Below are 113,717 nucleotides of genomic sequence, written 5' to 3' on the forward strand. Positions count from 1 at the left end.
AATCTGGTTGCCCCAAGTTTCAAAGGTATATTCGATTTCTTCAAGGGGTTTAGGTTTTGCAGATTTGCCGAACCCAATCAAGTCGATCGCATAAACGCGACAGTTTTTTGCAAGCTCGGGAATGTTCTTGCGCCAGTGAAAAAAAGAAGCCCCAAATCCATGCACTAAAACAACAGGCGTTCCCTCAGTTCCTTGAGTTTGATAGGCAATTTCAAATCCTTGCCAGTTCCAGGTTTTGTATTCGATCGCAACTGTCGGAGCCGTCACCATTTTCCCTGTTCCCAAAATGCCTCTTTACAAACTGTAACGATTTTTTGGACATTCGGGGTCGCCAAATTTCTGCAAATGTCGGATTTTGCAGAAAGCTGGTCTATAACTAAGAGGGCAAAACGTCTCAGTTGTTACACTCCAAAGCACTATGGACAGTCCACTTATCGGCAAATATGCACCCGACTTTGAACTCCCCGGTACAGATGGAGCGATTCATCATTTAGCCCGTTACCTTGAACAGCACCAGGCGATCGTGGTGGTGATCATGTGCAATCACTGCCCGTATGTGAAACTGTATCTCGATCGGCTCAAACAACTTCAAACTGAGCTTAAACCTCAAGGTGTAACCTTGATCGGCATCAATCCCAACGATTCGGATCAATTTCCCGAAGATAGCTACGAAAAGATGCAATCCTTTGCAACAGCGCATCAACTTAATTTTTTGTATCTGCGGGATATGAATCAAGATGTCGCTCATGCCTTCAAAGCTGTAAAAACTCCGCAGGTGTATCTGCTCAACAAGCAAGGCATTGTCTGCTACGCAGGCGCGATCGATGATAATGCTCAAACCCCTGAAGCGGTTCAGCATCAATATTTGAAAAATGCGATCGCATCACTGCTCAACCATCAACCCATTTCACCCACTTCAACTGATCCCGTCGGATGCTCTGTGAAATGGCGCAATTAATCGATCAAGCTTGTCCATACTGAGGGCAAACGATCGAGGTTAAGCAGCATGGATCTGAGTGTTGTGATCTGTACTTACAACGGTGCAGGACGAATTGGACAAGTTTTAGACGGAGTGCGATCGCAAGTTCAAACAGAGTCGATTACTTGGGAAGTTCTAGTCATTGATAACAACAGTCAAGATCACACAAAACAGGTGGTCGAAGCTTATCCAGAAGTACGCTATGTGTTTGAGGCGAAGCAAGGCACGGCTTTTGCGCGATCGAGAGCGGTCAAAGAAGCACAAGGACAATGGATCGCTTTTATTGATGACGATACAGTACCTGATGAAAACTGGGTTGCGCAGGCTTATCAATTCACTCAGACACATCCAGAGATTGGTGCATTTGGGGGACAGATTCATCCAGAGTACGAAGTTGAGCCACCCAGTGGAATTGGAAAAATTGCGCCTTATTTAGCGATCGTAGAACGCGGGTCGAAGCCACATCGATACGATCGAGTTTTACCTCCTGGAGCAGGATTAGTGGTGCGGCGGCAAGTTTGGCTCGATCATATGCCCGAGAAATTGGTCTTAGTCGGACGAACAACAGCAACAATGCTGGCAAGTGAAGATATTGAAGCCATTTTGCACATTCAGAATTCAGGACATGAAATCTGGTACAACCCCGAAATGCACCTTTATCATCAGATCCCCAAATGGCGAACTGAGAAATCGTACTTATTGAAGTTAATTAAAGGCGTAGGACTGGCTCGGCATCAGATTCGCATGACTCGCTGGCAGGCTTGGCAACGTCCATTGATCACGCCGATTTATTTGCTGAATGATTTGAGAAAGCTGATGACTCATTGGGTAAAATTCGGGCGATCGCAGAATTTAGAAGTCGTTTGTGAACAGCAATTGTTACTTAGTAGTTTGGTCAGTCCATTCTATTTGAGACGCTTGAACTTAAAAGAATGAAACTCTTAATCCAACATACACATCGCCCCGATGAGATTGCAGGCGTTGTCACTTATATTGATGCGATCGTACCCGGTCTAAATGCTAACGGGGTAGAAACAAAAGTGCTGTCAACCCAGACAGAATCGATTATCTCCTGGATTTCAGAGATTTTTTGGGCAGATGTTGTGCATATGAATTCTAATCACTTAGGATTTGCATTACTCTGTAAGTTATTGGGTAAAAAAATCGTTATTAAATATCATTATTTATTCTATATTTCCACTCATTTTCATTACGAAAAAATGACTTTTTGGCAACGATTCAAGTTTGAACTGATTCAGACTTTGCCGAAGTCAAATTATCCCCTGAAATGGAAGTTGCATACTTTTGTAAAATGGGCAAGATTAGCAACTCGTTTGGGGACAGCGCTTTTAAGCGATCGACATGCTGCCTGTAGCCAGTTTTTAGCAGAATCCCATAGTTTTCCTTGGAAAGTTGAGGCGTTAAATTATCCGATCGCGTCTGCATCAGACAAGAAAACACTGACAGATCTCGACCAGCCTTACACATTTACGTATGTCGGTCGCCTCAGTCCTGATAAAGGCGTTGATCTCTTGCTCAGAGCCACCAAGCTGATCGAAGCTGAGAATTTCAAAGTCAACATTATTGGCAGTGGTCAGGATTTAGAGCGATTGACAGAATTGGTCAAAGAGTTGCAAATTCAAGATCGGGTTGAATTCTTAGGTCGTCGCTCTGGCAAAGAAGTGTTAGAAATTGTGCGATCGTCGTTGGCATTAATTGCGCCTTCTCGCTGGCAAGAACCCGCTGGATATGTAGCCCTAGAAGCTTCGAGTGTACGGACTTGCTCGATCGTTGCAAGAGTCGGAGGTTTACCCGAAATGGCAGGAGCGTCAAATTTGCTCTTCGAGCGTGAAGATTACAAGACTTTAGCTCAGCATATGCAGACTTGTTTAGACAATCCCAGCCAAGCTTTAGAGCGAGGCGAGCTAGCGCATCAATATATTTCTGAACAATTTACTTCCGAGAAAGCTGTACGAGAATTGCTTGAATTGTGTCGTTAGCCCAAGTTAAATTCCTTCACCGCAGGCAAGAAGTTCGCATTTTCGTGACTTGAGCGACTTAATTTAATCAAAACAAAGCGCTGAATCGGAGTCAGTTCTGCCCATTGGGATTGAGCGATCGTAACTCCTACGTCTTGAGCTTTCTGCGTCACACTCTCAGGGATTGTATTGGCGTCATTCCACTGTGGATTCGGATCGAGTGCTAAATCGGTCGCAGTTTCTCCAGTACGCTGTTCAACGAGCTGATGCAAGAGATCGTGATAGGTGCGAATCTCAGACTCAGAACTGCATGGAGTCTCGATCGTTTGATAGCGATCGGCTTCAGTAAACTTATTCCACTGATGTAATTTCAATTTGACTCCGCATGTATCCAACTTGAAGCGCACAATCATCGGAATGCAGCGCAACGAATCGACAAAATCAGTTTCAAACTGAAAGAAAAAACTCATGAAATTTGCCTTTAGTGATTACTTTTCGGAGCAACATTTCGCACAATCCAATAACTAATAGATAGCGCAAAAATTGCTGTAGCCAAAGCAATGAGATCAAGCCCAGCCGTTTTCTCTAAATCGAGAATGATAATTTTTCGAGCGACTGCGATTAAGGAAGTGACAATTACTAACTCTACTTGAATCACATGTTTTTTCAGGTAAGCAGTAATGTTTTCTAAAATCTCAAACGCAATCAAAACGTTTAGAAATAGACCAAATGTTGTGAATAAAATTTTTCCTGATTCTTCGCTTGGAAAAGGCGAAGAAAGTTTAATAAACAAGAAAGTTCCTAATTGAAAGACTGCTAGAAAAATCACCAGCAGCATCATAATCGAGAGGATCTTCGAGACCCATGTCTCGACACGCCCCAGAAGTCCGAGAAAATTGTCATCTTTCATGAATTCTCGCACCGATTTCAACAGGGGATGCCGCATAAATACTTACCGTCTCTACTGTTGTGAGCATACCGAAGGCAGGGATCGGAGTAAAGAGAAGAGTAAGTTTCCGAACATGAGGGATTCTATCAGGAGCAATTGAGCAAAGTCTATAGTTACCGAATCGTACTTTTCTCAATACCAGCAAAGTACGGAGGATTTTATAAAATTCGGCTACCAGACGCTAGCTCGAATAAAAATATGCGATCGAGATCAAATCGCAACGGTAAGCGATCGCCGACTTTCACATCCAATCTTGGAGCAGCTTGCAGATTCAACGCTCGTCCTTCCAGCATGACTCGCAGTAGAATCTCACGTCCTAAAGGCTCAATTACGCTAACAGTACCGAAACAATGCGGGTTTTCCGCATCGATCGCAATATGTTCCGGGCGAATTCCCAAATCGTATTGACCTGGCGCTACCTTCAGTGAAGCAGGAATGGCGTGATTGCCGATGCGAAACTCTGCTCCCGTGAACGTCACAGGAATGAGATTCATCGGAGGACTTCCCAGAAAAGTTGCAACCATGCGATTGACAGGTCGATCGTAAATTTGCTGCGGTGTCCCAATCTGCTGAATTCTTCCTCGATCAAGCACGACAATCTGATCGGCAAGCGTCATTGCTTCTACTTGGTCGTGTGTGACGTAAATTGTAGTGATTCCGACTTGCTGATGTAACTGTTTTAATTCGGTTCGAGTTCCGTCTCGCAACTGGGCATCAAGGTTTGAAAGCGGCTCATCTAAGAGAAAGACTTGGGGTTGACGGGCGATCGCGCGACCGAGTGCGACGCGTTGCTGCTGTCCACCGGATAATTGTCTTGGTTTGCGATCGAGGAGATGGCTAATTTCTAAAATTCTGGCAACCGTTTCGACTCGAGCTTGAATTGTGGATGCCTCCACCTGACGCATCTTCAGCCCAAACGCAATATTTTCTGCCACGCTCATATGAGGGTAAAGCGCGTAATTTTGAAACACCATTGAGACATCTCGTTGACGTGCTGGGACTTGATTCACCAAGCGATCGCCAATGTACAAATTTCCTGAAGTCGCGGTTTCCAACCCTGCGATCGTTCTTAAAATCGTCGATTTCCCACAGCCAGACGGCCCAACCAGCACCCAAAATTCACCATCGGGAATCTTAAAACTGATGTCTTCGATCGCGGCGGATTTGCTAAAGCGGCGAGTAATCCCGTCAAGCTGTACAGTTGCCATAGGAAATATCTATCTTTGATAGTAAAACTTACGTAAAGCTTGAAGTGCCCAGTCTATCTTAAGGGACATTATTTTAATACCATTGTAAATTAATGTTGTTTAGTAGACTTCAGTTTAAGGATTTTGGTGAATCAGAGTTCCAGTTTAAATTCGTTACAGGTTCTGATTGTGGAAGATGAAGCGGTAACGCGGACAGCGTTGACGGTTCTTCTAGAATATCAGGGCGGAATCGTCACGGCTGTCGGCTCCGTACAAGAGGGAATTCAAGCTATCAAATCCGGCTTAGAGCCAGAGGTGTTGGTCAGTAATATTCGTCTTCCAGATGGCAATGGAGCCAGAGTCTTAGAGGCAATTCGCAGGCAGTATGTCGATCGCCCTAGAGTCGCGATCGCATTGACGGGCGAAGAGATCGAAGCGATTCGAGTCGATCCAGAGTCAGCAGGATTTCAGGTGTATTTGTCTAAGCCATATGATTCGAGAATTTTATTGAGTACGATCGCCCGATTGATGCGGTAAAGTTGCGACTGAGCGGTTTTCTTAGAAGTTATGTCGCAATACATTCTCAAGCGGCTTTTGGGGCTAATCCCGGTGCTATGGGGGATTACGCTGGCAGTGTTTCTATTGTTGCGGTTCATTCCGGGTAATCCCGCAGTTGTCTTAGCGGGAGAACGCGCAACTCCTGAACAGATTGCAGCTTTAACGACTCAACTTGGGCTAGATCAACCCTTATTCTTGCAATATTTTACCTTTGTCGGAAATTTGTTGCAGTTGAAATTTGGCACTAGCATTTTGACTGGGATTCCAGTCTTAGACGAGATTCGGACAAGATGGGCAGCGACTTTTGAATTGTCGATCGCAGCAATGTTGATCGCGATCGTGATCGGCATTCCAGCGGGAATCATCGCAGCGGTTCAGAAAAATCGCTGGCAGGATCAATTGACGATCGCGGGATCGCTAATCGGCGTTTCCCTTCCAGTCTATTGGTTAGGATTGCTGCTGATTTATTTTTTCTCAGTCACATTGCGATGGTTGCCGCCGGCTGGCAGGATCAGCGTTGGCATTGATTTTCAACCGATAACAGGTTTTTATGTTCTCGATGCGATCTGGCAACTCAATCCGGCGGCGTTCATTGATGTAATCACGCACTTGATTCTGCCTGCATTGACATTAGGTACGATTCCACTAGCGATCGTGGCAAGGATTACTCGCAGTGCCATGCTCGAAGTGTTGAATCAAGACTACATTCGCACCGCAAAAGCCAAAGGATTACCCGATCGCTTAGTCATTTGGCGACATGCGCTGAAAAATGCGCTCTTACCAATCAACACAACGATCGGGCTGCAATTTGGAACGCTATTAAGCGGCGCAATTTTGACCGAGACGATCTTCTCTTGGTCAGGAATTGGCTCGTGGATTTACGAGGGAATTTTGGCGCGAGATTATCCCGTCGTACAGGGTGGCGTTGTGTTTATTGCGATCGTATTTGTATTGATCAATTTACTGGTGGATTTGTCTTACGCGATCGTCGATCCGAGGGTGCGGTATGAATGATTTGAGATCGGTACGGCGATTCTGGCAATCCATGTCGGGCAGAATTGGACTGGGTTTGACCGTGTTTCTCTTTGCGATCGCGCTGCTTGCTCCGATTTTGCGTCCTTATCGTCCGAGCAGAAATTTCCAAGACCGATTGCTCCCTCCAAGCCTGACGCATCTTTTTGGAACCGATGGACTGGGGCGCGACCTCCTGACTGGTGTTTGGTATGGCATTCAAACCTCATTGCTGATCAGTCTCGTCTCCGTTGGAATTGGTGCTCTGATTGGTTTAACTTTGGGTATCTTGGCAGGTTATTTTCGCGGTTGGATTGATGCAGTTCTAAGCTGGATGACCGATATTTTGTTGGCATTTCCATCGATTTTGTTCGCGATCGCGATCGTAACTGTCACCGTTAATCCAAGTCTTCAAACTGTGATATTTGCGGTTGGAGTGGTGCAAATTCCGACATATATTCGGCTCACTCGCAGCGTCGTTCTGTCGTTGAGAGAGCAGGAATTCGTGCAGGCAGCGAAAGCATTAGGAGTAACAACGCCACAGATTATTTTGCGACACATTTTGCCCGGCAGTTTAGCGCCGATGATCGTGCAAGCTTCTTTGTCGTTAGGAACCGCAACTTTAGAAGCAGCAGGACTAGGATTTTTAGGATTGGGCGCGCCACCGCCGACCCCAGAACTGGGCACGATGTTGGCGGATGCATTTCGAGATGGCTATTTACGGACTGCTCCTTGGACAACCATTTTTCCAGGGATCGCGATTACCCTGATCGTGTTAGCGTTTAATTTACTTGGAGATGGATTACGCGACGGATTTGATCCCCGATCAAGATAATTTGCAGTTTATGGAAGACATTAACGTTCTACTAGAAGCGCTCAAAGATCCCAACGAAGATGTGCGAGCAGATGCAACTCAGGCATTATGGCAGATTTGGTTTGCTCAAAAGGGTGTGACTGGACTGCAAACGCTCCAACGCGCCCAAGTGCTGCTGGAATCGGGGCAGGCACTTGAGGCAGAAACTATTTTGAGTGAATTAATCGAACATCAGCCCGATTTTGCTGAGGCGTGGAATCGCCGTGCTGTATTGTATTTCGTGCAGCAGCAATATCGAAAAGCGATCGCCGATTGCGAAAAAGCGATCGAACTCAATCCCATTCATTTTGGAGCGCTGCATGGGTTGGGACTCTGTTACGCTGCGATCGGAGATTATCGAGATGCCATTGCCGCATTTCGGCAAGCTTTGGAAATTCAGCCTTACGCGATCGAGAATCAGCGCCTAATTTTGGAATGTACCGCCAAATTAAGCTAAGAACACTTCTAAATCTGTCACAAGGAGTAACTCAGATTAGAAGAAGTATGCCAATATAGAGTCGTGTGAGGAGTAAGTTACAAAATCGCAAAAGCCCTTGAAGTCGAAACACGGCCAGACGTTCAAGGGCTTTTGTTTGTCTTGATTCAGAATTTTAGATTTTTCGTCAAGCTTCTTTTGATTTGCGACTGCGGTAAGTGCGGCGGCGAACCAAAAACTCAGGAATATCAATTTTGAGATCTTGATGGAACGGATTCGATCGCGCTGTAGATTTCAAATCCGGTGGGGCAGAAGTATCGATCGTTGCTAGTAGTTCAACAATTTCAGTTGGAAGGTCTTGATCGCCTAGCAGTTGTTTGAGTGCGATCGCTTTATCCTGCAAGACCTGAAAGCGCGTTTTCCAATGTTGAACTGCCGTTTCGTACTCGCTTGCCTGTTGGGCTTGGCTAAGAATTTGTTCCTGCATTTCGGCAGCTTGACTCTCTAGTTCTGTCATTCGGCTCTGGCTTTGTTCGCGATCGGCTTCCAGTTCTTGACAGACCTGCTGCATCAGCGCTTGCGTCGTCATCTGCCGAGCAATTCGCCCTTCGAGCGTTTCAACTTGAGTTTCTAATTCCGTAATCCGAATCTGTGCAGATTGTTTCTGCTCCTCCAAATCTTGAATCTGCTGGCGGCGCAGTTGCAAATCAGCCTGCAGTACTTGAATTTGTTGCCCCAGTGCAGAAGGTTCGCCTACATCACTTTGAATTTGCGTTTTCAACGCATCCAATTCTGCCGCATCTAACAGAATTTGATAATCTCGCTCTCGTTGCTGTGCCTGTTGGACTTTGGCTTCAAGTTCTGCTTTTTGTTGGGCAAATTGCAGCTTGAGATGGTGAATTGCCTGTTGTTGAACATTGGCGATTTCTTCAGTCGAAGCCAATTGACGTTCCAGAAATCGTTGATCGACAATCTGCGATCGCAAGTCACTCAAACTTGCGATCGACTGATCCAACGCCAGTTCTAAATCCCGAATGCGACGCTGTTGAGTTTGAACTTGATCTTGAAGCTGCAATAATTCTGGCGTGACCGAACTGGGAGGAGAATCCTCTGGGATCAAACTAAGTTGCTCTGGGCACTCCGACACGGATCGCTCCTCCCAAATCCTTGCCTATTTATTATAGTTTCAGATTCTCGGTTCCTCAGGTAATTTTGCTACTTCGGGGGGATCAACACGATTCAGTGACCAACGATATTCGATCGGAATATTTTTGCGTTCTAACTCACCTTCAAAATGCTTTTGTTGGGATAAGGCTTTCCGCAGAGCAATAATTAATTGCTGCACCTGCTCTCGCTGACCCGATCCCACGGCAAACATGGTTTGACGCTCTAACAGTTGCAGCAGCAACTCATAATGAATATGAGATGGAAGAGGTATCGGTTCCATGAATTAAAGTGACGAAGGGACAATAAGAAAAGAGCGACATTCTTCTGACTCTAAACGGTTAAGCTCACAGAACTCAAGAGATCACTCTAAAGAATTAACCTGCGAGCAGTCTAGCGCCAAATCACTCAATCTTGAATTAGCTGTGCAAGAGCTTGTCCCGGATCGGGCTGTTTGACTAACGATTCCCCGATCAAAACGGCTGAAGCGCCAGCTTGCCCGACTCTCGCTAAGTCTTCAGCCGTGTAAAGCCCTGACTCGCTGACTACTGTAATGTTTCTTGCAGATAAAGTCGTCAGACGTGCTTGCAAAATGTCTTCTGTCGTTTTCAAATCGACTGAAAAGTCTTTGAGGTTGCGATTATTAATTCCAATCAGCGTAGCTCCATCAAGATTGAGAACGCGATCGAGTTCGGCTAAGGTATGCACCTCAATTAGAGCGGTCATACCGAGCGCTTTCACAATTTTGAGAAAATATTGCAAATCTTGATCTGACAGCACTGCTGCAATCAGTAAAACCGCATCTGCACCATGCAGCCTTGCCCACTGCATTTGATAGGGATAAATGATGAAATCCTTGCACAAGAGTGGGATATCAACGACTTCGCGGATTTGAGCGAGATATTGGAAGCTGCCCTGGAAAAACTTAGTGTCGGTGAGGACAGACAGACAGGATGCGCCGCCGGATTGATAGGATTTTGCGATCGCAACCGGATCGAAATCTTCACGGATAACGCCTTTGCTTGGAGAAGCTTTTTTTACTTCGGCGATCACCGCAGGTTTCTTGGGGTTGTTTCTTAAAGCCGCGAGAAAGTCTTTCGGAGCGGGGGCATCTTTGAGTTTGCGTTGCAGTTCGCTGAGGGGCAGCTTTTCCCGAAGTTGATCAACTTCAGTTTCCTTATGCCAAATGATTTCTTCAAGAATGTTGGCAGGTTCGCTGTTGGGTGTTTTGATTTGATAGCGCAGTTCTTCAACAGCGATAGATGGGTTCGGGGGACGACGACGAATTTCCATAGCGTGGGTTCAGGTTAGGAAAGGATTGGATCAAATTGAGAATTTTCTGAAGAGCCTCCTAAATCCCCAATTTGAAGAACTTTGAGAAGAAAGATTTCCCGAATTTCAAGAAGTTTTCAATCAAAGTTCCCCAATGTTGAGCATCTAGGAGGCTAAAACTGACTGGAATAAAGCCACAATCAATGTGCGGCTGCCCGCTTGTACGCCTCATCCAGAATTTCTGACAACGTTGGATGGGTATGTACCAAGAATGCCAACGTATTGACCGATTCGCGTTTTGCGATCGCATTCGCCGCTTCCTGAATCAAATCAGCCGCATGTAGACCAATAATGTGAACCCCTAACAGTTCACCGTTATCCTTACGGAACACGATTTTGGCAATTCCTTCAGCTTCACCCTCAGCCAACGCTTTCGCATTGCCCTTAAAGTAGGTTCTTGCCACTGCGACTTCAAATCCTTCCGCTTTCGCAAGGTCTTTTGCCTGCGGTTCAGTTAATCCGACAAAGCTAATTTCTGGATGCGTAAAGGCTGCCGCCGGAATCGATCGATAATCGATCTCTCGGGTTCGACCGCACATATTTTCGATGGCAATGATTCCTTGAGCAGAAGCCGCGTGAGCCAGCATCATTTTCCCAGTCGCATCCCCAATCGCCCATAAATGCGGCACAGGCTTGCCGTCTGACAAAACTTGCATCTTGTCATTCACCGGAATAAACCCGCGATTGAGTTCCACTCCAACTGATTCTAAGCCCATGTCGTTCGCGGCAGGCACTCGCCCGGCTGCAACCAAGCAAGCATCGACTTCGAGCACATCGACGAGTTCTTTCGTTTTTGCGTCAATTAGCTCGATCGTCACTGGCGATCCAGGTGTGACTTTCGCGGCAAACACTCCAACTTTCGGTTCCACATCGCGGGGAGTAATCAAAATCCGCTGCGCTAACTTGGCAATATCTGGATCAAATCCTGGCATCAATTGATCCAGACCTTCGATCATCGTGACTTCACAACCGAGTGCCGTATAAACATCAGAGAATTCTAATCCGATGTACCCACTTCCCACGATCGCAATCCAAGGCGGCAATGATTCCAACTTAATCGCATCATCGCTGGTAAAAACAGTTTTGCCGTCCACCTGCACTCCGGGCGGTACAAATGGAATTGACCCCGGAGCCAGAATAATATTCTCCGCCGTAATCGTTTTCTCACCTTCTGGGGTGGAGACAATCAATTTTTGCGCACCTGCGACTTTGGCATGACCTTGAATCACATCGACATTCAGACGTTTCAGACTCCCAATTAAGCCTTCACGCTGTTTATTGACCAAATTCTGAGCATGTTGCGCGATCGCAGCCCGGTCAAAGGAAACATCTCCCACATCAACGCCTAATGCCTTGAGATGGTCTGTCTGCTGCAATTCTCTCACTCGTCCTGATGCGGCAAGCAGTGCTTTAGAGGGAATGCAGCCGCGATTCACACAAGTCCCGCCCATATCTGCTGCTTCCACGATCGCAGTTTTCAGACCACAATCAACGGCATGAAGCGCCGCTCCATGACCACCCACGCCCGCGCCTACAATCACTAAATCATAATCGTGAGCCACAGTTCCCTCCCGTTCTTAATGCCTATTTATTCTCAACCGTGAAGCGCCCATTCGACAATACGATTTTTCTAAAATGGCATCCCTCGATTCCGAACTGGGCATCCTGATTCAAGCGGAGCCACCGTGGAAATTGGAGTATTCCCGTTGAAGCTCAAGTTCGAGTTTCAACCCGTTTAGGAGTCAAGATATGGATCATCAACAGCGAGAATTACGTCGTGCTGCGGCTCAAGCGTTTGCAGAATCGCTCAATAAGCTGGAGCAAACAATTTGGTCGCCTGAAGATGAGCCAACCCCTGCAAGCTGCCCAATCGATTTAGAACAAGCCGTAGCAGAAATCGAGCAACTTATTCAAGCTCAAGAAGCGACTTCCGAAAAAAAGCTGCCTCCCGAGTAGAAAGACAGCTTTCTCCATTTAGGTAATGTAGCAGCTTGGCGCTTTCAACTTTTGAAGATCGCGCCCCTTACTCAGAAAGACAGCAATGTATCGGGAGTTCTTCCCGAATCTTACTCTTCTACTTCGGTTGCAATTTCGGTTGTGATTTCGGTTGCGATTTCCTCGGCTGCGATTTCAGCTTCAATCTCATCCTCAATCATTCCCCCTTCTTCAGAGGTAGCAGGCACTAGAGCAACGGCTGCGATCGCATCATCTTCATCCAATCGCTGTACACGTACCCCTGTCGCTGCCCGCGACTGAGATGAAATCGCATCCACAGATTGCCGAATGATAATGCCGCGATTTGTGATCAGCATCATTTCATCGCCTTCGTTCACAATATGCAGGGCAGATAAGGTATCTCCAGGCTTACGGAATTTCGTTGCCACAATTCCCATGCCTGCTCGATTTTGCAGTCGGAACTGTTTCACGGGAACCCGCTTACCATAGCCTCCTGTTGTAATCACAAGTGCCCAAGGTCCGGATTGAGGCGGCAATTCTGCATTCTCATCGACTCCCGTTTCTTCATCCTCATCGGCAGCCCCTTCCGCCTGAGCTTGTGCGACATCTGCGACAATCTGCCCTGGCAAGATTGCCATACCGACTAGGCTGTCACCATTTCTGAGCGACATTGCCCGAACGCCACGAGTCGCTCGTCCCAAAGGTCGAAGCTGCTCATGATTAACTCGAAAGTGAATCGATCTACCTTGACTCGATCCAATGATGATACTGTCATCGACTCGCGACAACCGCACCCATCGTAGTTGATCGCCTTCTTCCAAAGAAATCGCAATCAACCCATTCGTCCGAATGTTGCTAAACGCTGAAAGGGCAGTTTTCTTGATGTAACCTTTGTTGGTCAACATCACCAGATACTCGTCGTCTGAAAACTCTGAGACCGAAATGACAGAGGTAATTTTCTCTTCGTGTGGAACGGTGAGCAGTTGAACGATCGGAGTCCCACGCGAAGTTCTCGACCCAAGGGGAATTTGATAGGCTTTCAGCGCGTATACGACTCCACGATCGCTAAAGAACAACACACTATCGTGGTCACAACAGCTAATGAAGTGTTCAACCGCATCGTCTTCCTTCATCTTCGCCCCGGATTTCCCGCGGGTTGCCCGGCTCTGTGCTTCAAAAGTACTGATCGGCATCCGCTTAATGTAGCCTTGCTCGGTGACGAGAACGATCGATTTCTCGTTCGCGATGAGATCAATATCTCCCAATTCATCTTCTGATTGCTCGATCACCGTTCGCCGTGGCGTTGCATGCGTTGCTTTAAGCTGCGTTACCTCAGTCGTAATGATTTCTAAAATCCGCTCGCGTCTTGCCAAGATATCTAACAAGTCTCGAATTTGAGCTTGCAAGTCTTCATGTTCTTGCTCGATCTTTTCCGCTTCTAACGCAGTCAAGCGTCGCAATTGCATTTGCAGAATGGCATCCGCTTGCGATTCAGAGAGCGAATACGTCTCAATCAATTGCTGCTTCGCAGTAGCAGTATCCGCTGCACTCCGAATCAGAGCAATAATGCCATCCAGATTCGACAAGGCAATTAACAACCCTTGCAAGAGATGATCGCGTTCTTCTGCCTTGCGAAGTTGATACTGAGTCCGACGAGTAATCGCCTCAACCCGGAACTCTAAGAACACCGTCAAAAACTGCTTCAAGGTCAACAGCTGTGGCTCGCCGTTAACGAGCGCCAGCATATTTGCCCCAAAATTGGCTTGAATCGGAGTCTGCTTATAAAGATTGTTCAGGACAACACGCGGATAAGCGTCTCGCCGCAGTTCAATCACAATCCGCATACCATCACGATCGCTCTCGTCACGGACATCAGAAATGCCTTCAATCTTGCGATCGTTGACCAATTCTGCAATTCGCTCAATCAGCGCTGCTTTATTGGTTTGATACGGCAATGCGGTAATGATGATTGCGTCTTTATCGGGTCGTCCCCGTTGCTCGATTGTTTCGATCGCAGCAACACCGCGCATTGTGATTGATCCACGTCCTGTCGTATAAGCTTCACGAATTCCAGTGCGTCCTAAAATCTGCGCTCCCGTCGGAAAATCAGGCCCTGGAATGTACTGCATCAAATCCAAATCCGTCAAATCTGGATTCTCAATCAATGCCACCAACCCATCAATCAATTCCCCTAAATTATGAGGCGGAATGTTGGTTGCCATCCCAACAGCAATCCCGGCTGAACCATTCAAAAGCAGTTGCGGGATTCGTGAAGGGAGAACCGTTGGCTCTTGAACAGAACCATCAAAGTTATCTGCAAAGTCAACCGTTTCCGATTCGATATCTTGCAGCAGCGAATAGGCTGTCAAAGAGGTCAAACGACATTCGGTATATCGCATTGCCGCAGGTGGATCGTTATCGATCGAACCAAAGTTGCCATGCCCATCGATCAGAGGCGATCGCATCGAAAAGTCCTGCGCCATCCGCACTAACGCATCGTAAACCGCTGTATCACCGTGCGGATGATATTTACCCAACACTTCCCCGACGACACGGGCGCATTTTCTGAACGGTCGATCGTGGGTCAGCCCCAATTCGTGCATTGCGTAGAGAATGCGACGATGCACAGGTTTCAGCCCATCTCGTGCATCGGGTAGCGCTCGCCCCACAATCACGCTCATCGCGTATTCCAGGTAAGACCGCTGCATTTCGTTGCGTAAATCGGTTGGAATAATCCGATCTTGAGGCGGTTCCTGGGAGAATGTCATACGGAGACTCCGAAATACTTTTGTACTACTTTATGAGCGAAAAAAGATGCCTAGAAAGTATACCTGCTTCGCCTCATATTGGGACAATTTTAGCACAAATTCATAAATGGGATCAGGGCTGAAATTCCCATGAAATCTAGGGTTTCCGCAGTTTATTTTAATATCGCTTCTAATGCCTGTTTTACCGTTGGATAAGCATACTCGAAGCCGGATTCCAGGGTACGCTTCGGCAAGACTTGCTGTCCTTCGAGAACCACGATCGCGCCATCCCCCAACATTGCTTCGAGTGCAAATCCCGGCACAGGCAACCAAGACGGACGATTCATCACCTGCCCTAATGTGTTTGTCAATTCCGCCATTTTCACAGGAGTTGGAGCCGTTGCATTGTAAACGCCTTCCATACCTGAAGTGAGTGCCCGAATGATCAAGCTCACCAAATCTTCCCGATGAATCCAAGAGAACCATTGTTTTCCTGAGCCAATCGGTCCACCTGCAAACATTTTGAACGGAGCCAACATTTTTCCAAGCGCCCCGCCATTTTCTAAAACAATCCCAATTCGGAGAATGACGAGCCTCGTTCCGCTCTCTTTCACTTTGTTTGCTTCTGCTTCCCAAGCCCGACAAACTTCAGCTAAGAAATCCTGCCCTGATGCACTATTTTCATCAAAGCTAGCTGTTTCGCTCGTGCCATAGAAACCGATCGCTGAAGCATTCACAAGCACTGAAGGTTTTGGATTAGCTTGTGCGATCGCATTTACCACATTCTGTGTGGTCAAGGTTCGACTTTCGAGCAATGTTTTTTTCAATTCAGGAGTCCAGCGATTTTCAGCGATCGGCTCTCCCGCCAAATTCACAACACCATCACATCCTGCAATCTTAGACTGCCAATCTCCTGCTTCCTTCGGACTGTAAGCCACAATTTCCAGATTCTCAGACTTTGGCAACACTCGTTCAGCACTACTTCCATTTCGAGTAAATGCCACCACTTGATGATTCTCCGCCAACAATCTTTCTACCAACCGACTTCCAACAAATCCGGTTGATCCTGTCACTGCAACTTTCATAGCTATTCAAGGCGAAACGTCCATCTGCCAGTATATCGGAGGGAAAGTGATCGTACTTTAAGTCTTACTCAATCTAACTCCAGCAGCTTCAACTCAAGCCTTTGTACCTGAAGAAACGATGTCTTTGGCAACCAGCGATCGCATCTTCAATCAAGCGATGAGTCAAGTATATGGCTGCTCTCTTTCCTGATCATCTGTAATAGTTTAATTCTCCTGTTTCCCATACATGCATGGAAATAAGCAAAAACATACAAAGAGAGCTTCCCAAAACTCGTCTTAGGAAGCTCTCTTTGTCCTTCTAATGATACCCTGGCGGTTAGCTATTTTGACAGGAGGCTACCCTCCAACTATCGTCGCCGCAAATGCGTTTCACCACTCAGTTCGGGATGGATGAGTGTGGGTCCACATCGCCATCACCACCAGGAAACTCGTTGAGTCTGGCTCAAATTCACCAGAACCCAGAAGGCTGCATAGTTTTTGATGTCAGTTTTGAATGTAGAAATCTCAAACACCAAGGCTTAGATTCAATCTGATTCAAGAGGTCAAGCCCTCGGTCTATTAGTACTCCTCGGCTGCATACATTACTGCACTTCCACCTAGAGCCTATCAACGCGTGTTCTCCGCGTGACCTTACTGGTTTAACACCATGAGAGTACTCATCTTGAGGTGGGCTTCCCACTTAGATGCTTTCAGCGGTTATCCACTCCGCACTTGGCTACCCAGCGTTTACCGTTGGCACGATAACTGGTACACCAGCGGTGCGTTCTTCTCGGTCCTCTCGTACTAAGGAAGACTCCTCTCAATACTCTTGCGCCTGCACCGGATATGGACCGAACTGTCTCACGACGTTCTGAACCCAGCTCACGTACCGCTTTAATGGGCGAACAGCCCAACCCTTGGGACGTACTACCGCCCCAGGTTGCGATGAGCCGACATCGAGGTGCCAAACCTCCCCGTCGATGTGAACTCTTGGGGGAGATCAGCCTGTTATCCCTAGAGTAACTTTTATCCGTTTAGCGACGGCCTTTCCACGCAGCGCCGTCGGATCACTAAAGCCGACTTTCGTCCCTGCTCGACATGTTCGTCTCACAGTCAAGCTCTCTTGTGCTTTTACACTCTACGGCTGATTTCCAACCAGCCTGAGAGAACCTTTGCGCGCCTCCGTTACCATTTAGGAGGCGACCGCCCCAGTCAAACTGCCCACCTGAAACTGTTCCCTCCCCGGATTACGGGCGAAGGTTAGAATTCTAGCCTTAACAGAGTGGTATCTCACCGTTGGCTCCTCAATCCCCACAAGGATTGAATCATAGCCTCCCACCTATCCTGCGCAGTTAAAGCCCGAACCCAATTCCAGGCTACAGTAAAGCTTCATAGGGTCTTTCTGTCCAGGTGCAGGTAGTCCGTATCTTCACAGACAATCCTATTTCGCCGAGCCTCTCTCCGAGACAGCGCCCAAATCGTTACGCCTTTCGTGCGGGTCGGAACTTACCCGACAAGGAATTTCGCTACCTTAGGACCGTTATAGTTACGGCCGCCGTTCACCGGGGCTTCAGTCGCTAGCTTCAGGACGAATCCCTGACCAACTTCTTTAACCTTCCGGCACTGGGCAGGCGTCAGCCCCCATACATCGTTTTGCAACTTAGCGGAGACCTGTGTTTTTGGTAAACAGTCGCTTGGGCCTCTTCACTGCGACCACCTCTCGGTGGCACCCCTTCTCCCGAAGTTACGGGGTCATTTTGCCGAGTTCCTTAGAGAGAGTTATCTCGCGCCCTTTAGTTTTCTCAACCATCCTACCTGTGTCGGTTTCGGGTACGGGTAATTTGAATTATCGTGATCCGGGATTTTCTTGGAAGCCTGACATCACACACTTCGAGTCCGTAGACTCTCGTACTCACACCTCAGCTCAAGTCGTTTCCGCCGACTCTCATCACCTCGAATGCTTGAACCCCTAACCAACATGGGGCTGTGTTAGCCTTCTCCGTCCCCCGTCACAATCCAAATTGAGTACTGGAATCTTCACCAGTTGTCCATCGACTACGTCTTTCGACCTCGCCTTAGGCCCCGACTCACCCTCCGCGGACGAGCCTTCCGGAGGAACCCTTAGGATTTCAGGGCATTGGATTCTCACCAATGTTTGCGCTACTCAAGCCGACATTCTCACTTCTGCTTCGTCCACACCTGCTTGCCGCTGATGCTTCTCACTACAACAGAACGCTCCCCTACCACTCACATAAATGCAAGTCCATAGCTTCGGTAAACACCTTAGCCCCGTTCATTTTCGGCGCAGGAACGCTTGACCAGTGAGCTATTACGCACTCTTTTAAGGATGGCTGCTTCTAGGCAAACCTCCTGGTTGTCTCTGCATTCCCACCTCCTTTATCACTGAGGTGTTATTTTGGGACCTTAGCTGATGGTCTGGGCTGTTTCCCTCTTGACGATGAAGCTTATCCCCCACCGTCTCACTGGCAATCTATTCATCTGGTATTCAGAGTTTGACTCGATTTGGTACCGGTCTCCCAGCCCGCACCGAATCAGTGCTTTACCCCCAGACTTAAACAATTACCGCTGCGCCTCAACACATTTCGGGGAGAACCAGCTAGCTCCCGGTTCGATTGGCATTTCACCCCTAACCACACCTCATCCGCTGATTTTTCAACATCAGTCGGTTCGGACCTCCACTTGGTGTTACCCAAGCTTCATCCTGGACATGGTTAGATCACCGGGGTTCGGGTCTATAAATACAGATATCGCGCCCTATTCAGACTCGGTTTCCCTTTGACTTCGGCATCTCCGCCTTAATCTACCTGTACCTATAAGTCGCCGGCTCATTCTTCAACAGGCACACGGTCAGACGTTCAATCGTCCTCCCATTGCTTGTAAGCAGATGGTTTCATGTTCTATTTCACTCCCCTCCCGGGGTTCTTTTCACCGTTCCCTCGCGGTACTAGTTCTCTATCGGTCACACAGGAGTATTTAGCCTTTCGAGGTGGTCCTCGATGATTCACACGGAATTTCACGTGCTCCATGCTACTCGGGATACAGCTAGCTCAGTTAAGTTTTCAACTACAGGACTTTCACCTTCTCTGGTGTAGCTTCTCACTACTTCGTTTAACCGCTCTGATACACGTTGCTGTCCCACAACCCCAGATGATAAATCACCTGGTTTAGGCTGTTTCCAGTTCGCTCGCCGCTACTACGGAAATCGCGTTTGCTTTCTCTTCCTCCAGCTACTAAGATGTTTCAATTCGCTGGGTTAGCTTGCTCTACCCTATGGATTCAGGTAGTCATGTTAAAGGTTGCCCTATTCGGAAATCTTCGGATCAATGCTTACTTCCAGCTCCCCGAAGCATATCGTCGGTCGTCACGTCCTTCATCGCCTCTGTGTGCCTAGGTATCCACCATCTGCCCTTTGTAGCTTGACCACTAATTATTTCAATCAGTTTTAGTCCTTTACATTGGTGTCTGTGTATCTCTACCTGACATCATTACTATGCAGTTTTCTTGGTTCTTGTACTGGATATAATCCAGCAGGCTCTCTACATCTCGCAGATGAGTTGCTGTCGCATATCCTCAATCGCTCAATTCAACAAAAAATTCAACAGAGTGATTCAATCAATCGGTTGGTGGAGGTTAGCGGACTCGAACCGCTGACATCCTGCTTGCAAAGCAGGCGCTCTACCAACTGAGCTAAACCCCCTTGTCTTAATGGAGTGGGCCATCCTGGACTCGAACCAGGGACCTCACCCTTATCAGGGGTGCGCTCTAACCACCTGAGCTAATAGCCCCCATCCCTGAACCGGGATAGTTTAGAAGCACATCGAAATTTATGGAAAGCTTCGAACGACCTAGTTGACCTTTCTCATCTTAGCTTTAGCTAAGTGAGAGGGTAGGTCTCCTTTTAAGGAGGTGATCCAGCCACACCTTCCGGTACGGCTACCTTGTTACGACTTCACCCCAGTCATCAGCCCCACCTTCGGCGTCCTCCTCTGCAAGCAGTTAGAGTAACGACTTCGGGCGTGACCAACTCCCATGGTGTGACGGGCGGTGTGTACAAGGCCCGGGAACGTATTCACCGCAGTATGCTGACCTGCGATTACTAGCGATTCCGCCTTCATGCAGGCGAGTTGCAGCCTGCAATCTGAACTGAGCGTCGGTTTATGAGATTGGCTCACCATCGCTGGCTGGCTGCTCTTTGTCCGACGCATTGTAGTACGTGTGTAGCCCAAGGCGTATGGGGCATGCTGACTTGACGTCATCCACACCTTCCTCCGGTTTGTCACCGGCAGTCTCTCTAGAGTGCCCAACTGAATGCTGGCAACTAAAAACGTGGGTTGCGCTCGTTGCGGGACTTAACCCAACATCTCACGACACGAGCTGACGACAGCCATGCACCACCTGTCTCTCGGCTCCCGAAGGCACCCCTAACTTTCATCAGGGTTCCGAGGATGTCAAGCCTTGGTAAGGTTCTTCGCGTTGCATCGAATTAAACCACATACTCCACCGCTTGTGCGGGCCCCCGTCAATTCCTTTGAGTTTCACACTTGCGTGCGTACTCCCCAGGCGGACAACTTAACGCGTTGGCTACGGCACGGCTCGGGTCGATACGAACCACGCCTAGTTGTCATCGTTTACGGCTAGGACTACAGGGGTATCTAATCCCTTTCGCTCCCCTAGCTTTCGTCCCTCAGTGTCAGTGCAGACCCAGTAACACGCTTTCGCCGCTGGTGTTCTTCCCAATATCTACGCATTTCACCGCTACACTGGGAATTCCTGTTACCCCTATCGCACTCTAGTTCATCAGTTTCCACTGCCCTTATGCGGTTAAGCCGCACGCTTTGACAGCAGACTTGATAAACCACCTACGGACGCTTTACGCCCAATAATTCCGGATAACGCTTGCATCCTCCGTATTACCGCGGCTGCTGGCACGGAGTTAGCCGATGCTGATTCATCAGGTACCGTCATCGATTCTTCCCTGATAAAAGAGGTTTACAACCCAAAAGCCGTCCTCCCTCACGCGGTATTGCTCCGTCAGGCTTTCGCCCATTGCGGAAAATTCCCCACTGCTGCCTCCCGTAGGAGTCTGGACCGTGTCTCAGTTCCAGTGTGCCTGGTCATCCTCTCAGACCAAGTACAGATCGTCGCCTTGGTGTGCCGTTACCACTCCAACTAGCTAATCTGACGCGAGCCAATCTCTAGACAATAAATCTTTCACCCTAAGGCACATTCGGTATTAGCAGTCGTTTCCAACTGTTGTCCCCAATCTAAAGGCATGTTCTCACGCGTTACTCACCCGTCCGCCACTATCTCCGAAGAGACCGTTCGACTTGCATGTGTTAAGCATACCGCCAGCGTTCATCCTGAGCCAGGATCAAACTCTCCATAGTATATAGAGTAAGCTTGTAGCTCAATTCAGTAATTTATCCGGTTATCCTTCCGGTCTCTAACAAAAGAGATATTTTTCTGACGAAGGCTTTCCTTTCTCTGGCTTCTAAACTATTCTGTTTTATAGGTTCAGTTTCTCGCAGATGAAGCTGAGTCCGCTTTCGCTCGCTCTTCCCTCACCCGCGCTTTGATAATATAGCGGGATAACCTTCAAGGTGTCAACTCCTTTTTTTGAGTTTCGTCTAGTTCGTTCTCAAATCACCTCGGTCAGCGCTTTTGAGCGACATCAATTCTTGAAATCCACGCTGTTTAGGACTGGGTGAATGGGAATTCTCATCTTAAGCACTGTGGAGAGAACATTTGTGGGTGAGAGAAAACTTAGAGACGATCGCTTAGCCGTTTTAATTGATGCTGATAACGCAACGGCAAGTTTAATCGAGCCTTTGATGGAAGAAATTGCTAAATACGGCACTGCAAATGTCAAAAGAATTTATGGCGACTGGACAAAGCCAAATCTTGGAGGTTGGAAAGAAAAGCTGCACATATACGCAATCCAACCGATTCAACAGTACAGCTACACGTCGGGAAAGAATGCAACGGACAGCGCACTAATTATTGATGCGATGGATTTGCTGTATACAGGCCATTTTGATGGTTTCTGTTTGGTGTCAAGCGACAGTGACTTTACAAGATTGGCTTGCAGGTTGAGGGAATCAGGATTGTTTGTCTATGGGTTTGGACGGAAACAAACTCCAATACCATTTCAGAAAGCCTGTGATAAGTTCACTTACACCGAGATTTTAGTAGGGCATGAAGTTTCGGAAGCGATCGCTGAATCCAAAAATGGGCAGGTTCAATCAAGCAAAAATGAACATTTCAAGAAGGCTGCAGACTTAGAGAAAGAAAATCCTTCTTCGCGCACTGCTAAACTTCAACAAGATAAAAAGTTAATCAATCTATTGCAACGTGCTTATGAGGCGGCAGCAGGAGAAGATGGATTAGCAAATTTGGGAGCCTTTGGATCACAAATCAATAAGATCTCTCCCTCTTTTGACTCTAGAAACTATGAATATAGCAAGTTGGGTGCATTGATCAGGGATGTAGGATTATTTGAAATTCAGGAAGTGCCGAGTGAGCATAATCCTGTTGTTAAAGTGGTATACGTCAAGCTGAAAGGTTAAAACACTTTGAACAGAACTGCTACTCTGCCATCACAATTCATCTTAGATAAGCTGCTTCAAGAATGGCTTCTTGAAGATATTGGGCGGGGCGATCGCACAACTCAATCTCTCATCTCTGGAACTCGTCAAGCGGTTTGGATCGCCAAAGAGAATGGAGTGATTGCTGGATTGCCGATCGCTGAACGGGTTTTTCAACTTCTTAACGCCTCTACTGTATTCACTCCAATCGTTCAAGAGGGGGAGGCCGTTCAGAAAGGGCAAACAATCGCTGAAATTCAAGGTGCTTATGATGCGCTTCTGACTGGAGAAAGGGTTGCACTCAATTTGGCGATGCGGTTGAGTGGAATTGCAACTTTGACTCGTCGATATGTCGAGAAGATTGAAGATTTACCAACTCGATTAACGGATACACGCAAGACGACTCCGGGATTGCGGGTGTTGGAGAAGTATGCGACACGAGTGGGGGGAGCGGTCAATCATCGAATGGGATTAGATGATGCAGCGATGATCAAAGACAATCATATTGTTGCAGCCGGAGGAATTGGAGCGGCGATCGCGCAAGTTTGCGCCAATATTCCTTATCCTTTGACAATCGAGGTCGAAACTGAAAATTTGGACATGGTTGAACAGGCACTGGAGCATGGAGCAGACATTATCATGCTGGACAATATGCCTCTGGAAATGATGCGTCAAGCCGTAGAGATGATTCGCCGGAAGAATGACCGAATTCGGGTTGAGGCTTCTGGGAATGTGACTCTCGAAACGTTGAGATCGATCGCGGAAACCGGAGTAGATTTCATTTCGAGTAGCGCTCCGATTACGCGATCGACTTGGTTGGATCTGAGTATGCGGTTTAAGGCTTAGAAATGAAATGAACCCAGAAATGACCATCTGGAATGCAGAGCCGCTCGATCATAGTGTAGGAGTAATGGATATATTCGCCTTTGCGATTGTTTCTGCCAGGCTCATTTAGATCGTAGCCCCACCAGAACCATTCTCCATAGGGATCGTGGACAAAGAAGCCGCGCTCGTCGTAGCCTGCAACCGCAACAATGTGACCGAAATCGGTGAAATAGCCGTGGATAACAATCGGGTTGCCATCAGCGAGCCAAGCGCGGACTTGTTCGATCGTGGCATTGGTTCTGAAATCGTCACGGAAGCCGTAGTCCTGAACAATTTTGGCAAGATCGTAGGGGCTATGGCGGCTGTAGCCTTTCTGAATGGCGTAGTTATAGAGTTCGTCTTCAAATTGAACATCAGAGCGTCGGGGAGTTGCACCGAGATAGCGGAGACACATTGCGATCGAAGTGACATTGCACGCGCCATCAGGATTGAGAACATTGTCGCGCTGAGATTTATAAGGAATATTGAGCTTGATTGTGGCTGGAAGAGTACGGGGATAGACTTGTGACTCGCGGAAAATTTTGACGTGTTTCCCGAAGGCGTACCAAACATTTGTGTCTTTAATCGTTTCTTCGCTGAGAAAACAGCGAACGTGGTCTCGTTCGATCGTATAAGAATCAATCTTAAATACCCTGCCTGCTTGAACTGCGTGTTTTTGCTCTTCAGGCAGTTCAGCTGACTGAATCGGTTTTCTCTTTAGAACTGTATTGGTGTCAATTTTGAGGGTCAGTGACATCAGGCTTGCCCCTTAAGTGGTAAGTGAACACATATCAATTGCTTCTATAGCGTTCCCGATTTTTCGGATGAGCAACTTCGCAATTTTGCAGGGGCAAGCCTTGAAAAAACCAATGGATTCTGATGTTCGCGACGAATTCGGCTCAATTATTCAACTTCCGCAAGTCTTTCAGCTTTGCTAGAAGTTGAGGAGGGGAGTTCACGCGGGAGCAACGCGCTGAGAAGGATTGCTGTCAAGCCTCCGGTCGAAATAGCAGAGCCGAACAAGTTGCTAAACAAAGGAGGTTTATTCGCAAAGATTTGCGGCATGAAGACAACGCCTAGTCCTAGCCCTAAAGAAACTGCAACAATAATCATTGAGCGTCGATCAAGTTCTACCGAAGTCACAATATTCAATCCTGCAACTGCGATCGAGCCAAACATCACTAAAGTCGCACCCCCTAAAACAGGTTGAGGAATTGCTTGGAATACACCTCCTACAATCGGCACTAATCCAAGCAGCGAGAAAATTGCGGCAACATAAAAGCCAACATAGCGGCTGCCAACGCCAGTCATTTGGATTACGCCATTGTTTTGGCTGAAGGTTGTGTTGGGGAACGTGTTGAGCACCGCAGCGATTAGAGAGTTGACTCCATCTCCCAAAACACCACCTTTGATGCGACGAATGTAGAGCGATCCTTTCACGGGTTCCCCTGAAACTGCAGAAGTCGCAGTCAAGTCGCCGACTGTTTCGATAGCAGTGAGGACATAGAGCAAAATAAACGGCAAAAAAGCTCCCCAATCGAAGCTCATTCCATATCGAAAAGGAATCGGCAGGCTAAAGAGTGGAAGCGCACTAAGCCCGCTGAAATTCACAATTCCCATAAATAGCGAAGCGATATAGCCGACAGCTAGTCCGATTGCGATCGCACCCATTCGTAAGAAGCGATTTTTAGACAGGGTAAGCAGCACTACAATCAACAATACAGTGCCGCCTAAAGCGAGATTCTGCCAACTGCCAAATGAACCGTCATTTTTAGCCAGTGCTGCGGCTCCTCCTGCCAAACTGGTTACTCCAGTCTTGATTAAACCTAACCCGATGATCATGACAACCGTTCCAGATACGACGGGGGTAATGATCTTGTTCATTAGGTGCAAAAATCGGCTCAGAATGATTTCGACAAAAGAGCCAAAGAAGCAAACTCCAAAAATTAGAGCGAGTGCCTGTTCTGGGGTTTTTCCACCTTGTAATGCGATCGACCCTACTCCTAAAATGGGTCCAAGGAATGCAAAACTCGTTCCCTGCAAGCTCAAGAGTCCTGAACCAACTGGTCCTATCTTCTTGCACTGAATGAAGGTACAAAGCCCGGAAGCAAACAGCGACATGCTAATGAGATAGCTAGTATTTGCAGCATCTAATCCTAAGCTACTGCAAATGATGATTGGGGGGGTGATAATTCCAACAAAAGCAGCAAGAACATGCTGAAACGCGACAAAGATTGCTTCCACAACGGGAGGCCTATCCGTCAGACCGTAAAGTAATTGCGATCGATTAACTAACTCTTCTTCCTCTTCTTGAACATCCAAGGCGGCGAGTTCTGCATTTGCCTCTGTCATAAGATGATGTGTCAGGGTGGTGTAGATTACATACTGTATACAACCAGATAAAAATCTAAGAAGTTGTTAGTGCTACTACAGAATTCAGAAATCTTCAGAGGTCAAGCCAGCTAATTTTCATAATGCATTTTGGAAGTATTATGTCTTCTGCCTACAGATATGTTTTCTAGATAATTTTCTAGATTTTCAGGTGGAGCATTTTCTTGAAGATTCATCGCTTTTAAATGAGTAGAGTCTGTATCCTAGGATAGGTTTGCGCTATTTTCGGACTAGGAATTTATATGAATGCGACGATCGCTGAATTAAAAAATCGCTTGGAAGCCGCTTTGGTATCAGCGTTTGGAGCTGATTTGGCTGGGACTGATCCGATGCTGGTTCCGACGAGTAATCCAAAGTTTGGGGATTATCAAGCGAATGTAGCGATGTCATTGGCAAAGCGCTTGGGGAAAGCGCCGAGAGCGATCGCGCAAGAAATTTCTCAGCAGTTGCAAATTGACGATCTTTGTGAATCACCTGAGATTGCAGGGCCGGGATTCATCAACTTGACGCTGAAACCTGCTTACCTTCAAACGCAATTAACGGCAATGGCGGGGGATTCACGCTTGGGCATTGCTGCGGTGAAAGAGCCGAAAAAAGTTGTTGTCGATTTTTCGAGTCCGAACATTGCGAAGGAGATGCACGTTGGACATTTACGATCGACGATTATTGGAGATTCGATCGCACGAATTTTAGAATTTCAAGGTCATGATGTCTTGCGGCTCAATCATGTGGGCGATTGGGGAACACAGTTTGGCATGTTGATCACTTATCTAAGAGAGGTTGCGCCGGAAGCTTTGACCACGGCGGATGCTTTAGATTTAGGTGATTTGGTTGCGTTTTACAAGAAAGCAAAACAGCGATTTGATGAAGATTCTGAGTTTCAAGAGCGATCGCGTCAAGAAGTGGTGAGATTACAATCCGGTGCAGAAGATACGTTGAGAGCTTGGAGATTGTTGTGTGATCAGTCTCGTCGAGAGTTTCAAGTCATCTATGATTTGCTGGATATTCAACTGACTGAGCGGGGAGAGTCTTTTTACAATTCGCGGTTAGGGCAGGTTGTCGAAGATTTAGATCAGTTGGGTTTGCTGGTTGAAGATCAAGGTGCGAAGTGTGTGTTCCTAGAAGGGTTTACGAATCGTGAAGGCAATCCATTACCTCTGATTATTCAAAAGTCAGATGGGGGTTATAACTATGCAACAACGGATTTAGCAGCTATTCGATATCGAGTGCAGCAGGATCAGAGCGATCGCTTAATTTACGTGACAGATGCAGGTCAAGCGAATCATTTTGCTCAAGTGTTTCAGGTCGCACGTCGAGCGGGTTGGATTCCTGAATCCGTTGAGATTGTGCATGTTCCATTTGGATTAGTACAAGGCGAAGATGGCAAGAAACTGAAAACGCGATCGGGTGATACAGTTCGGTTGAGAGATTTACTGGATGAGGCAGTTGAACGAGCGCGTGCTGATATCGAAGCTCGGCTTGTGGCTGAAGAACGCCAAGAATCTGAGAACTTTATTGATCAAGTTGCTAAAACTGTGGGACTGAGTGCGGTCAAGTATGCTGACTTGAGCCAAAATCGCACCAGCAACTATATCTTCAGTTACGACAAGATGCTGGATCTCAAGGGCAATACTGCACCGTATATGTTGTATGCCTATGCTCGAATTCAAGGCATTAGCCGGAAAGGGAACATTGATTTCACTCAACTTGGTTCTAATGTGCAAATGGTGCTAGAGCATGAAACCGAATTAGCTCTCGCAAAGCATTTACTTCAGTTTAGTACTGCTTTATCCGAAGTCGAGCAAGATCTATTTCCGAATCGATTGTGTGATTATCTGTTCCAACTGAGTCAGAAGTTTAATGTGTTCTACGATCGCGAACAAGGGGTTCCAGTTCTGAATGCACCAGAACCCGCACGGACTTCTCGATTGGTGCTTTGTGATTTGACAGCGAGAACATTAAAGCTTGGGTTATCGCTGTTAGGAATTCAAGTTTTAGAGCGAATGTAACAATACAGATCAGCTATCGACGATAGCTGATCTTCGGTTCATTTAAGGGCAATACAGTTTTTGTGATGCTAATTCGTCGCGCGATCAAGTCCGATTTTCACTCGATTTGGAACATCTTCAAAGTAGTTATTGAGCCAGGAGATACATACGTTTTTGACTCAAATACAAGTCGTGACGATGCGTTTTTATACTGGTTTGGAGCAGGAGTCCTCTCTTACGTTGCAGAAGAAGAGGGTCAAATTATCGGAATGTATAAGCTCGTTGCAAATCAACGCGATCGCGGTTCTCATGTTGCAAATGCTAGCTTCATGGTCGATCCAACCTGTCATGGTCGAGGAATTGGTCGAGCCATAGGATTACATTGTCTGCAAGAAGCTAAGAATTTGGGCTACTTGGCGATACAGTTCAATTTTGTGGTGAGTACGAATCACGCCGCGATCGCACTTTGGCAAAAGCTCGGATTCTCGATCGTTGGAACACTCCCAAAAGCCTTCAATCACAAAACACTTGGATATGTTGATGCTTATGTGATGTATCGCCTTTTGGATGGTGAATGTAAGCCTGAAGACAGATTTGAACAAATCAGATGAGCGTATCCTGTACTATCCAGACAGGTTATCGAGGACTTCAGATTATGTCGATCGTATGGGTTCAGCTTTTGCTGATTGGCTTAGCTGCGGGAGTTGCTGGCGGAATGTTCGGAATCGGAGGCGGGGCAATTATGGTTCCGGCGATGGTTCTACTGATGGGAATGGAGCAGAAATTCGCAACCGGGACATCCGTTGCTGCACAAATTTTACCGATCGGGATTCTAGCGGCTTATGTCTATTACCAAAAGGGCAACGTTAATATTAAATATTCAATTTTGATTGCAGTTGGCTTAGTAATTGGCAATTACTTTGGGGCTTTGTTTGCCAATCAGCCTTTTATTAGTGGAGAAACAATGAAAAAGTTGTACGGAGTGTTTCTCCTCGCGATCGGATTTCGGTATCTCTTATTTCGTTAAGAGCTTCTGATATTCCTTCTCGGTGATCAGATCTGCGGTGCTTTCAACGCGATCGACAAACACAATCCCGTTAAAGTGATCGAATTCATGTTGAAAAATCCGGGCTACGAAATCGGTCATCTCCATTTTTTGAGTCTTGCCAAAGCGATCGAGAAATTCGATCTCGATCGCTTGATATCTCGGAACATTGCCTCGAATCCCTGGAACACTCAAACATCCTTCCCACCCTTTCACCATCTCAGTCGAATGTGAGAGAATGCGCGGGTTAATGATTGGGGTCGGCTCCATCGATGGCGCAGTCGGATATCGGAAATTTGGGCGCGAGGCGATGATCATGAGTTGATAAGACTCCGCAACTTGAGGCGCAGCAATGCCAACCCCATTTGCATGTTTAACCGTGACGAGTAAGTTATCAATGAGCGTTTGAATGCGATCGTCTTGAATATTGTCGATGTCTTGGGCTTTCTGTCTCAGGATCGGATGACCCAATTCAATAATATCTAAGAGTTCAGCCATAGAAAATTCCTTCCTAAAACCAGCTTTCAAGTTCAAAGTTCCTCTCGCTTCGTTGCTCACCCGCCCCGGAATGAATTCGGGGCTAACGCTGCGAAGTCCACTAAACTGGACTGACAAGCCAATCGTAACGTCTTCTTCAGTGGGTTTCAACCCACTTCGCACAGTTAGACCCGCATTGAAAATACGGGGCGAGACGCAAACGCAGCAACTATCTTCAAGTTAATTGCGCCTATCCACATTAATCAAGAACACAGATTACAGAATCTTCAATGTCCTGAAATAGTAATGAGGGCGAGATTCTTGCCCTCATTCAATCTATGCTACTAAGCTAGCAATTCACCCGTCTCCTGAAGTGAGTGCAGACGTTGATACAATCCGCCTTGCTGGAGCAGTTCATCATGGCTACCGACCTCAACAATATTGCCTTGATCTAGCACCACAATTTTGTCTGCTTCACGCACCGTACTCAGTCGGTGAGCAATGATAATCAACGTTCTCGTACCAAGAATCGATCGCATAGCTAGCTGAATCGAGCGCTCAGATTCATAGTCCAAACTCGATGTTGCTTCGTCAAAGATCAGCACATCTGGATCAACAATCAGCGCCCGTGCAATCCCGATTCGCTGTCGTTGTCCCCCTGAGAGTCGAACGCCTCGTTCTCCCACGATCGTAGAATATCCCGCAGGCATCTGTTTGATAAAGTCCTCAGCCTGAGCGATTCTACAGGCTTCGCGGACTTGCTCGATCGTGGCATTGGGATTGCCATACATTAGGTTATCGAGCAGCGTGCCATTGAAAATATCGACTTCTTGGTGAACGATCGCTAATCGTTTCCGGTAACCGCTCACATCTAACCGTCGGATATCTTGACCATCAATCAGAATCTTGCCCTGATTCGGTTCAAAGTAACGGAACAAGAGTTTTACTAGCGTTGATTTCCCTGAACCTGATCGACCGACTAATGCCACCGTCTGATACGGTTCAATGAGTAGATTGATATCTTTGAGTACAGGGCGATCGGCACTGTACCCGAACTTCAGATGAGAGAATTCAACTTTTCCAGTAAATTGATACTGCGGAACGGCTTCTGGAGTCTCAGCAAGACTACTCGCATCCACACCGACCGGGAGCTTCATAAACTCATGGAAGCGAATCATGGAGCCATATCGACGAGCAAAGAACTCAGCAAATTGGCTAATCGGTTCAACCTCAGCATACGCCATACTCGCGACTGTAAAGGTCGTAATGAAATGACCGAGCGAGATTGTACCTTGAGCCGTTGCAAATACAGTCAGTGCAAAGACTAAGAAAACACAGGATTGTACGATCGTGCGTTCATAGGTTCCAAGAATCACATACCCTTTGTGAATCCGGTAATCGAGGACTTTGAATTCTCGATCGAGTCTTTGTTGCTGCCGTTTGAGTTCTGATGTTTCAGTCGCAAACGCTTTAACGGTCTTAATGTTGGTAATAATCTCAGAAGTCCGGCTTTCGGTATCTTCCATATATTTATCTAAGCGTTCTTCTTGTTGGGATAATCGCTTTAATCCCGATAAGTTAAACGCTAAGATGCCGATGAAAGAAACTAATAAGAGAAGCGCAATTCGCCACTCAATAAACCAGATAACTGCAAAAATCCCAATGACTCGGAAAAATTTCGGCAATAACTGAGACGTTAGATCCGGATAAGTCCAGGTATGATTTGATAGTCCTTTCGCAACACGAGCCGCAATTCTACCCGCATTATTTTCGTCGTAAAATTCTAACGGCAACGTCAATACTTTTCTCAACGCTGCTTCAGCATTATCTCGGCGCGCCCGAAATGCTGTATCCCAAGCAAACCAAGGTCCTAACCAAGGTTGAATCGGGGCACGTCCAACCGAAATTAGCCCGACCAAAATTAACAGCGAGGTCAGTGTAAACGTTTGCGTCATCTCGAAATTGCCAAGTTGAGCGATCGCATTCACGCCACCTTGTACAACTCGATCCAACGGTTGTCCAGATAACACGTTCAAAATTTGCCCGATCGCATACGGCACAGATAAGTCAATAATCTCGAACAAACTCATCATCGCAATACTAAACAGTGAAATCTTCCAGTAGTTGCGAAAATATTTGAGAATGTCTAAAAATTTAGCCATACATCCTCCGGCGATGGTCGATCGTCCCTAATCGAAATTTGGCTGAGATCACATATCTCTTAGCCCGTAAGATCAACTAGCATACTACATATAATACAAGTATTACAAGATCTATTTTTGTGCGAGTATGCAAACGGCATCGACAACCGTTGTGCCTGAAATGGTGGTTATCGCACATCTGGGTATGACTCGATAGAGCGCCGGAACCTTTCCAGAGGTTAGAACTGCGATCGCTTGTTGTTTCTCTTCCTGAAACAGCTTAAACCAACGATAGCTATCGAAATAGCTCGGCGTAAAGGCATTCGCATCAATGAGCCAATGCGTGACTTGATACTGCCGAATCATTTTTTTTGCAGGCTCTAGTGATTCACTATACTGTGCATTGATCAGATCGACTGCTTTCTGCCGCATCGGTAAATAATAGCCTAGATGAAATGGCACAGCATATTCTTGAGCAACTAAAGTCGATCGCTGAGACAGTAAAGGTAGATTATTTGCATCTTCGCCAAGATAAGCGGTTAATGTCGTCTTTGGCAGTACTTTCAAGAATTCATACAGTTCTGGATTTTTACCACCTGCATACCCGGTATACGGGAAATCTTTCCAAGCAAAATGCGGAAATACAACAATCCCGATGACGAGCATTGCACAGAGCCAACGCTGTGGTTTTAACTTTTCAAGTGCGATCGCAATGACAATTCCCGCACTGACTGCCATTGCAATCCGCCAACTATGAGTGATGTATCGGCTAGGAAAGTGTAATTTCACAAACAAAGCATGAGCGAGAAAAAAGCCAACAATTCCGGCTCCAGCTAATTGTGGCAATACAGCCCATTCAGGCTTTAACTGTTCAGGCATCCGAAACTTAGCAAGCCCTGGTAACAACAATCCCAAGCCAATCACAGCCGGATTGAATGAAACTTGAAACCCGCTATCTGTTCCCTCAAACCAAAACCGCATTGGATTGGGAAAGAAAAATGGCAAGCGTCCCCCTGGCTGAAATTCTGGCATCAATCGGGCTTGAGCCGCATTCACCGTTGGCGCAAACTCCGATTGACTGAAGACATAAGGCAGTAACATGGCGATCGTAATTCCCAAAATGATCCATTCTGCTCGTTGAATCGATCGGCGCTTTAGTCCCCAAAGTCCTCGCAATCCCAACCAGATGCAAATCAGCACAGCAGCTAACGGGCACAGTAACCCCATCGCAATCACAACTAGCGCGATCGCAATCCAAGCCCGTTTTACAAAATAGTAAAGGAATGCAGCTAACAACAATGCCCAAAATGCTCGCGGAGACCCTGAAGCCAGATCATCCCGCTGCCAGCAACTTTGCAGCAGAATGACGCTGCTCAGAAATCCAGCCATTGGCACAGGAAACAAGACCAAAGTCAAGCGATAGCCATACCAGCCTAGAAGCAGTGTGACCAGTATAGGTAGAATTTTGCTGAATACGATCGGCGTAATTCCAAGCTGTGATGCGAGCCAATACAGCGTGCCCAACCCCCAAGGGGTAACCGAATGAAAATATTGCGCCATTGGATCATTGAGAAACAGCGACGGATCGAGAAATCGCTGCATCCAGATCAAATACACTCGCGCATCATCCTGAATTACGGTTGCGTCTGAGAACGCATCTTTCAGTGCCAACCCGGCGTAGACCGTTGCGATCGCCAGAGTCAGAATTAACCAGACCGAAATTTTGGGAATTGAACGAGTATTCATCTCACACAATGGTATGGATTGCCTAATCACAATACTGGTTCTTGGCGACCCCGTTTGATCGAAGACATTCACGCGCAAAATTTAAACATCGCGCAGGGATACAAGGATTCAATGAAGATGTCCGTAGAATTGCTAGACAGAAGACCAATAATTGACGATAAGAGTGAGTGGAGACTCTGAATCCTTAATTACTTTTTGACCTCCACTTTATCCTATTCACTTTCACATCTAAAGCTCATGGTTTCACCCCCTCCTTCTGTTACTCAACTGCAAAAACCGAAATATGTTTACTTTGGCGGCAAGATTTGCCTTTGGGAAGAAGCCAATTTTCATATTTCGAGTGAAGCTATACTTCGAGGACTTAACGTTTTTGAAGGTCTCAAAGGATACTGGCAACCGGACGGAAGTTTCGGTATTGTGGCAATGCGAAGACACTACGATCGCTTAATTCGCTCTGCCAAAGTGCTCTATATCCCTTTCGAGATGAGTTACGAAGAATTCGAGCAGGCGCATCATGATTTGGTCAAACTGCTGTGGCGACCCGATCGCAATATGTGGGTCAGAGCCACTCTATACGGCGATGAAGGCTTCTGGGGCGAAGGCAGTACGAGCAATCTCGTTCTCACCGCATATCAAACTCCCATGACCCGCCCTGCTCCTATGAATTTGGGGGTTACGCCTTGGAAGCGCGGGTCAGATTTAGCGCTGCCTGCACGCGTGAAAACCAGCACAAATTATCAGATCGCTCGCTTCGTCAAGATCGAAGGACGCGATCGCGGATATTCCGACATGATTATCCTCAACGAATCAGGACGAGTCGCTGAAACCCTACAAACTTGTGTTCTGGTCGTGCGAGATGGCAAAGTTTTCACACCTCCAGCGTGGGAAGGTGCGCTAGAGAGCATCACTGTTGATATCATTGAAAGCCTATGTCAATCGATGGGCATCCCGTTTGAGCGTCGCCCAATCGAGCGTACCGAGTTGATCATCGCTGATGAAGTCGGAATCGTTGGAACCTTGAGCGAGGTTACACCTGTGAAATCGGTTGAGAAAACCGTGTATGGGGATTCTCCGATTATCAATGCGATCGCGGAACGGTATCACAATGCTGTGACTGGACTTGATCCGCATCCGGCTGTTGATTTCTCTCTGATTCCGGCTCCTAGTAAGGTTGCATCAGCTCCCGAGCTAACTACAGTTGGCTAATTGATCAAACAAAATCCAACCCTTGCCATTGCTGAAGAGATTCCAGCAATGGCTTTTTTCTTTTCTAGACACCATTTTTTCACAGCGCATCAGAAGAGAGTTGTTTGCTTTGCCTGAGCGAATCCATCCATCAGACCGGATCTGAAGGCGAATGAGATAGAACTTCGGGCGATTGTGATTTTCATTCCTCCAATCCCCTTTTTGATTTCTGTAAACTGAAGGAATGGGACAGCAGATTCAACCGCTACCGATCGACGTAATTCACCTCATCGCCGCTGGAGAAGTGATCGACTCTCTTGCCGCAGTTGTTCGTGAACTCGTGGAAAATGCTATTGATGCTGGAGCGACTCGCATTACTGTTTCCATTTGGGCAGACCAGTGGCGAGTACGAGTTGCAGACAATGGGGCAGGCATGACTTTGGAGAACTTGCGCCAAGCTGCACAGCCGCATAGCACCAGTAAAATTCGCGATCGCGCCGATCTCTGGCAAATTCATAGTCTAGGATTTCGAGGCGAAGCATTACACAGTCTGGCTCAACTCTCTAATCTAGAAATCCTCAGCCGCACTGCTTCAGAACCGGGATGGCGTGTGATCTATAGCGCTGAGGGAGAAGCGAATCAAATCGAATCGGGTGCGATCGCACCCGGAACGATTGTTATTGTCGATCGCTTATTTGAAATCTGGGAAGCGAGACGGGAAGGACTGCCATCTATTTCACAGCAGTTAAAAGCAATTCAACAAACGATTTATCAAATTGCTTTAGCTCATCCGCTTATCACCTGGCAGGTTTATCAAAACGATCGCGTATGGTTTAATCTCTGGGGCGGTCACTCTGCGAAAGATCTGCTTCCGCAATTGTTGAAAGATGTGCGAATCGAGGATTTAACAGAACTGCAATCGCCTGGAATTTCTGTAGTCTTGGGATTGCCCGACCGCGCTCATCGACATCGCCCAGACTGGGTAAGAGTTGCGATCAATGGGCGATTTGTAAAATTTTCAGATCTGGAACAAACGATTTTAGGCGCATTTCGGCGAACGTTACCTCGCGATCGGCATCCGATTTGCTTAGTTCATCTGCACCTTAATCCTGAACATATCGATTGGAATCGCCACCCTGCGAAAGCTGAAGTATATGTACACAACCTGGATGAGTGGAAGGAGCGGGTAAAAAGTGCGATCGCTCAAGCGCTCCGCATTCATCCTGATACGGTTCCCGATAGTCTTTATACGGCTCAAGCGAGCCAGTTGATCAAAGCGGCTGAATCTGATGCGGGCTATCATGTATCACGTGAAATCCGTCCCGAACCTGCTCCCCTTTCTCCGCTGAAAGCACTGACTCAAGTTCACAATCGATATATTTTGGCAGAACATGCTTCAGGTATGTGGTTAATCGAACAGCATATTGCCCATGAGCGCGTGTTGTTTGAAGAAATTAGCGATCGCTGGCAACTCATTCCACTCGACCCGGCCATTGTTCTAAATCAGCTTTCTAGCTCTCAAATCGAACAGCTTGAGCGGATTGGGATTGAAGTTGATCCGTTTGGAGAGCAATTGTGGGCAGTCCGATCGGCTCCTGAGTTACTCGCTCAACGCGAGGATTGTGCCGATGCATTGATTGAATTGAGTTTGGGGGGAGATTTGCAGGCGGCACAGGTGGCAGTTGCTTGCCGAAGTGCGATTCGGAATGGAGTGCCATTGTCGCTTGAGGAAATGCAGAGTTTAATCGATCGCTGGCAGCGCACTCGAAATCCGCGGACTTGTCCACATGGTCGTCCGATTTATCTATCGTTGGAAGAATCGAGTTTGGCGCGATTTTTCCGCCGCAGTTGGGTGATTGGCAAAAGTCATGGACTTGAGTAATTGTCCAACTTGCTCAAATCCAATGCTTCTGGATGTGTTAACTGGCTATTCAATAAATCCAATCACACGGACTTTTGCATTAGGAATCTGAGCATACTGTTTTGATTTTTCCTCAATTTCTTGCAGTTGACCGAGTGCAAGCCCGCAGGGTCGTCCGTATTTTGCTTTAACGCGATCGCTGGCAATATTTAAGGCAGTTCGCGATCGCTCAACAAAATCGTCTAGCGCGTAATCTGTGTTGGGACTAAAGTACTCTTTAACAATCAGCGAGGGAGAATAGCAAGAATCTTGTGTTCCGTCAGACCAACGGATTTGAAACCGGATTTCAGGCATAAAGTAAAGTTTGGTAGTGGTGAATATGTTGCTGAGCGGAAATTTTCCAAGTGTATTGGGAGAGAACCGATTGGCTCTGAGCGACTAGAGAATCGGCAGAATCAAACACGGAACACATTGCTGAGGCAATCGCATCAACTGAGTAAGGATCAACGAGTAGCGCTTGCGTTTCGTTGAGAAATTCAGTAAACGGCGGCTGTTTGGAAGTAATTACAGGAATTTTACTAGCGATCGCTTCTAAAATGACTAAGCCCCAACCTTCTTTTACAGATGGAAATACAAAGACATCGGCACTTTGGTAAAGCTTGGGTAGGTCAGCATCAGCAACTACGCCAAGTAGCACCAGTGAGTGTTTTAGATTGAGAGATTCGGCGATCGCAAAAAATTCATCGCGATACGCTTGATAGTCAAATAAAGTCGCTCCCCCTGCAATCACCAATTGCGCTTTGGGAAATTGGGTACGCACTTGCTGAAAAGCTTGCAAGAGACGGATCGAGTTTTTTCGGGGTTCAATGCCGCCAACGGTCAGATAGATGGGATGACCTGAAAAATCAAGGAAATGATTTTGAGCCGAAAATCGTTTGAGGTTTACGCCATTGATCACACGTGGAGCATTGATTTGATACTGTTCTTGAAGTTCAGACTTCCAGCGATCACTGACACAAAAGCACAGAGAAGCTTCTCGAATCGATCGATCCTGACACTGTTGCAAATAAATACTTTGATAGTCTTCAATATGATGCACCGTGCGAACAAAATGCGGGATATATCCTTGTTCTCGCAAAATTGCTAGCGCATTTGCGCTCAAACAATCCTGAGCATGGTAGCAGTCAAACTGTTGCGGAAACTGATTGAAGTAATTGACAAATTCTTGAATCCGTTGAGCAATCAGTTGGTCAATTTCCGATGGAGCAGGACGGGCTGGAATCAATTGCACCTGGCAAGAGAGCGGATAATCAAATCCCTTGCCATCTTTATCCAGCGCAAACACACAAACAGAATGTCCTAAATCATGCAAAGCTTCTGCAAGCTCTAAGGTATGAATGACACTTCCTCGCGGTTTGGTTGAGTAAGTCAGGAGTGCGATTTTCATGGTGCAAACCCTGTCAGTCCCTGCTTAGAGAGATCCCAGAATTCGATCGATTCACCATACGATCGTAGAATCAACTGCGGATTCGCCTGAATCTCTCCAACAACTTCACAGACTAAATCCTGTTCTCGAAATAAAGCTTGCACCTGCTGAACGAGAGGAGGCGCAATACTCAATAAAAAGCCATAGCTTGGAAAATGCACTAACCACTCATGCAATGCGAGTTCATTCGGGCAGGGAACTTGTTCAAGATTGAGAATCGCTCCACAGTTAGAAGTCTCTAGCAGCATGATCAGCGTTCCAATAATGCCGCCCATACTAATATCTTTGCCTGCCTTACAAAGTTCGGCTTCAGCGAGCTTTGGCAAAATCGACAGATTCTTTCGCAGTTGAGCTGGATCGGCATTAGTTGCAGCATTCCAGAAGGGATAGTTGGGATAAGGTTGACCTCGAAGATCAGTAGCAACTAATAATAAATCTCCAGGTTGAGCATCAAAGCTAGTAATCACACGATTTGCGCGTCCCAGAATTGCGACAGATAATGCTGTATAAGAACTATGGCAGTTTGTGTGTCCGCCAACAATGGGGACATTGTAAGCCGCAGATGCAGCTCTCATTCCTTCCCAGATTGCGTCCGTATTCTGCCCAGTTTTGCTCCAAATCGTATCGACAACCGCGATCGGGGTTCCTCCCATGGCATAGATATCACTCACATTCACCATGACTGCCGACCAGCCCGCAAACCAAGGCTCCTGCTCGACAAATTGCGGCAACATTCCCTCAGCCGCAAAGAGAAGATAGCCATCGCGATCGCGAATTGCTGCGCAATCATCCCCTAATCGAATTTTTGCATTGCTCCAGTCAGATTTCAACGCATTCGCCGCAGTTTGAATATCTTGCTTTTGCAGCAACCCCAAAGAGCGATGAAGTTGGTCAGCCAGAGATGACAGCATCAAGATGCCTCCCGAACCTCAAGAATTGGGCGCGGTTCAGTTCCGGGCGGATAGAAATCGAGGTCAGCTTCCATCAAATGGTGAGGTCGATCGCAGATCATCAGTTCTTTTTGCGATCGCCAATGTAATCTTTGAAAGAATCGCACATTTTGAAGCTGAACGGTGGCTAAGAATTGCTGACAGCCCCAAGTATTTGCAGTGGTAACTGCTTTGTAGATGAGACCTTTGCCAATCTGCCAGCCTTTTCGATAGTCTGGATGCGTGCCTAATCTGCCACCGTACCAGATGCCAGGTTCGATTTCGTAGATTCTCACAACACCGACAACTTGAGCCTGATCAACGGCAATAATCGGATAGGAAATTCGATCAAGTTCGTCTACATCATCTTCAAATAGCTGTTGTTCTTCTGTAAAAATTAATCGACGCAGATCGAAGTAAGCTTGAACTTCTCTCGCGGATTGAGCAAGTTTAAACTGATAGGACATAGGTTAGGATTCAAAATTCGACAGCTAAGACTCAAAATTTGATAGCTAGGAACTTGCGGTTAATAAAGTCCCTAAGCTCCGATTCTGCCTCGCCCTCGATTAAAATCGGGGCTAATAGAGAAAAGTCCACTGAAGGGACTGGAACACTCTCAGGCTGGCTGTTTTAGTCCCTTTAGTGGACTTCGTTTTGTTAGCCCCGATTTTAATCGAGGGCGGAATCGCAACGCAGCGAAAAAATGTTTTCTGGTACACGATTAACAAACTATTCCCCTAAGACTCAAAATTGGATAAAGCAGAGCAAGCTCCACATTTTGCACAGCCTGCTTTCATCTCAGTTGCAGAGAAGTCTGATTGCTGGATCATTGCTCCAACTTGCTGATACAAAGCCAGCATAAAGTCACGATCTGGAGCAGCATGTCCTTCTAAAGGCGTGCCTGTAATCGGAACAAACGGCACAACAAACGGATAAACACCAAGACGAATTAAGCGATCGCACATTTCAATCAAAGTCTCTAAGCTATCACCGAGTCCTGCAAGCAAGTAAGTGCTAACTTGACCCCGGCCAAACACTTTAACAGATGCCTCAAAAGCTTTGTAATAGTAATCTAGTGGCACAGAAGCTTTGCCCGGCATGATTTTTGCTCGCACTTCTGGATCAGCCGCTTCTAAGTGCATTCCTAAGCTATCCACTCCAGCCGTTTTCATCCGATCGAACCAAGCAAAATCATCCGGTGGCTCACATTGAGCTTGAATGGGAAGATTTACTTTTGCTTTGATGGCGGCTGCACATTCTGTCAGGTAAGCTGAACCGCGATCGCTCGTATTTGGTGTTCCGGTCGTCATCACCATGTGTTTCACGTGATCGAGCCGAACTGCCGCTTCTGCAACTTCTGCAAGTTGCGCTGGCGTTTTACGAGCAATAGTTTTCCCTGCCGCTAAAGATTGCCCGATCGCGCAAAACTGACAAGCTTTAGCCGCATCGCTGTATCGCATACAGGTCTGCAAAACTGTGGTTGCAAGGACATCGTGACTATGAAGTAACGCAATCTTCCAGTAAGGAATCCCGTCTTCTGTGGTGAGGTTGTAGAACTTGGGTTGCTTAGGAAAACTAATCGGGGCGATCGCTTCTCCATTTAGTTCTAAAACTTGAGCCGTTTGATTAGTGCTATAGGGAGAACTTGCAGCAGGTGTATTGTAAATCGGAACCATAATGGTTGTTCCTTCGATCGTCACTGCTTTGTGATCTGAAGGTCCTGCTCCACCTTGTCGCCCTGATGCACCGATTTGAGAGTCAATCAGCTTCAATCCATGTGATTGTAAGTCCGTAATGAGTTGTTGCTTATTCATTGAGGTTAGGGATTAAAAACTGTTCTGCTGGCTGCACTTCGAGCGACTCCTTTAGCACCGTTTGAGTATCAAAATTTGCCTGCAACTGAAGGAGATCAGGACGAGCATAATGCCCCACAGAATCCATCATACGCTTGCGCTTCGTAATCAGCGAGAAATCGAGATCCGCGATCGCAATTCCTTCTCCTTCTAAAATCGGTGGACAAAGATGATTACCTTCGGGACTAATAATTGCGGTATTACAACCACCTGTTAGAACCTTCTGAAGCTTCTCATCGCTCGTAATTTGTGCAACTTGCTCAGGCGAGAGCCAACCTGTCGCATTCACAACAAAGCAGCCTGCTTCTAAGGCATGATGGCGAATGGTAACTTCGATTTGATCCGTAAAAATTTGCCCAACCATTGAGCCTGGAAACTGTGAACAATGAATTTGCTCATGCTGTGCCATCAAGGCATAGCGAGCAAGTGGATTGTAATGCTCCCAACAGGCAAGCACTCCAAGCTTCCCGATCGCAGTGTCGATCGCTTTTAGTCCCGCACCGTCTCCCTGTCCCCAAACCATGCGCTCATGGTAAGTTGGCGTAATTTTGCGGCGCTTCAAAACCAAGGTTCCATTCGCATCAAAAACAAGCTGAGTGTTATAGAGCGATCCGTTGTCTCGCTCGTTCACTCCCACAACGACAACGACACCATACGATCGAGCAGCACGAGCGATCGCATCTGTGACTGGACTAGGAACAATCACAGCTTCTTCGTACAGCCGCATGTGTTCTTTGCCCATTAGCACTGGAGGCTGAATGAACGAGAAGTAAGGATAGTACGGAATCAAGGTTTCTGGAAAGACAACGAGCTGCGCGCCTGATTTGGCAGCGGACGCGATCGCGTCTAAAACCTTCTCGGTTGTCCCATCACGGCTAAACAGGACTGGACTAATTTGTACGGCTGCCGCTCGAACAATGTGAGCATCTGTCATTGTGGGAGAGGTAAGTGAAAATTAGACTTGCAATCGGAGATTTTCGGAGCTTTTAAAGTGTCCAGGTATCGAGGATAAATGCACCATCTTTGCGATGCATCAGAACGAGATCCAAGACATCCAATGGATTAATTGGTCGAATGCCTGGAATTAAAGAAGGTTCACCATGACCATAGAGCGCTTGCAATGCAAAGCGACAGGCATAAACTTTGCCGCCTTCTGCCATGAATTTGCTCAGTTGATCATTGAAGTTCTGGTGTCCCGGAAAAGCAGAATCTCCGAGTTTCGGGAAGCCGCGTTGTACCCCCAAAGTTACACCAGGTCCATAGAGCAAAATCGAAGTTTCAAAGCCTTTTCTGAGTAATCGGGTAGCTTGAAGCAAGTTGACAAACCCGATCGAGCCTTCAAAAGCAACGGTGTGAAACGTGACTAAAGCTTTCTCGCCAGGTTCCGCTTTGACATCTGGAAAAACTTTTTCTTCGTAGTCTACAAAGAAATCGCCAGTTTGATATGCGGGAGCTGTAACCTCTGGCATAGCGATCTCCTTAAATTTGATAGATGAGCTTGCTGCAAGATTAGTGGGGATTGGTTACTAACTTTTGTAGTGCTGGCTACTAGAACTAGAACACTGATCATAAAACTAGGGAGCTTGATCGAAGGGTTACACAGCTAGCAAAACCCAAAAACTGACCTATCTAAATCAACAGGTCATGATCCGAGTAAAAACTCATTCACAACACTCCAAGCACTATCTTGTGAGACTTTCTTTCTTGCAGCAATATAATCTGCAAGATACTGAGCATCTCTGGCAATTCCTGAGAATCGTCCAGAACCCCAGGTATAGAGCCAAGGTAAGCCGAGGAAGTACAAGCCCCAAATCTGCGTTACGCCGCGCTCATGTCCTGGATAGCCTTTGCCATCAAACACTGGAACTTCCACCCAGCGAAAATCAGATTGATATCCGGTACACCACACGATCGCTTCAATGTCAGCAGCATTCAGCGTTAACTCTTCTGAGTCTGGCTCCCATACAGGTTGGTAAGGTGGCTCGATTGGAGCACCAATCTGGTTCTTTTCAATGAATTGATCAACGGTTCGCTTAATACTTTCGGCAACTGCATCGGCATGATCTAGGTTCTGTTTGAGATTGTTCTCAAACTCGATCGTGCTGCCATTGACATCTTTCAATCTGCCATAGAGCTTCATTCCTTCTCGGGCAAAGTGCCGCAAGTCAATTTCTCGTCCGCCATCGCGACCTGTGACATAGTGATTTGCTTTACTTCTGACCGATTCTTTTTGAGGATGATCGTTGATCGAGAGATCGTAGTACCCCATTTGATCTAACCAATCTACGATATCTTTACCGCGATACAGCCGAGGCGATCGCGGAGCACTTCCGACAGCAAGATGGACTTTTTTACCTGCAAGATGCAAATCTTCAGCAATTTGACAGCCGGATTGTCCAGTTCCTACGACTAGAATTCGATCAGGCAAAAAGTCTGGACTTTTGTATTCAGATGCATGGATCTGGACGATCGCTGACGGAAATCGTTCAGAAAGACGTGGAATTTTCGGCTGATGGTAGCTTCCCGCGGCGATGACAACTTGATCGGCTGTGTAATTGCCAGCCGAAGTAGTTAGCTCAAATCGATCGTCATCATTTTTAGCAACCTTCAAGACTTCAACGCCTTCTCGAATCGGTGGATCGAATGAGGCAGCATAGCTCTTGATGTAATCGACGATCGCATCTTTTTGCATAAATCCGCGCGGATCATCACCTGCATAAGGAAAGCCCGGAAGCTGACATTGCCAGTTTGGAGTCACCAAGCAAAAAGTATCCCAGCGTTTTGCCTGCCATGCATGAGCGATCGTATGTTTCTCAAAAATCAGATGTTCAATATTCTTCTGCTTCAGGCAATAGCTCATCGATAAGCCTGATTGCCCTCCGCCAACAATAATGACTGGATAATGGCTTTGCATTGAAAACTCCACGATCGCATTTTTAGGCAGCGTAAAGCGCGATCGTGGAGGAACGTTGTAGTTTTCACTACCGGAAGGTTGAGTCTAGCTGTAAAGGGAGGGAGCGCGATCGCAGGTCACGTCTCCCTCTCACTATCGACAGTAGATTCAGATTTTACGCATCGCGCCCATGAACTTGGGCAGGCGGACTGGTCGCTTCGATCGCAGTAAACGGTTCCAAAATCTTGTAGCTATGCATCGCTCCTTTCGGCACAACCCAAGAATTTCCTGGCTCTAAAAGCACCATTTGCCCTTCAAGCTGTAACTCTGCTTTCCCCTGGATCACATAGCCAACTGTTTCGTAGTCTCGCTGAGTCGCAGGCTTTGCATCGGCAGGCGGCTCATTTTCCCATAAGCGCATCGAAAGACTTTTTCCAGAGGCAAGATATTTTTGTCCCATTTCACCGCTGGGGGAGAACTGAGCATCGACTTTTTTCACGCTGGTATCTGACATGAGGAATCCCTCAATAGTGTTCGCGATCGATGCTATTCATCCTCAAGCGATCGCACCTCTTGCTTCAGGGTGATCGCCATGACACGATTTCGGTCGGGCTCAATTCATAGCTAAACCGCGTAGCCTAAATCATCTGCCAAAGTTGCTGCTTCTAAAAATCCGACCAGCCATTCTTTAACGTGATAGGTTGCCCGACAATCATCTTCGTTGTAGATCACGATCGAGTCTAAATAACTGCGATCGCTCGTTGCTAACCATTGAGCATACCAATAGATCGACTGTGCCCCATTTGCCGTCGAATCGCGCCAATCAAAGCCAACCCATCGCGCAATATGTTTCAGCGCATAGCTCTCAACCGGAAGCGTCACGGTTTGAGTAACGTAGTCATGCAAATCGATGAATCGCGTCAGCAACGGTTTAACCAACTCATCAGGTGTCTCAAAGACCTTACCCAATCGCTCCATCGTCTGCACTTCATAGGGGCAAAAATGAAAAATGGGCGCATTCGGATACGCCCACATTAAATCCAACAATTTTTGCCACACTATCGCTTCTTCTTCTGGTTTCTCTGCAAGCAGGGGATGGAACGTTTCCGTCTGCTGGAGACGATCGACGACCAACACGCCATGCAAGTACACCAGATTCAAACTTGGCTCAGCTTCGATATCAAAATAAAGCTCGATCGCAGCCGTGGGAATCGTCGGCATCACAAACGGTCGTTTTCCTACCGTATGTGCGGCTAAACTTTCACCTAAGAGCGCCACATTCTGCAAAGTTGCTCGCGCTTGTCTGACCAACTTGCGCGCTGTCTCGCTGCCAAATCCAGGTAACGGTTCTAACTGATTTGCAGGAATTTCAGCTAGGGCTTCTAAGGTCGTAATATTTAACGCTTGTAATTGGGCATAACGCGATTGAGTCACACCGGGAAGCAGCGATAAATGATTGTCGGATTTGGCGATCGCATAACAATGACTGAACCAATGGCATAAACTACATCGACTGCGAGAAATAAACACTTCCGGTTCTTCTTCGCCTGTCACCGCTTCAATACAACTGGTCAGAATCGTTTCCATTCGCGGAATGATTTCCCACAAATCCACCGCAAACGCGCCCCGTTCTTTCAAAATCAACCAAGCTTCCTCGACCCAAGCTCCTTGCACCGCAGCCAGCACCTTCACAAAGTACGCCACGATAATTTGATATTCCTGCTTCGGACGCTTGCTGAGTTTGATCTCAGTCGGAACATAAATCCAATCGCCAAAAATGGATTGTCCCGGTCGTTTGACTAATAAATCTGGATTCGCAACCAGCGTTACATTTCCTTCTTCTGCTAGCAGAATCGGCTGATAAATTCTTTCCACACCCGCCCGCATCAACTTCAAGGTTTCTTCCGCACCTTTTTGCCAATCTCCACTTTTATAAGTCGGTTGGCGATGTTCTTGATCTTCGGTTGCGAGGACTTGTCGGCGATTTTCTGCACTGTCTTGAATCAGTTTCAGCAGATAATCATTGGGCGGATCTTTTTGCTCAGCATCTCCATATCGATCGAGGAATGCTCGACGACTACAGCGTTGATAATTGAGCAGGAGATCAGCAGTAATAAACATGCCTATAAATTAACAAAAATTAGGCGGTCTGCGGGATCGTGTCTTCATCGTCAGATTACGCTCGATCGTCTTTCTCAATCACAATTTCTTAACAATTAGACATAGATCTAACTTATTCTAACAATCTGACTTTAAGCGGAAACTAAATGTAAATTAAGCTACGTTTTTTCAAAATGTCGGTTTTTCGTAAAAAAGAGATGCCCAGCTCAGGCATCTCTTGATCAAGTTGAAGTGAAAATTAAGAGCGACTATGCACGGTCAACAACATCTTTCGCTGCGTCTTTCACATCTTCTTTAGCGTTGCGCGCGCCAGCTTCGGCTTGTTTCGCTTTGCCTTCCATCTTGTCGGCTGGGTCGTTGGTGATGTTGCCTACAGCTTCTTGAACTTTACCTTCAACGTTCTTCGCAGCTGCCTTCGCTCTTTCTTCTAAACTCATGATCATTCTCCTTAGAAATTTGTTGATAAATCAGTCGATAGCGCTATCGATATGTATCGAATTTAACGATTTTTCTTAATTTTTGAGTCTGGCTAGAGTTGGATTGTTGCGTGATCAATTTCTCCCTCGATCGATAGAGAGGTGCCGCCACTGCCGGAAAAGAAACCGCTAAAATTGAATAGAACCCCAGTGAATTCACAATGCCAGAATTTAACATTCACACTCCCTTTGAGCCGACTGGCGACCAGCCCAAAGCGATCGCACAACTGGTCAAAAGTATTCAGGCAGGCAATCGTTATCAAACTCTGCTCGGCGCGACTGGAACCGGAAAAACGCACACGATTGCGAGAACGATCGAGAAAATTGGCAAACCGACCTTACTCTTAGCTCACAACAAGACGCTGGCAGCCCAACTGTGTAATGAATTGCGCGAATTCTTTCCAAATAATGCAGTTGAGTATTTCATCAGCTATTACGATTACTATCAGCCTGAAGCTTATATTCCGGTCAGCGATACTTACATTGAGAAAACCGCTTCGATTAACGAAGAAATTGATATGTTGCGGCACTCGGCAACGCGATCGCTGTTTGAACGTCGCGATGTAATTGTAGTGGCTTCAATTAGCTGTATTTACGGGTTAGGGATTGCTTCGGAATACTTGAATGCGTCGATTCCATTGCGAGTTGGAGAAGAGATCAATCAACGGCAAGTCTTACGGGATCTCGCGTCTGTGCAATATTCTCGCAATGATCTCGATCTGGGTCGGGGCAAATTCCGAGTCAAAGGGGATGTTCTAGAAATTGGACCAGCTTACGAAGATCGCATTATTCGAGTCGAATTTTTCGGCGATGAAATCGATGCGATTCGCTATATCGATCCGGTAACAGGTGCGACTTTGCAAAGTATGGACGCAGTGAGTATTTATCCGGCTCGTCACTTTGTCACACCCGAAGATCGATTACAGCAAGCTTGCGATGACATTGAGCTAGAGCTAAAACAGCGTTTAGTTGAGCTTGAGACTGAAGGAAAATTACTAGAAGCTCAACGCTTAGAACAACGCACGCGCTACGATTTGGAAGTTTTGCGAGAGGTGGGATTTTGCAATGGAGTTGAAAACTATTCGAGACATTTAGCAGGACGCAATCCTGGCGATCCGCCGGAATGTTTGCTGAACTACTTTCCGGATGATTGGTTACTTGCGATCGATGAATCTCACGTGACCATTCCGCAAATTCGAGGCATGTACAACGGCGACCAAGCGCGGAAGAAAGTGCTAATCGATCACGGATTCCGACTGCCGAGTGCGGCAGATAATCGCCCATTGAAAGCAGAGGAGTTTTGGGCAAAGGTGAATCAGTGTGTGTTCATTTCTGCGACTCCGGGCGATTGGGAACTCGAAATTTCAGAAGATCGTGTGGTTGAACAAGTGATTCGACCGACGGGTGTGCTTGATCCTGAGGTCTTTGTTCGCCCGACTCAAGGGCAGGTCGATGATCTACTGCATGAGATCAAAATTCGAGTTGAAAAACGAGAACGCACGCTAATCACGACGCTGACGAAGCGAATGGCAGAAGATTTGACCGAGTATTTCCAAGAGCGCGGCATTCGAGTTAGATATTTGCATTCGGAGATTACGTCGATCGAACGGATCGAAATTCTGCAAGACCTGCGAGAAGGCACATTCGATGTGCTGATCGGGGTCAACTTATTGCGGGAAGGATTGGATTTACCAGAAGTTTCACTCGTCGCGATTTTGGATGCGGATAAAGAAGGATTCTTGCGGGCAAAGCGATCGCTGATTCAAACGATGGGACGTGCTGCTCGACATGTAGAAGGAAAAGCCATTCTGTATGCGGATAATTTAACCGATAGCATGGCAGGTGCGATTAGCGAAACGGAGCGACGACGAGCTATCCAGATGGAATATAACGAAAAACATGGCATTGTTCCGAAGCCGATCATCAAGAAATCGAACAATTCGATTTTGGCATTTCTGGAAGTATCGCGCCGTTTGAATGCTCAAGAGTTGGATCAAGTCTACGAGCAAGCAGATGAGATTCCTTTAGAAGATATTCCGACGCTGATTACTCAGCTTGAGGTGCAGATGAAGGAAGCAGCGAAAAAGATGGAGTTTGAGGAAGCAGCAAAATATCGCGACAAGATCAAACACTTGCGAGACAAGCTGTTGGGCAATCGAGCGTAATCGAGTAGAAGTCGGATTTTTCTCAAAGAATCCGACTTTTTGAGATTGAATTCACCCACTCATTCGGCAAAATCTACGACTTCAATCAAAAGATGGTAGGCTATTTGAACTACTTCTCAACGATAGTCTGTGGTCAAAAAAGCTGATATTGGTAGTAAACGTCTCATTAGTCTGGCACCGACTGCCTGGGTGCAATGGGTAACTCAGCAACCCGATGTGATTGCTCAAGGAATCCTCGGATCTGACTTTCAGTGGGTCAGTCGAGAAAACGATGTTTTGGTAAAAGCTTACAGTCCCACGCAGGGAGAGTTTCTAATTCTCAATGAGTTGCAGTTGCGCTACAACGACAAGTTGCCCGTGCGAATGCGAGCGTATGCAGCTCTAGCTGAAGAGAAGTACAGCCTCCCGACCTATCCAGTCTTAATCAACATCTTGCCCCCCGCATCTACAGTCACGATTCTCAATCGCTACGAATCAAATTTCATGGGGCTAGCGGTGCGGCAAGATTACCACGTGATTAACCTATGGGAAGTCGAAGCGACGATCGTATTTGAGCAATCGTTGAACGCACTTTTGCCGTTTGTCCCCGTGCTGAAGAATGGTGGAGAGACGACTGTGGTACAACGTGCCTTAAATCAATTGCGCAGGGACGAGCAATTAGTAGAATTGGAATCACTGCTGGCATTTTTTGCTAGTTTTGTGATGAGTAGTGAAGTTGTGCGGCAAATCATGAGGTGGGATATGGCAGTACTGCGAGAGTCACCCTGGTATCAGGAGATTTTACGAGAAGGAGAACAGCGGGAGCGATCGCTGATCTTAAAACAACTCACTCGTCGAGTTGGTGCTCCTTCACCAGAACTCACTGCTCAAGTTGAAGCATTGTCGATCGAGCAATTGGAAGCGTTAGGCGAAGCCTTGTTAGACTTCACCCAGATCGAGGATTTGACAGCTTGGTTAGACCATAACGCCTAAGAAGATATTTTGAAGGTATAAAAAGATCCTTTTAGAGATGGCTAGAATTCTCATAATTTCTAGCCATTTCCGGATTGCTCTTACTTACGATAGCTTCTTGTTAGCACATCCAATTTCGTCAACTCTTCCGGTTCCATCGTCCAGCCCATTGCTCCTGCATTTTGTTCTGCCTGACTTGCCGTTTTTGCTCCCGGAATCGGAATTACATTGCCCTGAGCAATCAACCAATTCAACGCCACCTGAGCCGGAGTGCGATCGTACTTTTTCCCAATCTCCGTTAACTGCTCAATCACAGGCATCAGTTTCTCTAACCCCTGCCGACTAAATTTTGGATCAAGCTTTCTCGCGCCTGTCACTGTATCTGAATTCTCCGGCTTATATTTGCCAGTCAGTAACCCTTGGGCGAGTGGACTATACGCCAAAATTGTTACGCCTAACTCTTTCGCCGTGTCAAAAATCCCATTTGCCTCAATCTCGCGATTCAGCAGCGAATATCGTACTTGATTCACAGCAAGCGGCACTCCCTTCGCTGCAAGATACCCCTGTGCCTCTCGCATCTGATCTGCTGAATAATTGCTCACGCCGATCGCTTGAATCCGTCCGCGATCGACTTCTACTGCTAACGCTTCCATCAGCGTTTTTTTACTCATAAAAAAGTCAAACGGCATATGCACTTGATACAGCGCGATCGAATCTACGCCCAAACGCTGCAAACTTGCTGTCACCGCATCATGCACCGCATCCGCATTGAAGCGCCACGGCAGGGGCATATACTTGGTGGCAATTTGAATCGGCTGCGGATTCTGCCGCATAAACTGACCGATAAACTGCTCAGATTTTCCCAATCCGTAAATTTCAGCCGTATCAAAAAACGTTGCACCCGCAGCGATCGCACGATCAAATGCCTGTTTTAGATCTGCTTCTCCATACTCTTTGCCAAAGCTCCAGAACAACGAATCGCCCCACGCCCAAGTTCCAATACAGAGGGGTGGAACCTTCAAATCCGTTTTGCCGAGCGTCATCAATGTTTCCATGCAGATCTCACTTTGCGTTTGTAACGTTATTTTAAGTTTAATAATTGATTTCAATTCTGACATTCGCCTTTAGAACGACCTAGCGACTACCGTAAGCTAATGAATATCAATTCGCAGTGTTAGATTTTGTTATGGAAGCGGTAAAAACACCTTCTAAAATCAAGCTTTTCACGATGTTTCAACTTGGGTTGTACCAGATGGGACTCGGCATGATGTCAGTGCTAACCTTGGGGGTTTTGAACCGCGTCATGATTAAAGAACTGGCAATTCCAGCAACCCTTGCAGCCAGCGCGATCGCAGTTCATCAATTCATGGCTCCGGCGCGATTATGGTTTGGGCAATTGTCTGATGCAAAGCCAATTGCAGGCTATCACCGCACAGGCTACGTTTGGATTGCTTCGGTATTGTTTGCGATCGCGGCATTTCTCGCGGTTCAAGTCATGTGGCAATTGGGCGCGAGCTTGCAATCTGTAGGATGGGCAGCGCCGACTCAGATGTGGCTTGTCGTGTTGGGATTAGTGTTTGCACTGTATGGATTGACGTTGAGTGCAGGCTCCACGCCTTTTGCCGCCTTGCTGGTCGATGTGTCCGAGGAAGACAATCGATCGAGACTCGTCGGGGTCGTTTGGTCAATGTTGATGGTTGGAATTGTCTTGGGTGCAATTCTGAGTTCTCGATTGTTGCCGACTGAAGGCAGTATTCCACTCGAACAGTTGCGTCCAGCCGTCGATCGCTTATTTGTGATCATTCCAGGCATTGTTTGCGGGCTTTGTATCTTAGCAACGTTGGGAGTTGAGAAAAAGTATTCGCACTTTGCAACGCGATCGCAAGACAACGATCGCGAAGATCAAATTACATTGGGTCGCGCAGTCCGCGTGTTAACCGCTTCTCCACAAACGGGATTATTTTTCTCTTTCTTGCTCTTGATGACGATTAGCTTATTCATGCAAGACGCAGTGATGGAATCGTATGGTGGGCAAGTGTTCAAGATGTCGGTGTCCGAGACGACTCGATTAAATGCGTTTTGGGGTACGGGAACCTTGGTTGGCATTAGTAGTGCTGGCTTTGCGATCGTGCCACGGTTAGGGAAAACCAGAACTGCAAAGCTCGGCTGTGTGCTCGTTGCGGCTTGTATGACGTTGCTCATCTTTGCGGGCTTTATGGCAAATCCAAAGCTTTTGCAAAGCGGATTGTTCTTATTTGGGCTAGCTTCCGGCGTGACCACAACTGGGGCATTGAGTTTGATGCTTGATCTCACAGCAGTTGAAACGGCGGGAACATTCATTGGTGCTTGGGGTTTGGCGCAGGCGTTGGCGAGAGCGTTAGCAACGGTTATGGGTGGGGGTGCTTTGGATTTAGGAAAAGCCATTTTCCCGAATTTGACCTTGGCTTATGCGCTTGTGTTTGGGCTGCAAGCGATCGGCATGTTGATCGCCGTGACCTTACTCAATCGTGTCGATGTGAAAGCGTTTCATTTGAAGACGAAAGCAGCAATCTCGACAATTCTGCAAGGAGAGTTAGATTAGAAGATGTGTTTTTATTAAGTTTTGTTGCTTATGACCCGTCGAACTCTCATCCTTGGATTTTTCAGTAGTGTGCTGGCGATCGTTGCCAGTCTGAGCTTCTCTTTTCCAGCGTTTGCTATGGGGGGAGTGCTCCCTGAGATTAATAAACCTGCACCCGAATTTACCTTGCCGAGCAATACGGACGCAGGCATGGTTTCGCTCTCAGACTACCGTGGTCAATGGGTTGTGGCGTATTTCTATCCGGCTGACTTCACACCGGGTTGCACCTTAGAGGCGCGAAAATTTCAGGAAGATTTGCCGAAATATCGCGATCGCAATACCCAAGTGTTGGGGATTAGTGCAGATGATGTGAATTCTCACAGTGATTTTTGCGATTCTGAAGGGTTGAAATTCCCGTTATTGGCAGATGAGAAAGGCACAATCAGCAAGGCGTATGGGTCTTGGATCGGAGTTCGATCGGCGCGGCACACCTTCATTATTGACCCTGAAGGAATTTTGCGGGCGACGTTTACAGGGGTGAATCCGATCGTCCATAGTCGTGAAGTACTGGCGACATTGGCAGAGCTTCAGTAGTTTGTTCAGAACGATCAGATAGAGCTTAGACCTCCGAGGTTTCCAAATCTTTGGAGGTCTAATTTTGTCTGAGCGATCGCCCAAATAAAACTCAATCTCATCCTTGCTAAAATGAAGCCGAGTTACACCTCATTCCATACAATGAACTCCCAAACTACACCGCGCCAACAACTGATTGAAGCGATTTCTGATCTGAGCGATCGTCAAGTGATTCTTCTGCTCCAGTGGGTCGAAACTCTACAGAAAACCCCCCCTCTTCCGCTGAACGATCCCACAACAGTTGACCCTCTAATTGAATTTGTCGGCTCAAATACCCACGGTCATCTTGCAAGCTCGATCGATGACACACTCTATGGTTAATTCCATTTTGATCGATACTTGGGGATGGTTAACCTTAAACGATGCTGGAGAACGGCGACACCAACAAGTTGCAACTCTCTATCGCACTCTACTTAAACAAAAAACACTGATCTACACAACAACGTTCGTCCTAGACGAAACCTTTACCTTATTTTTTAAGCGCCTCAATGCCTATCAAGCACAGAAAGCAATGCTTCAACTTTCTGCCGCATTCTCTACCGACCAATTTCAACTGATTCAGATAGATGAAACGCGCTTTTCCCAAGCCCAAACCCTACGCCTGAAGTATCTCGATAAACCACAGATTTCTTTCACGGATCTCACTTCAATGGCAGTGATGCAGGAGTTTGGCATTCTTCACGTCCTCACTGAAGATGCACATTTTATTCAAGTCGGGCTGGAATTTCAACGATTACCAGCACAATCATAAGTAGTGATAGAACATTTATCAGCGTTTCTGAGAATCGCTCCGAGGCGACAGAACCGTTTTATCCCAGAGTGAGAAATCGATTAAGAAATTCAGATCAATTAAAATGAGACTCATTCTCACTGTATGATGAAATTCGTCTTTTCATCGGTTGGAGTGTCTCTCATGAGAAGGAAATCGACGATCGCTTGTGCTACCTCTCTACTCATCTTTGGACTGCTCACAAGTTGTACACAGTCCGCCCCGCCTCCCCAAACGACTGGAGATGTCCAGTCTTCCCCTGCTGCGAATTCTGAGAAGAAATTGCGCGTCGTCGCCACTTTTCTCCCGGTTTATCTCTTCACCAAAGCCGTTGCAGGCGATGCGGCACAAGTTGATATCCTGCTCAAACCTGGAACCGAGGTGCATGAATATCAATCTACTCCGGCTGATGTCAAAGCCTTGAGCGAAACCGATGTCGTCGTCAAAAACGGCTTAGTACTACAGTTGTAGATCTATCGTGATAAGTCTTGGGAATATATAGCCTGACGGCGTTTGTAGTGATGGAACTGTGCCACTGTTTGATGCTGTTGTCGCCACATCGACCAATGCAATCGAAACAACATCGACTGTTTGAGTTCCCAACCTAAATGCCAGATCAAGCGGCGAATCTCAGCAATTGAGTTTGGAATTACAGACCACGCTTGCGCTTGAATGCGGAGAACTGACGCGATAGATGCCCCCCTTTTTCTAATTCAGATGCATGTGAGCGGACTATCGTCAAAAACGCATGAGCGAGGCAAGATAAGGTGATATGACGATACCAGCCTTGCCAAGTTCTGACCTCATACTGGTCGAAGCCGACTTCCCCTTTGGCAGTTTGAAAGCACATTTCGATTGTCCAGCGCGTGCCTGCGATCTTGACGACGGCTTCGAGGGGAGTTTCCGTCGGAACAAATGCTAAGAAGTAGGCAACTTCATTGGGTTGGTCAACAGAACGGCGTGCCACCACCCAACGCTGCCAGTTTGGTCGCTCAGGATGCGGGATAGCAATCGCTGTCCAATCGAACCAGCGTTGTCCTTTTGCACCGCTGCCTGCACTCAGGCGTGACCAATCACTGGAGTCAAGTTCAGCAATAACTTGGTCAATCCGCTGTTTTTCCCACTTGAAACTGACCGAGTGATCACACGCGACCTCCAGCACATAGCGCACCTGATGTTGTTCCAACAAATCGCGCAAGTGGTAGTCACTGCCATACACACTATCCCCTGTCACCCAGCCCACGGGCACTTGTGCTTCAAACGTTCGCTCCAGCATCATACGTGCCAGTTTTGGCTTGGTAGCAAACTTGCGCTCCACGGGGACATGCGCCGCTCGACAACGTGCCGCGTCGTCTGTCCAACTTTTCGGCAAGTACAATTCTCGGTCAAGAAATGTATGTCCTTGACGAGTTGCATAGACTAGGAACACGCCAATCTGACAGTTCTCGACTCGTCCTGCGGTTCCAGAGTACTGCCGCTGTACCCCAACGGAATGCTTGCCTTTTTTGAGAAATCCGGTTTCATCAATCACAAGCACAGCTTCACGATCTCCCATCTGTTCCACCACATAGCTGCGAACATCATCCCGCAACTCATCTGCACTCCATTTTGACCGATTCAACAGATGTTGGATGCCATAAGGTGTCTCATCGCCACATTGCTCTGACAACTGCCAACCGTTCTTGCGCTCAATTGGACTCAGCAACCCTTGAACGTACTCCTGCATCCGTTGTCTGGCTTCGACTCGTCCGAACTGATACCCGACTCGCGCAATCAGTGCATCGAATTCACGCAGCCATGTCTGCACCTCAGTCCTCATTTGTAGCAATGCACCTGGATGACTCAGCATCGACCACCAGCCCCAAAATGTTCACGACATTTCTAGGGTTCCCAATATCTACAACTGTAGTATTAGGCATGGAAGAATTTCTCGACGACACCATCAAAAGCGCACAAAACACTAAACTCAAAGTGATCGATGCCAGCAAAGGGATTACCCCGATCGGCGAAACCTCGCAAGTCGTCAAAACAGGGCAAGAAGCGGGACATGATCACGACCATAGCGACGGCAATCCGCACGTCTGGCTCGATCCCGTACTTGCCAAACAGCAAGTCACCACGATTCGAGACGGGCTGATCGCCGCCGATCCTAAAAATAAATCGAAATACGAAGCCAATGCAGCCGCTTATCTGCAACAATTAGCAGCACTCAATACTGAATTTGAACAAACATTAAAACCCTTTCAAGACCGTACCTTTATCACGTTTCACGATGCCTTTCCCTACTTGGCAAAACGGTATGACCTCAAACAAGTTGCGGTGGTTGAAATTCCTGAAGATCAACTCTCTCCAGCCGATGTGCAAGCAACAGTCGATGCAGTCAAACAATTTCAGGCGAAAGCCTTATTCAGTGAACCAGGGGTCGATAACAAATTATTGAATAGTCTTTCTAATGATCTCAAAGTGACGTTACGCCCTCTAGATTCTCTAGAAGCGGGAGAAACTGACCCTCAGTACTATCTCACAGCAATGCGATCGAATTTGCAAACTCTCACACAAGCCTTCAAGTGATTGATTCTATTTTGAAAGTCGAAGGACTGACGGTACAACGGGGACGATACACTGCGATCGAAAATATTTCGTTTGAAATTCCGGCGGGCAGTCTCAGTGCGATCGTGGGTCCGAACGGCTCTGGAAAAAGTACGTTAGTCCAAGCCATTCTGGACTTACTTCCCAAATCCACGGGCACGGTCGAAATTTTCGGTCGTCCGATTCGACGCTTGGGAAATTTGCGATCGCAGATTGGCTATATGCCTCAAAATTTCATCTTCGATCGCAGCTTTCCGATTTCTGTTGAAGAATTAGTGGCGTTGGGATACACGGGAAAAGGGCAGAAACGAACTGCCGTAGCAACTGCATTACGTCGAGTGAATGCATTGCATTTACATCATCAAGCGATCGGAACGCTGAGCGGCGGCGAATTGAAGCGGGTTTTACTGGCATATTGTTTAGTCAGTCCTCGCAAATTGCTGATTTTGGATGAAGCTTTTGCAGAAGTGGATGTGCAGGGCGAGGCGGAATTTTATCAATTTCTGCACGAGCTTCAGCAAGAAGAACGTTGGACAGTGCTGCAAGTGTCGCATGATCTAGACATGGTGAATCGGCACTGCGATTATGTTCTGTGTCTGAATCGATCGCTCGTTTGCACAGGCAAGCCAGAGGTCGCTCTATCCCGCGATAATTTGCTACAAACTTATGGATCTGCCTTTAGCCGTTACCGACATCAGCACTAATTTGATCAATCTTGTGCAATATCCCTTTATGCAGCGCGCGATCGTTGCCGGGGTACTGATGGGATTGTTGTGTGGTTTTTTAGGCAGTTTTGTGGCGTTGCGGCAGTTGTCTTTCTTTTCTCATGCGGTGGGTCATGCAGCACTCGTTGGAATCGCGATCGGCGTTTTGCTGCAAATTGATCCAAACTGGACGCTGTTACCATTCACGTTACTGTTTGGGGTCGCAGTGCTGTATTTGATTGATCAAACCAATCTTTGGAGCGATAGTGTTCTGAATATTGTACTGTCGGGAGCTTTAGCGATCGGGGTGATTCTGACGACGTTTATTCAAGGCTATCGGGGCAATCTGATGGGCGTGCTGTTCGGAGATATTCTGGCAGTCAATTGGGCAGATATCACACTGACAGGATTGCTACTGATTGTGAGTGTGACGATCTTGATGGCGACGTTGAAACAGCAGATTCTTTTAACGTTGAATCAGGCAGTTGCTAAGGTACAAGGTGTTTCGGTACAGTTTCATCGTTATTTATTTGTGGTGCTGTTGTCGTTGACGGTAGCCGTGGCGATTAAAGCGATCGGAATTTTGCTGGTCAATGCGTTTCTTGTCATTCCAGCTTCGACTGCGAAATTGATCAGCCATCGATTTAACCCCTACTTAGCTGGATCAGTTGCGATCGGAGCACTGAGCAGCATTGCCGGAATGCTAGTATCAGGGGCTTTCAATTTTCCTTCAGGTCCAAGCATTGTTCTGGTTCAGTTTTGCTTATTTATCGTAGTGTTTGTCGCTACGAAATCATTGGAACTCTGGCGGAGCAGAACTAAATTCAATAAGGCTTAGAGCTGCACGAGAGAGCCGCACGAGCGCGAGCGCGCCGCACGAGGTTGAAACCCCGTGCTCGTCGGACAAAGTCTCTGAAGAGACTGCATTTCCAAGCCAATGGCTGAGTTCGGGAGTCCCTTCAGGGAGTTCGCACGATTAGCACCGGGTTTTGAATCCGGTGCGGGATAGAAACGCAGTCTAGATAACCCTCACAAGTTCCTCAACTTCTTTGCCTACAACTAAGAAGAATATCGGTTCTGCATCGCTCACCCCTCACCTCCTATGAACATCTCCCTCGCTCAACCAACCACTCGGCAATCTGCTCCTGTGATTTTTCATGTCGAAGGGATTAGCAAGGTGTATCGCATGGGAGAAGTTGAAGTACATGCTTTACGATCGCTGAATCTTGATCTCTACGAAAGTGAATTTGTAGTCCTGCTTGGGCCTTCTGGCAGTGGTAAATCTACGTTGCTGAATATTTTAGGCGGATTGGATATTCCCTCAAGTGGGCATTTTTATTTTCGCAATCAGGATTTGACCAATGCGAATGATGCCGTTTTAACTCGATTTCGCCGAAATTCGGTCGGGTTTATCTTTCAGTTTTACAATCTGATTCCGAGCCTGACCGCACGCGAAAATGTAGCACTCGTGACTGAGATTGCTCGACATCCGATGAAGCCGGAACAGGCATTAGCATTAGTCGGACTCAGCGATCGACTCGATCATTTCCCGGCTCAGCTATCCGGCGGAGAGCAACAACGCGTTGCCATTGCTAGAGCGATCGCTAAACGTCCTGAAGTTTTACTATGCGATGAGCCGACGGGTGCATTGGATTTCCAAACTGGAAAGATTGTTTTAGAAGCATTAGCGCAAGTCAATCAAGAGCTAGGCACAACTACGGCTGTGATTACTCACAATGCCGGAATTGCAGGCATGGCGGATCGCGTGATTACAATGCGCAGCGGCGAGATTACAAACATTCAGTACAACGAACACAAGTTAGCCCCCTCGGCATTGGAGTGGTGATGAAAGCACTCAATTACAAACTGGTGCGAGATTTGTGGAAACTGCGCGGGCAGGTGATTGCGATCGCATTAGTCGTGGCTTGTGGAATCGCAATTTTTATTGCCATGATTAGTGCTTATCAATCGCTCGCGGCATCGCAATCTGCTTACTATCAGCAGTATCGGCTTGCCCAAGTTTTTGCTCAACTCAAACGTGCGCCAGAGCCTCTCATCGAGCAAATTCAAGCAATTCCAGGAGTTGCCCAGGTTCAATCTAGAGTCGTAGTGGATGTCACGCTGGATGTGCCCGGACAGAAAGAACCAGCAATTGGGCGACTCGTGTCTGTACCAGAGCAACCGATACCCATGCTCAATGATTTATTTATTCGCCAAGGACGGTATCTAGAACCTGGACGAGCCGAAGAAGTCTTAGTCAGTGAGGCATTTGCTAACGCAAATCACCTGAAAATAGGCGATCGTGTTGGAGCTATTATCAATGGTCGATGGCAACAGCTTAGCATTGTCGGAATTGCACTTTCACCCGAATATGTGTACGAAATTCGAGCGGGGGATGTGCTGCCTGACAATCAACGGTTCGGCGTATTTTGGATGGGCAGAAAAGCTTTAGGCACTGCGTTTAACCTTGATGGCGCATTTAATGATCTAGCCCTCTCTCTGAGTCCTCGAACGAATCCAGAAGCTGTGATTTTTCAGCTCGATCAATTGCTCAAGCCTTATGGAGGATTTGGAGCGTATGAGCAAGCAGATCAGATCTCGACTAAGTTTGTGACTGACGAGATCACTCAACTCAGATCTCACGCGATGATTGTTCCAAGTATTTTCTTGGCGATCGCTGCTTTTTTACTCCACATTCTGCTATCTCGGTTGATTGGAACACAGCGCGATCAAATTGCGATTCTCAAAGCTTTTGGATATAGCAACTGGAGTGTGGGATGGCATTTTCTAAAATTAGTCTTAGTCATTGTGTTTTTAGGTGGCGCGATCGGCACAGGGGTTGGACTCTGGATGGGTTCAGGAATGCTGAAAATGTACACGCAGTACTATCATTTTCCGGCTCTGAACTATCAAGTTAGTCTGAGATTAGTGTTAGGTGCGATCGCGATTAGTACGAGTGCGGCGATCATTGGGGCATTTGTTGCAGTTCGACATGCCGTTTCGCTGCCGCCAGCCGAAGCTATGCGTCCAGAACCTCCGGCTCATTTCCGGCGAACATTGATGGAAAGATTGGGATTACAGAGCTTTCTCTCGCCTGTAGGACGGATTATTCTACGGAATTTAGAGCGGAAGCCGATTCAAGCACTGTTGTCGATCGTGGGAATTGCTTTAGCGATCGCCATGCTAATTGTTGGGCGCTATTCTCAAGATGCGATTAGCTATCTGATCGATGTGCAATTCCGCTTAATGCAGCGTGAAGATGTCACGATTATTTTCAATGAGCCACGTTCTGCATCCGTGCGGTATGAAGTCGATCATTTACCAGGTGTGCTTTACTCTGAACCGTTTCGCATAGTAGCTGTTCGATTTCGCAATCAGCAATATACGCACCAGCTTGGCATTCAAGGATTAGTCGAAAACGGGCAATTGCACCAACTTGTGGATCAACAACTCAATCTCATTCCATTACCGATAGACGGAATTTTACTAACAGCTAAACTCGGAGAAAAGCTGCATATCCGAACCGGAGAAACGCTAACTGTCGAAGTGCTAGAAGGCGATCGCCCGACTCGGTATGTCAAAGTTGCAGGGCTGGTTGATGATTTAGTCGGCTTATCTGCCTATATGGAACGACGGGCATTGAATCGATTGATGCAGGAAGGCGAGACGAGTTCTGGCGCGTATCTCGCAGTCGATGCGGCTCAACTGGATCGATTGTACGCATTACTCAAGCAAACGCCCGCGATCGCGTCAGTAAACCTTCGCAAAACCACGATTGAGCGATTTCAGAAAACGATCGCGGATACGCGACAGATCATGAATGCCGTTGAAATCGTCTTTGCTTGCATTATTGCGTTTGGTGTCGTTTACAATGCGGCTCGAATTGCCTTATCCGAACGCAGTCGAGAACTTGCAACTCTGCGCATTATTGGCTTCTCACGCGTTCAAATTGCGGTCGTTCTACTCGGAGAACAGGCAGCATTAACGATCGCAGCAATTCCCGTTGGCTTTTTAGTTGGCTATGGATTAGTTGTCCTGCTGTCGATCGCCTACAACACCGAACTTTATCGACTTCCGCCAATTGTAACGAGTGCGAGCTATGCCTTTGCCGTGATTGTTGTAACCAGTGCGGCATTCATTTCAGGATTAATCGTGCGGCGGAAGCTAGATCATCTGGATTTAGTTGCAGTGCTGAAAACGCGCGAGTAGTCCTCACAACTTCCTCAAACTTCTTCTTTACTCTGGAAACGTCAGTGTTGGTAGATTGCCATGAAGCTGCTCCCTCGGACAACTCAGCCTGCGTCAGACCTGAGAGAAGACTTATCTCCGCATTCTCCAAAGAAAAAATCCCGGTGGCTCATTTACGGGGGAGCCGCGATCGCAACTTTCACGGCAATCGTTTGGGCATTTCGTCCCACTCCGATCGTGGTCGAAACTCAGGCAGTCACACGAGGCGAATTACAAGTGAGCGTCGCTGCTGAAGGGAAAACTCGGATTCGCGATCGCTTTGTCATTTCTGCACCTGTTAGTGGTCGCTTAACCCGGATTCAGCTTAAAGCTGGCGATGCTGTTCAACCTGGTGAAATTGTTGCTCAGATTGAGCCTTTAACCTTAACTGCACCCATTCAGGAAGCGTTGGGACGACTCGCAGAAGCGCGTGCTCAGCGAGAAGGAGTTGCAACGCAAAGACCGAAATCTGCAACACTCGCCCAAGCACAAACACGGATTCAAGCCGAGATCGCGACTCAACGCCAAGCTGAAGCCAGTGTGGCTCAAGCACAAGCAGCCTTCAATCAAGCTCAGCGCGATCGCCAACGTGCCCAAGAAATGGCAGCGTCCGGGGTGATTTCTCGACGCGATCGCGAAAATGCGGAACTCAATGAAATTACAAGAGCCAAAGAGCTAGAGAGTGCGACACTCGCCGCAAAAGCAGCATCGGCTGAGGTCGATGTTGCACGAGCAGCACTCACCGTTTTACAAGCCGAACAGCGAGATCCAGACTATTTGCTGAAAGTATATGATGCGAGAATTGCTAGCATCGAAGCAGATCTTGCAAAACTGCAAGATGAAGCGAATCGCACATCCGTTCGTTCTCCAAGCGGTGGTCAAGTCTTACGACTCTTGCAGCAAAGCGCCCAATCCGTCACGGCTGGAACCCCATTGCTCGAAATTGGAGATATCTCAAAATTAGAGATTGTGATTGATGTCTTATCAACCGATGCTTTGAGGATCAAACCTGGAAATGTGATCTTAGTCCAAGCGGGAGCGGGAATGCCAATGCTCAAAGCGAAAGTTCGTCAGGTTGAGCCTTCAGCATTTACTAAAATTTCTGCCTTGGGTGTGGAAGAACAGCGCGTCAATGTTATTGGTGATTTTATCAATGCACCTGCATCGCTCGGTGATGGCTATCGTTCAGATGTGCAAATTGTCGTTTGGCAGAATCCAAACGTTTTGAAAGTGCCATTGAGTGCTTTGTTTCGCTGTGACCAAGCTTGGTGTGTTTTTAGTGTTCAAGATAGCAAAGCCCAAGAACGATCGATTGAGATTGGTCAGCGCAGCACCTTTGAAGCAGAAGTTCAAAAAGGTTTACAAGCTGGAGAAACAGTGATTCTACATCCGAATGAACAAATCAAAACTGGAACACTGGTGAAGCCTCGTTAGCGATCGATAAAGCACCGGATGAGCACAAAATTGATCAGATCGTTGAGATTCCAAAGCGTTCCAGGGAGAAACCGAACCCAAACTGAGCAGCAATGACAATTGTTCAAGCCGCACGAAAGTTGATGCAATTTTGCACAACGTTCATTTTCTTGTTTCTGTGTTTTAATTGTGGGGTTTTCTCAGTATTGATTCACGGAGCTTGGTCTTAAATGTGGCTTCCTCTATTCGCTATCCTAAGTATTTACATCGCTTTTTCTCCTTCAGTTCTAGCCGCACCAATTGAGCAGCCGTCGGAAGATAGTGTAAATGAAGACATGTCTTCATCCCTGAATTCGATCACTGCCGTATCAGAACTTTCCCAGGTTCAGCCTACTGATTGGGCATTTCAAGCGGTACAATCTCTGGCGGAACGCTACAAGTGCATAGAGGGTTATCCCGATCGCAATTTTCAAGGCAATCGAGCACTGACTCGTTACGAATTTGCTGCGGGATTGAACGCCTGCATCAATCGATTGAATCAGATACTTGAAACAGCAGCGGCTGACTTAGTACGGGCAGAGGATCTAACTGTACTCCAACGACTTCAGCAAGATTTTGCAGCAGAGCTTGCAATGCTTCGTGAAAAGGTAGGTCAACTAGAAGAACGGACTCTAGCACTCGAAAAGCAACAATTTTCGACAACGACCAAACTCACGGGTGAAGTCATCTTCGCGCTGACGGATGTGTTGACTGGCGACGATAATCAAACGCGCGTCACTCAAGCGACATCAGATACCACTCCAACTCAAAATGCTGTTCTTGCGAATCGGGTGCGCTTAAACTTTGACACCAGTTTTTCAGGCACAGATCTACTCAGACTCCGGTTTCAATCCGGTAACTTTGATATTCCTGGCTTTACGATCGCAGCTCAACCTGGCTTTCCAAATCGGGAAGGCATCCAAACGTTTAATGTCATCCGTCCTTTCCCCAACACTCAAAGCTGCTGTGTTCCCTCTATCTCTCCAAACCCAACAGCGACCCCTGGAGCCATTTATCTCAGTTCTCTTCTCTATCGCTTTCCCGTTGGAAAGACAACGAAAGTGGCTGTGATTGCGAATGGAGGGGAACATGCAGATTATGTACCTACTTTAAATCCTTACTTTGAAGACTTTGATGGGGGCAATGGCTCTCTCTCTACTTTTGGGCAACGTAGCCCAATCTACCGAATGGGCAGTAGTTTTGGTTCGGGCGTTGGCATTACGACTCAACTCAATCGAGTCTTAGAATTCTCTCTCGGCTACTTAGCAAACGGAACAGGTAATTTCCCAGGTCAGTATGGAGGTTTCTTAGATGGAAGCTTTTCAGCACTGGCACAATTGACGATAACGCCTAGCGATCGCTTCTCATTGGGATTGACCTACAATTACACCTACCTCACAGCAATTTCTAACACGAATTTCGCTGAGGTTGCAGGGACAAAACTGACGACTGCCAATACTTTTGTGCCTGAAGACACTTACAATAATTCCTTTGGAGTCGCGGCAACCTTTCGGGTGAGTCCCAGACTTGTGATCAATGGATGGGTGACGACAACAAATGGTCGCGATTTTACGATTCCTAGAGGATCATCGGATTACTATTACACCTGGTCTTATGCACTAGCATTCGCATTTCCAGACCTAGGGAAAAAAGGAAATCTGGGGGGAATCGTACTAGGAGTTGAGCCTTATCTCACAGGATTTTATCTGGATGGAGCACGTGTTCCTTTCCAGCAAGCCTTCCCATTCCGTGTCGAAGGCTTTTACAAGCACCAGTTGACGGATAATCTTTCTATCACCGGAGGTCTAATTTGGTTGACTGCACCGAATCAATCTAATGAAAATCCTGATGTTGTGATTGGAACTTTACGGGGAACATTTCTGTTTTAGTACCATTTCAATTCATCCGTGCTAGTAGTTCAGTAGGTTGATTGTGGGGAGTGGGGAAATGAATGCGATCGCTTTTGCATCAAGATCATTCAACTTAGCAAGATTTCACTCGTGCTAATATTGCTACAATTTCACTGATTGCAGTTCGTTGGGCTGTAAAATCTTGTGCGTTATTGATGATGATGCTAAATGCGATCGGGGAATAACGGGGCGGAGTAATATACCCAGATAGCGCTGTTGCTCCGGTTAAAGTTCCAGTTTTGGCTTGGGTGATGCCTCTTGCTGGATGATCTTGAAATCGACCTGCTAATGTCCCGGTTTCTCCACCGATCGCTAAAGATTCTCGAAAATATTTTGCTTCTGGTTGCTGGAGCATGACTTGGAGTAACTTCACAAAAGCCGCAGGTGTACTCCAATTTTTTCTCGACAATCCGGCTGCGTCTTCGAGTTCAATCTCGTTCGATTCAATACCCAAACGGCTTAATCGCACAGCGACAGTTGCTAGCCCTTTCTCTAAAACCGTGCGACCCTCTGCCTGTGGGTTCTTTGCTCCAATCGTCCTCAGCAGTGCTTCTGCAAAGAGGTTATTACTATTCGTATTCGTTTCTTTCACCAATTCACTCAAAGGCGGCGAATCAATTCCTGCAACCTCAATTCCAAACGGTCGCATTGCTTGATCACTAATCTGCGATCGCGCGACTGAGATCTTCTCTTCCTGAAGAAATCGCACCAACTGCCGCAGAAAATACTGGTTCGGGTCCGGAACCGCGATCGCCCAGAGATCGGGCTTCGCTCCAACTTGCAACTGCCCCTCGACTTTCAAAATCGACTGGCTCAAATCTCGCTGAATTTGCAAAAATTCTTTGGTCTTTGTCTCGACCGTTCGAGAGCGATTATCGATTTGCCAGTACTGCGCCTGCGTTGGATCGTCCCATTTTAATTGCAACGGTTGTCCAACGGCTTGCGGTATCACCTGAAAGCCTAAACTGTTCTGATTCAAAATCAAACTATTGACAGGCACCGCGTAAGGCGCTTGGATATCTCCGACTGCCCAACTGGAAATCAAACTATCCTGTCCAAAATAACTATCCTCGATCGTCAATTCTGCAATTCGCTGAATCCCGCGCCGCTTCAACTGCTGCACCATTTCTTTCAACTGTTGATCGCTCAAACTCGGATCGCCTCGCCCGACTAATCGTAACCGCCATCCATTTGCAGTCGGCGTACCATACACCGAAGTGCGAATCCGAAAATTAGGACTGAACTCTTTCAGCGCGATCGCCGTCGTGAACAGCTTCATATTAGAAGCCGGAATAAAAAAGCGATCGGCATCTCGGCGATAGAGCGTCTGGCGACTGTCCAGCGTCTGAATCATCACTCCAAATCTGGATCGGGCAAACTCTGGACGATTGACGATCGCATCAATTTGCGGAGTTAATTGTTGCGAGCAAACTGCCCCCGATTCAGCACGCAAACTTGTCGTGAACCCTGTCAGACCCAGAAAAAACCATCCTAGTAGACTAATAATCAATCGCTGAGAGAACACGGTCATGACGATTTTGCAACAACAATTCACGGTAGATATCGGTGAAATCTCCCCTTAGTACAGTGCGGAAGTTTATCTTTCACCAATAGAATTGAAGCACAATCTTCAAAGAGTGATCATTATGGTGCAAGAACGTGATCTTCGACCCCGGAAAATGCAGGAGTCAGATCTCGATCGTCCACTTGGCGATCGCCCAATCCCGCCGATGCGGCATGAAAATTCCGGCACCCCTTTGAGCGATATTCTCTCAGGGTTAGCGTTACTCATATCGCTAATTGCATTTTTCCTCAGTGCCTACGCGGTGATTCAAGTCAGACGGCAATCTTCTGTTCAACCGCAATCGTCGAATCCGTCTGTAAGCCGTCCATTGTTGCCCTTTCTGTCCCAACCGCAGCAGGTTACACAGGGTCAATTTATCCAACCGACTGAAGACCGTTCCGCTCAGGTTGAACTGTTATCTGCAACGCGCGGCTCGTCGAATTCAGCCACGATTCAACTGCAAGTGCGTCGGCTCGATCGCCCAGTCACTGCGGCTCCGACTATCAATCTTGCCAATGCGATCGCGCTCAATTCCCGCACAAATGAGCAGTATCCAGTTATTCAGACACCCGCCTCTAATAATCAATTCATCAGTCTAAGCAACTTGCGTCCTGGATCGAGCCTGAACACTTCGGTGACGCTCCGAGTTCCTGATACGCTCGATCGCATTGATCTCGATATTCCCAATGTCCGTGTATTTCGCAATGTACCGATTTCGATTAGCTAATCTCCCAGGTGCAAAGATTTCAACCTGGGATAGAAATTTCTGTTTCTAGGGCGGTTTATCATTCTGAAAGATTTTAGACTGGGGACGCATTGATTATGAGTTCATGGCGCGATCGCTTCAATCAATTCACAGGCAGAAGTCGCTTTGTCGTCTGCCGTATTTTTATCCATTTGGCGGGGGATGAAGTCGCGCCATTGTTAGGCGTGTTGAACCAAGCAGGTCGAGATGCGATCGCGTCAGAGGGCGATTTACATACCCTCGGCGAAGGGTTAGTTGAAATTTGTCAAAGTTTATTGCAGTACCAAACCTACTGGCGATCGGCAGCCAATGAAGGCGATGCAATTCGGGATGAAGGCGAAGCAGGCGACTACGTGAACGAATTATTTACCGATTCGGCTCAACGCTATCTCAGTGCCCCTGAGCTTGAAAGTGCGGAAACCTCACCTGACGAATTGACGTTACCCGTCACTCAGAATTTGGTCGTGATGATTACGATCGCAGCAGAAGGAGAAGCTCCTGAACTCGAAACGGATTTAGCGGATTTGCGGGCACTGCAAGCTGGACTGAAAGCGATCATCAATTTGCACTACCAAGAACGTCTCCGAGCCGTTCAAGTTCATTTCTCTCCCTCTCGTTTGGGTGACGAACTTAGCACCGATCAGCTTATAGAATTTTTTCCAGAACTGATTCCCCTTTAGAATCGGAAGGTAAAGAACGGGGGAATAGGGGCACGGGGCAAAAGGTAATTTCTCCCCACTCCCCCACTCCCCACTCCCCCACCTCTGAGACTCTAGAACGGTACTGAAACACCCATGTTTATCTCCATTAACCTCGCTCGATCGATGATGCGAAAATTTCTTGCCCTCTCTATGTCGGTAGCTTTATGTTGGACTGCAGTTGGCTGTAGCAGTTCTTCTTTAGGCGATCCTCAACGTCCGCAAGATCGCCCCGCTGCAACCACTCGTGCGGATCAAAAATTGCCCAATGGTCAGTTTGGGGTTCAGCAAGCCACGTTTGATGATGGCACAGGCGAGTATACGGTTCTTCTCAGAGATACGCCTGCTGGAGTCAATTCGGCGTTTAGAACTGAAAATTTGAAGCTAGCTCAATTGACTCCAGACGAGGTAAAAGCAGGTCAAAAAGCTTACCTCAAGTCTGAAAATGGGGAAGTGTCGCTACATATTCCTGAAGAGTTCAAAATTGAGTACGTCCATAACGTTACCGAGAATGTCACTGATCCCCAAACGGGTCGGACTGAAACGGTGGTTGTGCGCCAAGAGCCGAGTTTCTGGTCGCCGTTTGCAGGGGCTTTAGCAGGTCAAGCGATCGGGAGTTTACTGTTCCGTCCTCAGTACTATGTGCCGCCCTTCTATCAACCTGGTGTGCCTTTGACAGGATTTGGTGGTTATGGTTCTTCTTACGGTCAAGCGGTGAATCGCTACCAAGAACGCTATCGCTCTGCGCCTGTGGTTGAACGAAATCGACAAGTCTTCCGGTCAACCGGTCGAATCGGTTCTCCAGGATTAAATAATCCGCGAGTGCGCCGCCCGGCGATTAATCGAGATCGCCCAACTGGATCGGGATACGGAACCAGCACCCTTCGTCGATCAAATCGCTCCACTCCAAGCCGAGTCAATCGCCCAGGTGGATTTGGCAGCGGAACGCGATCGAGATCGTCGTTCGGTAGCGGCAGAAGACGTTAAAGATTTGGTAAGCCCTCGATTATCGGGGGCTTTTTCGTAATGCAATTCACGACCAACCTAAAACTCATACAACACCCGCAACGACCACTCTAAAATCGTCGGACTCGCCCGATTATTCGGATTCGATACGACCGTAACAGAAGGACTGATATTCAAGCGATCGTTGAGCAACAGACCAAAGAATGCTTCAAAATTCGTCTGAGTCTTATTGCCTAAGCGATCGCTAATAAATGGCTGTCCAACAGCAAGTCCAGCTTTCGATCCGGGAATTAAAAAGTTCTGAAACGAAACCCCTAACGCCCAAGTTTTTGGATTGAGGTCTAAATCTTGTTGGAGAATGGAGTTAAAGCCTTCATAGCTTCCAATTCCCAATCGCCCAAATATTCCAAACACTCCGAATCGCCTTTGAATCGCCCATTCTGCGCTTAAACCAGCCGCATTGATCTGCGTGCCATTAATATCAGCATGAGTGTACTGGGCGCGAACGGTGATCGGTTGATTTGGAATCGTATATTCAGCTTCGAGACTGGCTTGATAGCGGTCTTGAAACAATCCTGTGGTTGCAGAATCGGCAGCAGCGTACAGTCCTCGAATCACCAATGCTCGATTCGCATTCCAAGAAATTGCCGCACCAGCTCCCCCAAAGCGATCGATTTCATTCTGCACAATCAAAGGATTGTTCGCAAAAAAGCTCGACCCAAAGTTTTGCCCGGATTGATTGGCAAATTGATTGCGATCGATAAAATCGCTAGGTGGTAAATTTGATCCGACTGAAACTTGCAAATTCTCAGCAGGGCGAAACGAATAGTAAAGTTTGCGAACCCTCAATTCACGCGGAACTCCCACAGCATCGAGTCCGCCACCATCTGCCAAAATTCCATTCGTTCCTAGTAAGTTTTGCCGCGCGTCGTGTGCTTTGGAAATTGCATCTCGCCCATCATTTCCGGCTTGGAGTTGCGTCACTAACACATCGTTCCCTTGAAAGCTGGTGAGTAAGTTTAACCGCACGCGAGACAGCAATGTTGCCTGATCGTTTGTACCATTCGTCACACCGTAATAAACTTGCCCGCTCAGCTTTGTCGTTGTCGAAAATTGCTGACGTTCGACTGTAGCTGTCCGATTGTCCAGATCATCAACGCGCGATCGTAGCTGCGATAAGGCTTCTCCATAAGCGGCAACCACGCGGCGAATTGTTTGCATATCTTCTGCGATCGTATTGGCTGAATTGCCTGCAATTAATTGTTCTTCAATTCGACCGATGACATTTGCGATCGCGGCTGCAAACTCATTCCGAGTCAGAGGACGATTGCCGCGAAAGGTGCGATCTGGATAGCCGGAGAGAATTCCATAACGCTCGACCAAGGATTTAACCGCTTGATATGCCCAATCGCTAGGACGAATATCGGTTAATTCCGAAACAGTCGTGACTTGCTCCATTGGCTCGCTCGGCTCATCGGAAACGGGCTGCGATCGCGCTGGCAAAACGGCGGTTGCAAGGATTATACCGATACAGATCCAATTCAACTCTTTCACAGACTCACTCCTCAGACGGGCTGCCAAACTTAGTTATAGCAGCCCTCTGAACCCGAGCGCGCTTTAAGCGTTCGCAGTTGCCTCCTTTTTCTCTGAAGTTGATCCTTGTGTTCCAAGCTGAATCAATTCGATCTTGTACCCATTCGGATCTTCAACAAAAGCAATCACAGTGGAGCCATGTTTCATTGGACCAGGTTGCCGCGTTACTTTTCCACCACGCGCGGCGATCGCCTCACAGGTTGCATAAATATCATCGACCCCGATCGCAATATGACCGTAAGCATCACCTAAGTCATACTGCTCTTTTCCCCAGTTGTAGGTGAGTTCGATGACGGTGTGATCTGCTTCTTCGCCATAGCCGACAAACGCTAAAGTAAATTCGCCACCGGGATAATCTTTTTTGCGTAAGAGTTTCATTCCGAGCGTGTCGCAGTAGAATTTCAGCGACTCGTCCAGGTTTCCGACTCGTAGCATCGTGTGTAATAAACGCATCAACTTTCTCCTAGTAGGCAGCGATCGACAAAATTTCTAAACGAAATGTTCCAGGATTAAATCTCGGATTCAACGTTCCGTCATATTCAAATTTACTCAGCATGAGTTGCAACGATCGAATATGTTTAGACGAAAGTTTCGCATTAGGAACCGTCTTGGCTCGAAAAACTGGAATCGTCTGAGCAAAAGGAATTTGTATTGTCATCCATTCGCTGCTTACAGTATCAAACGAATAGGAATAGCCTGTACTATCCCAACCGTCGCTGTCTCGAATCAGAAATTTGTATCGGTTGCCATCGCCTTTGATCCGCAACTCAATTCCGGATTGATTAGATAAGTCAAGAGGTGGATCAAAATTGCGTGTCCGAATCGAAGCAAATCCGCCAGAATTCTCGATCGAGACATTGCCCGTAAAAACAGCAACACCCCCCTCAAGACGGATGCCACTATTACTAACACCGCCCATCACGACATCATCAAGTGCCCCCCAAGTATTTTTCAAATCTGTTGCTGAATCGTTGAAGTCGAAGAGAACAGTTTCATTTGAGGTCAAAGGTTTGGGGCGTGGTTGAAACATGTTTTGTAGCCAGCTAACGACGGGTATCGCTTCAAAATACTCTAATGTTTGCACAAATCGACCAAGATCCCACTGAGCCATGATATTCACCAAATGAAGAGGCTTTCCCTACTCTAGCGACGAAACCTTGATTCCTGATCGTGGTTTCAACTCGTTCGTTTGTTCCTGATACTGCAAAGATTACGATGCTAAAGCAAAGAGGTCTTTGGATAGGTGCGTTAATTTTATCGATCGTGCTTTCGATCCAATGCTTGTGAGTTCTGAGGAAGTTGAAGTTTACGTTGCGGTATTGGAGTTTATGTAGGCATTGAGAATTGCGTTAATTGGTATGTTCTGCGATCCAATCGTCTAAATCTTCCAGGTTGGTGAAGTCGAATAGTGCTTCGCTGAGGTCTTCGAGAATTGGAAGAGATAAGGTGGCGAGTTGCGATCGTACACTTTCAGGAATTTCTTGCTGAAAATGGCGGCTTAAGAATCGAGTCAGCAGGATAACGGCTTCTTCTTCTCGCCCTTCTTCTTTAGCTTCTCGAATTGCGCGGGGTTCTTCAGATAAATTCAGTCCGATCATGGCTCTGACCTCTGCTCGACTTAGGTTTGCAAATTTATACACCAGGATGGAGGTGACGATATCTATTATGTCGTCTCTTTGTTTGGGTGTTAATGGCGTTTGTTCGATACGGGACAGTAAAGTTTTTGCGGCTTGGGGGGCTTCGGTTTCTTTTGTAATAGCCAAAACGAGTGCGGCGACTGGAAGCGGAAGCGATTCGATGTCTCCGATTTCGTCGAGAAAAATGCGGTGGACTTGTTCGCCATTGAGTAGAGATCGCACTCGGGTGCAGTTTGGTTTGCTCGGTGTTGTGGTTGCGATCGATGATGACGGCTTGCCAGTCTGAGAGGATGTTTTAAAAGTAATCGTTGAGACACATTCACCCGCCCCCGGACTGAAAGTCGGGGCTAGTTGAACAAAGTCCGCTGAAGGGACTAACAGCCAATCAAAATCAGGTCTTAAGTCCTTTGAAAAGGACTTCGCCCGGTTAGCCCCGAATTCATTCCGGGGCGAGATAGAACGGAGCGAGGAAACGGTTGATACTTTTAAAACACCCTCTGAAAAGCGGGCGGTGTTATTGATGAAGCACGATCGCTGAATTCATACGATTCCAATTGCTCAAAGTCCCCCATTTTGGGGGACTTAGGGGGCTAAAGCCAAATAAAACGCAGCAAGAATTCCGCATTCACGATCGCTATTTCCAATCGCATTTCACAATCCCATTGATTGCATTATCCATCGAATTGCATGTCTGAGAGAGTCGATCGCGTTTCCAAAGTTTTGAGGTTGCGTCTTGGGCTTGAGTCATGTGCTGATGTCGGAGCAATTGTAGGGCAACAGTAAGGTCGCTTCGATTTCCTCGCGGACTTCGCGGCTGACGTAGCAATCGCTGTTGAGGCAGGCGACAAGGAGACTGTTGGCATCATAGTACTGATTGAGAAGTTTTCTCTGACTAAATGTAAACTGCCAATTGTGCCCGATGTTGCGATGCTGGATGATCACAGTTCTAAGTCGCTCACTCCAATCCTGTCCATTTGTTTTCCACCATTGTCTAAAGTGTTCCTTGTTTTCAGTTGAGGGAAGTTGTGCTTTAAGCTGTTGAAGCTTTCGTTTTAACTCGGGGTCACGGTCGCGGTCAAGGTTGAGGGCGAGGTCGAGGGCACGGGCGAGAGCACGGGCGAGAATACGGGCGAGGGCACAGGCACGGGTGAAGTCGCGGTCAAGGGCGAGGTCGCGGTCGAAGTCGCGATCGAAGTCACGGTCGCGAGCGAGGTTGAGGTTGAGGTCGCGGGCGAGGGCGAGAGCGACCTCGCGGTTGAGGGCGAGGTTGAAGTCGAGGCCGAGGGCGAGGTAAAAAGCCCGAATCGCAACAGGTTTATAGGGAACTTCTGTAGAGCAAGACTTTTGCTCAACCCAAGTGAGAAATTGTTGGAGTTTCTCATCTTTCGCCAGAAGACTATCGATTTCTTGTTTCATTGCTAGTAATAGCTTATCTGCATTTCTCAGCATTCCAACCATCAGTAAAAAGACTTCTCGCCAACGCTTTTCGGTAACATGGCAGACAATCTCTTTGAAATCTCCATCAGACTTTTCAATTTGTCGAGCGGTGAAGTATTCCTGAAAAGTCAGATGAGAAAATGAATAGATTCCGCGTGCCCGCTCAACGAGTAAGCCATGTTGTGCCTCGATCGATTTCAACACCGCTTCGCGATCGAGTTGCAAGGTTTCCGGGTCAAGATTTGCATCAGGTAAGTTGCGAATGTAGTCTTGAATCTCCTCCTCAACAAATTTCTGCTTGAAAAAGTACTCGCTTCGCATGAACGCATTAAAAGCAATTTGGCTCAGTAAGTCTTCTTTGCGATTGAGCGAAAGTTGTTTGTATACGACATCTCGCGTGATGTTTCGCTTGCCATCCCACTTTTTCAGCAAGACATCTAAGCCTTCTTTGTAGAGTTCTGCTCGGTTCGCTGGAAATCCAGCTTGTTCGCCGTAAACCAAGCACAGCAGAGTAAGCAAGAGGGGATTCGTGGCAAGTTCTTGTAAACCTGGATGTGCTTCTAATGCTTTTGGAAACTCTGTTGCTTTAGTTGGATCTTTGTGCTGAAACCACTTGAAGGCAAAGTCAGCGATTTGCTCTGTATCAAAATCAGCAACTTCGACCTCTATGAATTTCTCAAACGTGTATTCCTTGGCTGCAATCCGACAGGTCATCACAAATTGATTGCCATCGAACTGTAGAGAAGTCTGCTGAATTGTTTTTAAGACATGGTTCTGATCTTCTGCCCGCACTTCGTCTAATCCATCAAGCAGAATCAGCGATCGACCCGCCAGCAAAATCTTTTTGACGATTTCAGGATTCTCGATTCCACATTCAGCAAATTGTTTTGCAATAAATTCGATCAAGCTTGGTCGTCCTGATGCTTCTGCAAATTCTTTCAGGGTGACAAAGATCGGAATGTAATTTTTGTACAGTTGTCCTGCCTGACATTGCAGTGCTAGCCACTTGAGAAAAGTCGTTTTACCTGCTCCTGGCTTGCCTAAAATCAAGAGTTTGTCATGCTTTTGAACTGCTTCTAATCCGGGGATGCGTTTTTGCTGCACTCTTCCTAGACTAAAGCGATCGAAATCTTCAAAATTACAACCTTCGAGCAATTCCTCAATACTGCGCCGTCGATTCCCTGTGAGCTTTTCCAGAATGTTGACGGTTGTGTAAATCGAATCGATCGTAATCGGTTGCTCCATATCCAACACGCGCATCGAGCCACAGCGTTTTTGAATGTCAGAGCTAATCTTTTGGCGAACTTCTTGAACGATTGCATCAATATCAGAATGTGGAAATTCGATCGCATACCGAATCCCCGTCACCACATTCTGAAACGCCTCATCCCGATTTTCCCATGTAGTAATCGGTTTACCATTCTGCGGCAAAGCTTGTAATTTACTAAATGACGCACCTTGCCAATCGCCCGGACGCAGTAACACAGGAATGACGATCGCTTCTTTTGCCTTATGCCGCTCCATTGCCTGTCTGAGTTCAACTTCATAGCACTCCCTAGAAGCCAGAAAATCCGGGCTAATCAGCAGCAGGATAATTTGAGCCGATTCGAGATAATGATCAATCTGTGCAGCCCGTTCAGCCCCCGCCGGAATCTGTTGATTATGCCAAGCTCGAATGATGCCTTGGTTTTTCAGATTGCTGAGATGCTTCTCCAACCCTTTCATCAGCAATTCATCTTCACGGGCGTAGGAAATGAAAATCTCGATCGGCTGCATCGTCTGTCAGAGCAAAGAGTCGTTTAATGTCTCATACTCTAGCGAGAAAAATCAAGAAATTCTATTCGCGACTAGGTTTTGGTTTTACGATCGCTCTTCCCCATTCCCCCATTCCCCCACTTGTAACGCCATTCCCACCCTCGGAATCGCAATTCCAAACCCTGTAACGCCATTCCCATCCCCGGAATCGCAATTCACTGCACGATTATCTAATGCCCCATCTTTGAATCACGATCGCTGTATCTGTTGCATCGACATCGGGAACATTGACAGTAATATTCAGCCAAAGGAGACAAACAATGGCAACTGTCGATACCAGCAAACGCTTGCGAAACAGCATCATTCAAGACGATATCAAAGCTTTACAGGGAGCGAAAGGGCTGCCCAACTATACCCCTTTCCGTTCCGAAGCAAGAACCGATCTCCTATCCGACCTCGAATCCAAAATGCGCTTCGCTCAAGAAGCCGAACTGCAAGCCAAAGCCCAATATCAAGCCGCACAAAATACGGCTCAAGAACTCGAATGGAAATTCCACAATGCCATTCTCACCCTAAAACAATCCGTCATTGCTCAATATGGAGATGATGGCAACGAAGTCGAAGCAATCGGCTTACAAAAAAAATCCGATCGCAAACGCCCCCAACGCAAAGCCAAATTTGCTCAGTCAGCTTAATAACAATCTGAAACGGCTTAAAATCCCCCATTTTGGGGGATTTAGAAAGCAACCCCAAGCCATCTGACCTTCAAATCAGCTAGCTATACCCAATCGCTCGATCGCACATTTCACTAAGTAGATGGGCGTAATTAAATATCAGTTCGGCAAGTTCTCTCGCTTCGTTGCTGACTCGCCCCGAATTCATTCCGGGGCTACCAGTGCGAAGTCCACGCTGGGACTAACAGCCAAAGACAACTCTTTCTTCAGTGGGTTTCAACCCACTTCGCACGGTTAGCCCGAACTTCCAGTTCAGGGCGGGACGCAAACGAGAGCGACTATCTTCCAATTTATTTCACCTCCCTCCCTACTTACTGACCCTGATCGCGCTTCCGCTCATGCAACTGCAAGCGAATCTGAGTATGCACATCCTTCGTAATCGGATAGAAATACGTCAACACCATGCCAATCAGCAAAGCGACTGTCGGCACAGGTCCGATCGACGATCGAATCGCCAACAACACACTCTCCGGCTGCACAGGCAAAGGAACTGCATCAGTCGGCGGAACATATCCCGCATTCCCCAATTGCTGCAATACCACTGCTACTGCAACTCCCAAACAAACCTTCTGCAAAAACGTCACAAAGCTATAAAAAATGCCTTCGCGCCGCTGTCCCGTCCGCAACTCATCGAGTTCGATCACATCCGGCAACATCGACCACGGAATCAAATACGCCACCGACACCCCAAACCCCGACATCACCGCCAAGGTATACATCAAAGTCATTTGTCCCGGTTGCAAAAAGAACAAGCCACCTTGAGCAATAATCCAAAGCACCATGCCTGCAAAGTAAACCCCCCGCTTCCCAATCCGATGACTCAATTGATTCCAAACGGGAAGCATGAGCATCGCCGTCAATTGCACAGCTAAAACGACACTCGGTACTGCCCAAGCATCATTCAACCGCATCACACTTGCAACAAAGTAAGGAATAATTGCTGCTGTCAGTTGAAAACTCAGCCACGAACAGAGATAAATTCCCACCACAAACAGAAAAGGCCCATTACTAAACGCGATTTTAAGCTGTTGCACGATCGGAATCGACACAGGCATCTCCGCTTCTGGATGCTGCAATCCGACTGCTTTCATGCGATCGAATGTCCCCCAAACGCACCAAAACAAAGGCAACACCGACAAAACACCGCACACAATCCCGATCGCAACATAGCGGTCACTCAAATTTGGAAATCTAGAGCTAATCAAGCCGACTAAAATCAGCGACAGAATACTGCCCCCAATTGAGAATGCAAATCGAAAACTATTCAAGCTGGTGCGCTCGTCATAGTCTTGCGTCATTTCAGGAGTCATCGCCGTATACGGCAAATTCACCACTGTATACAGCCAGCCAAGCACGATCGAAATAAACGTGTAATACCAAAACAATCCCCACTGCTGCGAACCTGCGTTATCGCTAAATTTCGGCACAATCCACTGCAAGAAGAAGAAAAACCCAAACGGAACCGCACCCGCCAAAATCCAAGGATAGCGACGACCCAGTCGCGATCGCGTTTTATCGCTCATCACCCCGACCATCGGATCGTTCACCGCATCCCAAACTTTTCCGATTAACTGCGTTTGCCCTGCCAAACTTGGATTGAGTCCTGCGACATCGGTTAAAAAAGGCGACAGATAAAAAATTAAAATATTTGCCGTAATTGCAGGTCCTAAATCCCCTGCTCCATACGCCACCTTCGTCTTTAAGTTAAGCTTTTCAGAGACCGATTCATTAGCAGAATTGTTCATAACAGATCGCACAAGCCGGGTTAACAAGTTGTATTATTTTCTTCGGCTTCGGCTGCGATCGCACAAGTCGCAGAAAAACTTAATTCATCCTCAACTCTATAATTCATCCTCAACTCTATGTCGGATCTCTATGTCAGTTGGTCAGACTATCATCGCTTGATCGAGAAACTTGCCCTTCAGGTCTACAAATCTGAATGGGAATTTAATCAGATTGTCTGTTTAGCTAGAGGCGGATTACGGATTGGAGATCTCCTCTCTCGCATGTTTGATGTGCCTTTGGCAGTGTTGTCTACTTCTTCCTATCGGAGTGGATCGCGATCGCGCAGTGCGTTAGTCTTTTCCAAAGATCTCAGTATGACGACTCTGAATCTGGGTAGCCACGTTTTAATTGTGGATGATCTCGTTGATTCGGGTGTGACGCTGCAAAAAACGATTCCTTGGCTCAAACAGCATTACGGCTTCTATATCGAAGAAATGCGCACCGGGGTTCTCTGGTATAAAGATTGCTCGGTGATCAAGCCTGACTATTACGTCGATTATTTGGCGGATAATCCCTGGATTCACCAGCCGTTTGAAAAATACGAGGATATGAAGCCCTCTGATCTGCTGGAACTGGAGAAAGTGGAATGACGCTGCGATCGCAATCCCGGATTATTGCTATTCTGTAATACTGTGAGCCGTGGAGTTGAGGAGCGCCCCTCTTGAGTAATGCCAGTCAGCCGGGAAAACCTCCGCAAGATCAAGCACCGTCTTTTGATGACATTCCGATTGCTGAGCGCGAATCTCCGATTGCGCCTCCGGTTCAGTCTGGCTCGAAGTTTTGGCTATGGCTAGGCGGACTGGTGACGATCGCGCTACTGTCCGGAGGCGGGTGGCTTGCCTATCAATGGTGGCTGAGTCGCAGTATTGCAAGTCCCACGCCTGTGGCTGAAAGCCCACAGCCGAGTGACGCAAAATCTCCGGATGATGGGAGACTTCTCAATCATTTTGCCTATCCCGAAGCACCGCTAAACGACCTCGAAGCCGTTTCTGCTGATGGTGGAATAAAAATGCGAACTCCTGCCGCTAGAGCCTTCAAAGAGATGGTGGCAGCAGCGAATGCCGAAGGCGTAATTCTCAATCCGCTTTCCGGATTTCGATCGCTTCAAGAACAGCAGCAAGTTTATTTTGATGTCAAAGCAGAACGGGCACAGACCCCAGAACAGCGTGCTTTAGTCAGTGCGCCGCCTGGATATAGTGAACATCACACTGGATACGCGATCGATATTGGCGATGGCACGGTTCCAGCGGTAAATCTTAGTCCAGATTTCGATAAGACTCCTGCCTACCGATGGCTGGCTGCCAATGCAACAAGATTTAATTTTGAACTCTCTTTTCCCCAGGGAAACAAACAGGGTGTGACTTATGAGCCTTGGCATTGGCGATTTGTAGGGGATAAGCAAAGCTTAGAAACCTTCTACAGAGCGAAAGAATTCAAGCAAGAAAATCCGCCTACCCCAAATCCATGAATCAAACTGCATTGAATCTCGTTGCGATCGGCATTTTCACGATGACGATGAGCACTTTGCTCAGCCCGTTGCTGAATTTTTCGCCTGCGATTCCTGCGATCGCAACCTTTAGCATTCTTGGACTTGCAACGCTGGATTCGTTTCAGTGGCAAGGGAAGTTTGGCACACTCTGCCTCGATTGGCTTGCTCGGTTTTCACCGGCTCATCGCGATCGCGTTCTGCGACATGAAGCAGGACATTTTCTCGTTGCTCAACAACTGCAAATTCCGGTCGTTGGTTATACCTTAAATGCGTGGCAAGCGTTTCGCCAAGGGCAAGCCGGACTGGGCGGTGTGCAGTTTGACACTCAGGAATTAGAAGCGGAACTTCAGCAAGGCAAGCTCTCATCTCAATTGCTTGAGCGTTACTGTACGGTTTGGATGGCGGGAATTGCGGCAGAGCAATTAGCGTATGGCAATTCAGAAGGGGGCGCAGACGATCGCCAGAAATTCCGTGAGACTTTAACGAAATTACGTATTCCTGCGTCAGAATTGCCTCAGCGGGAGCGTTTATCTATTTTGAGAGCGAAAGATCTCTTGAAAAATCATCAATCCGCCTACGATGCGTTAGTCGTTGCTTTGCAGGAGAATCAATCGATCGAACAATGTTATTCAGCGATTCAAGACCAAGCTTAATTGCCGTGTTTAGGCTCTACATACCGCAATCGCTCTGCATACACGGCAGAAAAGCTGAACCTGTCTCAATCTGAATCGTACTGTGTTCGATTCCAAATCGATCGTGCAGGTCGTGAGAAATCCGAGCCAGAAAATCCGAGCCAGGTACGCCTGCAAGCATGACGAGATGTGCTGTTAAAGCGGGTTCTGTTGAACTCAGTGCCCACACATGTAAATCATGAATCGAGCCAACTCCGGGTAAGTCTAGTAAATAGTTTTGAATCGCTCGTAAATCTACATTTGCAGGCACACCATCTAATGCCAAACTGAGCGACTCTTGCAGCAAATTCCATGCACCGATTCCAATCACGACTGCAATTCCCATACTTGCGATCGCATCAATTGACTGCCACCCAGTCAAAGTAATGATCAACCCACTCAAGACCACACCCACCGAAACTAAAGCATCTGCAACCATGTGCAGAAATGCGCCTTTCACATTCACATCATGCTGATGGTCTTTCCGAAACATCAAAGCTGTTGCACCATTCACCAAAATCCCGATCGCAGCGACAATTATCACGGTCAGACTTTCGACAGGCTTCGGATCAATCAAGCGCTGAATCGCTTCGATCGCAATAAAGACCGTCACACTGAGCAGCAAACTAGAGTTAATTAGTGGCGAGAGAATCGAAGCTCTCCGCAGTCCATAAGTATGACGTTTCGTAGGACGACGACGTGCCAGTGTATATGCGCCCCAAGCGATCGCGAGTCCCAAAACATCGCCTAAATTATGTCCCGCATCCGCGAGTAAAGCGAGAGAATTCGTCAACCAACCAAACGTCGCTTGAGCCATTACAAAGCCTAAATTGAGAACGATACCGATGAGAAAAGCGCGATCGTATCGAACGGTTGAATGATCGTGATGGTGATGATGATGCATTAGAATGCTCTGGCTCAACCTTCAAAGACTGCCTTCAGAATATCTGAACGCTCATTCAGATGTCTAGCCTAATATGAATTGAGCGGACTGATGAATCTGTAGTAGAAGATGAGACTATTTATCGTGTATTGCGGAGAGATATTATGCAGGAATCCTCTGTTTATCGTTCAATCTTGGCAGAAGGAAAAGAGCAGAATCGGCGAGAAATTGCTATGAATTTTCTATGTGAAGGGTTTCCAATTGAAGCAATTGCCCGTGGGACATGTTTGTCGATCGAAGAAGTCCAACACCTTCAACAACAAACGAATAATGCTCCACAGAACTAGCGATCGTGCTCTTTGCTCTCAGAAACTGCTTAGGGCTTGTTGTTCAACTTAGGAAAGCTCTGTATTTAGTGTCAATTCATGAGTATGTATGACCATTTAGAGCCATTGAAGAAAAGATTGCGCTCTCTAGAAATTGACCAAGTGCCAGACCCTTGGAAACGTCTTGCCGCTTTCTCTATAGGTGGATTGCGCTCAGTTGGGTACGATCGCGAATCTGATAACTTGCTAGTTGTATCTTCACAAGGTCGAGGTGTCATTGACTGTCTCAAAGGGCAAAAAATTGCAAGAGATGATGAGGAATACTATGAGAATGAGACGTACCTGGAAGCTCAAGGCATTGGTATCTTAAGCGATCGCATTATTAGAATGGCTGGTTTATTTGGAGGTGGACTTCCAACTATTACAGAAGACGGTTGGCAGCTTGAATGCGTTACATTGAGCTTCCCAGAGCAAATGGTGATTTTGCTTCCCCCTAATTCTTATCTGTATAGTAAGCCTAACAGGATGACCAAAATATACGAAGACGCTGATATCAGAGCGTATGGGTTTTCTTACAGTGGCAAGTCATTTGTTATTGCTACACCTAGCGATGTAACTATCTTCGCAAGAGGGTAGAGCGATCGCCCAAAACGACGATCGCCCCCATCTTACGGAACTGAAATCGCAAGCATTCCATTCTCTGGTAAATACTGTCGATAGCGTCCACCTTCCGAGAACACGACAACTAAGCGCAATCCATAATCCGGCTCCACCTGAAGATCCGCCCATGGAATTGCAATCTCAACACAACTATCAATTCCAACCTGTGCCCGACTTGCCCGCGACTGCCAGCGCGAATACTCACCCGCCTCTTGCAGCCAAACCGTCTGAGTCAGCAAATTTATCCCCAAATGATGGTGAAACGCATAGTTCAAAGGCGATTCCTTCGGCAAATCGACGAGCGGAATCGGACTATTGTGCATCGGGCGATTCTCATAGAACCACAGTAAATTCAACTCTGGCGGAATCTCTTTCCCCGGTTGTACTCCCGTCTGAAAGTCCAAGCGCAAATAGAGATTCAAGTGATCCACCCCATACCAAAGGCGCTGAATCGGGCTACTTTGGTGCATCGTTCCGCGCGCACCTCCGACTTCAATTCGTCCCGCTTTATCCCAATCCTGCTCATTGCCGCGACCATCGATCATCGGATGAATAAAGCCTTGCGGCGTATGATCTCCACGAGCTTCGTGAACCTCAACAGGCTGGCGAACATTCTCAGGCACAGGTTCATTCAGCGATCGATACAACGCTGCTAAATGCTCTCGAAACAACTGATCAAACATGGCATCTTGATTCGAGGAATGTCCTTCCCCAAACCACCAGAACCAATCCGATCCTTCTGCTGCATACAGTGCTTCCCAAGCTTCGGGATTGTTTTCTTCCGTTGCTTCAGGATGGTTTGCTAAAGTCTGACGCGCCGCAGTGAGCAAATCCCAAGCTTTATTTTTGGCAGGATCACCAATCCAGGTTGTAAAGCTTCCATCGACCCAAGAACCACTATGCAATTGTTGTGCAGGAATCGTTTCTGTCGGTGGATATTGCTCAATGAATTCTGAAACGGTAACTAACTTGATATCTGGATCATTGCTCAAAGTCTGGTAAAGCAGTTCTAAGAAAGGCTTACCGTCTTGTGGGTAAAACTCCCAACAGTTCTCACCATCCAATGCAATGGTCACTAACCAAGGTTGATCCGCTTTATCTTTGAGCGATCGCGCAATGGCTTCTAAATGTCCGACAAGGTTCGTCACCGCCTGCTTCGGCTCCATCGCGCTGTAAGTAAATCCGATCAAGTCCGACAACCGATGATCCCGAAATACGATCGCTAAATCTCCCGCAGGCGTTTCCAACCGATACGGACGATAAAGCTTCTCCGGCTCATAAACATTTCCCGTCTCATCCCGATGGAAGAAATGCTTCAGCGACCATCCCAACACTGCCTCATCCGAACACAGCCACTGAAATCCCTGTTTTGCAACATACGGCAAAATTTCAGGACTCACCGACTGTTCCGAAGGCCACAAGCCCCGTGGAGCACACCCAAATCGCTCCTCATACATCTGCCAAGCTTTATTCAAATGCCGAGGAATATCTTCTGCAAACTGAAAGCGCGATTCTGGCAGCGTCATATTCGGTACAGCTACCCGTCCCGCATTCGTATCTGCGAGCAGCGGCAAAATCGGATGCGTGTAAGGGGTTGTCGTCACCTCAAGCTGACCCGATTCTTGCATCTTGCGATGTTGAGGAATGATGCGACTGAGAATTTCTCTATGTTTCGCGATGATTCTTTGGCGATCGCTCAACGTAAACCCTTTCCCCTGCTTCAACCAAGCCTCAATCTCTGGATCATCCCAAAACAACGGATCAATCCACGCCAAATTATGCCAAGCCAGCAGATCGCTATAATCCTGTTCCTGCCAATTCTCCAGACACCAACCGCGTCCCCGTTCCTGCCGCTGCCCGTAGAGTTCTGAATAGCGCGGATGCGGATTGATTAAAGTATGCTGATTCGCATCAAAGAAATGTTCAATCACGAATTCCTTGGATGCGCGATCGAGGTTCTCTACAGGCGTAACGGTCGCGATCAAATACGGGTCAAGTGCCGTTCCAGCCACATAATCCTCAATCTGCATGATCAGCGACGGCACAAGATTCACCGTCTGATGCAATTTTGGATAACGTTCTAACAACAGAATTAGATCAAGATAATCCTTGGTTCCATGCAGCCGCACCCAAGGCAAGCGATATTGCCCCTCAGAAGCAGCATAATAATTCGCATCGCCACGGCTTTTATAAAGCGGTTGATGCTGATGCCAGATGAAAGCGACGTGAAGCGGATACGGCATAAAAAATGGAGGCTTGGGATAGACCTGTTCAGTTTAATAGTCTACCGCTTGCCCCCCATTTCATTTTCAGGATTTCCTTACAAAACCTGTTCGACTTCCGCGATTTCTGGAATCATTTCGCGCAAACGTCGTTCAATTCCCATTCTCAAAGTCATCGCTGAGCTTGGGCAACTGCCGCAAGCACCTTGAAGACGCAGTTTCACGATCGGCCCATCTAATTCCACCAGTTCCACGTTGCCACCATCTGACATCAGATAGGGACGCATTTCGTCCAAAACGGTTTCGACATTTTCGGGCGTAAGTGTCAAAGACATAGTTCACCTACTAACAACTTGTTGATCTCATCGTAGCTTTGATTGGCGGACTGTGGGGAGTGGGGAGTGGGGAGAAAGTTCTACTCCCTACCCCCTACTCCCCACTCCCCACCCTCTACTAAGCCACGCTCGCAGGTTCCAACAATCTCACATTCGCAAACGAAAATTCGCTCGTATGCTGTTCAGTTTTGATCGTCCGGCTGGTCAGAATGTAATACCCACCGATTTCTTCGTACAGGTCTTCAAATTCGCTTCTTGCGCCTTTGACTGCGCCAGTCTTCGGATCGCTGTAGATCGAATCGTAGCGATGCGAGAGATAGCCACTGCCCGTATCGTGACTGCTGAAGGTATTAATCGTCACGACGACACCATGAATGTGACGATGCACGAGGCTGACTTCGTTATTGCGAATTTTATAGCGATCGCCTTCTCCCTTCCCACCGACTAAAAGCTCAACGCTCCCATCTGGATCAGTTGCGCCGAGCGTAAATGTATTCTCGCCATGCGTCGCTTCAAAAGCCCGACGAACCCGATGCACTGCAATTTCCCAAACTTGCCCGTGAATCGCTTTCTTGCCTTCTCCGTCTTCAATGTCAAATACATCAAAGGTGAAATCAGGATTGATGCGGCACTTTGCGTTGTAAGTCTTATCGCCTTCGCGGTAGGTTACATCTGCGGTATAGCCCGGAAAATTCTCATCCCAGGTGTACCGATTTTCGTAAGCAGCCCGAAATAAAGCGCGAGCATCGGTTTGCACAGTCGTCATCCTAGATCTCCGTTACTTCTCTTGTTCTAGTTTAGAGAATTTGGCACAAACTCGCTTGTAGGATTGAACTTCATCCAGCCTTGAATTCAAGCAGGCTCGATTTAATCTGCTGCAATCATCACAGGCTCTTGATACAACGGCACTGTAAACGTCACAGTCGATCCCAAGCCTTCGCCCATACTGTAGAAGTTCACAACTCCACCCATTGCTTCTACCAATTTCTGAGAAATTGCCAACCCTAAACCCGTTCCGCCATACTGCCGCGTCAGTGATCCATCGACTTGACTGAACGATTGGAACAGTTTGTCTTGCTTATCTAACGAAACCCCAATTCCGGTATCTGCGACCCGAATCTTCACCAGTCCAGGCAACTCCTCATCCTGTACGACGATTCGCTTCTTAATCACCTCGGCACTCACCGTCACACCGCCTTCATTGGTGAACTTGATCGCATTTCCCATCAAATTCAATAACACCTGAAGCAAACGCTGATAATTGCCATATACGACGATTTCATCGTGCGTTTGAGGCATTTGCACTTCAAAACTCAAATTCTTCTGGCGAATCTGAGTTCGAGTCATCGTTTCCACTTGATCGAGTAATTCTTGCAAACTCACGGGGCTGCATTCAATCTGCATCTTCCCGGCTTCGATCTTGGCGATATCCAAGACATCGTTAATGATGTCCAGCAAGTGCATCGCCGATCGATGAGCTTCTTCGATAAATTCTCGCTGTTCCTGGGGATCTTCTGCCATCCCATCGAGAACCAGCTTCAAAAAGCCAATCATTCCATTCAGCGGCGTTCTCAACTCATGCGAGGTATTGGCTAAAAATTCACTCTTGAGTCTGGACGCTTCCTCGGCTTGATGGCGTGCTTCATCGAGTTCGCGGTGCTTCAGCATCAAATTATCATTCGCACGTTGCAGTTCAATCAACAATGCCGCATGAGCGATCGAGGTTCCCACCTGATCGGCTAACTCCTGCACAAAATCTAATTCCGCTTGCGTCCAAACGCGATCGCGATCGCACTGATCGAGAATAATCACCCCATTCGGCTGATCCTGATAATGGGTGGCGACCAGCAAGCGCGTTTGAGGAACATCCAGACTCGAATTTAATTCAATCTCTTCGGGAGCTTGGCGCACTGCCCGAATTGGGTTCAACGTCGTCAAAGCTTTCTGGAGTAAAGGATCGCTCTGAATGTCAAACGTTGCCCCTTTCAATGAAGTCATGCAATCTTGACGAAATTCTGCCACCGACTTAATGCTCGATCGCTTGGAATCATAGGGACAAATCACACACCGACTGACATCGAGTGCCATGCCCAATCCGTCTACGGTGACCTGCCAAATCGTCGAGAGGTCTAAATTCTGGCGTGCATTCCAGACAATTTGGGTCAAAAGCTGCTGATAGCGATCGAGCGAATTGCCACGCGACAATTCAACTGCTTGCAAGGGAGATCGCATCTCATCTAGCTCATTCGCCTGTTCGCCAGTCACAGCAACGAGCGCCGCTGTTCCATTTGGCAAAATTACCGGACTCATCACCAAGTCGAAGAGAACGGTGCGATCGCCGCACTCAAACAGACATCGAAACTGTTCAGGCGTTTGAGAGGCAAGCACTCGTTTCAGACGATCGAGATAGGTTGAACGAGAGACGGGTGCAAATGCGGCTTGAATCGATCTGCCCAACAAATGCTCAGGTTGAATCTGAAAATCTGCTGCCCTCTGCCAGTCGAACGCAATCAAAACTCCCGCCGCATCTTGGATCATCATCAACTCTGCAACCCTGGGTGCAGCAGAATCAGAAGCGGACGAGTCAATCGAGTAAGAAGAATCAGACAGAGAAGTAGAAAGATCCACAGAAGTGACCATTTGACCTGAATCTCGAAGCAACAACACCTGGCATCACAAACGCGACCCTAACCTAGATAGCCCGATCACAATGCCCGATCGCTCACTTCTTATCCTAATCGTTCCATTCCCCTCGGGGAGGCAAAGGTGGATTTCTTGGCAGCGTCCGCGCATTATCTTCGTCCCGGTACATTTCGCTTCTCAACCACTGCCGCAACGCCACTTCCACCACTTTGCTTGGATCGTTCGTCAAATGACGGACTTGATCCAACAGATCAGAATCAATCTGAATGGCTAATTCGGTTTTGTGTCGATCGGGAATTTGAACTTTATCATTCATAAGGCAATCACCTTCTCTGAGAAGGTTGGTTGAAGAGTCGGGGCAATTCAGTAAAAATCACCCAGTTGCGATCTTTCCCCATAAAATGGATGTACCGTTTTTTACCTAGATTCATCAAAGTTTTAACATTTTTTCATTGATAGCTTCGAGGCAAATTTGACACCAGGAGAAATTATCGTAACTGATGTTTCTTTATTAATAGCCTCTCAAATTCTCGAACTCAGTGAAGAAAGCATTAAAATATCTTAAGCATCTCTTTTGTCTGAGAGTGCCTGTCCTTTGCTCCTGCACCTTCTGAAGTTTATGACTGACGTACCCGTCAACCGCATTCGCAATTTTTCGATCATTGCTCATATCGACCACGGCAAGTCTACGCTGGCTGACCGTTTGCTCCAAGAAACGGGAACCGTGACCGCACGGGAAATGAAAGAACAGTTCCTCGATAGTATGGATCTGGAGCGGGAGCGCGGGATCACGATCAAACTGCAAGCTGCCCGAATGAATTACACCGCAAAAGATGGACAGCAGTATGTGTTGAACTTGATCGACACTCCCGGACACGTCGATTTCTCTTACGAAGTTTCGCGATCGCTCGCAGCGTGCGAAGGTGCGCTCCTCGTCGTCGATGCCTCTCAAGGTGTGGAAGCTCAAACGCTGGCAAACGTCTATCTGGCACTGGAACACGATTTGGAAATCATTCCGGTTCTGAACAAGATTGATTTGCCCGGCGCAGAACCCGATCGCGTGCGCCAAGAAATCGAAGATGTCGTTGGGTTAGATTGCTCGGAAGCGATCATGGCATCGGCAAAAGAAGGCATTGGTGTGCCCGACATTTTAGAAGCGATCGTGCAAAAAGTTCCGCCCCCTGCAGACACAACCAACGATCCCTTCCGCGCTCTGATTTTCGATAGTTATTACGATGCTTATCGCGGTGTCATTGTCTATTTCCGGGTCGTCGATGGCCAGGTGAAAAAAGGCGATAAAGTCTATCTGATGGCATCGGGTAAGGAATATCAGATCGATGAACTGGGCGTTCTCTCTCCCACTCAAGTCCAGGTTGATTCACTTCATGCAGGTGAAGTGGGCTATTTTGCGGCTTCGATTAAAGCAGTAGAAGATGCACGAGTCGGCGACACAATTACCCTCTCGGCGAAGAAAGCTTCTGAACCTCTACCTGGGTACATCGAAGCAAAACCGATGGTGTTTTGCGGCATGTTCCCGACCGATGCCGACCAGTTCCCAGAATTGCGAGAAGCACTCGACAAATTAAAGCTCAACGATGCTGCATTGAATTTTGAGCCAGAAACTTCCAGTGCGATGGGCTTTGGCTTCCGGTGTGGCTTCCTCGGCTTGCTGCACATGGAAATTGTCCAAGAACGGCTAGAACGCGAATATAACCTGGATCTAATTATCACTGCGCCTTCGGTGGTTTATCGAGTCACTACGATCAAAGGCGAAGTTGTCTTGATCGATAATCCAGGTAAACTTCCCTCACCTACCGAGCGCGAAAAGATCGAAGAACCTTATGTTCAAGTCGATATCATCACGCCTGAAACGTATGTGGGGACGTTGATGGAACTCTGCCAAAATCGGCGTGGGGTCTTCAAAGATATGAAGTATCTCACCCCTGGACGCACCACGCTGATTTATGAATTGCCGCTCGCAGAAGTCGTCACAGACTTCTTTGATCAGATGAAGTCACGATCGCGCGGGTACGCCAGCATGGAATATCAACTGATCGGCTACCGAGAAAACGCGTTGGTGAAGTTGGATATCATGATCAACGGTGATCCGGTCGATTCGCTGGCAACGATTGTTCACCGCGACAAAGCCTATGGAGTCGGTCGTGCGCTTACAGAGAAACTTCGCGAACTGATCCCACGCCATCAATTTAAAATCCCGATTCAAGCCGCCATCGGCAGCAAAGTTATCGCCAGTGAACATATCCCGGCGCTGCGTAAAGATGTCCTAGCCAAATGCTACGGCGGTGACATCTCACGGAAGAAGAAATTGCTGCAAAAACAAGCGAAAGGCAAGAAGCGCATGAAAGCGATCGGGACGGTCGATGTGCCCCAAGAAGCTTTTATGGCAGTGCTTCGACTCTCAAACGAACAAAGTTAACACGCTCGAATCGCTCCTACCCAAAAAGTTGGAGCGATTTTCATTTGGGGATTGAAGATTCGGTGAACTCGATCGACACGAACCCCCCATTTCAAAGGCTTCTGCTATGGTGCTAACTGCAAAAGCTCGTTTCACATCAGCTCTTTCCGCTTGCTCCATCCGGATGCACTCCGCGATGCTCGTTAATTTAATGGGTACAATCTTGGCAAGCAAGAGTTGACTCAATCGTAAGATTGAGCACCTTGCAACTCCGACCCTCGTTCGTTTGCAACTTCAACAGATTCTGGACTTATGCGAATTCTTGTCACTGGTGGTGCGGGTTTTATTGGCTCTCACTTAATCGATCGCCTCATGAACACAGGTCATGAAGTGCTTTGCTTGGATAACTTTTATACCGGACATAAACGCAATATTCAACATTGGCTAGGAAATCCCAATTTTGAATTGATCCGTCACGATATTACAGAACCGATTCGGCTCGAAGTTGATCAGATCTATCACTTGGCATGTCCTGCCTCACCCGTTCATTACCAGTACAATCCAGTCAAAACTGTCAAAATCAACGTGATGGGCACGCTCAACATGCTGGGATTGGCGAAGCGTGTCAAGGCAAGATTTCTGCTGGCATCCACTTCAGAAGTCTACGGCGACCCAGAAGTGCATCCTCAAACGGAAGAATATCGGGGTAACGTCAACCCGATCGGGATTCGCAGCTGCTACGACGAAGGGAAACGAGTCGCGGAAACCCTTGCCTTTGATTATCATCGCCAAAACGATGTTGATATCCGTGTTGCCAGAATTTTCAATACCTATGGGCCTCGAATGCTCGAAAACGACGGTCGCGTTGTCAGCAATCTGGTCGTTCAAGCACTGCGTGGGATTCCCTTAACAGTTTACGGAGATGGATCTCAGACTCGCAGCTTCTGCTATGTCTCCGACCTCGTAGACGGACTTTATCGCTTGATGAATGGCGACTTTATTGGGCCTGTGAACCTGGGTAACCCAGGCGAGTATACAATTTTACAGCTCGCGCAAACGGTTCAGGATATGGTCAATCCTGAAGCTGCGTTGAAATTTGAGCCACTGCCGCAAGATGATCCGCGTCGTCGCAAGCCGGACATCACTCGTGCTCAAACGCACCTAGGTTGGCAACCGACAATCTCGCTGAGAGACGGATTAGAGCGCACGATCGCAGATTTTCGCAGCCGTATTGAAGCTTCCGAAGCACAATCTCAATTGGATGCGGCTAGCATCACCACGCATTAATCAAACATTCCCGAATTTCTGAAATTCGGGAATGCTAGCGAGAAATAAACTGACCTTTGTTTTGAGGAGTCTAGAGTTATGCGCGTTTGCGTTATTGGAACAGGATACGTAGGTTTGGTAACAGGTGCTTGCCTTTCGCATATTGGTCATCACGTCATTTGCGTAGACAACAACGAAGCAAAAGTCAAGTTGATGCAGGCGGGACAGTCCCCAATTTTTGAACCCGGATTGTCTGAAATCATGCAGTCGTCCATTCAGTCTGGACGCTTGGAATTTACCACTGATATCGCAGCGGGTGTTGAACATGGCGAAATTTTATTTATTGCGGTTGGCACGCCTGCATTACCAAACGGGGAAAGTGATACCCGCTATGTTGAAGCAGTAGCCCGGGGCATCGGCTCAAACCTCAAAGGCGGCTATAAGGTGATTGTGAATAAGTCTACGGTTCCGATTGGATCGGGTGACTGGGTGAGAATGATCGTGCTTGATGGCATCGCAGAGCGCCAAAAGGCTGAAGCACAGCCTGTCCTCGCGACAGCAGGTGGCGGCGTGGATGAAGTCATGCCCAGTGCGGTGACAGGCGACTATGATTTTGATGTCGTCAGTAATCCTGAATTCTTGCGCGAAGGTTCAGCTGTATTTGACACGTTCAACCCCGATCGTATTGTCTTAGGCAGCAATAACAACGATCGTCCAATCAAATTGATGAAAGAACTCTATGCTCCGATCGTAGAGCGTCAATTTGCAGAAGTTAAATCTGCGCCTCCAGTTCCCGTGGTTGTGACGGATCTCAGTTCAGCTGAAATGATCAAATATGCAGCGAATGCATTTTTGGCAACCAAAATCAGCTTTATCAACGAAGTGGCGAATATCTGCGATCGCGTTGGGGCAGATGTGAGCCAGGTTGCGAAAGGCATCGGTTTAGATTCTCGGATCGGCAGCAAATTCCTTCAAGCAGGTCTCGGTTGGGGTGGATCTTGCTTCCCGAAAGATGTCTCGGCATTGATTCACACCGCTGATGATTATGGTTACGAAACTCAACTGCTCAAGGCTGCAGTGAGTGTCAACGAGCGTCAACGGTTGATCGTGGTTGAGAAGCTGCAGCAAGCGTTGAAAATCTTGAAAGGAAAAACGATCGGCTTACTGGGCTTGACCTTCAAACCGGACACCGATGACTTGCGTGATGCTCCTGCATTGAATGTGATTGAGAACTTGGCTCGGCTCGGTGCAAAAGTGAAGGCATACGATCCGATTATTTCTCAGACCGGAATGCGTCATGGTCTTTCGGATGTGATCGTCGAAACCGATGCAGAGCGCTTAGCCGATGGCTGTGATGCACTCGCTCTGATTACCGAGTGGGAACAGTTCCTCAGTCTCGACTACATCAAGATGGCAAAACTGATGAACACCCCAATTTTGATCGATGGTCGGAACTTCCTCAACCAACCTGTGATGGAGGAAGCAGGCTTCCGTTATATCGGTATCGGTCGCTAAGTTTCATCTTCTCAACTCGAAAGAGGCGCAGCGATGCGTCTCTTTTTTTATGGGCAGTTCGAGAGCGATCGCAAAATGATTTCTAAATCTTCAGTTAATCGTTTTGCACCTTGTTTGGGATGGTCAGAGGCATAGACGATCGCACTCAAGGGCTTTTCGACATGAATTTTGACGGCGGTGCGCCAGGGGACAAGCGGCTTGCTGTATTGGATGGAGATCGGCACGATCCGAACATCTAGTTCTGGCTGGCTCGCTTCCGCTTGAAGTGCAAGTCGAGCAAGTCCCGGTTTAAGCGGTGCTGGCTGACGATAAATATTGCCTTCCGGAAAGATGACTAAGACTTCGCCATGCTGAAGGAGACAAACGCTGTGACGCAAAGCGGAGATTCCAGGGTGACGTGTGTTGATAGGGAAGCCACCTAAACGTCGGATAAACCAACCTTGCAGCCCTTTAATCTCATCGGCAGTCACCATAAATCGCAACACGCGTCCAGTGACATCTTGCCCAACCGCATAAGGAACCATGAATGCATCCCAGCGCGATCGATGCGTTGAGGCAATGATCACTGGACCTGTCGTTGGAAAATGCTCTCGACCCGTGACTTCAATCCGACGAAAGTAGAACGGAAGCACAAGGTATCGCGCCAGCGGGTAAGCAATAGAAGCCAGCCACGGAAGACAGCGCGAGCGGGTAGATTGAACAATAGAATTTGGGATTTCCACGGGCGGACGAGCGGTTGACTCGGATTCGGCAGAACAAAGTCGCTCCTTTGCAGTAGCGGAAGATTGAGACAGAGGCATGGAAAGACCGGGGCGAGTCAATACGCCATGAGATTTGGGGGATTTTGGCGAGCGCATGAAGTCAATCAGAAGCATAGCAGAATAAAACTCGTACCTTCTAGGGTCGGTAGATGATCCTTATATTCCATTTACGGTAGTGGGTTTTCTCGATCGTGCGGCTCTATCAGAGGACAGTTCTAGGGGTGGCTGATTGACGAATTTAGAACGAATCACTGACTCTTTTTGCAAGGCTCCCTTCCTCGCAGCTTCAAACCCTAAGTTCTAAAATCGAATAACTTAGGTGTTGACAGTTACAGTTTTGTCGCTTATATTAGTAAATGTCAAACGCGCTGAACAACGCGCTGCGAGGTGTGCCCCCATCGTCTAGAGGCCTAGGACACCTCCCTTTCACGGAGGCGACAGGGATTCGAATTCCCTTGGGGGTATTAGCTGAAATTAAGACAGGGTGAGAGTTTTGCTCTCGCCCTGTTTTTTCAGTCTTCTGAATGCGGTAGCGGTGGAGTTTGGTGATTTTGCAGAGTGCGATCGTATGCATTTTGCAGAATGACTCGATCAATCCATCGGTGATAGATGCGCTCATGCACGACGTACGAGTGCCCCATCATACGAGCAGCGAGTTTGTAATCTAAGCCATATTCGAGCGAGCGAATTGCCCATCGATGTCTGAGTAACATCGGATTGAAAGGCACTTTGGCATCTCGAAAATAGTGATTCACAGACCGCCCGATCGCTTCATTGGGTCGATCAAGTTTGATCGGTGGCAACTGCACATCAGCCAAATTGAAGGCTTCAAACCATTCTGGATGATATGCCCAGACCTGGCGCTTCCCGGTTTTGGTGTTCTTCTCTACCTGAAGGATTTTGTCACCCGTTCGGAGTAGATCGAAGTCTAGACGGAATGCTTCATGCGGTCTGAGTCCGTACGTTGCCAAAATTCCAATTACCCATTTCCAACCGGGATTTGTCAGTCTGCTCCACTCGGAGCAAATCAACGTGTCGGATGGAACGAGACGGGGATTGACTGAGTCCGGAGAATATTTGCCTTCATAGCGCTTTGGGTTGTAATCAATCTGCGCGAATTGCGCGAGTTGACGAGCCACCATACAGGCACGTTTGCGAGATTTGGTGTTTGGAGTGGTTCCAATCACTAAGTCATGTAGAACTGTGGCTGTAAGTGGGCTTTCCATCGGCAATTTCTTCAAAATCTTCCAGTAGTCGCCATTCCAGGTTGTTTGACTGCTACCGCGTTGAACAAAGTCCTTGCGGAATTCTTCAACCCAGTGAGAGCAGGTTTCAGTCATGCGGTGGCGGTTCTCCAAATAGCGAGAGTTGGACGTATTTGGGGCGATGCCGTTTGAGCCGTTTGATTCTTTCTGCGGTCGGAGTCGATTCGATCAGGATTTGAATCGGCAGATTCATTTGCATTCCTCGAATCATTTGCAGTAGGGCATCCCGAGCGGCATTGATTTGAGTTGCTGTGATCATGCTCCCCTCGCAACGACTTCAATTGTCTGCGTTACTCGCTCGCGTTCCTGGTCTAGAAATTCTTCTAGAAGTGCGAGTTCTCTGCGGGTGACAGCGTAGTGATTTTCGTGCCATTTATTCAGCAGTTGATGCTCGCTCCACTTGCCAGCTGGATCAAATTGGCTGAGAATTTCGAGACAAACTTGCATGTAGGCGATGCGATCGCTGTAGTCGATTGGCATCATGACCCGGACACCTCCAAAATTGCATCGGCGAGCGTCAGCCATCTTTCATCCGGCATCAGAATCCGTAGGATGCCATCGCCCCCCATCATTGAGGCGACTACGCGACCTTGAGCGCGCGCACGATCAAACCATTCACCAAAATTTGAGGGTGCAGATTCTCGCGGGAGATTGGGTCTCCACCCGTTTCTTAATGCCTTGAAGAAGAATTTCACTTTGTCCTGTACTCGCTTTGAGTTCTGGACTACTGCGATCGCCTGTTCAATTTGTTCGGCTGTGAAGTGTTCGATCTGAAGAAGCTGTGCTTCTGTCAATTCAATTCCGGATTCTTTCAACCTTTGATCAACTGGGTGGGTGGGGGGACTAACTGACTCAGTAGTTAGTTGTTTAAAAGATTGATCTAGTTGAGTTAGTTGAGGAGATCCAGACTCCGCTTGGGTTCTGGGTTCTAGCCCTTGGTTGTCGCAGATTTGAGACAAGTTGTCGCAATTTTGAGACAGGTTGTCGCAGATTTGAGAATTTCTGTCGCAATTTTGAGACAAGTTGTCGCAGATTTGAGACAATTCTTCCAAAAAAATATAATCTGGAACTCCCTCAGTAGTAGAGATTGGGATGCTTAGCTCCATTTCATCGGGTGCAGAAATTCTCAGTCTTCCCTGCTCTGCAAGAGTGCCGATCGCGCGGTAATAAGTTGCCCTGCTGAGGTCGAGTTGACGGCAAATCTGGCTGATGCTGACTCGAATCGATTGACCAATGCGGCGAGATGCGGCGATGAGATAGAAGATTGCCCCGGCTGGGGTGAGCAACCCCGCTTGATAATCTCGAATCACATCTTTGACGCTGATCCGATGGTGAGGGGCTGACTTTTTGAGGGTATTTTCAGTAGAATTGCGGTTAAGCATGAGCTTGTTTCATGGTTTTGTTTGCAAATTGGTACGCCACCTATGGGCGAAAAACAACGGGACAGAGGTGTTTGCGGCACTTCTGTCCTCTCGCTTTATTGGACGATCGCTTCGAGGAGCACTTTCTCGCAAAGCGTTTCTAGATAACCCCAAGCCTGCTCAGCTTCGCTGTCTCTGAGTTGGACAATTTCACAGTCAAAGCAGAGTTCAAGATAGCTGTGATCCTGCTGGATGAAGTGCTTGGCGTGATTGACGCGATCAAGATTGATGAGTCGATCGCCAACTTTGATTAGGTACATCTGTTTTTGAGTCATAATTAGCCCAATATTTGTTAGTTTTTTGCGGTCGTATGCCTACCAGGGAGCGCGATCGCTTTTTTATGCGGATGTGCAATCGCTCAATTCATCTCATCCAGTGGTTCAAGCGCTTCTTTAGACTTGAGATTGCTGATGAGTCCACGTGCTAAGGCTCTGAAGCGATTGAGAATTTCTTTGTTTGTCATGTATGTATCACTCAAAATCGGGACTCCTGATGTGTACGTGTTATATCCATCGGAAAATGAGGCAACACAGACAGCACAAAACTGAATAGTCTCAGCCTTGATGGGGGCGAAACTGCGATCGCCTGTCTCCGATCGCATCGCTGTTTGTGAACCAGCAAAATCCCTCACGAAACCGTGAAAGGTGTTTTAGTCACACAGGCTAAAGCGCGGTTTTGTGCTGCCGTTGTGCTGTCTAGTGAACAAGAGTTCAACTTAGAGGATTCTAACTGAACTCTTGTTCATGAACAAGAGTTCAGTTTAAGATGAAAAAAACTCGTCAAGAATCTGAGTTCATGAGCCTGTTGAAACTGAAAGGAAAAACACCTGAAGAGGTTGCTACGGTCTTGGACATTTCTCCGAGAGCGGTTTACTACTGGCTTTCAGGGAGTCGTGAGCCACGATTGACTATCAAGCAAATTCAGGATCTCTGCTCTTTCCTCGAATGTTCTGTTCATGATCTGCCTGTCTATTTCGGACGTAGCCCAAATAAAAACACTGAAAGCCTTACAAACTAGGCTTTCAGTGTCAGTAACGATCAACTTGGAGCGTGAAAAATGAAAACTCATTTCTAAAAAACTTCTAGACCCAGAGAGAGCGGTCACTCTCTCTGAGTGTCGCCCCGTAACGCTGAACACACACGGAGCTAGGGCAATTATGATCCACGATCGGAGCCAATGACACAAATAAAACGGGGGACGGATCAATGCGAAGGCGCATTAGACCCGTCCCCTTAAGTTTTTTAAATTCTTCATCTATCTGCCCACAAGTATGCACGAACTCTCTGAAGCTGACGAACTTCATACCCAAAGCGCCCGCGACTATGCAGAACTTGCAGAACATTGGGCGAAAAAATCACGCCACTACGCCAACTCGATCGACCTACCTGCCGCAGTCGGAATTGCGATTGCAATCAGCGTTCTCATTACCTGCCTACTCATCACATTCCATCCAGGAGCAAGCTGCTATGCCCAAAGATGACGGCACACCCAAAGTCTTGATCGAAACTAACTCGCTATTCGGAGATAAGCGAGTTGAGCAAGTCAAAGTAGACTCGAATCGCCTTGACCCGATCGCCACGGCTAAGAACCGCCTGATCGATTCCCTCATCCATCCTTACTTTTTAGATGCAGTGGGCGATGCCGTCTGTTGGGTGAGTGCAACGTGTTTCATCGTCTCAATCATGCGTCACACGCCATTTCTAGATTATTTTGCAGCGCCATTTTTCTTACTGCTCACTGTGGCAGCCGCTGGAGCGATCGCCGCAATTTGGACAATCCCAGAAGTGGGCGGCGCGCTAATTTTACGCGCTGTCTTCATCCTGATCGGTCTTGCTTTGGGGGATGCGCTATGACTCGCACGATTCACCCGTCAGAACTCTCTCAATTCGTCAGAACTCACTTTCTCGCTAAGTCTGCGGCAGTTTCGATTCTGATTATTTCCCTCTGTCTACTTGCGGGTGGAACGCGATCGCAGTCGCCAGAATTCAGAATGATTCTGTTCGGCTCATCCCTGGCGACTGCCTTCTTATCGCGGCAAGTTCACAAAATCGCCATCGATGCCGAGCGACAATTCGACGATTCTCGCGATATCAGCTTAACCAATTGGCAGAATCAACTCTTTAAGCGCACTCGCGACGATCAGTTAACGGTTCAAGTTCAGCCAATTGCCGCAGAACCGGATCGGCTCCCTCTATTTAATTGGGCAGAACTTGCCGATTCAGATCAGCATCCAGTACTCGCCATCATTGCCCCAATGGGCGGCGGCAAATCTCGCTTAGTGAAATACCTCGGCAAGTACGTTTTATTTGACAGACAACCTTCGATCGTCGCATTCGATATTTATGCTCGCGATCGCGATTGGGATAGCGCCGCTGTCGAATATGCCGACATGTTGAAAGTGATGGAAAGCGACCTGATCGACATTGAGAATCGGAAGAATCGGTATCGCAATGGCGAGACTGAATTTAGCCCGGAATTACGAGTCTTAGAAGAATCAGTCGATACTTTGCCCAACATTGCAGCCCTCGGCAAAGATGCAGAATCGATCGTCGATAGTTGGTTGAGAGTACATGTCTCAGTCGCTCGTAAGCTCAAATATCGCCTCTGCCTTGTCTCAGTCAAACTGCGCGGTTCTGACATCGGTATCGGTTCCGAATCGCGAGACGATGCGACGGTGATTTTTGTGGGACAGAAAGGAGTCGCTAAGGCAATGAGCGACACGCGATATTTCAAACTCGGCACAAAGCAGAATGCTGAATTGAAAGAACAACTGCGAGTCAGTCTGATCGGCGTTCAACATCCAGCACTTGTTTATGCAAGTGGCGAATGGTTCCCCGCTTCTGTTCCCCCTCTCACTGGCACAGGCGATCCAATTGGTGCAACATCATCGTTTGATTCAGATGAATCAGAGGAGCAGGATGAGTCAGACGAGCTAACAGAAACGCTCGATAAAATTGAGGCATTAGCTATCAAATTGCAGAGTGAGAATCAGAACTGCACACCTGGAAAGGTTAGGAAGTTCATTCATGCTTGCAAAGCCAGTCCTGACACCAAAATTATTTGGCTTTTCCAATTACTTGAAAACCAGGGACGCGGTTCGATCGCGACAAATGGCAGAACGTCAAAATTCTGCCCAAAAAGCTGAAATTTCCCAGTTTTGAAAATTACATCGCCTTTATCGCCCTTGCTTCTATGCAAGGGTTTTGCGTCTCGCGAGGGGTATCGCCCCTCGATCGCCCTGCGAGACGATGCGAGAATAATTTGCGCTTCTGCTTGAGACTGCAAAACTCCCTATAATCAAACGACTGAAAGAATATGAAATATGTCCCTCTTGATTACTCGAATGGATTGCTTTATTGGAAAAACTGCACTGATAAATCAATGACGATCGCGGTTCTTCGGTTCGTTCATAGAAAGCCATTGCATCCTGAATTGTTTGACCTTCTCAAAAGCTATTTTCATCACTGGGTCATGTTCCCCCATTTCAAGATCAATGCCGCTGATCGAGTAGCGCTATCTACTCAGTTAATCAGTGCGTCAACTCAAGAAGATTTAGAGAATGGTTTCGCTGACTCGCATCATTTTGTTTGTTTTGGAAACGCTCGATGAGTTAAATCCCAAGTATCGTCTGGTGTGGCTGTAAAGTCTGAACGAAAGTTGCGATCGGAAAACTGACGTAAAATTTCACCGCCAATGAATTGGGTATTCATCAAGAAGCTTCCAAGATCCAACCGCGAGAAGTCTTTGGCTTCATAGCGGCTTTCAACATAATCTGGAAGCCGGTTCACTACGAGTAATACAGTCTCTCGATCAAAATTGGGCAACTGTTCAGCAGTTTTATTTACCAAGTTTTCTAAATTGTGTCCGTAGCCATGTTTCTTGCTTGCCAAAGTTTTCTCATCAACTCCTTTAGCCATAAGAGCACCTTTCAGCAGCAATTCTGTCGAAATACAGCAATTCTGAATTACAGCATATTTGTTAAATGAACCTAATACTGTTGCTGCTGCTGCCTCAAGTTGTTGTTTTGCCAAATACCACCACTCCACCGTTTTATCTGGTAGTTGTCCTATTTTTTCAAGGTCATCGAGTCCATATACAAAATCCATTAGATCAATAACCTGATCAAAAAAAGCCAGCCCAGATTGTTGCTCAGTAAACAACCATCGCTTTTGTATCTCAGGTACATCAGTCAGGAAATCGACTGGATTGATTCCAGGTGAGCCATAAATCACTGGAATCCGCAGAGGAAAGAACACGTCCCGAAACATAAATGCGCCCACGTGCATAGGTGGCATGTGAAGATCCGATGGACGGTACAATTCGCTGTATATGTGATTAACAGCATTGAAAAGTGGATCGCTTTGAAGGATGGAACTGCTCCCAGGTTGTAAACGCTGTGCGATTTTCATGTATGCAGCTAGAGGGCGTTGAAATGGTTCTGCTCCCTCTTGGATTAGTTCACCGTCTACTTCAATAACGAGCTTCGTTAAATCAATTTCTTCTTCCACTTCTGCACTTGAACGAAATTACACTACTATGTTACATGATACTACAAGCCAGCAGCCCAACACGTCACGGCAGCGGACGGTTGAAAGCTGCTGGTGCTAAGTTCAAGCTTATCTGCCGCCGCTGCGTTTTGCCGTTGGGTAGCTGGGGTAATCGGTGGAGGTAGTGCTTTAAGGTGACTAGATGAGTTTTAAGTACAACGGGTTTCCATAAATTACTTAAACTAAACTAATGTATGTGATTTTCTGTTCTCTAAAAGTATCGTTACTTGGTAGGTGGTCGAAGTGATAACAGATTTGAATAATAAATTGTTGGAGTATTACGGCAAGTTTCCTCTTTTTGGGATCGTACTATTTACTGAAGCGCATCCCCATATTGTTAAAGTCTTAAAAGATCAAGAATACTATGCTGCTCTTGATGAAATAAGCGGTGATTCAATTGCAGTTTTTGCAACAATGCTTCTGCGTGGAAAACTAGAGTATCCTGATTTGCCGCCAGGAACGATAGGTATGTTAGTTCCAATTTGGAAAGAGCCTTCAAAAAATAAAGAAGTATTGTCTTGGTTTGACATCAAAGATAGTCAGAAGCTACCAATTTTTGTCCTTTTTGGCTTTGAATCTGGTTTGTTGTACTATCAAAAATATGCTTTGAGCGATACTTCTGTACAGCAGTCTTTTGATTCATTGCGTGAGGTTTTATCTTCAATTTCCACAAAAATACAAGATAACGCAGATGATGATCCAACAAGCTTATTCAAAAAAGCAAGATGGGAAATTAGTAAATTACAGTTTAAGCATCAAATTAAGGATGTAATTGGAGTGGTTTCGCAGTTTCGAGGAGTAAGTGGACTATGATTCAGGGATAACGCTCTACCTAACAATTCGGGTGCAGCGGATTGATTGAAGCCGCTTGGGTGGGATACAGAAACCCTAGCGACCGCTGACCCGAACCGTTAGGCCCACAAGCCAAAGCGTTTCGGTTTGAATAGAAGGTTTTAATACTTGGACTATTTAACCGTACTAAGTTTGATTTTTTGGAGATAGAACTTACCTATGTTTGCAAGTATTACTGATTCTCAGGGTAACTTGGTCACGGTTATAGACTGGAAAGTGGTGACACTAGATAATGGTAAAATGCACGATCTCTTTATCGATAGAAACGACAATATTTATCTAGAAAGACCTCATAATGATACGATTGATGCCATTGAGCTTATTAATTGTTTGAGAGTTGGACTCAACAATTTCTACCAAATGCAAGGGCTTCAAATACATTTAGGGAGAACTACTTGAACAGCAAAATAGTGCCTTATGTAATTGGCTCTTTTCGCAACTTGCCCAGTCCAGCTTTGCTCTGCCTAACACTTTGGTGCAGCGGATGGCGCAGAGATCTCTAGCTGGGTGGCCCATTTTGGACTACCGCCGCTGGCCATTTCCGTTAAAGCTATATTTTTGAGTTCTGGTGAGCTGCTCTCCACCGCAGAATTCCCTACTGAAAAGCCCATTCTTTCGTGTTTGAGTCTCAATTAGACTCACGAAAGAATGGGCTTTTCTATTCATAACTAATTAGCGATTTAAGCCATTTTTAGTCCAGTAGGATCAGTCTCACATTTCCCCAAATTGAGAATCACCATCGACGATCGCGCTCCAAATCAAAAACAACCTTCTCTAAAATCCATTGCTCTGAGCGATCGGGATAGCGCGATCGTGCTTGCCTCAAAAGTCGATCAGCCGTTGCCCGATCACCATACACCAGCTGATAGAGTCGCTGCTGAATTGCGGGTTTTGAAGAAGTGCGCACGGGTGTCGATCGTCGTGAAGGCGAGTTACTGAGTTGTGGCAACACCCAACAAAGGACACAGATGATTAAGACGAGCAGGGCGAGTTCAAACATTGGGAAACTCAGAATCTCTTTCATGCTCTTTGTGGCATTGGAGAAGGCGTTTCTGCTGTGATTTGCATCATTGCAGGGATTAATAAGCCCGTAGCAAGGCTTAATTCAACATGAGTGCACTTAATCTTTCAACGCAAATTCCACCCGCGATCAACACGGTCGAAGAAGCCGCCGCCTGGGCGCTGCTCACTCTTCAAGCAATGAATCCACAAATGCGAGTTCTCGAAACCGACTTAGCAAATGAGCGTGTAGTCGATTCTGGAATCTTCAAGGCAGCAGATGGCACAACCCGCTTATGGATGCGCGCGAGCTTTGAAATCGATCCGGCATGGGCTTCTGACAACTCTAAAAAGCTATGGCTTCACGTTAGGGAGTTCTCTCAAACTCAAATTCCCTCGGCATATACCTCGAATTAATTTCAACCTCACAGCCATTGTTTGGAGTGTCGCAAGGCACTCCTTTTCTGTTTAGGAGCTTGTCATGTCATTTAGCGAAGCGTATGCCCGGACTTATTTCACCGATAGTACAGGTCGGATTGATTATGCAAAATACTGGGATACTATCACCGGAAAAAACTACACCGGTAACGGGCGGAATCCCGAGCCGCCGCCTTCCAAACCGATTCAGCCTCATGCTGTCTCGCAAGGTTCCTATGATGCACGCATGGCGGAAGCCTTAAGAGTCAATGCAGCCTTCGACCGCAACACAGGCAGAATCGACGCAGATCGCCTCATTAGGATGGCAGACGCAGATCGCCGTCAGGGATTCAGCGCCAGTGAAATCCAAATTCGCAGCAATGACTCATCATCAGCGATCGTCAAATATGGAACAGACCGCAATCGAATCAGCGCTCAGCAAAGATTCGATCAGGGTTTTACTTCTGCTCAACCCTTCCCACGTGGACAAGGGAACGCAGCGCCGCCGCCCGTTCAAGTCAATCGTGGCGGATTTGGCGGTGGCATGGGTGCAGCTGCGATTGGTGGCGCTGCGATTAGTGCAGTGGGTGACTGGATTATCAGAACCCAAGGCAACAAGGCGCGCGATACCCTATCAGATTGGATTCGACAGGCGATCGGGAAACCTCCACTCACTCAGCAAGAAAAGCAAGAAATCGCGCGTATTCAAGAGGAGCCTAACCCGTTTGAGCGAGCCAGAAAGCTACAAGAGTTTCAGCAAAGAAAAACACAGGATGCGCGCACTAGCTGGAAGCCGTGGGAGCAAGGGAAAGTCCAAGATGCGACGATTTACAACTTTGACCCCTCTGAAGTTCAAACATTTTTAGTGTTTGTTGTGGCGAGTCGTTATAACCGGAACACCGGATCGGTAGCAAATCCGGGCGATAAATCGCTAACTCTCAGACCAGGGGAGGAAGATACACAGGTTAGCGATTTTAAGCCGAGAATCGGAATTCCTTTGTCGATCGAGCGTGAAACAACGGATGAAAGCACCCCTCATTCGACTAACCCACAGACGATCGATGAATCTGGTATGAGAATTGTCAATCGCTTCTATTTGGTGTGGAAAAACGCGAATGGCGAGCAGGTTAGAGAGTTGATTGGAGAGCCAGTTTCTACCGCTAGCTTATGGTTCGGTAATTTTCGAGTTCGATACAACTCCGAGGCGGCAAAGCCCTTTAATGGCGGCGAATTCCAAGGAGATCGCCAAAATGGAATTGATCCAAATCTTGAGCCACCGCCATTTCAATTTATCTTTGCACCGCCGCCGCCGGGAAGGCGAGTCACTGATCCACCGCCGCCGCCAGATCGAAGACTTGATCCACCGCCGCCGCCAGATCGAAGACTTGATCCACCGCCACCGCCAGATCGAAGACTTGATCCGCCGCCGCCCGTGGTTTTTGCTCCACCGCCGCCCGGTCGAAGACTTGAGCCGCCCGTGCGCCCACCGATCGAGCCTGGAATCGACCCCAAGCCCCGCTATGAAATTCGACAGGAAATCAGGACAGATCAGCGCCCTAACTTCGCTCCAGAAGTCAATTTAAGGCAGCGCCCTAACTTCGCTCCAGAAGTTGGGCTAAGACAGCGATTAGATGGCAGAGTGACCACTGATTTTCTCAAGGATGGCAAAATCAAGCCTGACAAAATCCAGGAAATTCAAGACAAGGCAGAGAGACGAGTCGAGCCTGATTTATCTACTCCGCCACTTTGCCAAAACGATTGCATTGCCGACTTACAGCGAGGGCAACAGAACCAAAATCAAACCGTTACGGTGATGGTTGATCGATTTGTGACGTGGAACCGACTCACTGGCGCTGTGTTTGTGAAAGAACCTGTACAAGTTCCCGCAAATATGGCTTCATTCGCTCAGATGATGGGCGATCGCACTGCCAACATCAGATCGCGCTTTGGATTGGCAGAGTTGCGAGCGCGGCTCACTCAAGTGATGAACACACTCAGCACCGCTGCATCGTTGCATAATGCCGCGATGCTGTCTGCAAACCTGGGTCAGACTATGGGCGATGTCGTTACGCAGTCCGTCCAAACCTTTGCCCCGATGTTTGGCGTAGATAAGACCGCCGCTGAAGCTTTTGACTTTAACGAAGTACTAGGTAAGGCAGTCAATGAAACGATGGAGAATGCGCTAGGGGCAGAAACCTGGAACGGGACCAAAGCAACCTTTACTAAGCTCAATCGCATTGTCACCACTGCGAGCCAAATTGTTTGGACAGTCAGATCGATCGCTGACTCATCCCGCGAAATTGCCGAATGGACGGCAGAAAATACCGGAAAAATTGGCAACGCGCTGAAACGCTTCCGAGTCGTGGGCGAGAATGCTTATCCCTGGATGCCAGAGCGGGTTACAGCCCAGAGCAAATGGCAGCAGAGAATGCAGAAGTTTAGGGATGGTCAAGAAAACCTAGATGATGCCGCAAGCTCAATTTCTAGCGTTGTGGGTGAGGTTCGATCGATCACTGAAGAAGTGAACGAATTTAGGGAGCAGAAAGAAGCCTTTGACAAGGCAATCAAGGAAGCAACCCCCAACAGTCGCCCCGATAACGATTCGACAAAAGCCACGGCTGATCAGTCGAATGCCGCAAGTAAATCGCCCACTCTGCAACCAACAGACCGCACAAAAGGAGATGCAGAGTAATGCCTTTACCGAGTAACTTCAGCCCCGCTGAACACCTGCAAGACACCATTCGCCGCACCTATAACCCAGAGGTGCGCGAATGGTTCAGCGACATTACGACTGATGACCCGGATATCAGTACCCCTAGAGCAAGTCTGAGAACCGCTTGCACTCATGCAGAGCTAGACACAATGGATATGACTCTATCGAGAATGCTGCTCTTTGACATGCTGATTAAACAGCGATGGAATCAGGGCATAGCGAGCAGCGATCGCGATTTGAATTACCGCGTGTTACGTCGCACCCGTCCACAAGTGACGCTCTATTTCCTGGAAGATTTAGAAGATGTTGAGCCTGGTTATGACCCGGTTTCGGGCGAAATCTCATTTCGTCTGATGACTCAAACGAGTACAACCTTTTCTAACTCCGAAGCGCTCGCCCTTGCCAACAAAATCAAGACTGAGTTCGGCACAGGTCAAGGGTTTGTGTGGCGCAAGGGTAAGGAACTTTGCTCTTACACCGACTGGGACAAAGGCTATCAGCTTCAACTGCTCACCCGCAATGAAACCGAAGCGCGAACCCTTATCGGCAAAGTGTTAGACCTGCAATCGCATACACCCGACTGGGAGTTCTTCAACCGTATCGAAAACGGTAGCCCTTCTGAAGCCTTTCCCACCATTCCACCCAGAGAGACAATTCTGGGCAAATCCCGCCGTCTTCCCCGCCGTCGTCCAATTGCTGAAGTGCGATTTCAATACGCCACGGTAAAGCTCGCAGGTCTAGCCAAACCCGTGTACTTATTCGACCGTTCTGGACGGTATGACAGCGCTTTGGTGACAAGCTATCGAACCTAAAATTTTCGGTATCACTGGGAAAGGTTCAACCTTTCCAGAAACTCGTATAGGTGTTTTTGGGTGGGTAGATTGAAGGCACGCTTCTCATACAGCTACTCACTCTCAAACACTCTTACAACGTATGTCAACAGCACCGAGATTTTCCCGCGTTCTACGCGGAATGCGTGGCGCAACCGCTCGCACAAGATACCTTAACTACTTGCAAGGACTGGCTGAACAAGGCGAGGGAATTGGAACGAAAGGCAACCGTCCCGACTCGATTAAGCTCTACCTCGACCCCTTCGCTCTACCCCTCGGCACTGCGGTAAAAATTCAAGCCTCTGCCCTGGTTCCGTCCTGGAACTTGTTCAGCAACTTGAGCGAAGCAAATACCCGTGTCACGGCAACCTTGGGCACAAACACCCCGATCAAGATGAGCACCTACCGACCCGCTCGCGTGGTGCGTCGTCAGCAGTCTAGCCAGACTGGTACAGCTGCTACTTCCAAGCTCACTGGATTGAAGTATCTCAAGTACAACACTGAAAGCGCTTCGATTCCATTTGGCAAGAAAGGCGCAACCGATACGATGGTGGATGCCTTCAACGAAATCGCAACTCAGTCGAAAGGGTCTTCGACTAACCTGAAGTTTACTTTGGTTGAAGAGAAGGTCTAATCGATGCACGTTCTAGAGCCGTTCCTGCTTGATCTGGGACTCACCCCAGATCACAACAAAAGCGATATTGCAGCTGAAATTGATGCTCATTGCACGATTCAACGCCTAACTGAGAAGTTTCTCAAGGGAGAAGCGACGATCGATGAATTGGAAGACTGTCTCGCTCAATTTGGCGTAGAGCCAGATGAGTACTGGGGCATCGTTGACGAGAACATTGACGCTGTGATTGATCAGGGAACGGCTCTAGAAGATGCAGACACGATCATCTGGTTGCCTCATGTATGAGCCGATTAATCATCAATCCCGCTAACGGTACAAACTGGCGATTGCTCTATCAGCACCAATTTACGACTCAGCAAATCAGCGCCAGAGAGCGATCGTTGATTCCTGATACGGTGCTACCCGTGCAAGCAGAATCGCGCATTCTGGCGGCTAAAACGTTCAGCCAGTATGCCAAATCGACTTGGAGAAGCGGCGGATCACTCACGCCTTTAGTCGATTCTGGTGTTGCTGACATTGGGCAATTGGCGCTTAATCGCTATCAACTGCCCTGCAATGGTGCAAGATTGCTGATTTTTCCAAAGTTCTCAACCACTTATCAACTGAAGTTTAGTTGCCCGTGGTGGTTTAGCGAGATCGCTTTGACTCTGTACGAGTACATCGGCTCAGAGAGCGATAGTACTGAAGACTTGATTCGAGAACTGCAAACGCAAGTCCAACTTTTATTCTGATGACCTGGACAACGATCGCGACGATTACCGCAGGGCAAGACTGGCAATCTACTCCAGTAATTAGCTCAGAGTTAGGTTATGTCAGGCTCACGTTTGAGACGGCTGGTGTTCCGGTTTGGCTTGCTCAAGTTGATCCGGACTCCACTGATATCTATGACGAGCGCCGCATTACTGCGACCCCTCACGCCCGGATTCTCGAATTTGAAGCGCCCCCATTTTTCAGCGATCGCGCTCTTGCCCTCAGAGTGCCGAATTTTGCAACGCCCTTTGATGTTCAGATTGAGGTTTCTTCTATGCCCATTTCTCGTGGTGGCGCAACTCAAGTCACTGTAAATACTCCGACTAGCTCAAATGTCGTAGCTTCGGCTGTCACAGCTTCGACAACTTCTGTCCAGCTGCTCGCTGCAAACGCAAACCGAAAGAGCGCTTCTATCGTGAACAACGGCACTGGTATTTTGTATGTCGAGCTAGGTGCAACCGCTTCGACTTCTGCGTTTACTATCTCGCTCAACAATGGCGATTTGTATGAGCTTCCGATTGCCTACACAGGCAACATCGCCGGGATTTGGTCGGCTACGGGTGGAAACGCTTTAGTACGAGAGTTTGTCTAATGCCAGTAACCCGCGCTGCTAGGGCTTCTACTACACCGCCCACAATTTCAAATCCTCCATCGAACCCAACTAACGAGCAATTGAGGACAACGAGCGTGGCGATTCTAGATTGCTTGAGGAACGCGGGCTTAGTGTCTAACACAATCTCAAGCCGCAATACAGCGCAGCTTGACCCGCTGACCTACACGCCGATCAATAACGGAAGCTACACCTATCACGGCACAGCCTACACAATGAGCGCTTTGCGTGATGGTAGTAACACCGTTGGAATGATGGTGACGAATGCCGCCACGGTATTCGTACAAGTGCAGTTTTCAACCGCTGTCTACCTTAATCAAGTGCAGCTTTGGTTAGGGCAGTTCAACGGAAATTTCAATCATCCTAGAGATTTGAGCATCTTTGCTGGAGCAGTTACCAGCACAGCTGGTACACCGTTATACTCTGGCACTCTGGCAACTGTATCCACAGTCCAAACGATCAACCTCGCTAGTGATACAGATTTCAACACCGCTCACACGATTTACACGTTTGTCTTTTCTAATAGCACAGGTGGCGTAAACGTTTCGGTCGGCGAGATGCTGCTATGGGGACAAGCAACATGAACAATATTTCAGCGATGACCGCTCAATCACTCCAGCCCTCACCCCTCCCAACTGCTACCCCTCCTCTGATGGAAGGTGGGCTGATGGTGGCGATCGTCGTTTACCTGATCAAAGAAGGCGTAGGATTTTTCAAGCAGAAGGATGCCAGTGAGGAAAAGCTGACGGCAAGTTTGATTGAGGATATTCGCAACGATCGCAATATCCACTTCAAACAGCAAGCCGAAATGCTGATCCAGCTGAAGGGTAGTCACGATAAAATTGCGCTCGCGATCGAGCGAATGGGTGCAGCTACGACAGATATTAATCTTGCTTTGCAGATGAGCAAGCGGACGGAAACAGAGATCTTTCACGCCCTTCAGCAAATCCAGCAAAGCATGATCCTGATGAATGAAAAACTAGATCGCCTCACCACACCTGAGACAGCCAATGGAAAATATGGACCTGGAGAACGTGAGAGCCGTTAAGACTCACGTTGGATTTTTAGTGATTCACTTGCCAGAAATAGGCGGCATTTCACATTTAGAGCTTGCGTTGGGATTAGAGCAGCTGGCTCAAGAGTATCGAGCGATCGCAGCTTCTAGAACTGCGATCGCCATAAATACGGTCGAAAGACGCGAATGATAGTTATGTTTTTAACAAGTCAAAGTTCTCCTGATTTCTACGTGCTAGATGAGACAAGGCTTTGAAAATTAGCGACTACGGTTTTCACTTAATACCGCATTCGAATTCCCTTGGGGGTATTAAAAAAGCGAGGCAAGAGTAGCACTCTTGCCTCGCTTTTTAGTTTTCTGCAGTCGGCAGCAGATGGAAGTTTTGCAGACTGCGATCGTAAACAATTCACACTTTCCGATCTTCGGGTTCAAATAACGATCCGATCGCAGGAAAGAGAAATCCTTTACCGACGAATAAACGCGATCGGATCTTCTGCGACCCAGCCTAATTTGGAATTCGTTCGCACTTCAAAATGCAAATGTGGTTGTACTGTACTCGGTGATCCGGTTTGTCCAACCTTTCCAACGACTGTCCCTCGTTTGATTACTTGTCCGACTTTGACATTGATGGTTGCCAACTGAGCGTACCGGGTTTGATAGCCCTGTTGATGATTAATCACAACGAGATTTCCATAGTTTCCCTGATTGCTTGCAAATGCGACGGTTCCATCCCCGATCGCTTTCACAGGTGTGCCCACATTTGCCAGCAGATCCGTTCCACTATGAAAGACTGGCTTTTCACGTCCTGCTGGCAAGTACCATCCAAAACCTAGCGCAATTGAAGCGGTTTCTCCCGTTAAAGGTGAACCAGATAAAACCGGAGTTTTGCCAACTGCTGCAGGTTGAGTACCGCTATTCGGTGACCAGTTTACACCTGGGACAAAGACAACTTTGGGCGATCGCTGACAGCCATTCACTTCGTATAGGACATCTGCCCGGACTCGATAACGTGCTGCTAAATCCTTAAAACTCGTTCCCGCCGGAACTTCCACCCGAATGCCGTTAAAGGGCGGAATTAGGAGCGTTTGTCCAGGCGAAACTTTTCCCGATCGCGTCTCGGGATTTAAGCCCATGATCGTTGTGGAAATGAGATTGTATTTTGTTGCGATCGAGTCGAGTGTTTCGCCTGCTGCAACTGTGTGACGAGATAACCGAGACAAGGCTGGAGCAGGGCAAGCCGATTCTTGTGCTTGCAGGGGGGGCATGATGCCAAACCCTAAAACTCCAGCTAGGAACAACCCACGATAATACATAGCTTGATTCAATGATGCCGCTATTTGTTCGGACGAGTTTATCATCCCGTTGTTTCAGGATTTCTGTTTCGGGATTTTCTAAACCACTTTCTGTCTTAAAAATGGCACGAGAATTTCATTCACCTTTTCGTGCCAGTCTTCTTGAGGATAATGTCCGACTTCATCGAGTTCAACCAAGGTTGGATACAAGGATTTTGCAGTCTCGATCGCGAGCCAAGGATCACGCGCTCCCCAACCGATTAATAATGGCTTTTTCCAGTCTTTTAATCCGGTTTCGATCTCAGCCGTAACTTGCTTGAGTTGGAGATTTTGCAGAATTGCGAATAATGCCCGCCCCACATCTGAAGTTTTTAACCACGGACGACGATAGACATCAAGGTCAGCATCTTCGATGCGATAACCGCCTCCCCCTTCCAGGGTGCGATCGACGAGTAGCGGGTCTTGCGTCATCATGTCTCCGACGAGGGGAATGCTCATCTGTTTCAGTTTCCAAGGCAATTTCGCAGTTTGGAAAATTGGGCAGTTAAAAATTGCCAGTCGTTCTACTTGGTCGGGATGTCTGAGCGCGTATTGGATTCCTACGGAACCCAGAAAGCCTTGAGCGACGATCGAGACTTGCTCAAATTCAAATGCTGCAATCAAATCTTCGAGGACAGAGAGATACGTCTCGGGTTGATAAGCGAAATCTCGGCGATCCGGCATACTCGAATATCCACAGCCAATCCAATCTGGCGCGATCGCTCTAAATCCTTCTGCACCCAACGCAGGTAAGACATTTCGCCAGCTGTAGCCTTGAGAGACTAAACCGTGGAGCAAAATGACCGGAGTGCGATCAGAAGAACTCGTCGGTTCGGCATCTCGGTAAAACCAATTTAGCGCTCCAACTTCAATTCGCTTCCCCGTTTCAGACATAATCCCGCTCTCCACAGCTTTTTTGTGAGCTTACCGTGTTTCGGGATCAACAATCTATTGTCACAAATCTATGACAAGTTTAAGAAACGGTAGTTGTTGATACAGAAATTATCTGGTATATTAGTCTCATAGACAAGAAATGACCAGGAGAAATGAGTATGTCCATTCAAGATCAAGCTCGCGCATTAATGGTTCGTCACCGCCAAATGATTCGCAACCGTGAGCAATCCATGTTGACTCGTCAAGCAAACGAAGTTGGAATGCCTTCGGAATCTGCCCAGGTGATGCAAAGCAATCATCATGGAAATATTGAAAACTACGATCGTAGTAATGTCGGTTTGAGCTAGTTGCTAAATGATTGTTTCTCTCTAAGCGCTCTTCAGAGGAAGAGCGCTTTTTAATTGGTTAATTTGCAGAGGTGGGAAGAGCAGCACTTAAGATTTCTGAACCTTCTGTCGTTACCAAAATGTCATCTTCGATCCGAATCCCACGGACATCTGAAAACTTTTCGAGTTGCTGCCAATTCACTACATCGCGATATTTTTCTCTGCGCTCTGGATCATTCAAAATAGCCGGAACTTGATAAAATCCAGGCTCGATCGTCACGATCATTCCCGCTCTTAACAGTCGATCGAGTCGTAAATATCCCAATCCAAATCGAGCACTGCGCGATCGCCCGGCTGCATATCCTGCTAAATCGCCCAAGTCTTCCATATCATGGACATCTAAACCTAGCAAATGCCCGATCCCATGTGGAAAGAACAACGCATGAGCATCTTGATCCACTAAATCTGCAGGTTGACCCCGCAAAATTCCTAAATCGACTAAACCTTCTGCGAGCACTTCACAAGCGAGCAAATGAATATCGCGATATTCAATCCCAGGACAAATCTTTGCGATCGCTCGATCATGCGCTTCTAGTACCACATCATAAATCGCTTTTTGAGTCGGCGAAAACGTTCCACTAGCTGACCAGGTTCGCGTAATATCTGAAGCCCAACCGCTTTGGGTTTCTGCGCCTACATCTGCGAGCACTAAATCCCCAGGCTGTACAGGATGATGATACTGTTCATTGTGCAACACCTCACCGTGTACGGTCACAATACTGTTATAAGCACAGGTCATATTGTGCGAAAGAATTACACTTTCCATGGCTGCTCGAATCTGAGCTTCAGTTTTTGCGCTTAAGGTGGCTTGGATTCCGGCTTGATGAGCTTCAACGGTGACTGCGATCGCTTTGCGAATTTCGGCGATCGCACTTTCATCGTGAATGAGCCGCAATTCAATGATGGCTTTCTGCAATTCTAAATTGTCAATCTCAATGCCTGAAGTGATCTCTGAAAGTGGGTAAGCCGCATCCGCTCCGATCGCTTCTGCAATCTGATCGCGCGTCGGCGATTCTCCATGCCAAAGCGCACTGGCGGGTTTCGGATCATCGAGAAACAGTGTTAATCGCTCACCCTCAATTTTGACGATCGCATCTTCTAAAGACAATCCTGCAAAGTAGAGAAAATGACTACTCGCGCGAAATGGATAGGTATTTGCTGGAAAATTTCGAGATTTCCGGCTGCCCGATCGTAAAATCACCGGAAAATCCACCAACTTAGAAAGCTTTTGTCGTCGAGCTTTGAGCGTATCAGCCAACTGATTCATGTTGTGCCAGAACTCCATTCAGAAAGATATCTGCAATCCCTTCTGCCATCTCCTTCATTTCATGCGGAGAACTGCCAGGGGACATGATTGTATCTTGACTGAATCCCGCGATCGTAAACATTCCTAAAAATACCCGCGCTACCAATCTTGGACTCATCTGCCGATAAATGCCTTGATCCATCGCGGTCTGAAAGAATGCCTCTGCTACGTCGGTCATTTTTTCGACGACTTCGATTTGAATGCGATCGCGCAAATCGGGGTGAAACTGCGCTTCCATAAAACAGACCTTGAATAAGTCTGCATTCTGATGCATGTTCAACATCCTTTTTCGCATCACTTGGGCGATCGCTTTATAGCTACCCATTTCGCTTAACTCGGTGAGCAAATCGGTCAAAATCTCGATCCAGCCTTGGGTTGCAACTTCGATCAAAATCGCCTTTTTATTGGTGAAATGGCGAAATAACGTTCCTTCTGCGACTCCAGCTTTTTCTGCCAAATCCCGTGTAGTCGTCCCATCATATCCTTGCTTCGCAAACAGCTTCAGCGCTGCTTTGAGAATACGAGTGCGCGTTTCAGCTTCAGCTTGTTGGGGCAGTCGGTTGGTTATTGCCATCGCTTCAAGGAACAGGGCGGGATCACAAGTGTCGCCTGTTATTTCAATTGTGCAAGCGATCTCAAATCTCTTGCTTAAGTGTTATAGAGTTTACAGATTTCAACGAAATAAATTGCCGTTACTCAACCGATCGTCAATTTTCGCAACGTTTCGCAAATTTACCGAGATCGCGCTGAGAACATCAAAATCTGTTTCTCAGGGGGAAATCTATCCTTAGTATGAATATTCGAGGATAGACGATGAAACTTAGTGTTCTGCAAAATACTATTTTTAAGCAATCGACGGCAAGTTCTGGAGAGTTAGCGGATGCGGATAAAGTCTCAGTTGCAGGGGGGCAAACGTTTGAATTGCATTCTTGGAAAGCAGTTGATCCTAAGCATCTCAAAGTTGCGATGTTAGGGCAATCGCTTGGCAATCCTACAAAAACTGAGTGGTATGTGTTTGTAGAACATGTTCAACTGATCGACAATCAAGGTGCGATCGTTCCGATTCAAGTTGAGCGTCCGAAACCTCAGGTAGAGAAAGTAGCGCTACCTGCTCAAAAGCAATTAGGTGTGCTCTACAAGAGCCAGCTTGACAATGAGTTGAACCCGACGGGTGCTTGCAATGTAACTTGCTATGCGATGGCAATGGTGTACTGGCAGCGTAAAGGTCAGAGTGATAGCTTTATCCAGCTTGAAGATGAACTCTACCAATATATGGAAGATCATCAACTCTCACGACATGAGCCATCGGATTTAGTCAAACTCGGAGAGGCTTACGGCTTAAAGGTTGACTACACCAATCGTGGAAGTTTATATGATATTCGTAAAGCGATCGCAGAAGGAAAGCCTTGC

The 113,717-nt window shown here is 47.4% G+C and carries 112 protein-coding genes, 3 tRNA genes and 3 rRNA genes (2 of these 118 only partly in view); 59 read left to right on the forward strand and 59 right to left on the reverse strand.

The genetic code is table 11. The annotated features are described in order from the left end of the window. Positions 1–270, reverse strand: the start of a protein-coding gene (locus ACMUEV_RS14830) for an alpha/beta fold hydrolase (protein ID WP_190653180.1). The gene continues 618 nt to the left of window position 1, outside the view; 270 of the gene's 888 nt are visible here — the first part of the coding sequence; it begins with the start codon at positions 268–270; its stop codon lies off the left edge, out of view. Positions 271–418: 148 nt separating this feature from the next. Here ACMUEV_RS14830 and ACMUEV_RS14835 point away from each other — a divergent pair, with 148 nt between their 5' ends. From ACMUEV_RS14835 to ACMUEV_RS14845, 3 genes are read left to right on the forward strand one after another with little or no spacing between them, the layout of a single operon-like run. Further along, positions 419–958, forward strand: a complete 540-nt coding sequence (locus tag ACMUEV_RS14835; RefSeq protein WP_190653181.1) for a thioredoxin family protein — start codon at positions 419–421, stop codon at positions 956–958. A 48-nt stretch (positions 959–1,006) separates the two neighbouring features. Next, positions 1,007–1,915 (forward strand): hormogonium polysaccharide biosynthesis glycosyltransferase HpsE, encoded by a 909-nt coding sequence (gene hpsE, locus ACMUEV_RS14840; protein ID WP_190653182.1) that lies wholly within the window; start codon positions 1,007–1,009, stop codon positions 1,913–1,915. Continuing rightward, positions 1,912–2,979, forward strand: a complete 1,068-nt coding sequence (locus tag ACMUEV_RS14845) for a glycosyltransferase family 4 protein (protein WP_190653183.1) — start codon at positions 1,912–1,914, stop codon at positions 2,977–2,979. Before hpsE ends, ACMUEV_RS14845 begins: the two co-directional genes overlap by 4 nt. Here ACMUEV_RS14845 and ACMUEV_RS14850 read toward each other — a convergent pair. The 3 genes from ACMUEV_RS14850 to ACMUEV_RS14860 form a co-directional block, all read right to left on the reverse strand. After that, positions 2,976–3,428, reverse strand: coding sequence for a nitrate reductase associated protein (locus ACMUEV_RS14850; protein WP_190653184.1), 453 nt, complete (start codon positions 3,426–3,428; stop codon positions 2,976–2,978). The two genes, ACMUEV_RS14845 and ACMUEV_RS14850, sit on opposite strands and share 4 nt — an antisense overlap. An 11-nt stretch (positions 3,429–3,439) precedes the next feature. Beyond that, the gene (locus ACMUEV_RS14855) at positions 3,440–3,904 is read right to left on the reverse strand and encodes a phosphate-starvation-inducible PsiE family protein (protein ID WP_036044615.1); all 465 of its coding nucleotides are present in this window, start codon (positions 3,902–3,904) and stop codon (positions 3,440–3,442) included. 161 nt (positions 3,905–4,065) lie between these two features. After that, entirely contained in the window at positions 4,066–5,115 is a 1,050-nt protein-coding gene (locus ACMUEV_RS14860) for an ABC transporter ATP-binding protein (RefSeq protein ID WP_190653185.1), read from the reverse strand. Between the two features lie 168 nt (positions 5,116–5,283). Here ACMUEV_RS14860 and ACMUEV_RS14865 point away from each other — a divergent pair, with 168 nt between their 5' ends. From ACMUEV_RS14865 to ACMUEV_RS14880, 4 genes are read left to right on the forward strand one after another with little or no spacing between them, the layout of a single operon-like run. Further along, on the forward strand, positions 5,284–5,631 hold the full coding sequence (locus ACMUEV_RS14865) for a response regulator (RefSeq protein ID WP_172412516.1): 348 nt from the start codon (positions 5,284–5,286) through the stop codon (positions 5,629–5,631). Positions 5,632–5,661: 30 nt separating this feature from the next. Further along, on the forward strand, positions 5,662–6,666 hold the full coding sequence (locus tag ACMUEV_RS14870) for an ABC transporter permease (RefSeq protein WP_190653186.1): 1,005 nt from the start codon (positions 5,662–5,664) through the stop codon (positions 6,664–6,666). Continuing rightward, positions 6,659–7,498, forward strand: coding sequence for an ABC transporter permease (locus ACMUEV_RS14875; protein WP_190653187.1), 840 nt, complete (start codon positions 6,659–6,661; stop codon positions 7,496–7,498). The genes ACMUEV_RS14870 and ACMUEV_RS14875 overlap by 8 nt, the downstream gene beginning before the upstream one ends. After that, entirely contained in the window at positions 7,461–7,973 is a 513-nt protein-coding gene (locus ACMUEV_RS14880) for a tetratricopeptide repeat protein (protein ID WP_242044768.1), read from the forward strand. Before ACMUEV_RS14875 ends, ACMUEV_RS14880 begins: the two co-directional genes overlap by 38 nt. 166 nt (positions 7,974–8,139) lie before the next feature. On the opposite strand, the gene ACMUEV_RS14885 is transcribed toward ACMUEV_RS14880, so the two are convergent. The 4 genes from ACMUEV_RS14885 to lpdA form a co-directional block, all read right to left on the reverse strand. After that, positions 8,140–9,099 (reverse strand): hypothetical protein, encoded by a 960-nt coding sequence (locus ACMUEV_RS14885; protein WP_017288345.1) that lies wholly within the window; start codon positions 9,097–9,099, stop codon positions 8,140–8,142. Between the two features lie 39 nt (positions 9,100–9,138). After that, positions 9,139–9,399, reverse strand: coding sequence for a DUF5340 domain-containing protein (locus tag ACMUEV_RS14890; RefSeq protein ID WP_017288344.1), 261 nt, complete (start codon positions 9,397–9,399; stop codon positions 9,139–9,141). 125 nt (positions 9,400–9,524) lie between these two features. Next, positions 9,525–10,409, reverse strand: a complete 885-nt coding sequence (gene trpC / locus ACMUEV_RS14895) for an indole-3-glycerol phosphate synthase TrpC (RefSeq protein ID WP_190653188.1) — start codon at positions 10,407–10,409, stop codon at positions 9,525–9,527. A 179-nt stretch (positions 10,410–10,588) separates the two neighbouring features. Beyond that, on the reverse strand, positions 10,589–12,010 hold the full coding sequence (lpdA, locus tag ACMUEV_RS14900) for a dihydrolipoyl dehydrogenase (protein WP_190653189.1): 1,422 nt from the start codon (positions 12,008–12,010) through the stop codon (positions 10,589–10,591). A gap of 187 nt (positions 12,011–12,197) precedes the next feature. Here lpdA and ACMUEV_RS14905 point away from each other — a divergent pair, with 187 nt between their 5' ends. After that, the gene (locus tag ACMUEV_RS14905) at positions 12,198–12,404 is read left to right on the forward strand and encodes a hypothetical protein (RefSeq protein ID WP_017288341.1); all 207 of its coding nucleotides are present in this window, start codon (positions 12,198–12,200) and stop codon (positions 12,402–12,404) included. A 110-nt stretch (positions 12,405–12,514) separates the two neighbouring features. On the opposite strand, the gene gyrA is transcribed toward ACMUEV_RS14905, so the two are convergent. The 7 genes from gyrA to ACMUEV_RS14940 all read right to left on the reverse strand — a co-directional run bounded on the left by gyrA (position 12,515) and on the right by ACMUEV_RS14940 (position 21,623). Continuing rightward, positions 12,515–15,172, reverse strand: a complete 2,658-nt coding sequence (gene gyrA, locus ACMUEV_RS14910) for a DNA gyrase subunit A (protein WP_190653190.1) — start codon at positions 15,170–15,172, stop codon at positions 12,515–12,517. Positions 15,173–15,324: 152 nt separating this feature from the next. After that, entirely contained in the window at positions 15,325–16,236 is a 912-nt protein-coding gene (locus ACMUEV_RS14915; RefSeq protein WP_190653191.1) for a TIGR01777 family oxidoreductase, read from the reverse strand. Between the two features lie 307 nt (positions 16,237–16,543). Beyond that, positions 16,544–16,660, reverse strand: a 5S ribosomal RNA gene (gene rrf / locus ACMUEV_RS14920). A 114-nt stretch (positions 16,661–16,774) separates the two neighbouring features. After that, positions 16,775–19,658 (reverse strand): 23S ribosomal RNA (locus ACMUEV_RS14925). Positions 19,659–19,857: 199 nt separating this feature from the next. After that, positions 19,858–19,933, reverse strand: a tRNA-Ala gene (locus tag ACMUEV_RS14930). Between the two features lie 14 nt (positions 19,934–19,947). Further along, positions 19,948–20,021: transfer RNA gene (locus ACMUEV_RS14935), tRNA-Ile, on the reverse strand. Positions 20,022–20,135: 114 nt separating this feature from the next. Further along, positions 20,136–21,623, reverse strand: a 16S ribosomal RNA gene (locus ACMUEV_RS14940). The 16S, 23S and 5S rRNA genes sit together here with 2 tRNA genes alongside, the layout of an rRNA operon. Before the next feature lie 321 nt (positions 21,624–21,944). Between ACMUEV_RS14940 and ACMUEV_RS14945 the strand changes: the two genes are divergently transcribed. Both ACMUEV_RS14945 and nadC read left to right on the forward strand, forming a co-directional pair. Continuing rightward, the gene (locus tag ACMUEV_RS14945) at positions 21,945–22,802 is read left to right on the forward strand and encodes an NYN domain-containing protein (protein ID WP_017288337.1); all 858 of its coding nucleotides are present in this window, start codon (positions 21,945–21,947) and stop codon (positions 22,800–22,802) included. A gap of 6 nt (positions 22,803–22,808) precedes the next feature. Continuing rightward, positions 22,809–23,666, forward strand: coding sequence for a carboxylating nicotinate-nucleotide diphosphorylase (gene nadC, locus ACMUEV_RS14950; RefSeq protein WP_190649247.1), 858 nt, complete (start codon positions 22,809–22,811; stop codon positions 23,664–23,666). Here nadC and ACMUEV_RS14955 read toward each other — a convergent pair. Both ACMUEV_RS14955 and ACMUEV_RS14960 read right to left on the reverse strand, forming a co-directional pair. Beyond that, entirely contained in the window at positions 23,656–24,441 is a 786-nt protein-coding gene (locus tag ACMUEV_RS14955) for a C39 family peptidase (RefSeq protein WP_017288335.1), read from the reverse strand. The two genes, nadC and ACMUEV_RS14955, sit on opposite strands and share 11 nt — an antisense overlap. Positions 24,442–24,587: 146 nt before the next feature. Next, on the reverse strand, positions 24,588–26,036 hold the full coding sequence (locus ACMUEV_RS14960; RefSeq protein ID WP_242044296.1) for a uracil-xanthine permease family protein: 1,449 nt from the start codon (positions 26,034–26,036) through the stop codon (positions 24,588–24,590). Between the two features lie 281 nt (positions 26,037–26,317). On the opposite strand from ACMUEV_RS14960, the gene argS reads away from it, so the two are divergent. From argS to ACMUEV_RS14975, 3 genes are all read left to right on the forward strand, one after another. Beyond that, the gene (gene argS, locus ACMUEV_RS14965) at positions 26,318–28,084 is read left to right on the forward strand and encodes an arginine--tRNA ligase (protein ID WP_190649249.1); all 1,767 of its coding nucleotides are present in this window, start codon (positions 26,318–26,320) and stop codon (positions 28,082–28,084) included. Between the two features lie 65 nt (positions 28,085–28,149). Further along, positions 28,150–28,674, forward strand: coding sequence for a GNAT family N-acetyltransferase (locus ACMUEV_RS14970; protein ID WP_190649251.1), 525 nt, complete (start codon positions 28,150–28,152; stop codon positions 28,672–28,674). Between the two features lie 44 nt (positions 28,675–28,718). Beyond that, positions 28,719–29,090, forward strand: coding sequence for a sulfite exporter TauE/SafE family protein (locus ACMUEV_RS14975; RefSeq protein WP_017288331.1), 372 nt, complete (start codon positions 28,719–28,721; stop codon positions 29,088–29,090). Here ACMUEV_RS14975 and def read toward each other — a convergent pair. The 3 genes from def to ACMUEV_RS14990 all read right to left on the reverse strand — a co-directional run bounded on the left by def (position 29,079) and on the right by ACMUEV_RS14990 (position 33,472). Continuing rightward, positions 29,079–29,606, reverse strand: a complete 528-nt coding sequence (def, locus tag ACMUEV_RS14980; RefSeq protein WP_190649253.1) for a peptide deformylase — start codon at positions 29,604–29,606, stop codon at positions 29,079–29,081. The genes ACMUEV_RS14975 and def overlap by 12 nt on opposite strands. 323 nt (positions 29,607–29,929) lie before the next feature. Next, positions 29,930–31,747, reverse strand: a complete 1,818-nt coding sequence (locus tag ACMUEV_RS14985) for an ABC transporter ATP-binding protein (RefSeq protein WP_190649255.1) — start codon at positions 31,745–31,747, stop codon at positions 29,930–29,932. A gap of 111 nt (positions 31,748–31,858) precedes the next feature. Continuing rightward, complete coding sequence (locus ACMUEV_RS14990; RefSeq protein ID WP_190649257.1) at positions 31,859–33,472, reverse strand: hypothetical protein; 1,614 nt, start codon at positions 33,470–33,472, stop codon at positions 31,859–31,861. A 237-nt stretch (positions 33,473–33,709) separates the two neighbouring features. On the opposite strand from ACMUEV_RS14990, the gene ACMUEV_RS14995 reads away from it, so the two are divergent. Continuing rightward, positions 33,710–34,678, forward strand: a complete 969-nt coding sequence (locus tag ACMUEV_RS14995) for an aminotransferase class IV (RefSeq protein WP_017288327.1) — start codon at positions 33,710–33,712, stop codon at positions 34,676–34,678. Positions 34,679–34,901: 223 nt separating this feature from the next. Beyond that, the gene (gene mutL, locus ACMUEV_RS15000; protein WP_190649259.1) at positions 34,902–36,539 is read left to right on the forward strand and encodes a DNA mismatch repair endonuclease MutL; all 1,638 of its coding nucleotides are present in this window, start codon (positions 34,902–34,904) and stop codon (positions 36,537–36,539) included. 45 nt (positions 36,540–36,584) lie between these two features. Here the strand turns inward: mutL and ACMUEV_RS15005 are convergent, their stop codons facing one another. From ACMUEV_RS15005 to ACMUEV_RS15055, 11 genes are all read right to left on the reverse strand, one after another. Further along, the gene (locus tag ACMUEV_RS15005) at positions 36,585–36,872 is read right to left on the reverse strand and encodes an MSMEG_0570 family nitrogen starvation response protein (protein WP_017288325.1); all 288 of its coding nucleotides are present in this window, start codon (positions 36,870–36,872) and stop codon (positions 36,585–36,587) included. Beyond that, positions 36,865–37,965 carry an MSMEG_0565 family glycosyltransferase gene (locus ACMUEV_RS15010; RefSeq protein WP_190649261.1) on the reverse strand — a complete coding sequence of 367 codons (1,101 nt, stop codon included), beginning with the start codon at positions 37,963–37,965 and terminating at the stop codon, positions 36,865–36,867. The genes ACMUEV_RS15005 and ACMUEV_RS15010 overlap by 8 nt, the downstream gene beginning before the upstream one ends. After that, positions 37,962–38,915: a sll0787 family AIR synthase-like protein gene (locus tag ACMUEV_RS15015; protein WP_190649263.1), complete on the reverse strand. Its 954-nt coding sequence runs from the start codon at positions 38,913–38,915 to the stop codon at positions 37,962–37,964. The genes ACMUEV_RS15010 and ACMUEV_RS15015 overlap by 4 nt, the downstream gene beginning before the upstream one ends. Continuing rightward, the gene (locus ACMUEV_RS15020; RefSeq protein WP_190649264.1) at positions 38,915–39,400 is read right to left on the reverse strand and encodes an MSMEG_0567/Sll0786 family nitrogen starvation N-acetyltransferase; all 486 of its coding nucleotides are present in this window, start codon (positions 39,398–39,400) and stop codon (positions 38,915–38,917) included. The genes ACMUEV_RS15015 and ACMUEV_RS15020 overlap by 1 nt, the downstream gene beginning before the upstream one ends. Positions 39,401–39,670: 270 nt before the next feature. After that, positions 39,671–40,747, reverse strand: coding sequence for an MSMEG_0568 family radical SAM protein (locus ACMUEV_RS15025; protein WP_190649266.1), 1,077 nt, complete (start codon positions 40,745–40,747; stop codon positions 39,671–39,673). After that, positions 40,740–41,720, reverse strand: coding sequence for a Nit6803 family nitrilase (locus ACMUEV_RS15030; protein WP_017288320.1), 981 nt, complete (start codon positions 41,718–41,720; stop codon positions 40,740–40,742). The genes ACMUEV_RS15025 and ACMUEV_RS15030 overlap by 8 nt, the downstream gene beginning before the upstream one ends. Positions 41,721–41,772: 52 nt before the next feature. Then, on the reverse strand, positions 41,773–42,255 hold the full coding sequence (locus ACMUEV_RS15035) for an MSMEG_0572/Sll0783 family nitrogen starvation response protein (RefSeq protein WP_190649269.1): 483 nt from the start codon (positions 42,253–42,255) through the stop codon (positions 41,773–41,775). Positions 42,256–42,428: 173 nt separating this feature from the next. Next, on the reverse strand, positions 42,429–43,700 hold the full coding sequence (locus ACMUEV_RS15040; RefSeq protein WP_190649271.1) for an MSMEG_0569 family flavin-dependent oxidoreductase: 1,272 nt from the start codon (positions 43,698–43,700) through the stop codon (positions 42,429–42,431). Positions 43,701–43,854: 154 nt separating this feature from the next. Then, complete coding sequence (locus ACMUEV_RS15045; RefSeq protein ID WP_190649273.1) at positions 43,855–44,193, reverse strand: cupin domain-containing protein; 339 nt, start codon at positions 44,191–44,193, stop codon at positions 43,855–43,857. Between the two features lie 110 nt (positions 44,194–44,303). Then, positions 44,304–45,800 (reverse strand): TM0106 family RecB-like putative nuclease, encoded by a 1,497-nt coding sequence (locus ACMUEV_RS15050; RefSeq protein WP_190649275.1) that lies wholly within the window; start codon positions 45,798–45,800, stop codon positions 44,304–44,306. A 248-nt stretch (positions 45,801–46,048) separates the two neighbouring features. Beyond that, a complete protein-coding gene (locus tag ACMUEV_RS15055) occupies positions 46,049–46,237 on the reverse strand; it encodes a CsbD family protein (RefSeq protein ID WP_026148649.1) in 189 nt (62 codons plus the stop codon). A 200-nt stretch (positions 46,238–46,437) separates the two neighbouring features. Here ACMUEV_RS15055 and uvrB point away from each other — a divergent pair, with 200 nt between their 5' ends. Continuing rightward, positions 46,438–48,441: an excinuclease ABC subunit UvrB gene (gene uvrB / locus ACMUEV_RS15060; protein WP_190649277.1), complete on the forward strand. Its 2,004-nt coding sequence runs from the start codon at positions 46,438–46,440 to the stop codon at positions 48,439–48,441. Between the two features lie 129 nt (positions 48,442–48,570). Beyond that, positions 48,571–49,413: a DUF4351 domain-containing protein gene (locus ACMUEV_RS15065; protein ID WP_190649279.1), complete on the forward strand. Its 843-nt coding sequence runs from the start codon at positions 48,571–48,573 to the stop codon at positions 49,411–49,413. 80 nt (positions 49,414–49,493) lie between these two features. On the opposite strand, the gene ACMUEV_RS15070 is transcribed toward ACMUEV_RS15065, so the two are convergent. Then, positions 49,494–50,447, reverse strand: coding sequence for an aldo/keto reductase (locus ACMUEV_RS15070; protein ID WP_190649281.1), 954 nt, complete (start codon positions 50,445–50,447; stop codon positions 49,494–49,496). Between the two features lie 131 nt (positions 50,448–50,578). Between ACMUEV_RS15070 and ACMUEV_RS15075 the strand changes: the two genes are divergently transcribed. From ACMUEV_RS15075 to ACMUEV_RS15095, 5 genes are all read left to right on the forward strand, one after another. Beyond that, positions 50,579–51,973, forward strand: coding sequence for a BCD family MFS transporter (locus ACMUEV_RS15075; RefSeq protein ID WP_190649283.1), 1,395 nt, complete (start codon positions 50,579–50,581; stop codon positions 51,971–51,973). A gap of 30 nt (positions 51,974–52,003) precedes the next feature. Continuing rightward, a complete protein-coding gene (locus ACMUEV_RS15080) occupies positions 52,004–52,546 on the forward strand; it encodes a peroxiredoxin (RefSeq protein ID WP_190649286.1) in 543 nt (180 codons plus the stop codon). Positions 52,547–52,687: 141 nt separating this feature from the next. Beyond that, complete coding sequence (locus ACMUEV_RS15085; RefSeq protein ID WP_017288310.1) at positions 52,688–52,906, forward strand: hypothetical protein; 219 nt, start codon at positions 52,688–52,690, stop codon at positions 52,904–52,906. Further along, on the forward strand, positions 52,899–53,336 hold the full coding sequence (locus ACMUEV_RS15090) for a type II toxin-antitoxin system VapC family toxin (RefSeq protein WP_190649288.1): 438 nt from the start codon (positions 52,899–52,901) through the stop codon (positions 53,334–53,336). The genes ACMUEV_RS15085 and ACMUEV_RS15090 overlap by 8 nt, the downstream gene beginning before the upstream one ends. A 162-nt stretch (positions 53,337–53,498) precedes the next feature. Then, positions 53,499–53,825 carry a metal ABC transporter substrate-binding protein gene (locus ACMUEV_RS15095; RefSeq protein ID WP_242044297.1) on the forward strand — a complete coding sequence of 109 codons (327 nt, stop codon included), beginning with the start codon at positions 53,499–53,501 and terminating at the stop codon, positions 53,823–53,825. A gap of 178 nt (positions 53,826–54,003) precedes the next feature. On the opposite strand, the gene ACMUEV_RS15100 is transcribed toward ACMUEV_RS15095, so the two are convergent. Beyond that, on the reverse strand, positions 54,004–55,173 hold the full coding sequence (locus tag ACMUEV_RS15100) for an IS701 family transposase (RefSeq protein ID WP_415354786.1): 1,170 nt from the start codon (positions 55,171–55,173) through the stop codon (positions 54,004–54,006). A 98-nt stretch (positions 55,174–55,271) separates the two neighbouring features. Between ACMUEV_RS15100 and ACMUEV_RS15105 the strand changes: the two genes are divergently transcribed. From ACMUEV_RS15105 to ACMUEV_RS15135, 7 genes are all read left to right on the forward strand, one after another. Next, entirely contained in the window at positions 55,272–55,925 is a 654-nt protein-coding gene (locus ACMUEV_RS15105) for a metal ABC transporter solute-binding protein, Zn/Mn family (RefSeq protein ID WP_415354782.1), read from the forward strand. Further along, positions 55,922–56,647, forward strand: coding sequence for a metal ABC transporter ATP-binding protein (locus ACMUEV_RS15110; RefSeq protein ID WP_017288307.1), 726 nt, complete (start codon positions 55,922–55,924; stop codon positions 56,645–56,647). Before ACMUEV_RS15105 ends, ACMUEV_RS15110 begins: the two co-directional genes overlap by 4 nt. After that, on the forward strand, positions 56,610–57,485 hold the full coding sequence (locus ACMUEV_RS15115; RefSeq protein WP_017288306.1) for a metal ABC transporter permease: 876 nt from the start codon (positions 56,610–56,612) through the stop codon (positions 57,483–57,485). Before ACMUEV_RS15110 ends, ACMUEV_RS15115 begins: the two co-directional genes overlap by 38 nt. A 264-nt stretch (positions 57,486–57,749) precedes the next feature. Beyond that, positions 57,750–58,493 (forward strand): ABC transporter ATP-binding protein, encoded by a 744-nt coding sequence (locus ACMUEV_RS15120; protein WP_190652476.1) that lies wholly within the window; start codon positions 57,750–57,752, stop codon positions 58,491–58,493. After that, entirely contained in the window at positions 58,493–60,856 is a 2,364-nt protein-coding gene (locus tag ACMUEV_RS15125) for an ABC transporter permease (RefSeq protein WP_190652475.1), read from the forward strand. Before ACMUEV_RS15120 ends, ACMUEV_RS15125 begins: the two co-directional genes overlap by 1 nt. Before the next feature lie 60 nt (positions 60,857–60,916). Next, entirely contained in the window at positions 60,917–62,308 is a 1,392-nt protein-coding gene (locus ACMUEV_RS15130) for an efflux RND transporter periplasmic adaptor subunit (protein ID WP_190652474.1), read from the forward strand. Between the two features lie 314 nt (positions 62,309–62,622). Then, entirely contained in the window at positions 62,623–64,215 is a 1,593-nt protein-coding gene (locus ACMUEV_RS15135; RefSeq protein ID WP_190652473.1) for an iron uptake porin, read from the forward strand. Between the two features lie 94 nt (positions 64,216–64,309). Here ACMUEV_RS15135 and dacB read toward each other — a convergent pair whose 3' ends face one another. Continuing rightward, complete coding sequence (gene dacB / locus ACMUEV_RS15140) at positions 64,310–65,767, reverse strand: D-alanyl-D-alanine carboxypeptidase/D-alanyl-D-alanine-endopeptidase (protein ID WP_190652472.1); 1,458 nt, start codon at positions 65,765–65,767, stop codon at positions 64,310–64,312. A gap of 115 nt (positions 65,768–65,882) precedes the next feature. Between dacB and ACMUEV_RS15145 the strand changes: the two genes are divergently transcribed. The 3 genes from ACMUEV_RS15145 (at position 65,883) to ACMUEV_RS15155 (ending at position 68,230) form a co-directional block, all read left to right on the forward strand. Then, on the forward strand, positions 65,883–66,527 hold the full coding sequence (locus tag ACMUEV_RS15145; RefSeq protein WP_017288299.1) for a hypothetical protein: 645 nt from the start codon (positions 65,883–65,885) through the stop codon (positions 66,525–66,527). 95 nt (positions 66,528–66,622) lie between these two features. Further along, positions 66,623–67,225, forward strand: a complete 603-nt coding sequence (locus ACMUEV_RS15150) for a DUF1517 domain-containing protein (RefSeq protein WP_017288298.1) — start codon at positions 66,623–66,625, stop codon at positions 67,223–67,225. Between the two features lie 114 nt (positions 67,226–67,339). Next, positions 67,340–68,230, forward strand: a complete 891-nt coding sequence (locus tag ACMUEV_RS15155) for a hypothetical protein (protein ID WP_017288297.1) — start codon at positions 67,340–67,342, stop codon at positions 68,228–68,230. A gap of 57 nt (positions 68,231–68,287) precedes the next feature. Here ACMUEV_RS15155 and ACMUEV_RS15160 read toward each other — a convergent pair whose 3' ends face one another. The 5 genes from ACMUEV_RS15160 to ACMUEV_RS15180 all read right to left on the reverse strand — a co-directional run bounded on the left by ACMUEV_RS15160 (position 68,288) and on the right by ACMUEV_RS15180 (position 74,652). Next, positions 68,288–69,763, reverse strand: coding sequence for an iron uptake porin (locus ACMUEV_RS15160; RefSeq protein WP_190652471.1), 1,476 nt, complete (start codon positions 69,761–69,763; stop codon positions 68,288–68,290). 63 nt (positions 69,764–69,826) lie between these two features. Next, positions 69,827–70,255, reverse strand: a complete 429-nt coding sequence (gene gloA, locus ACMUEV_RS15165; RefSeq protein ID WP_017288295.1) for a lactoylglutathione lyase — start codon at positions 70,253–70,255, stop codon at positions 69,827–69,829. A gap of 10 nt (positions 70,256–70,265) precedes the next feature. Further along, a complete protein-coding gene (locus ACMUEV_RS15170; RefSeq protein WP_190652470.1) occupies positions 70,266–70,913 on the reverse strand; it encodes a CIA30 family protein in 648 nt (215 codons plus the stop codon). Between the two features lie 238 nt (positions 70,914–71,151). Further along, positions 71,152–71,661, reverse strand: a complete 510-nt coding sequence (locus tag ACMUEV_RS15175) for a DUF2887 domain-containing protein (protein ID WP_199329636.1) — start codon at positions 71,659–71,661, stop codon at positions 71,152–71,154. A gap of 522 nt (positions 71,662–72,183) precedes the next feature. Beyond that, positions 72,184–74,652, reverse strand: coding sequence for an NACHT C-terminal helical domain 2-containing protein (locus ACMUEV_RS15180; protein ID WP_190652469.1), 2,469 nt, complete (start codon positions 74,650–74,652; stop codon positions 72,184–72,186). Between the two features lie 299 nt (positions 74,653–74,951). On the opposite strand from ACMUEV_RS15180, the gene ACMUEV_RS15185 reads away from it, so the two are divergent. Further along, positions 74,952–75,326: a hypothetical protein gene (locus ACMUEV_RS15185; protein ID WP_190652468.1), complete on the forward strand. Its 375-nt coding sequence runs from the start codon at positions 74,952–74,954 to the stop codon at positions 75,324–75,326. Positions 75,327–75,676: 350 nt separating this feature from the next. Here ACMUEV_RS15185 and ACMUEV_RS15190 read toward each other — a convergent pair whose 3' ends face one another. Beyond that, on the reverse strand, positions 75,677–77,110 hold the full coding sequence (locus ACMUEV_RS15190; protein WP_190652467.1) for an MFS transporter: 1,434 nt from the start codon (positions 77,108–77,110) through the stop codon (positions 75,677–75,679). A 117-nt stretch (positions 77,111–77,227) separates the two neighbouring features. Between ACMUEV_RS15190 and ACMUEV_RS15195 the strand changes: the two genes are divergently transcribed. The 3 genes from ACMUEV_RS15195 (at position 77,228) to ACMUEV_RS15205 (ending at position 79,292) form a co-directional block, all read left to right on the forward strand. Beyond that, a complete protein-coding gene (locus tag ACMUEV_RS15195; RefSeq protein WP_017288278.1) occupies positions 77,228–77,740 on the forward strand; it encodes a phosphoribosyltransferase in 513 nt (170 codons plus the stop codon). Positions 77,741–77,811: 71 nt separating this feature from the next. Beyond that, positions 77,812–78,618, forward strand: a complete 807-nt coding sequence (locus ACMUEV_RS15200) for a D-alanyl-D-alanine carboxypeptidase family protein (RefSeq protein WP_190652466.1) — start codon at positions 77,812–77,814, stop codon at positions 78,616–78,618. Further along, positions 78,615–79,292, forward strand: coding sequence for an ATP-dependent Zn protease (locus ACMUEV_RS15205; RefSeq protein ID WP_190652465.1), 678 nt, complete (start codon positions 78,615–78,617; stop codon positions 79,290–79,292). The genes ACMUEV_RS15200 and ACMUEV_RS15205 overlap by 4 nt, the downstream gene beginning before the upstream one ends. A 16-nt stretch (positions 79,293–79,308) precedes the next feature. Here the strand turns inward: ACMUEV_RS15205 and ACMUEV_RS15210 are convergent, their stop codons facing one another. Next, complete coding sequence (locus ACMUEV_RS15210) at positions 79,309–80,214, reverse strand: cation diffusion facilitator family transporter (RefSeq protein WP_190652464.1); 906 nt, start codon at positions 80,212–80,214, stop codon at positions 79,309–79,311. 143 nt (positions 80,215–80,357) lie between these two features. On the opposite strand from ACMUEV_RS15210, the gene ACMUEV_RS15215 reads away from it, so the two are divergent. Then, positions 80,358–80,540, forward strand: a complete 183-nt coding sequence (locus ACMUEV_RS15215) for a hypothetical protein (RefSeq protein WP_190652463.1) — start codon at positions 80,358–80,360, stop codon at positions 80,538–80,540. A gap of 78 nt (positions 80,541–80,618) precedes the next feature. Then, positions 80,619–81,155: a hypothetical protein gene (locus tag ACMUEV_RS15220; protein ID WP_242044646.1), complete on the forward strand. Its 537-nt coding sequence runs from the start codon at positions 80,619–80,621 to the stop codon at positions 81,153–81,155. Positions 81,156–81,187: 32 nt separating this feature from the next. On the opposite strand, the gene ACMUEV_RS15225 is transcribed toward ACMUEV_RS15220, so the two are convergent. The 5 genes from ACMUEV_RS15225 to ACMUEV_RS15245 all read right to left on the reverse strand — a co-directional run bounded on the left by ACMUEV_RS15225 (position 81,188) and on the right by ACMUEV_RS15245 (position 86,695). Then, on the reverse strand, positions 81,188–83,422 hold the full coding sequence (locus tag ACMUEV_RS15225; protein WP_190652462.1) for a glycoside hydrolase: 2,235 nt from the start codon (positions 83,420–83,422) through the stop codon (positions 81,188–81,190). 77 nt (positions 83,423–83,499) lie between these two features. Next, complete coding sequence (locus ACMUEV_RS15230) at positions 83,500–83,730, reverse strand: NifU family protein (RefSeq protein ID WP_197693365.1); 231 nt, start codon at positions 83,728–83,730, stop codon at positions 83,500–83,502. A 124-nt stretch (positions 83,731–83,854) separates the two neighbouring features. After that, positions 83,855–84,502 carry a DUF3386 domain-containing protein gene (locus tag ACMUEV_RS15235; protein WP_017288270.1) on the reverse strand — a complete coding sequence of 216 codons (648 nt, stop codon included), beginning with the start codon at positions 84,500–84,502 and terminating at the stop codon, positions 83,855–83,857. Positions 84,503–84,603: 101 nt separating this feature from the next. Further along, on the reverse strand, positions 84,604–86,376 hold the full coding sequence (locus tag ACMUEV_RS15240; protein ID WP_190652461.1) for a sensor histidine kinase: 1,773 nt from the start codon (positions 86,374–86,376) through the stop codon (positions 84,604–84,606). A gap of 94 nt (positions 86,377–86,470) precedes the next feature. Then, on the reverse strand, positions 86,471–86,695 hold the full coding sequence (locus tag ACMUEV_RS15245) for a type II toxin-antitoxin system CcdA family antitoxin (protein ID WP_017288268.1): 225 nt from the start codon (positions 86,693–86,695) through the stop codon (positions 86,471–86,473). Positions 86,696–86,998: 303 nt separating this feature from the next. Between ACMUEV_RS15245 and lepA the strand changes: the two genes are divergently transcribed. The 3 genes from lepA to ACMUEV_RS15260 all read left to right on the forward strand — a co-directional run bounded on the left by lepA (position 86,999) and on the right by ACMUEV_RS15260 (position 91,576). Beyond that, positions 86,999–88,816: a translation elongation factor 4 gene (gene lepA / locus ACMUEV_RS15250; protein ID WP_017288267.1), complete on the forward strand. Its 1,818-nt coding sequence runs from the start codon at positions 86,999–87,001 to the stop codon at positions 88,814–88,816. A gap of 291 nt (positions 88,817–89,107) precedes the next feature. After that, entirely contained in the window at positions 89,108–90,082 is a 975-nt protein-coding gene (locus ACMUEV_RS15255) for a UDP-glucuronic acid decarboxylase family protein (protein ID WP_017288266.1), read from the forward strand. Positions 90,083–90,160: 78 nt separating this feature from the next. Beyond that, positions 90,161–91,576 (forward strand): UDP-glucose dehydrogenase family protein, encoded by a 1,416-nt coding sequence (locus tag ACMUEV_RS15260; RefSeq protein WP_190652460.1) that lies wholly within the window; start codon positions 90,161–90,163, stop codon positions 91,574–91,576. A gap of 47 nt (positions 91,577–91,623) precedes the next feature. Here ACMUEV_RS15260 and ACMUEV_RS15265 read toward each other — a convergent pair whose 3' ends face one another. Continuing rightward, positions 91,624–92,451, reverse strand: coding sequence for a lysophospholipid acyltransferase family protein (locus ACMUEV_RS15265; protein ID WP_017288264.1), 828 nt, complete (start codon positions 92,449–92,451; stop codon positions 91,624–91,626). A gap of 277 nt (positions 92,452–92,728) precedes the next feature. Here ACMUEV_RS15265 and ACMUEV_RS15270 point away from each other — a divergent pair. Beyond that, a tRNA-Glu gene (locus ACMUEV_RS15270) sits at positions 92,729–92,801 on the forward strand. A gap of 48 nt (positions 92,802–92,849) precedes the next feature. On the opposite strand, the gene ACMUEV_RS15275 is transcribed toward ACMUEV_RS15270, so the two are convergent. The 6 genes from ACMUEV_RS15275 to ACMUEV_RS15300 form a co-directional block, all read right to left on the reverse strand. After that, entirely contained in the window at positions 92,850–93,677 is an 828-nt protein-coding gene (locus ACMUEV_RS15275) for a site-specific integrase (protein ID WP_190652459.1), read from the reverse strand. Continuing rightward, the gene (locus ACMUEV_RS15280; protein ID WP_190652458.1) at positions 93,670–93,861 is read right to left on the reverse strand and encodes a hypothetical protein; all 192 of its coding nucleotides are present in this window, start codon (positions 93,859–93,861) and stop codon (positions 93,670–93,672) included. The genes ACMUEV_RS15275 and ACMUEV_RS15280 overlap by 8 nt, the downstream gene beginning before the upstream one ends. Beyond that, positions 93,858–94,085 (reverse strand): hypothetical protein, encoded by a 228-nt coding sequence (locus ACMUEV_RS15285; RefSeq protein ID WP_190652457.1) that lies wholly within the window; start codon positions 94,083–94,085, stop codon positions 93,858–93,860. Before ACMUEV_RS15285 ends, ACMUEV_RS15280 begins: the two co-directional genes overlap by 4 nt. Next, a complete protein-coding gene (locus ACMUEV_RS15290; protein WP_190652456.1) occupies positions 94,082–94,984 on the reverse strand; it encodes a hypothetical protein in 903 nt (300 codons plus the stop codon). Before ACMUEV_RS15290 ends, ACMUEV_RS15285 begins: the two co-directional genes overlap by 4 nt. 95 nt (positions 94,985–95,079) lie before the next feature. Continuing rightward, entirely contained in the window at positions 95,080–95,298 is a 219-nt protein-coding gene (locus ACMUEV_RS15295; RefSeq protein WP_190652455.1) for a hypothetical protein, read from the reverse strand. Between the two features lie 83 nt (positions 95,299–95,381). After that, positions 95,382–95,624, reverse strand: a complete 243-nt coding sequence (locus ACMUEV_RS15300; RefSeq protein WP_190652454.1) for a hypothetical protein — start codon at positions 95,622–95,624, stop codon at positions 95,382–95,384. A 194-nt stretch (positions 95,625–95,818) separates the two neighbouring features. On the opposite strand from ACMUEV_RS15300, the gene ACMUEV_RS15305 reads away from it, so the two are divergent. The 4 genes from ACMUEV_RS15305 (at position 95,819) to ACMUEV_RS15320 (ending at position 98,168) form a co-directional block, all read left to right on the forward strand. Continuing rightward, positions 95,819–96,040 (forward strand): helix-turn-helix domain-containing protein, encoded by a 222-nt coding sequence (locus ACMUEV_RS15305; protein WP_415354788.1) that lies wholly within the window; start codon positions 95,819–95,821, stop codon positions 96,038–96,040. A gap of 253 nt (positions 96,041–96,293) precedes the next feature. Then, entirely contained in the window at positions 96,294–96,503 is a 210-nt protein-coding gene (locus ACMUEV_RS15310) for a hypothetical protein (RefSeq protein ID WP_190652452.1), read from the forward strand. Further along, positions 96,490–96,876 carry a hypothetical protein gene (locus ACMUEV_RS15315; RefSeq protein WP_190652451.1) on the forward strand — a complete coding sequence of 129 codons (387 nt, stop codon included), beginning with the start codon at positions 96,490–96,492 and terminating at the stop codon, positions 96,874–96,876. Before ACMUEV_RS15310 ends, ACMUEV_RS15315 begins: the two co-directional genes overlap by 14 nt. Then, entirely contained in the window at positions 96,873–98,168 is a 1,296-nt protein-coding gene (locus tag ACMUEV_RS15320; RefSeq protein WP_190652450.1) for a hypothetical protein, read from the forward strand. The genes ACMUEV_RS15315 and ACMUEV_RS15320 overlap by 4 nt, the downstream gene beginning before the upstream one ends. A gap of 433 nt (positions 98,169–98,601) precedes the next feature. Here the strand turns inward: ACMUEV_RS15320 and ACMUEV_RS15325 are convergent, their stop codons facing one another. After that, positions 98,602–99,531, reverse strand: a complete 930-nt coding sequence (locus ACMUEV_RS15325) for a hypothetical protein (protein ID WP_190652449.1) — start codon at positions 99,529–99,531, stop codon at positions 98,602–98,604. Positions 99,532–99,813: 282 nt separating this feature from the next. Here ACMUEV_RS15325 and ACMUEV_RS15330 point away from each other — a divergent pair, with 282 nt between their 5' ends. Next, entirely contained in the window at positions 99,814–100,383 is a 570-nt protein-coding gene (locus ACMUEV_RS15330; protein WP_190652448.1) for a hypothetical protein, read from the forward strand. Between the two features lie 772 nt (positions 100,384–101,155). On the opposite strand, the gene ACMUEV_RS15335 is transcribed toward ACMUEV_RS15330, so the two are convergent. Further along, positions 101,156–101,446, reverse strand: coding sequence for a hypothetical protein (locus ACMUEV_RS15335; RefSeq protein ID WP_017289363.1), 291 nt, complete (start codon positions 101,444–101,446; stop codon positions 101,156–101,158). 86 nt (positions 101,447–101,532) lie between these two features. On the opposite strand from ACMUEV_RS15335, the gene ACMUEV_RS15340 reads away from it, so the two are divergent. From ACMUEV_RS15340 to ACMUEV_RS15385, 10 genes are all read left to right on the forward strand, one after another. Next, positions 101,533–101,838 carry a glucose-6-phosphate dehydrogenase gene (locus tag ACMUEV_RS15340; protein WP_190652446.1) on the forward strand — a complete coding sequence of 102 codons (306 nt, stop codon included), beginning with the start codon at positions 101,533–101,535 and terminating at the stop codon, positions 101,836–101,838. A 64-nt stretch (positions 101,839–101,902) separates the two neighbouring features. Then, positions 101,903–104,530 carry a hypothetical protein gene (locus ACMUEV_RS15345; protein ID WP_415354599.1) on the forward strand — a complete coding sequence of 876 codons (2,628 nt, stop codon included), beginning with the start codon at positions 101,903–101,905 and terminating at the stop codon, positions 104,528–104,530. Continuing rightward, positions 104,530–105,363 carry a hypothetical protein gene (locus ACMUEV_RS15350; RefSeq protein WP_415354600.1) on the forward strand — a complete coding sequence of 278 codons (834 nt, stop codon included), beginning with the start codon at positions 104,530–104,532 and terminating at the stop codon, positions 105,361–105,363. The genes ACMUEV_RS15345 and ACMUEV_RS15350 overlap by 1 nt, the downstream gene beginning before the upstream one ends. Before the next feature lie 121 nt (positions 105,364–105,484). Then, on the forward strand, positions 105,485–106,015 hold the full coding sequence (locus tag ACMUEV_RS15355; protein WP_415354601.1) for a hypothetical protein: 531 nt from the start codon (positions 105,485–105,487) through the stop codon (positions 106,013–106,015). A 3-nt stretch (positions 106,016–106,018) separates the two neighbouring features. Beyond that, positions 106,019–106,300: a hypothetical protein gene (locus ACMUEV_RS15360; RefSeq protein WP_415354602.1), complete on the forward strand. Its 282-nt coding sequence runs from the start codon at positions 106,019–106,021 to the stop codon at positions 106,298–106,300. Beyond that, on the forward strand, positions 106,297–106,746 hold the full coding sequence (locus ACMUEV_RS15365; RefSeq protein ID WP_415354603.1) for a hypothetical protein: 450 nt from the start codon (positions 106,297–106,299) through the stop codon (positions 106,744–106,746). Before ACMUEV_RS15360 ends, ACMUEV_RS15365 begins: the two co-directional genes overlap by 4 nt. Then, a complete protein-coding gene (locus tag ACMUEV_RS15370) occupies positions 106,746–107,357 on the forward strand; it encodes a hypothetical protein (RefSeq protein WP_415354604.1) in 612 nt (203 codons plus the stop codon). The genes ACMUEV_RS15365 and ACMUEV_RS15370 overlap by 1 nt, the downstream gene beginning before the upstream one ends. 95 nt (positions 107,358–107,452) lie before the next feature. Continuing rightward, positions 107,453–107,959, forward strand: a complete 507-nt coding sequence (locus ACMUEV_RS15375; protein WP_415354605.1) for a hypothetical protein — start codon at positions 107,453–107,455, stop codon at positions 107,957–107,959. Next, positions 107,956–108,423 (forward strand): hypothetical protein, encoded by a 468-nt coding sequence (locus tag ACMUEV_RS15380; RefSeq protein WP_190652894.1) that lies wholly within the window; start codon positions 107,956–107,958, stop codon positions 108,421–108,423. Before ACMUEV_RS15375 ends, ACMUEV_RS15380 begins: the two co-directional genes overlap by 4 nt. Further along, a complete protein-coding gene (locus tag ACMUEV_RS15385; protein ID WP_199329679.1) occupies positions 108,395–108,580 on the forward strand; it encodes a hypothetical protein in 186 nt (61 codons plus the stop codon). Before ACMUEV_RS15380 ends, ACMUEV_RS15385 begins: the two co-directional genes overlap by 29 nt. Positions 108,581–108,854: 274 nt before the next feature. Here the strand turns inward: ACMUEV_RS15385 and ACMUEV_RS15390 are convergent, their stop codons facing one another. Continuing rightward, entirely contained in the window at positions 108,855–109,703 is an 849-nt protein-coding gene (locus tag ACMUEV_RS15390; RefSeq protein WP_190652893.1) for a LysM peptidoglycan-binding domain-containing M23 family metallopeptidase, read from the reverse strand. 78 nt (positions 109,704–109,781) lie between these two features. Then, on the reverse strand, positions 109,782–110,615 hold the full coding sequence (locus tag ACMUEV_RS15395) for an alpha/beta fold hydrolase (RefSeq protein ID WP_190652892.1): 834 nt from the start codon (positions 110,613–110,615) through the stop codon (positions 109,782–109,784). 158 nt (positions 110,616–110,773) lie between these two features. Here ACMUEV_RS15395 and ACMUEV_RS15400 point away from each other — a divergent pair, with 158 nt between their 5' ends. After that, positions 110,774–110,962 (forward strand): hypothetical protein, encoded by a 189-nt coding sequence (locus tag ACMUEV_RS15400; RefSeq protein WP_017288261.1) that lies wholly within the window; start codon positions 110,774–110,776, stop codon positions 110,960–110,962. Between the two features lie 58 nt (positions 110,963–111,020). Here the strand turns inward: ACMUEV_RS15400 and ACMUEV_RS15405 are convergent, their stop codons facing one another. Further along, complete coding sequence (locus tag ACMUEV_RS15405) at positions 111,021–112,268, reverse strand: aminopeptidase P family protein (RefSeq protein WP_190652891.1); 1,248 nt, start codon at positions 112,266–112,268, stop codon at positions 111,021–111,023. Further along, positions 112,252–112,881, reverse strand: a complete 630-nt coding sequence (locus ACMUEV_RS15410) for a TetR/AcrR family transcriptional regulator (RefSeq protein WP_017288259.1) — start codon at positions 112,879–112,881, stop codon at positions 112,252–112,254. The genes ACMUEV_RS15405 and ACMUEV_RS15410 overlap by 17 nt, the downstream gene beginning before the upstream one ends. A 239-nt stretch (positions 112,882–113,120) precedes the next feature. On the opposite strand from ACMUEV_RS15410, the gene ACMUEV_RS15415 reads away from it, so the two are divergent. Then, positions 113,121–113,717: the 5' portion of a C39 family peptidase gene (locus ACMUEV_RS15415; protein WP_190652890.1), read on the forward strand. It continues 225 nt past the right edge of the window; 597 of the gene's 822 nt are visible here — the first part of the coding sequence; its start codon is at positions 113,121–113,123; the stop codon falls past the right edge of the window.

The sequence above is a fragment of the Leptolyngbya sp. FACHB-1624 genome (assembly GCF_047649235.1).
Classification (GTDB): Bacteria; Cyanobacteriota; Cyanobacteriia; order Leptolyngbyales; family Leptolyngbyaceae; genus Leptolyngbya; species Leptolyngbya boryana.

Excerpts from the sequence above, each read along its gene's own strand:
- ACMUEV_RS15180 (WP_190652469.1), bottom strand. The coding sequence starts at position 74,652 with ATGCAGCCGATCGAGATTTTCATTTCCTACGCCCGTGAAGATGAATTG.
- ACMUEV_RS14880 (WP_242044768.1), top strand. The coding sequence starts at position 7,461 with ATGGATTACGCGACGGATTTGATCCCCGATCAAGATAATTTGCAGTTT.
- ACMUEV_RS15040 (WP_190649271.1), bottom strand. The coding sequence starts at position 43,700 with ATGCAAAGCCATTATCCAGTCATTATTGTTGGCGGAGGGCAATCAGGC.
- ACMUEV_RS15365 (WP_415354603.1), top strand. The coding sequence starts at position 106,297 with ATGAGCCGATTAATCATCAATCCCGCTAACGGTACAAACTGGCGATTG.
- ACMUEV_RS15370 (WP_415354604.1), top strand. The coding sequence starts at position 106,746 with ATGACCTGGACAACGATCGCGACGATTACCGCAGGGCAAGACTGGCAA.
- ACMUEV_RS15385 (WP_199329679.1), top strand. The coding sequence starts at position 108,395 with ATGGACCTGGAGAACGTGAGAGCCGTTAAGACTCACGTTGGATTTTTA.
- ACMUEV_RS15305 (WP_415354788.1), top strand. The coding sequence starts at position 95,819 with ATGAGCCTGTTGAAACTGAAAGGAAAAACACCTGAAGAGGTTGCTACG.
- gyrA (WP_190653190.1), bottom strand. The coding sequence starts at position 15,172 with ATGACATTCTCCCAGGAACCGCCTCAAGATCGGATTATTCCAACCGAT.
- ACMUEV_RS15360 (WP_415354602.1), top strand. The coding sequence starts at position 106,019 with ATGCACGTTCTAGAGCCGTTCCTGCTTGATCTGGGACTCACCCCAGAT.
- ACMUEV_RS15010 (WP_190649261.1), bottom strand. The coding sequence starts at position 37,965 with ATGAAAATCGCACTCCTGACTTACTCAACCAAACCGCGAGGAAGTGTC.
- ACMUEV_RS15245 (WP_017288268.1), bottom strand. The coding sequence starts at position 86,695 with ATGAATGATAAAGTTCAAATTCCCGATCGACACAAAACCGAATTAGCC.
- ACMUEV_RS15050 (WP_190649275.1), bottom strand. The coding sequence starts at position 45,800 with ATGTTTATTACTGCTGATCTCCTGCTCAATTATCAACGCTGTAGTCGT.
- ACMUEV_RS14870 (WP_190653186.1), top strand. The coding sequence starts at position 5,662 with ATGTCGCAATACATTCTCAAGCGGCTTTTGGGGCTAATCCCGGTGCTA.
- ACMUEV_RS15120 (WP_190652476.1), top strand. The coding sequence starts at position 57,750 with ATGAACATCTCCCTCGCTCAACCAACCACTCGGCAATCTGCTCCTGTG.
- ACMUEV_RS14850 (WP_190653184.1), bottom strand. The coding sequence starts at position 3,428 with ATGAGTTTTTTCTTTCAGTTTGAAACTGATTTTGTCGATTCGTTGCGC.
- ACMUEV_RS14945 (WP_017288337.1), top strand. The coding sequence starts at position 21,945 with ATGGGAATTCTCATCTTAAGCACTGTGGAGAGAACATTTGTGGGTGAG.
- ACMUEV_RS14995 (WP_017288327.1), top strand. The coding sequence starts at position 33,710 with ATGGTTTCACCCCCTCCTTCTGTTACTCAACTGCAAAAACCGAAATAT.
- def (WP_190649253.1), bottom strand. The coding sequence starts at position 29,606 with ATGGCTGAACTCTTAGATATTATTGAATTGGGTCATCCGATCCTGAGA.
- ACMUEV_RS15020 (WP_190649264.1), bottom strand. The coding sequence starts at position 39,400 with ATGTCCTATCAGTTTAAACTTGCTCAATCCGCGAGAGAAGTTCAAGCT.
- ACMUEV_RS15100 (WP_415354786.1), bottom strand. The coding sequence starts at position 55,173 with ATGAGGACTGAGGTGCAGACATGGCTGCGTGAATTCGATGCACTGATT.
- ACMUEV_RS15310 (WP_190652452.1), top strand. The coding sequence starts at position 96,294 with ATGCACGAACTCTCTGAAGCTGACGAACTTCATACCCAAAGCGCCCGC.
- ACMUEV_RS15395 (WP_190652892.1), bottom strand. The coding sequence starts at position 110,615 with ATGTCTGAAACGGGGAAGCGAATTGAAGTTGGAGCGCTAAATTGGTTT.
- ACMUEV_RS14955 (WP_017288335.1), bottom strand. The coding sequence starts at position 24,441 with ATGTCACTGACCCTCAAAATTGACACCAATACAGTTCTAAAGAGAAAA.
- ACMUEV_RS15075 (WP_190649283.1), top strand. The coding sequence starts at position 50,579 with ATGGAAGCGGTAAAAACACCTTCTAAAATCAAGCTTTTCACGATGTTT.
- mutL (WP_190649259.1), top strand. The coding sequence starts at position 34,902 with ATGGGACAGCAGATTCAACCGCTACCGATCGACGTAATTCACCTCATC.
- ACMUEV_RS15170 (WP_190652470.1), bottom strand. The coding sequence starts at position 70,913 with ATGGCTCAGTGGGATCTTGGTCGATTTGTGCAAACATTAGAGTATTTT.
- ACMUEV_RS15105 (WP_415354782.1), top strand. The coding sequence starts at position 55,272 with ATGGAAGAATTTCTCGACGACACCATCAAAAGCGCACAAAACACTAAA.
- ACMUEV_RS15410 (WP_017288259.1), bottom strand. The coding sequence starts at position 112,881 with ATGGCAATAACCAACCGACTGCCCCAACAAGCTGAAGCTGAAACGCGC.
- ACMUEV_RS14975 (WP_017288331.1), top strand. The coding sequence starts at position 28,719 with ATGTCGATCGTATGGGTTCAGCTTTTGCTGATTGGCTTAGCTGCGGGA.
- ACMUEV_RS15240 (WP_190652461.1), bottom strand. The coding sequence starts at position 86,376 with ATGGTCACTTCTGTGGATCTTTCTACTTCTCTGTCTGATTCTTCTTAC.
- ACMUEV_RS15055 (WP_026148649.1), bottom strand. The coding sequence starts at position 46,237 with ATGAGTTTAGAAGAAAGAGCGAAGGCAGCTGCGAAGAACGTTGAAGGT.
- ACMUEV_RS15095 (WP_242044297.1), top strand. The coding sequence starts at position 53,499 with ATGAGAAGGAAATCGACGATCGCTTGTGCTACCTCTCTACTCATCTTT.
- ACMUEV_RS14905 (WP_017288341.1), top strand. The coding sequence starts at position 12,198 with ATGGATCATCAACAGCGAGAATTACGTCGTGCTGCGGCTCAAGCGTTT.
- ACMUEV_RS15135 (WP_190652473.1), top strand. The coding sequence starts at position 62,623 with ATGTCTTCATCCCTGAATTCGATCACTGCCGTATCAGAACTTTCCCAG.
- ACMUEV_RS15185 (WP_190652468.1), top strand. The coding sequence starts at position 74,952 with ATGGCAACTGTCGATACCAGCAAACGCTTGCGAAACAGCATCATTCAA.
- ACMUEV_RS15190 (WP_190652467.1), bottom strand. The coding sequence starts at position 77,110 with ATGAACAATTCTGCTAATGAATCGGTCTCTGAAAAGCTTAACTTAAAG.
- ACMUEV_RS15380 (WP_190652894.1), top strand. The coding sequence starts at position 107,956 with ATGAACAATATTTCAGCGATGACCGCTCAATCACTCCAGCCCTCACCC.
- ACMUEV_RS15295 (WP_190652455.1), bottom strand. The coding sequence starts at position 95,298 with ATGACTCAAAAACAGATGTACCTAATCAAAGTTGGCGATCGACTCATC.
- ACMUEV_RS14960 (WP_242044296.1), bottom strand. The coding sequence starts at position 26,036 with ATGACAGAGGCAAATGCAGAACTCGCCGCCTTGGATGTTCAAGAAGAG.
- ACMUEV_RS15130 (WP_190652474.1), top strand. The coding sequence starts at position 60,917 with ATGAAGCTGCTCCCTCGGACAACTCAGCCTGCGTCAGACCTGAGAGAA.
- ACMUEV_RS15070 (WP_190649281.1), bottom strand. The coding sequence starts at position 50,447 with ATGGAAACATTGATGACGCTCGGCAAAACGGATTTGAAGGTTCCACCC.
- ACMUEV_RS14855 (WP_036044615.1), bottom strand. The coding sequence starts at position 3,904 with ATGCGGCATCCCCTGTTGAAATCGGTGCGAGAATTCATGAAAGATGAC.
- ACMUEV_RS15345 (WP_415354599.1), top strand. The coding sequence starts at position 101,903 with ATGTCATTTAGCGAAGCGTATGCCCGGACTTATTTCACCGATAGTACA.
- ACMUEV_RS15150 (WP_017288298.1), top strand. The coding sequence starts at position 66,623 with ATGAGTTCATGGCGCGATCGCTTCAATCAATTCACAGGCAGAAGTCGC.
- trpC (WP_190653188.1), bottom strand. The coding sequence starts at position 10,409 with ATGGAAATTCGTCGTCGTCCCCCGAACCCATCTATCGCTGTTGAAGAA.
- ACMUEV_RS15080 (WP_190649286.1), top strand. The coding sequence starts at position 52,004 with ATGACCCGTCGAACTCTCATCCTTGGATTTTTCAGTAGTGTGCTGGCG.
- argS (WP_190649249.1), top strand. The coding sequence starts at position 26,318 with ATGAATGCGACGATCGCTGAATTAAAAAATCGCTTGGAAGCCGCTTTG.
- ACMUEV_RS15320 (WP_190652450.1), top strand. The coding sequence starts at position 96,873 with ATGACTCGCACGATTCACCCGTCAGAACTCTCTCAATTCGTCAGAACT.
- ACMUEV_RS15145 (WP_017288299.1), top strand. The coding sequence starts at position 65,883 with ATGGTGCAAGAACGTGATCTTCGACCCCGGAAAATGCAGGAGTCAGAT.
- ACMUEV_RS15045 (WP_190649273.1), bottom strand. The coding sequence starts at position 44,193 with ATGTCAGATACCAGCGTGAAAAAAGTCGATGCTCAGTTCTCCCCCAGC.
- ACMUEV_RS15400 (WP_017288261.1), top strand. The coding sequence starts at position 110,774 with ATGTCCATTCAAGATCAAGCTCGCGCATTAATGGTTCGTCACCGCCAA.
- ACMUEV_RS14985 (WP_190649255.1), bottom strand. The coding sequence starts at position 31,747 with ATGGCTAAATTTTTAGACATTCTCAAATATTTTCGCAACTACTGGAAG.
- lepA (WP_017288267.1), top strand. The coding sequence starts at position 86,999 with ATGACTGACGTACCCGTCAACCGCATTCGCAATTTTTCGATCATTGCT.
- ACMUEV_RS15300 (WP_190652454.1), bottom strand. The coding sequence starts at position 95,624 with ATGCGATCGGAGACAGGCGATCGCAGTTTCGCCCCCATCAAGGCTGAG.
- ACMUEV_RS15355 (WP_415354601.1), top strand. The coding sequence starts at position 105,485 with ATGTCAACAGCACCGAGATTTTCCCGCGTTCTACGCGGAATGCGTGGC.
- ACMUEV_RS15015 (WP_190649263.1), bottom strand. The coding sequence starts at position 38,915 with ATGCTGTCATCTCTGGCTGACCAACTTCATCGCTCTTTGGGGTTGCTG.
- ACMUEV_RS15280 (WP_190652458.1), bottom strand. The coding sequence starts at position 93,861 with ATGATCACAGCAACTCAAATCAATGCCGCTCGGGATGCCCTACTGCAA.
- ACMUEV_RS15025 (WP_190649266.1), bottom strand. The coding sequence starts at position 40,747 with ATGAATAAGCAACAACTCATTACGGACTTACAATCACATGGATTGAAG.
- ACMUEV_RS15030 (WP_017288320.1), bottom strand. The coding sequence starts at position 41,720 with ATGACAGATGCTCACATTGTTCGAGCGGCAGCCGTACAAATTAGTCCA.
- ACMUEV_RS15285 (WP_190652457.1), bottom strand. The coding sequence starts at position 94,085 with ATGATGCCAATCGACTACAGCGATCGCATCGCCTACATGCAAGTTTGT.
- ACMUEV_RS15085 (WP_017288310.1), top strand. The coding sequence starts at position 52,688 with ATGAACTCCCAAACTACACCGCGCCAACAACTGATTGAAGCGATTTCT.
- ACMUEV_RS15125 (WP_190652475.1), top strand. The coding sequence starts at position 58,493 with ATGAAAGCACTCAATTACAAACTGGTGCGAGATTTGTGGAAACTGCGC.
- uvrB (WP_190649277.1), top strand. The coding sequence starts at position 46,438 with ATGCCAGAATTTAACATTCACACTCCCTTTGAGCCGACTGGCGACCAG.
- gloA (WP_017288295.1), bottom strand. The coding sequence starts at position 70,255 with ATGCGTTTATTACACACGATGCTACGAGTCGGAAACCTGGACGAGTCG.
- ACMUEV_RS14835 (WP_190653181.1), top strand. The coding sequence starts at position 419 with ATGGACAGTCCACTTATCGGCAAATATGCACCCGACTTTGAACTCCCC.
- ACMUEV_RS14860 (WP_190653185.1), bottom strand. The coding sequence starts at position 5,115 with ATGGCAACTGTACAGCTTGACGGGATTACTCGCCGCTTTAGCAAATCC.
- ACMUEV_RS15260 (WP_190652460.1), top strand. The coding sequence starts at position 90,161 with ATGCGCGTTTGCGTTATTGGAACAGGATACGTAGGTTTGGTAACAGGT.
- ACMUEV_RS15350 (WP_415354600.1), top strand. The coding sequence starts at position 104,530 with ATGCCTTTACCGAGTAACTTCAGCCCCGCTGAACACCTGCAAGACACC.
- ACMUEV_RS15390 (WP_190652893.1), bottom strand. The coding sequence starts at position 109,703 with ATGTATTATCGTGGGTTGTTCCTAGCTGGAGTTTTAGGGTTTGGCATC.
- ACMUEV_RS15215 (WP_190652463.1), top strand. The coding sequence starts at position 80,358 with ATGCAGGAATCCTCTGTTTATCGTTCAATCTTGGCAGAAGGAAAAGAG.
- ACMUEV_RS15090 (WP_190649288.1), top strand. The coding sequence starts at position 52,899 with ATGGTTAATTCCATTTTGATCGATACTTGGGGATGGTTAACCTTAAAC.
- ACMUEV_RS15340 (WP_190652446.1), top strand. The coding sequence starts at position 101,533 with ATGAGTGCACTTAATCTTTCAACGCAAATTCCACCCGCGATCAACACG.
- dacB (WP_190652472.1), bottom strand. The coding sequence starts at position 65,767 with ATGACCGTGTTCTCTCAGCGATTGATTATTAGTCTACTAGGATGGTTT.
- ACMUEV_RS15290 (WP_190652456.1), bottom strand. The coding sequence starts at position 94,984 with ATGCTTAACCGCAATTCTACTGAAAATACCCTCAAAAAGTCAGCCCCT.
- ACMUEV_RS15195 (WP_017288278.1), top strand. The coding sequence starts at position 77,228 with ATGTCGGATCTCTATGTCAGTTGGTCAGACTATCATCGCTTGATCGAG.
- ACMUEV_RS14915 (WP_190653191.1), bottom strand. The coding sequence starts at position 16,236 with ATGAAAGTTGCAGTGACAGGATCAACCGGATTTGTTGGAAGTCGGTTG.
- ACMUEV_RS14875 (WP_190653187.1), top strand. The coding sequence starts at position 6,659 with ATGAATGATTTGAGATCGGTACGGCGATTCTGGCAATCCATGTCGGGC.
- ACMUEV_RS15235 (WP_017288270.1), bottom strand. The coding sequence starts at position 84,502 with ATGACGACTGTGCAAACCGATGCTCGCGCTTTATTTCGGGCTGCTTAC.
- ACMUEV_RS15035 (WP_190649269.1), bottom strand. The coding sequence starts at position 42,255 with ATGCCAGAGGTTACAGCTCCCGCATATCAAACTGGCGATTTCTTTGTA.
- hpsE (WP_190653182.1), top strand. The coding sequence starts at position 1,007 with ATGGATCTGAGTGTTGTGATCTGTACTTACAACGGTGCAGGACGAATT.
- ACMUEV_RS14890 (WP_017288344.1), bottom strand. The coding sequence starts at position 9,399 with ATGGAACCGATACCTCTTCCATCTCATATTCATTATGAGTTGCTGCTG.
- ACMUEV_RS15220 (WP_242044646.1), top strand. The coding sequence starts at position 80,619 with ATGAGTATGTATGACCATTTAGAGCCATTGAAGAAAAGATTGCGCTCT.
- ACMUEV_RS15205 (WP_190652465.1), top strand. The coding sequence starts at position 78,615 with ATGAATCAAACTGCATTGAATCTCGTTGCGATCGGCATTTTCACGATG.
- ACMUEV_RS15405 (WP_190652891.1), bottom strand. The coding sequence starts at position 112,268 with ATGAATCAGTTGGCTGATACGCTCAAAGCTCGACGACAAAAGCTTTCT.
- ACMUEV_RS15255 (WP_017288266.1), top strand. The coding sequence starts at position 89,108 with ATGCGAATTCTTGTCACTGGTGGTGCGGGTTTTATTGGCTCTCACTTA.
- ACMUEV_RS15275 (WP_190652459.1), bottom strand. The coding sequence starts at position 93,677 with ATGACTGAAACCTGCTCTCACTGGGTTGAAGAATTCCGCAAGGACTTT.
- ACMUEV_RS14990 (WP_190649257.1), bottom strand. The coding sequence starts at position 33,472 with ATGAATACTCGTTCAATTCCCAAAATTTCGGTCTGGTTAATTCTGACT.
- ACMUEV_RS15265 (WP_017288264.1), bottom strand. The coding sequence starts at position 92,451 with ATGCTTCTGATTGACTTCATGCGCTCGCCAAAATCCCCCAAATCTCAT.
- ACMUEV_RS15005 (WP_017288325.1), bottom strand. The coding sequence starts at position 36,872 with ATGCCTGAAATCCGGTTTCAAATCCGTTGGTCTGACGGAACACAAGAT.
- ACMUEV_RS14970 (WP_190649251.1), top strand. The coding sequence starts at position 28,150 with ATGCTAATTCGTCGCGCGATCAAGTCCGATTTTCACTCGATTTGGAAC.
- ACMUEV_RS15315 (WP_190652451.1), top strand. The coding sequence starts at position 96,490 with ATGCCCAAAGATGACGGCACACCCAAAGTCTTGATCGAAACTAACTCG.
- ACMUEV_RS14845 (WP_190653183.1), top strand. The coding sequence starts at position 1,912 with ATGAAACTCTTAATCCAACATACACATCGCCCCGATGAGATTGCAGGC.
- ACMUEV_RS15335 (WP_017289363.1), bottom strand. The coding sequence starts at position 101,446 with ATGAAAGAGATTCTGAGTTTCCCAATGTTTGAACTCGCCCTGCTCGTC.
- ACMUEV_RS15155 (WP_017288297.1), top strand. The coding sequence starts at position 67,340 with ATGTTTATCTCCATTAACCTCGCTCGATCGATGATGCGAAAATTTCTT.
- ACMUEV_RS15225 (WP_190652462.1), bottom strand. The coding sequence starts at position 83,422 with ATGCCGTATCCGCTTCACGTCGCTTTCATCTGGCATCAGCATCAACCG.
- ACMUEV_RS15115 (WP_017288306.1), top strand. The coding sequence starts at position 56,610 with ATGGATCTGCCTTTAGCCGTTACCGACATCAGCACTAATTTGATCAAT.
- ACMUEV_RS15210 (WP_190652464.1), bottom strand. The coding sequence starts at position 80,214 with ATGCATCATCATCACCATCACGATCATTCAACCGTTCGATACGATCGC.